This is a genomic window from Nitratireductor sp. J20-h4 (genome assembly GCF_056780505.1).
Window position 1 is genome coordinate 2,412,243 of the sequence record NZ_CM165557.1, and the last position, 111,071, is coordinate 2,523,313.

Genomic DNA, 111,071 nt, shown 5'->3' on the forward strand with positions numbered 1-111,071 from the left:
GCCGGGCGCACGGGGTTGCCGGTTTCCACGATCCGCCCGGCAAGCGCGCCTTCGGCCTTCAGGAACCCGCCGGCGATGGCGGTGACACGGGCCGACAGCGCCCGGTTGGCCCGCCCCATCACCGCGTTCTGCTCATGGATGAGGGTGGGAATGCCGCGCCGGGTCGCGGCAAAGACCGGCGGCAGGGTCGGATAGCCGCCGAAACCGACCACCGCCTTGGGCTTCAGGCGCTGCAGCACGACCGACGCCTCGCGATAGCCGCGCCACAGCGCCCAGAACGCGCGCGCGACCGTGAGCGGATTGCGCGAGCCGATCGTAGCCGAGGTGATCACGTGATGACCGTCGGCGGGAAAGGCGCCGGCGTAACGGGCGGCGCGATCGTCGCTGGCCAGATGCACGCTCCAGCCCCGCGCCTTGAGCGCGTGCGCCAGCGCCTCGGCCGGAAACAGATGGCCGCCTGTGCCCCCGGCCGACAGCAGGATGGTTCCCCGGCCCATCTTACTTGGCCGCGAAGGCGCTGCCGGGCGCGAACGGGAAATCGGACGTCTTGCGCCGTTCCGGACGGCGTCGCGTCAGCGCCAGCACCATGCCCATCGAGATCGCCATCGCGATCAGCGACGAGCCGCCATAGGAGATGAACGGCAAGGTCATGCCCTTGGCCGGCATCAGCTGGAGATTGACGGAGATGTTGATGACCGACTGGAAGCCCAAAAGCACGACCAGTCCGCAAACGGCGTAACGGACGAAATCGTCCTCCTCGCGCAGCGCCGAGCGCAGGCCGCGCAGCACGACGAAGGCGAACAGGCCGACGATGATGAAACACAAAACGATACCGAACTCCTCCGCCGCCACGGCGAAGATGAAATCGGTATGGCTGTCGGGCAGGATGCGTTTGACGGTGCCCTCGCCGGGACCCTCGCCCCACCAGCCGCCGCGGATGATCGCCTCGCGCCCGGTATCGACCTGAAACGTGTCGCCCTCGCCGGTGATGAAACGGTCGATGCGGTCGGCGACGTGCGGAAAGATCGAGTAGGCGGCGACCGCGCCGGCCGCGCCGAGACCGCCGAGCACGGCGATCCACAGCCACGGCATGCCGGCCAGGAAGAACATCGCCCCCCAGGTGCCCAGCACCAGCATGGTCTGGCCGAGATCGGGCTGGGCGACCAGCAATGCCAGCGCCAGGCCCAGAAGGATGATGGCGAACAGATTGCCGGGAATGTCGGGCTGGCGCGCATGTTCGGCAAAAAGCCACGCGCAGATCACCACGAAGGCCGGCTTGAGGAATTCCGACGGCTGGACGGAGACGCCAAAGAGCGAAATCCAGCGCCGCGCGCCCTTGACCTCGACCCCGACGAAGAGCACCAGCACCATCGCGACCAGGGAACCGGCCAGCATGACCAGCGCCAGCCTGCGGATGTTGCGCGGCGAGAGGAAGGAGACCGCAAGCATGGCTCCAACCGCGGGCAGCATGAAGACGATCTGGCGTTCCACGAAATGGAATTCCGACAGGCCGATGCGCTCGGCCACCGCCGGGCTGGCTGCGAAGGACAACACAATGCCGAGCACCATCAGGCTCAAAAAGGCTGCGAGGAACCAGCGATCGACCGTCCACCACCAATTGGCGACCGGCCCCCTGTCGACACGACTGACCATCAGCTTGTCCCTCCGATCGGTTCGATATTGGCAAGGCCGCGCACCGCAGCCTTGAAGGCGTCGCCGCGCACCTCGAAATTTCTATACTGGTCGAAGCTTGCGCAAGCCGGGGATAACAGGACAACCGCCTCGCCCGCCGGGTCGTTCTGCGCGTCGGCGGCCGCGTGCGCGACCGCCGCGTCGAGCGTGCCGGCGATCTCGTAGGGCACCATGTCGCCCAGCGTCGCCGAGAAGGCCGGCGCCGCCTCGCCGATCAGATAGGCCTTGGCGATGCGCGGAAACAGGCCGCGCAGCGGCTCGATACCGCCCTCCTTGGCTAGCCCGCCGGCGATCCAGTAGATGCGCGGATAGCTCGACAGCGCCGGCGCGGCGGCGTCGGCATTGGTGGCCTTGGAATCGTTGACGAACAGCACATGCCCGCGCCGCGCCACCTGCTCCATGCGGTGGACCAGGCCGGGAAAGCTCGCAAGCCCCGCCTGGATTTCGGCGTCCGAGACGCCGATCCTGCGGCAGGCCGCGATCGCCGCGAGCGCGTTCTGGGCATTGTGCTGGCCGCGCAGCGCGCCGATACCCGCCAGCGAGGCGACCTGGCGCACCCTGCCATCGCGCGCCTGCATCAGTTCCGTGCCTTCGGCGAAGAGCCCGTTGGCGAGCGCCAGGCGCTTGGAGATGCGAACCAGTTCGGCGCCGGTCTGTTCGAGCCGGTCGGCGATCTGCGCCCCCCATGCGTCGTCGACGCCGACGATCGCCAGATCGCTGCCGGCGACCAGCCGCTCCTTGATCGCGGCGTAGTGCTGCATCGTACCGTGGCGGTCGAGATGGTCGGGTGAAAGATTGAGCAGGATGCCGGCCGTCGGCCGGATCGAGGGCGCCAGGTCGATCTGGTAGGACGAACATTCCACCACGTAGGAGCGGCCGGCGGCCGGTGGGTCGAGCGTCATCACCGCGCGCCCGATATTGCCGCCGATCTGCGCGTCATGGCCGCTATGGGTCAGGATATGACCGATCAGCGCGGTCGTGGTCGATTTCCCGTTGGTGCCGGTGATCGCGATGAACGGCGTCTCGGGCGCGCGTGCGGCGCGCTCGCGCGAAAACAGTTCGACATCGCCGATGATCTCGGCATCGGCAGCCCGCGCCAGTTCCACGCTCCAGTGCGGCTTGGGATGGGTCAGGGGAACGCCCGGCGACAGAACCAGCGAGGCAACGCCGCTCCAGTCGATCCCGCGCAGGTCCTGCGTGGCGATCGCCTCGCGCCCGGCCCGCGCCACGCTTTCGGGATTGTCGTCCCAGGCGATCACCCGCGCGCCGCCGGCGGCGAGCGCCGTCGCCGTGGCGATGCCCGACCCGCCGAGCCCGAACAGGGCGACGGTCTTGCCGCTGAAGCTGCGCGCTGCAATCATCTCTATCTCAGCTTCAGCGTCGACAGGCCGATCAGCGCCAGGATGACGGCGATGATCCAGAAGCGGATCACGATCTGGCTTTCCGTCCAGCCCATCTTTTCGAAATGATGATGGATCGGCGCCATCAGGAAGACGCGCTTGCCCGTCATCTTGAACACCGCCACCTGGATGATCACCGACAGCGCCTCCATCACGAACAGCCCGCCGATGATCGCCAGCACGATCTCGTGCTTGGCAGCGATCGCGATCGTGCCGATCAGGCCGCCCAGCGCCAGCGACCCGGTATCGCCCATGAAGATCGCGGCCGGCGGCGCGTTGAACCACAGGAAGCCGAGCCCGGCGCCGATCACCGCCCCCAGCACGACCGCCAGTTCGCCGGTGCCCGGCACGAAATGGATCTGCAGATAGTCGGCGAACACCGCGTTGCCGGACAGATAGGCGATGACGCCGAACGACGAGGCCGCGATCATCACCGGCACGATGGCAAGCCCGTCGAGACCGTCGGTGAGATTGACCGCGTTGCCGGCCCCAACGATGACGAAGGCGGCGAACGGCACAAAAAAGATGCCCAGATTGATGATCAGGTCTTTGAAGAAGGGAAAGGTCAGCGAGGTGGAAAACGGCTCCTGACCGTTGCGCATGATGACCCACGCCGCGGTGCCGGCGATCAGGAACTCCGCCAGGAGCCGCAATTTTCCCGATATGCCGAGATGCGACTGCTTCGTGACCTTCATGTAGTCGTCGTAAAAGCCGATCGCGCCGAACAGCAGCGTGACCAGGAGCACGGTCCACACATAGACGCTCGACAGGTTTGCCCACAAAAGCGAGGAGCCGATGATCCCGGTCATGATCATCAGGCCGCCCATGGTCGGGGTGCCCGCCTTCTTGAAATGGGTCTGCGGCCCGTCGGCGCGGATCGGCTGGCCCCGGCCCTGGCGCACGCGCAGCGAGTTGATGATCACCGGTCCGAACATGAACACGATCAGCGCCGAGGTGATCAGCGCGCCTCCCGTGCGGAAGGTGATGTAACGAAAGACGTTGAAGACCGAGAACTGGTCGGCCGCACTTACCAGCAAAGTGAGCATGTGCTGGAAATCCCCCTCTTCATCCCTCGTCCGCCGCGGTCGAAGCCTGTTGCGGAGGATATTTTTCCAAAAGCGAGTCGATCAGCCCGGCAAAACCGAGCCGAAGCGACGATTTGACCATCACCGCGTCGCCGCCGCCGATCTCAGCCAGCAGCACCGGCTGTAGCGCCTCGCGCGTTGGCCGATAGTCGACCGCGACATGCTGCGCAAGCGCGTCGCGCAGGGCCGCCATCGCCTCGCCGGCCAGATAGACCCGGTCGAGCCCGGCTTCCAGGATCGGCTCGGCAAGCCCGGCATGCAGCTTGGCCGAATGCGCGCCGAGTTCGAGCATGTCGCCCAAAACGGCGATCCGGCGTCCGTCATGACCGGTCTGCGTGCCGGCAAGCAGCGCGATCGCCGCCTTCATCGAGGCCGGGTTGGCGTTGTAGCTTTCGTCGATCAGCGTGACCGGCCCGTCGGGATGGGCAAGCACATGGCGCGCGCCGCGGCCCTTTTCGGCCCGAAAGGCGCCGAGCGCGGCGGCCGCCTTGGCGACATCGCCGCCGGCCAGGTGCACCGCTCCCAGCACCGCGAGCGCGTTTTGCACCATATGCCGGCCGGGCGCGCCGATCCGCGCCACGATCTCCGCCCCGCCGATCCGCGCGGTGAGGCTCGAATGATCGGGTTTCAGGACCGCCTGCACGAGCCTGTAGGTGGCGCGGGCGTGCTCGCCGAACCCGTGAATATGCTTGACGCCGGCATCCTTGGCGGCCTTTTGCAGGATACGCCAGCGCGCGTCGTCGCGGTTGATCAGCGCGTGACCGTCCGGCTCCAGCCCCTCGAAGATCTCGGCCTTGGCGCGGGCGATGTCGTCGAGCGAATGGAAATGGCCGAGATGCGCGGCGGCAACGATGGTCACGATCGCCACATGCGGGCGCACCAGCTTGACCAGCGGGCGGATTTCGCCGGCATGGTTCATGCCGATCTCGAACACGCCGAAATCGGTGTCCTCGGGCATGCGCGCCAGGGTCAGCGGCACGCCCCAATGATTGTTGAAGGAGCGTTCCGCCGCGTGCACCGTGCCCGAACCGGATAGCGCGCGCCGGAGCGCTTCCTTGGTCGTCGTCTTGCCGGCCGAACCGGTCACGGCGATGATTTTGGCCTTCGAGCGCCGGCGGCTGGCTTCGGCCAGCCGTTCGAGCGCGACCAGCACGTCCTTGACCACGATCATCGGACAGGTCAGGCGACCGAGCCCCGGCAGGCGGCCTTCCGCAACCACCAGCAGGGCCGCGCCGGCGGCCACGGCAGCGGTGGCAAAATCATGGCCGTCGAAGCTCTCGCCCTTGATGGCGAAAAAGGCTTCGCCCCGGTTCAGTGTCCGCGTATCGATCGAAATGCCCGAAACCGTCTTGGGCAACTGTCCGAATGGGCGCCCTTCCATGGCGGCGACCATTGCTTCGGCGGTCCACAATTCGCTCATGCCCGCTGCTCCGCCAATGCCTTGCGAAGCTCGGCGTGATCGGAGAACGGATGGGTCACCTCGCCGACCGTCTGCCCCTCCTCGTGCCCCTTGCCGGCCACCACCAGCGTATCGCCGGCGCGCAGCATTGAAACCGCCGCGCGGATCGCCTCGCGGCGGTCGCCGATCTCGACCGCGCCGGGCGCGTCGGCCAGGATTTCGGCGCGGATTTCCGCTGGCACCTCGCTGCGCGGATTGTCGTCGGTCACGATCGTCACGTCGGCCAGCCGCGTCGCGATCGCGCCCATGATCGGCCGCTTGCCGCGGTCGCGGTCGCCGCCGCAGCCGAACACCACCACCACCCGGCCGGTGGTGAACGGCCGCACCGCGGAAAGCGCGTTCTCAAGCGCCTCGGGCTTGTGGGCGTAATCGACATAGACCGGCGCGCCGGCACCGGTCTGTCCGACCAGCTCGAGCCGGCCGGACGCGCCGCGCAGATGTTCCAGCGCCCGCAGCGCGGCCTCGGTCTCGGTCCCCGTCGCGACCGCCAGGCCGGCCGCCACCAGCGCGTTGGCGATCTGGAAATCGCCGGCGAGCGGCAGCACGATCTCGTGGATCCGGCCGTCCGCCTCGATTTCGGCGCGCTGGCGCTGGCGCTCGTGCTCGACGCGCTTCAGGCTCATGAACGTGCCGCGGCGCCCCACGGTCAACACCTCGCAGCCGGCGCGTTCGGCCGCCTCGATGGTGGCCGCCGACCAGGGATCGTCGGCGAACACGATCGCCGGCGCGCCCTTTGGCAACAGCGTGTCGAACAGCCGCATCTTGGCGCGGTGATAGTCTTCGAGGGTTGGATGGTAGTCGAGATGGTCGCGCCCCAGATTGGTGAACGCGGCCGCGGCAAGCCGCACCCCGTCCAGACGGCGCTGGTCGAGCCCGTGGCTGGACGCCTCCATCGCGGCATGGGTGACGCCGGCATCAGCCAGTTCGCGCAACAATTTGTGCAGCGCCACCGGGTCCGGCGTGGTCAGCGATCCGTATTCCTCGCGGCCGGGCGCGCTCAGCCCGGTGGTACCGATGCTGGCCGCCTTCTGGCCGGTGCGCTCCCAGATCTGGCGCACGAACGAGGCGACGGAGGTCTTGCCGGCCGTGCCGGTCACCGCGACCATGGTTTCGGGCTGGCCGGCATAAAAGCGCGCCGCCGCCAGCGCCAGCGTGCGGCGCGGATCGGAGACGCGAAGAACCGGTATGTCGAGATCCGCCGCATCCGCGTCCGGCCCGGCCAGAATGGCGACCGCGCCTGCCCGGGCAGCCTGGCGCGCATAGGCCATCCCGTCCGTCTTCACGCCTTTCAGCGCGGCGAACAGAAAGCCGGGGCCGACCGCCCGAGAATCCGAGCTGAGCCCGGCGAGCGCGACCCCGCCGCTCGGCACGGTGTTGTCGGGGAAAAGATCGGCAAGGTCGCTGAGCTTCATGTAAATCCGTCTGAATGCCGCCGGGTCCGACCGGCGCAGAATCATGGGTGCGAGACCAGCGTCGCAGCGTCTTCTTGGCCGAAATCCGGCTTCACGCCAAGAAGCGGCGCTGCACGGCGAATGATATTGGCCACAACCGGGGCGGCATTGAGGCCTGCCGTCGCGCCGATTCCGGGCCGCTCCGGCTGGGGCTCGTCGACGATCGACAGCACGATATATTGCGGGTCCTCCATCGGCAGCGCGGCCAGGAAGGCATTGAAACGCTTGCTGCTGGAATAGCGGCCATTGACCACTTTTTCGGCCGTGCCGGTCTTGCCGCCGACCCGGTAGCCGGGCACTTCGGCGCGCCGGCCCGAACCTTTTTCCGCATTGAGACGGTAGAGATAGCGCATCGCGGCGCTGGTTTCGGGCGCGATCACCTGCTCTGCGATTTCGGCCGCCTCGGCCTCGGTGCGCGGCAGGAAGGTCGGTGGGATCAGCTTGCCGCCATTCATCAGCGCGGCCGCGCCGACCGCGGTCTGCAGCGGCGTCGTCGACATGCCGTGCCCGAAGGAAATCGTGATCGAATTGATCCGTTTCCACGTGGCCGGCTCGGTCGGGGTCGCGACCTCCGGCAGTTCGGTTTGCATGCGATCGAGCAGGCCGATCCGCTTCAAAAACGCCCTGTGCCCCTCGATGCCGACGGCCTCGGCCATGCGGCCGGAGGCGATGTTGGAGGAGTAGATGAACACTTCCGGCACCGTCAGCACGCGCCCCTTGCCGTGGAAGTCGCGGATGGTGAAGCCGCCGATCCGCAGCGGACGGGTGGCGTCGAAGCGGCTTTCCAGCGTCGCCTTGCCGGAATCGAGCACCATCGCGGTGGTGAAGCTCTTGATCGTCGAGCCCATCTCGAACACGCCGGCCGTCATCCGGTTCAGCCGGTCCTTCTGGTGCGCGGTGACCGGATTGTTGGGATCGAAGTCCGGCAGCGAGGCCATCGCCACCACCTCGCCGGTCTTGGCGTTGAGCACCACCGCGCCGGCCGCGATCGCCTGATAGCGCTCCATCGCGCCGGCCAGTTCGTCGCGCACGATGTGCTGCACGCGCAGGTCGATCGACAGTTGCACCGGCGCCAGCGCGGCATCGCTGACCAGGCCGGCCGCGCGCAGATCCGCCAGCCCCTGATCGTCGAGATATTTCTCGATGCCGGCAATGCCCTGATTGTCGACATTGACCAGGCCGAGAATGTGCGAGGCGGTCGGCCCGCCCGGATAGAAGCGGCTCTTTTCCGGGCGGAAGCCGATGCCGGGGATACCGAGCTGCAGGATCTCGTTCTGCTGTTTGGGCGTGATCTCGCGCTTGAGCCAGGCAAAGCCGGCGCCGCTCTTCAGCCTGGAATAGGTGCGTTCGTAGTCGAGCGACGGCAGTACGGTCGCCAGACGCTCCACCGCCTCGTCCGCATCGACGATGCGGCGCGGCTCGGCGTAAAGCGAGGCAGACTTGATGTCGGTCGCCAGCACCTGGCCGTTGCGGTCGACAATGTCGGGGCGCGCGGCCAGCAGACGGTCGGCGCCCGGCACGTGGGTCAGTTCCACGTCCTGCAGGCCGAGATAGACCAGCCGGCCGCCGATCAGGCCATAAAGCGCGAAGAACACGCCCATCGCCATGATGACGCGCGAGCGCGAGCGCCCGCCGCCGGATTTGCGCGCCCCTTCCACGACGATCGAGCCGCTTGCGGCGGCCCCGTCGCCACGCCTGCCGATACGGCCGAGAAACCTCTTGAGAGCCGGCACGCCCTTCATGGCTTGGTGCTCCCGGTCACAACGCCGTCGGCGCTGGCGGCGCCGGCCGTTGTCGACGGATCGGAGGGCGGCTCCACCGGCCGTTCGGGAAGCTCCGCCGGACCGGCGATCTGATAGGGCTCGACCGGCTCGAGCGCGAGTTCGTCGCGATAGGTTTCCGCCAGGCTTTGCAGGCGCGACGGCTGCGTGAGCAGGCTCCAGTCGGCCTTCAGGAGATCGATGGTCTCCTGTTCGAGGCGAAGCCCGGCCTCGATCTTGCGCAGCGCGTCCAGCTGGTTTTCGGCCTCGTGCTTGGTCTTGTAGGTGAAGGCGGCCGCCGAGATCATGACCGCGATCAAAACCATGTCGGTTGTACGAAACACGCGCTAGCTCCTTTCCACGCCGCGGCCCGGCGCCGGCAGCTTCGGCAAGCCGAACAGGGTGAAATCCGCCGCGCCCGCCGGCGCATCGAGCCGGGTGGCCGCCCGCAGCTTGGCCGAACGCGCGCGCGGATTGGCGGCGGCCTCCTCGGCGGAGGGCGCGACCATGCGGTCCGGCTTGTCGAACGTGGCCGTTCTGGCGACCGGTTCGGGCAGGTGGCGCGAACCGCCGGCCGTGCCGGACCGGTCGGTCATGAAACGTTTCACGATGCGGTCTTCTAGCGAATGGAAGGTGACGACGACGAGCCGCCCGCCCGGACGCAAGGCCCGCTCCGCGGCAAACAAGGCCTTGGCCAGTTCGCCGAGTTCGTCGTTGACGAAAATGCGCAATCCCTGGAAGCAGCGCGTCGCGGGATGGATCTTGTCCTTGGCATGGCGGCCAACCAGCAACTCGATCGCGTCGGCGAGATCCAGCGTGCGCGTGAAGGGACGCTGCACCCGGCGGCGCTCGATCATGCGTGCGATCCGTCCGGCCTGACGCTCCTCGCCGAGAATCCCGAAAATCCGCGCCAGGTCGCCGGCTTTGAAACTGTTGACGATATCGGCCGCCGTCGGCCCGTCCTGTTCCATGCGCATGTCAAGCGGGCCGTCGCGGCGGAAAGAAAAGCCGCGCTCGGCCCGGTCGAGCTGCATCGAGGAGACGCCGATATCCAGCACGACGCCGTCGACCGGCTCGCCGGCAAGCGTATCGAGGTCGGAAAACCGGCCCTCTACCAGCCGCAGCCGGCCGTCGGCCGCCTCGACTAGGGCCTTGCCGTCGCGGATCGCATCGGGATCGCGATCGATGCCGATCACCCTGGCCCCGGCCTCGATCAGGGCGCGCGTATACCCGCCGGCGCCGAAGGTGCCGTCAACGACAAGCGCGTCGCGTTGCAAACGCAGCGCGGCGACCACCGCATCGAGCAAGACGGGAATGTGGCGGGCCGGTCCGCCACCGGCGTCCTCGCGGCCGCCGGGGCCCGCCATCATTCCCTGTCCTCGCTCGACCGCCCCCGAACCGCGGACTGACGCAGTTTTGCAAGCCGCGCGCGCACTTCCGACCCATAGGCCTTCAGGCGCTCCGGCTGCCAGATCTGAAAAAAATGCCCCCGCCCGACAAAGGCGACATCCGTCTCGATGCCGGTATGCTCGCGCATGAAATCGCTCACCATGATGCGCCCCTCGCGGTCGATCTTCAAAAACGCCCCGTCGCCGTGGCAGAAGAAGGACATGTCGTCCGCCGTCTGCAGAAACGGGTCTTCCTGCTCGATCCGCGCCTCGTAGCGGTCCAGCAGGTCGAGCCCGCCCACGTCCAGCGCCGGAATGTCGAGCGCGCGCAGCGCGTAGAGTTCGGAAAATCCCTTCTTCTGCAGAACCGCGCGAAAATGCGCCGGCACCGACACCCTGCCCTTGGCGTCGATGCGGTTGACTGCGCTGGAAAGGAAACGATCCATCATGCGACACGGACGCCGTCGACGCCGCCAATTCCTTCATTCGTGTTTCGGCGCCGAAATACTGCCCCCGGCGCCCCCGGCCCGCTCCATTTCCAACGGCAAACGCCCCCGCGCCGGCCGCCGCGACGGTCGGACGAAAAGACGCTTCACTCGCCACTGGAACGAAATTCGGAATGTGTTTTTGGGATATCATGGGCCAATATGGGCGTCAATGGGATTGTGCCGGCTTCCCTTCCCGCCGAAGCGATGGCGCGCACGCAACTCGCCGCGCTGCCCGATTTATGCTCCATTAAGCCTAACGAAGGGTTAGGGGCCGGATTCGGGAGGCATCCCGCCACGGGCGCTGTGCTTAGCCTCCCGCCCTCTCGCCTCCTCTTCGCCCCCTTTAGAAAAGGTTAGACAGCATGACCGACAGCTCCAGCGAACGCGCCGCCCGCCTGGCCCATCTGCGCCGCGAGGGGCTGGAAAAGGGCGACCCGGTGCCGTTGCCGCTCACGCTGGCGGCGATGTATCACCTGCCCGGCGATCCCGCCGGCTTCAGCCAGTACGGCCGCTTCGCCAACCCGACCTGGGACGGCGTCGAAAAGCTGCTGGGCCATCTGGAGGACGCGCCGGCGGTCGCCTTCCCCTCCGGCATGGCCGCGATCTCGGCGGTGCTGTTTTCGCTGCTGAAGACCGGCGAGCGCGTGCTGTTGCCGTCCGACGGCTATTACACGGTCCGCGTTCTGGCCGAGCGTTTCCTGGCGCCGATGGGCATCGGCTTCGACACCCGGCCGACGGCCGGCTTTCTCGACGGCGGCTTCGACGGCTACCGGCTGGTCTTTGTCGAAACGCCGGCCAATCCGGGTCTCGATCTCTGCGACATCGCCGCCGTCGCCGAAAAGGCGCACGCGGCGGGCGCGCTGGTCGTGGCCGACAACACCACCATGACCCCATACGGCCAGCGTCCGCTCGACCTCGGTGTCGACGTCGTCGTCGCCGCCGACACCAAGGCGCCGAACGGCCATTCCGACGCGCTGTTCGGCCATGTGGCAAGCCGCAACGAGACGGTCGTCGCGGCGGCGCGCGACTGGCGCAAGCTCGCCGGCGGCATACCCGGCCCGTTCGAGGCCTGGCTGGTGCATCGCGGCCTGGAGACGCTGGAGGTGCGCTTCGAGCGCATGTGCAATTCGGCCGAGCTGATCGCCACGCGGCTGCGGGAGCACCCGCGCGTGCGCGCGCTGCGTTATCCCGGCCTGAAGGACGATCCCGGCCATGCGCTCGCCGTCCGCCAGATGCGGCGCTTCGGCTTCCTGATCGGCCTCACCCTCGGCTCCGCGGACGAGGCCGAAACCTTCATCGACCGCTGCGCGCTCATCCAGCCGGCCACCTCGTTCGGCGGGGTCCACACCTCCGCCGAACGGCGCGCGCGCTGGGGCGACGCCGTCGATCCGGGCTTCGTGCGGCTCTCGGTCGGCTGCGAACCGACGGAGGAACTGTGGAACGCGATCGCCGCGGCCCTCGACGGCTAACACCGGGACGGCCTGAAGGCCACAGGTGATTCAGCGCGCGAAGGCGTTGAATCACCTGCGCAACAACGTGAATCGTCGTGTGATGGAATGCGGGCAACCGCCCGCAAACACAAGAAAAATGCCAGCCGGCCTGTAAGCCGGGTTCTGTATGGCCCCGGCCCCCGAGGGCGCCGGAACGTGGCGGCCATTCATCTGGGGCGGACGTTGCCGCCCGCCTCGTGCAACCAACCCGGACGGCTGGGCCGGAAACTGCCCGGGAGTCGCCTCCCGCACCGTCCCTATTCGGTTTTGCTCCCGGTGGGGCTTGCCGTGCCACTGCTGTTACCAGCAGCGCGGTGGGCTCTTACCCCACCCTTTCACCCTTGCCCCGCCGGCAAACCGGTTCGCTCTGCTCGAGCGCTGCGACCGGTTTGCAGGCGGGGCGGTTTGCTTTCTGTGGCGCTTTCCCTGGGGTCGCCCCCGCCGGCCATTAGCCGGCACCGTGTTTCCATGGAGCCCGGACTTTCCTCGCACGCCGCCTTTCGGCGCTTGCGCGCGCGGCCGCCCGGCCGACTGGCAAAACGCATAAAGGCATCGGCGAGCAAAAACGCAAGCCCCGCGCCGCATTTACCGGCAAAGGACTGCCCTTACCCCGCAGAATTCTTCCGGCCGTAAAATCAGCCGCCCAGATGCCGCTTGACCTTGCTGCAATAGGCCGCCGAAACGCGGTTCATGCGCTTGGCGCCGTGGCCGGCATTGTATTTCAGGATCGTTCCGCAGGTGGAACCACCGCCGAGCTTGTGCGCCTTGGCAAGGTATTTCATGCCGTATTTGATGTTGGTTTCGGGATTGAACAGCCCCTTGGTCGAACCGCGATACCCCATCATGCGCGCCGTCGCCGGCTTGATCTGCATCAGTCCGATTTCGCCGGCTTTGCCGCGCGCGTTCGCCCGAAAATTGCTTTCCACCCGCACCACGGCGCGCGCCAGACTGACGGGCACGCCGTAACTGGAGGCATAACGAGCGATGATGGTGTGGTAACCGCCCTTACCAGCCTTGCCAGCCTCGGCGGTCTTGGCGACCTTGGCCGTCTGGCTGGCCTCCGCGGGTTTCCGCTTAGCCTTCACCTTGTCGCTGCTGCGCGCGACGTTTTTCGCATCGCCGCGCCCGATCGCGCCGGTCGCCATCCTGTCGACCGCCCGGCCTGCCGCGCGCTCCGCCTCGGCCTTGGCATAGCTGGTCGCATAGCGGATATCGCCATCGCGCGCCGCCGCGGCCGTTTTCGACGCGTCGGCGGACTTGACCTTGCCGGCCTGCTTGGCGTTCGCGTCGGTGTTTGCAAAAACCTTCTCGAGGTTGGCGGGACGAAGGCTCGTCGGCTGCTCCTGGGCGTGGGCGACAGGTATCGACAGTCCGGCGATGAGCATCGCCGAAATCAGGCTTGGTTTCTTCATGTTGTCTTGGGTCTCTGGCTTGGCGTCCACGATCCGGGACGGCGGTTTGGCTATACGCTCCCGGATCCACACACAAAGGATCCGGAACGAGTGCGAAACCGCCAGATGCCGCCGGATTGGGCGGCAAAAATGGCCGTCAAGCTCAACTTTTTTCTCTTTGTGTTACAAGAGCATAGACGGAGCGGTCCGCTTACGCAGGGTCAGCCTGGAGCGCGGCCAGGAGCCTGACCAGCGTTTCGACGGTCGCCGGGTCGGCGCGTCCGTCGACCCGGGCCGGCCGGAAATGTCGCTGGAAGGCCGAGACAACGGTTTCGGTCCACTCGTCGAAAAGATCAGCGATTTCAATCGAATAGCCATAATTCGCGAGATCGCGACGCATCTGTCTGACCAACGGGCCGTTGTCTCCGGGCCCTAACACCGGCCCGTCCGTCTCGGGCGCGGGCGTCACCAGATGGCCGATGCCGGCGGCATGCAATCTGGCCCAGGGAAATTTTTCGCCGGGATCGATCTTGCGTCCCGGCGCCACGTCCGAATGCGCCAAAACCCGCGCCGGCGCGACCGCATGCCGCACTGCAACATCCCGGCACAGCGCAATCACCGCCTCGATCTGGGCGTCCGGAAAGGCCCTGTATCCCAGAACATGGCCCGGATTGACGATCTCGATCCCGACCGAGCGCGAATTGATGTCGGTTTCGCCCTGCCAGAAGCTCTTGCCGGCATGCCAGGCGCGCGCGGCTTCCGCCACCATCTGCACCACCGCGCCATCCTCATGGACAAGGTAGTGCGACGACACCCCGCTTTGCGGGTCGCATAGCCAGTCCTCGGCCCCCTGCCCGCTGTCCATGCCGGTATAGTGCAACACGATCATATCGGGTCCGGCGACGCCCCTGCGTTCGCCATGATTGGGCGACGGCCTGACCCGTGCGCCCTGGTGGTCGGCGGCATAGCCGCTCATGCCGAAACGCGGCCGCGCTCGATCGCCTCGTAGGCGGCGTTGATGGCAGCCGCGCGATCGTTGGCGATCGCCAGAAACTCCTCCGGCACGCCGCGCGCGATCAGCCGGTCGGGATGGTTTTCAGCCACCAATTGGCGATAGCGCCGGCGCACGGCCTCGAAGGGCATGTCGCGCGTCACGCCCAGAACGGCATAGGGATCGTCCGCCGGCCGCACCGCGTGGCGGGCAAGAATGCCGTCGAAGCGCCGCTCGTCGATCGCGAAGATTTCCGCGACCCGATGCAGGAACGCGACCTCGCGCTCGTGCAGATACCCGTCCGCCTTGGCGATGTGGAACAGCCCGTCGAGAATATCCTCCAGCATGCGGCAATTGCGCTCGCCCGACCCGCATAGGCGCGCCATGCGTTCGGCATAGGCTTCGAACCCGGCCGTGTCGGCGGTGGCGAGATCGTAAAGGCGCGCGACATTGCGCTCCTGCTCGCGCGGCACGGCGAAGATTTCGTGGAAGGCGCGCACCTCGTCCTGGGTGACGATGCCGTCGGCCTTGGCCATCTTGGCCGACAGCGCTATCATGGCGATGGAAAACGCCACCTTGCGGCGCAGTTCGGGATCGCCCTCGAAGGCCGTGCGCACGGCTTCCACGACGTCGGCCACGCCGGCGGCCGCGCCCGACGTCACCCGGCTGATGAAATCGCCAAATCGGCCCCAGATCGACATGGGCCCTGTCTAAAATGAATCGGTGACGATTGCGAGGGCTGTTCATGCCGAGCGATGATCGGCCGCAGGATCGATAGAGCCCGGCGCGTCATCCCGGCGCAATGTCGTTCCAAAGGCGCCCGTCGGGGCGCACGCGGCGAAAGAGCCGGCCGCCAGGGATGGTTTCGTCCCGTCGGCTTGCGAACGGACAATTCCGCAGCCGGCCGGAGCCGCCTACAGGGTCACCGCGCTGCGTGCGGCCTGGTCGTATTGTCCCGACAATGCCCGCATCAACGCGGCAATCCGGCCGACCTCCTCCTCGTCGGCATGCAGGGCCTTCACCCCCGACACCAGCAGCGCCTCGCGCACCTCGCGATAACGCCGGCAGGCCGCGGCGCCGGTTTCGGTGATTCGCACCGTCTTTTCCTTCGCCCGGCGTCCGGTTTCGACCAGCCCCATGCTCTCCAGCTTCTTGAGCGCGTAGGACACGACATGCGTGTCCTCGATGTTGAACATCATGCACAGCTCGGCCAGCGTCTTGTCGCGGCCGCGATGATGGACCGCATGCAGAATATGAACGTCGATCGGCGCCAGCCCGGTCACGCCGGCCGCCGCCATGCAGCGCACCATCCAGCGCTGGAACGCATTGCCAAGCACGGTCAACGCGAACTCCATTTCCGACAGTGCCGGCATGGCGCCGTCGGCCAGGTGCGAGGCCAGCACGACCGGGCCGATTGTTGGCTTGTGTTCGCTCATGACGCGCCCTTAGTTTCAATTTATCGATAAAACGTTGACGAAAACTGCTCGATTTGCTGTATACCGGCCCGGCAGCACACTGTCCATCAATGCGTGGAGACCGAGATGAGCGCGACCTGGGATTTCTGGATCGATCGCGGCGGCACGTTCACCGACATTATCGGCCGCGATCCCGAGGGACGCCTGCACGCGCGCAAGCTGCTGTCGGAGAATCCGGAGGCCTATGGCGACGCCGCCGTCCAGGGCATCCGCGACCTGCTCGGCGTCGCGGCGGGCGAGCCGGTGCCCTCGCAGCGCATCGGCGAGGTCAAGATGGGCACCACGGTCGCCACCAATGCGCTGCTTGAGCGCAAGGGCGATCGGGTCCTTTTGCTGATCACCAGGGGTTTCCGCGACGCGCTCAAGATCGCCTACCAGGCCAGGCCCGACATTTTTGCCAAGGAAATCCTCCTGCCCGAGCAGCTTTACGAGCGTGTCATCGAGGTCAAGGAGCGGGTGCGCGCCGACGGGCTGGTTGAAACCGTACCTGATTTCGACGCCGTCGAGGACGAAATCGCCCGGGCCCGCAGCGACGGCATCGACGCGGTCGCCATCGTCTTCATGCATTCGTGGAACGCCCCCGGCCACGAGATCATGGCGGCAAGCCTGTGCCACCGCATCGGCTTTTCGCAGATATCCGTCAGCCACCAGATTTCGCCGCTGATCAAGCTGGTCGGGCGCGGCGACACCACCGTGGTCGACGCCTATCTCTCCCCGATCCTGGCGCGCTATGTCCGCCAGGTCGCCGACGCGCTCAACATCGAGACCGACGGCGACGAAGCCGCGGCAAATCCGCGACTGATGTTCATGATGTCGTCGGGCGGTCTGACAGCGGCCGACCGCTTCCAGGGCAAGGACGCGATCCTGTCGGGACCGGCCGGCGGCGTGGTCGGCATGGTGGAGACCGCGCGCAGCGCCGGTTTCGAAAGGGCCATCGGCTTCGACATGGGCGGCACCTCGACCGACGTCACCCATTATGACGGCGACTATGAGCGCGTGTTCGATTCCGAGGTCGCCGGCGTGCGCATCCGCGCGCCGATGATGCGCATCCACACGGTGGCCGCCGGCGGCGGGTCCGTGCTGCATTTTCAGGACGGGCGGTTCCAGGTCGGGCCGGATTCGGCCGGCGCCAATCCGGGTCCCGCCTGTTACCGGCGCGGCGGCCCGCTCGCCGTCACCGACGCCAATGTCATGCTCGGCAAGCTGCAGCCCGGTTTCTTCCCGGCGATCTTCGGCCCCGGCCAGGACCAGACGCTCGACGCCGCGGCGGTGCGCGAGGCCTTCCAGGCCATGGCCGCCGAAATCGGCGACGGCCGCTCGCCCGAGGCGGTCGCCGAAGGCTTCATCACGATCGCGGTCGAGAACATGGCCAATGCGATCAAGAAGATCTCGGTCCAGCGCGGCCACGACGTTACCGGCTACCTGCTCAACTCCTTCGGCGGCGCCGGCGGCCAGCACGCCTGCCTGGTCGCCGACGCGCTCGGCATGGAATCGGTCCTGATCCACCCGTTCTCCGGCCTGCTGTCGGCCTACGGCATCGGGCTTGCCGCCGTTTTCGCCTCGCGCCAGCAGGCTTTGCTGAAACCGCTTGCCGAGGCCTCGCTGAACGATATCCGCCTTGCCGTGCGCGGCCTGAAGAAGGCGGTCTTTGCCGAATTGACCGATCAGGGCATCGCCGAGGACGAAATCGCCTGGCGCCCGGTTCTCCAGGTTCGCTACGACGGCACCGACACCGCCCTGCCGGTCGATTTCGAGAACTTCTCCGTCGCCGACGCCGTCGCCGGCTTCGAGGCCGCGCACAAGGCCCAGTTCGGCTTCGTCTACGACAACAAGCCGATGATCGTCGAGGCGATCAGCGTCGAGGGCATCGACATGCGCGACCAGGGCGCCGACGAGACCGAGGCCCGCCTCGTCGCCGGCGATGCCGGCGCCGGCGAGGCGACGCGGATCTTCAGCGAGGGCGAGTGGCGCGACGCCCGCGTCGTGCGGCGCGGCGATCTGGCGCCGGGGCACAAGCTCGCCGGGCCGGCGCTGATCATCGAGGACCACCAGACGATCGTCGTGGAAGCCGGCTGGCGCGCCGGGATCACCGCCCGCAACCACGTTCTCTTGAGCCGTGTCGAGCGCAAGGCGCGCCAGGCCGCGATCGGCACCGAGGCGGACCCGGTCATGCTGGAAGTGTTCAACAACCTGTTCATGTCGATCGCCGAGCAGATGGGCGTGACGCTGCAGAACACCGCCTACTCGGTCAACATCAAGGAACGGCTCGACTTCTCCTGCGCGGTGTTCGACCGCGACGGCGCGCTTGTGGCCAACGCGCCGCATATGCCGGTGCATCTGGGATCGATGGACCGCTCCGTCGAAACCATTATCCGCCTGAACCGGGGTGACATCGCGCCGGGCGACGTCTTCGCCCTGAACGCGCCCTATAATGGCGGCACCCATCTGCCCGACATCACCGTGGTCACCCCGGTTTTCGACGAAGCCGGCGAAAAAATCCTGTTCTGGGCCGCCTCGCGCGGCCACCATGCCGATGTCGGCGGCACCGCGCCGGGCTCGATGACCCCGCTCGCCACCACCGTCGACGAGGAAGGCGTGTTGTTCGACAATTTCCGTCTGGTGGAACGCGGGCGCTTCCGCGAGAAGGAACTGCACGAGCTTTTGACCGACCACGCCTGGCCGGCGCGCAACCCGCACCAGAACATCGCCGATCTCAAAGCCCAGATCGCCGCCAACGAAAAGGGCGTCGCCGAGCTCGGCAAGATGGTCTCCCAGTTCGGGCTCGACGTGGTCGAGGCCTATATGGGCCATGTCCAGGACAATGCCGCCGAAAGCGTGCGCCGCGTGCTCGACCGGCTGCCCGACGTGTCGGAATACGAATATCCCACCGACACCGGCCAGGTGATCCGGGTGAAAATCTCCGTCGACCGGCAAAAGCGCGAGGCGACCGTCGACTTCACCGGCACCTCGCCGGTGCAGAACAACAATTTCAACGCCCCCGAACCGGTGGCCCGCGCGGCCGTGCTTTATGCCTTCCGCGTCATGGTCGAGGATCAGATCCCGATGAATGCCGGCTGCCTGCGGCCGGTCAACATCATTATTCCGGACGGATGCATGCTGCGGCCGGCCTATCCGGCGGCCGTCGTCGCCGGCAATGTCGAGACCTCCCAACACGTCACCAACGCCCTGTTCGCCGCCATGGGCGCGCTCGCCAACGCCCAGGGCACGATGAACAACCTGACCTTCGGCAACGCCACCTACCAATATTACGAGACCATCTGTTCGGGCTCGCCGGCCGGGCGGATGAATGACGGCCGTGGCTTTGATGGCACGTCCGGCGTGCATACCCACATGACCAATTCGCGCCTGACCGACCCCGAAGTGCTGGAATTGCGGTTTCCCGTACTGCTGGAGGATTTCCACATCCGCACCGGCTCCGGCGGCACCGGAAAATGGAATGCCGGCGACGGCACCCGCCGCACCATCCGCTTCCTGGAGGAGATGGAATGCGCGATCCTGTCCTCGCACCGCCAAAGCCCGCCGCGCGGCGCGGACGGCGGCGGCGACGGCCAGGTCGGCAGGACCGAGGTGCGCCGCGCCGACGGCACGCTGGAGACGCTGAAAGCCTGCGACCAGACCGTCATCAAGGCCGGCGAGGCGGTGATCGTGACCACCCCGACGGCGGGCGGGTTCGGCCGCGGCTGAATCCCCACGCTCCTATTCCAGGTCGGTCTGGATCCAGCGCGGCGAGAGATGAATATCGAGCGTCTGCAGCCGTCCGGGCCCGAGATTGACGAAGCGGTGCGGCACGCCGGCCGGGCCGAGCACGGTGTCGCCGGCCCCGGCGTCGATCACCGCCTCGCCGACGAAAAACCGCGCCCGCCCCTGCTGGACGACGAAGACCTCGTCATAGGGATGGACGTGCAACACCGGACCGACGCCGGGTTCATCGTTGCCGTAGGTGAGCACGGTGACCTGCGCAGCCAGAGCCTCCCCCTCCACGGAGCCCCGATAGGGCCCTTGGCGCGTGCCGTCGAAAAGCCGGGCCTTCGCCGGCGGGCGACCGTCGGGGGTAACGGTCTTCGGATCGAAATCATGTCGGGACATTGTTGCGAACCTCCGCCGGCAGGATGATCGAGGCGCAAGGCGTTCGCAAGCCGCGCCCGTCTGGCGCGCCATGATCACGTCGTCTGCCTGTCGGGACAATATCCGTGACCGCGAATCGCTTCCATCGGAAGAAAATCCGTTTTAAACCAGAACCATGATCGTCTTTACGGATCTGGGCGGAACGCTTCTCGAGCCCGATACCTGCGACCATCATGCCGCCCTGCCGGCGCTCGCCGCCCTGGCCGCGCGCGCCGTTCCGGTGGTGGTGGCGACCGACAGGACGGCGGCGGAGATCGGACCGGTCCTGGCCGAGCTCAAGCTCGATACGCCGGCCATCGTCGAAAATGGCGGCGGCGTCTTCTGGCCGGCTGCCCCCGCCGGGCCTGCCGAGGCCGATGCCTGCTACGACGAGATTCGCGCCTGTCTCGACGCCCTGCCGGCAAGGCTGAAAGGCTGTTTCGCCGGGTTCGGCGACATGGATACCCGCCGCATCGCCGCCCTGACCGGGATGGGCCGCGCCCAGGCCGCCCGGGCGGCGCGCCGCGGTTTTTCCGAACCGGGCCTTTTTACCGGCTGCGAAACCCAGCTCGTCGCCTTGCGCCGGCATCTGGCCGGACACGGCCTGTGCGCGGAACGGAACGGCCGGTTCCTGACCGTCTCGCGCGGCGGCTCCAAGGCCGAACGCATGAACGCGGCGCGCGCGCTTGTGGAAAAGCGCGACGGCCGGCGCTATTGGCCGCTGGTCGCCCTGGGCGACGCCGACGAGGATCGAGAGATGCTGGAAGCCGCCGATTACGGCGTCGTCGTGGCCAATCCCGCCCACGCGCCGCTGGCCGAGCTCGACGGCGAGCGCGAGGGGCGTGTCATCCGCACCGAACTGCCCGGCCCGATGGGCTGGAACGCCGCGATGATCGAAATCCTCAGGCGGCTCGCGGGCTCCGCCGAATTCGACGACTGACCGCTCCACGCCCGACCGCCCGACCCGCAATCTGCGACTTCGCCTGTCACGCCGCTGTCATCGCGCTCGGCTACCCGCATGCCGACGTCCTTGCAAAGCGGGAGCCGCGCCATGACAGACCTTTCGGCCGAGATCGGCCTTTCCGCCTCGCGCCCGATCGGCGACGCCGTCTACCGGCATCGCGCGCTCAGCCGGGCCGGCATGTCGGAGCGGCTGTTCGCGCTGCTGTTTTCCGGCCTGGTCTACCCGCAGATCTGGGAAGACCCTGACGTCGACATCGATGCGATGGAACTGTGCAAACGCCACCGGGTGGTGACCATTGCGTCGGGCGGCTGCAACGTGCTCGCCTATCTGACGCGCCGGCCCGCCCATGTCGACGCCGTCGATCTCAACCGCGCCCATGTCGCGCTCAACCGGCTTAAGCTTACGGCCGCCGCCCACCTGCCCTCGCACGGCGATTTTTATCGTTTCTTCGGCGCCTCCGGCAATCGCCACAACCCGATCGCCTATGACCGTTTCATCGCCCCGCATCTCGACGCCGCCAGCCGCCGCTACTGGGAAGGGCGCGACTGGCGCGGCCGGCGCCGCGTCTCCGTCTTTGCCCGCGACTTCTACCGCACCGGCCTGCTCGGCCTGTTCATCGCCCTCGGCCACGGCGTCGCCCGGCTGCACGGCGTCGACCCGGCCGAGATCATGGCGGCGCGCACCACGCGTCAGCAGAAAGCCTTTTTCGACGACCGGCTGCGCCCCCTGTTCGACAAGCCGCTGGTCCGCTGGGCGACCTCGAAAAAGGCGTCGCTGTTCGGCCTCGGCATTCCGCCTGCGCAATATGACAGCCTGATCGGCGCCGGCAGCGGCACCATGGCCGAGGTGCTGGCGGCGCGGCTGGACAAGCTCGCCTGCCACTTTCCGCTCGCCGAGAACTATTTCGCCTGGCAGGCCTTTGCCCGTCGCTACGCACGTCCGGGCGAAGCCGTGCTGCCGACCTATCTCGACAAGGCGCATTTCGACACGATCCGCGCCCATGCCGGGCGCGTCGCCGTGCACCGGGTGAACTTCACCGAATTCCTGGCCGGCAAGCCGGCGGGCTCGCTCGACCGCTACGTGCTGCTCGACGCGCAGGACTGGATGAACGACCGGCAACTGAACGCCTTGTGGGCCGAAATCACCCGCACCGCCGCCCCCGGCGCGCGTGTCATTTTCCGCACCGCCGCGGCGCCGTCGATCCTGCCTGGCCGGGTCGCGGCCGAAACGCTCGGCCACTGGCGTTACGAACAGCAACGCTCGCTGGAACTTGGCGCGCGCGACCGCTCGGCCATCTATGGCGGCTTCCATCTCTACGTGCGCGCGGATCGATGACGGCCGGCGCACGTGGCGGCGATCACGCCGCGCTGATGGACGCCAATTACCGTTTCCAGCGGCATGTCTACGACCTGACCCGCAAATTTTATCTGCTCGGCCGCGACCGGCTGGTCGACGCGCTCGAGGTGCCCGACGGCGGCAGCGTTCTGGAGCTGGGCTGCGGCACCGGCCGCAACCTCGTCCGGGTCGCGAGCCGCTATCCGCATGCCCGCCTGTTCGGCCTCGACATTTCGCACGCAATGCTGGCGACCGCGCATCGGACCATCGCCCGCCGGGGCCTTGGCGGTCGCACCCGGCTCGCCCGCGCCGACGCCACGGGCTTCGACGCCGAAACCCTGTTCGGCCGCCAGAAATTCGACCGCGTCTTCGTCTCCTACGCGCTGTCGATGATCCCGGGCTGGGAGCGCACCGTCGCCGCCGGCCTCGCATGCCTGGCGCCGGGCGGATCGCTGCACATCGTCGATTTCGGCGGCCAGGAACGGCTGCCGCGCTGGTTCGGCTCGATGCTGCGCGCCTGGCTGGCGCGCTTCCACGTCGCGCCGCGCGACGGCCTGCGCGAAGTGCTGGAATCGGAATCTCAACGTTTTGGCGCAAGCCTCCGCTTCGATTCGCTTTTTCGCGGTTACGCCGTTCACGCGGTCGTCACCCGGCCATCCGGCGCCGCACGGCACAGCAACGCCACGGGCAACCAGCGCATCGAAACGGTCCCCTACCGGTTCTAGGCGTCGGTGTCGTCGGGATCGAGCAGCCGGGTGGCCCGCCACGCCGTCAGGGTCCGGTTGATCTCGTCGATGACGAAGAAGCGGGCCGAGTCGCGGTCGTAGCCTTCGGCCAGCAGCGTCTCGTAGGCGGAATGCTCATGGCGCACATGCGCGACGGCGGCAAGCCACACCGCAAGCGAGGCCGGCAGGCTCTTCAGATGCGGCGCCAGCGCTTCGGCACGGATTTTTTCGATGTCGGCATAGGGCGCGGCCGGCAGGAGTAGCGTCAGCGCCTTGGCGATGGCGCGCTGGCGGCCGGTGCGCGCGATCATGGCTTGTCGCTGTCGCGCCGGCTGCGCGCATCGGCAACGGCGTCGATGCTGGCGAAATAGGGTTTTAGGTCGATCACCGGCGTGCCGTCGAGCACGTCGATGGCGTCGATCTCGATCAGCCCCGCCGCCTGGTCGAGCGCCGTGATGCGCGCCACGTGCAGGCCGACGGGATTGGGCCGCGCCGGCGAGCGCAGCGAAAACACGCCGCGCGGCGCCTCGACATGGCGCGGCATCTGCCGGATCAGGTTGCGCGGCGCGCGGTCGAGCCAGGTCAAGATCGCGATATGGCTGAACTCCTCCAGGCCCGACAGGCCGGGCCGGTAGGGCGCGTCGATCTCGATCCGGGCGCCGCGGCCGGCCTCGCGCGCGCTCGCCATGTTGCGCGGGCATTCGCCGCGCTCCGTCCAGGGCGAGGCGATCCGGCCGATGAAGACCACGCCGGCGTCGGGCTTTAGATCCTTCGGGTCGAACTCAAGAGCGGTCTCGCCGTCGCGCTGCATGGTGTTCCTCGCCTTTTTTGCCGATCCGGCTGCCGGTTGCGCCGCAAAACGGATCCTGCGCCATTTTCTGGCCCATCTACGACACCAGCCTTGCGCCGATCCCGAAATCGATATAAAGATATGTTTATATCATTTGGAGGCTTGGATGCTGTCACGCAGCCAGATCGACCTCAATCTGCTGGTAGATACCTTGAAGGCGGCGGCCGAATCCAGCCGCATGCGGATTCTGTTTTTGCTGTCGCGCGGCGATCTGACCGTCTCGGACGTCACCGAGGTGCTCGGCCAGTCGCAGCCGCGCGTCTCCCGCCATCTCAAGCTTCTGCTCGATGAGGGGCTGATCGAGCGCTACCAGGAGGGCTCCTGGGCCTATTTCCGGCTCGCCGATAGCGGTTTCGAGCGCGAACTGGTCGCCAGCCTGATTGCGCGCATCGACGCCGCCCAACCTCCGGTCGACCGCGATCTGGAACGGCTGACCGACGTCAAGCGCAAGCGTGAGGAGAAGGCGGCCGCCTATTTCAGCGAGAACGCCGATGCCTGGGATCGCATCCGCTCGCTGCATGTGCCCGAAAAGGCGGTGGAAGACGCGATCCTGACGCTGATGGCCGAGCGGCCGTTCCGCACCATGCTCGATCTCGGCACCGGCACGGGGCGCATGCTGGAAATCCTGTCGCCGCTCTATCAGCGCGGCGTCGGGGTGGACATGTCGCGCGAGATGCTGACCGTGGCACGCTCCAATCTCGACAAGGCGGCGGTGGAAAACGCCCAGGTCCGGCAGGGCGACATTTTCGCGCCCCCGGTCGAGCGCGACGCCTTCGATCTGGTCACCATCCATCAGGTGCTGCACTATCTCGACCATCCCCAGACGGCGATCCGCGAAGCGGCGCGCCTGTTGCGTCCTTCGGGGCGCATGCTGATCGTGGACTTCGCGCCCCACGATCTTGAGTTTTTGCGCGCCGAGCACGCCCATGCGCGGCTCGGCTTTTCCGATCGCCAGATCACGGAATGGCTCGACGAGGCCGGCCTCGACCTGGAAAGGGCGTTGGATTTCGCCCCCACGGGCGTCGCCGGCGACAAGCTTACCGTGAAACTCTGGCTCGGCCGTGACCGCAGACTCCTCGTCGCGGCCGACAACACGACCGAGGGGCAACCAACGGAGATGACTTCGTGAACCAATTCCGACTTTCTCGGCGACCCGATATCGGCGATCAGATCGACGTGTCGTTCGAGTTTTTCCCGCCGAAAAACGATGCCATGGAAGCCCGACTTTGGCAGACGACCGAGCGGCTGCAACCGCTTTCGCCCTCATTCGTGTCGGTGACCTATGGCGCCGGCGGCTCCACGCGCGAACGCACCGCGCGCACCATCGAGCGCATCATCCGCGAAACCGCGCTGACGCCGGCCGCCCATCTGACCTGTGTCGACGCCACCCGCGAGGACGTCGACCAGGTGATCCGGCAGTTCCTCGACCTCGGCGTATCGCGTTTCGTCGCCCTGCGCGGCGATCCGGCCGAAGGCGTCGGCGCGCGCTATGCGCCGCATCCGGGCGGCTATGCCAACGCGGCCGAACTGGTCGAGGCGCTGGCCCGCTTTGGCGCCAAGGACATATCGGTCGCCGCCTATCCGGAAAAGCATCCCGAAAGCCCGGATTTCGCAACCGATATCGACATGCTCAAGCGCAAGGTCGACAACGGCGCCAAACGCGCCATCACCCAGTTCTTTTTCGACAACGACCTCTACGAGCGTTACGTCGAGCGCGCCCGCCGGGCCGGCATCTACGTGCCGATCGTTCCCGGCATCCTGCCGGTGCACAATTTTGGCCAGGTCGCCAATTTCGCCGGCCGCTGCGGCGCGCATGTGCCCGCATGGCTGGCCGAACGCTTCGAGGGTCTGGAAAAGGATCCGCAGACCCATGCGCTGGTTGCCGCCGCCGTCGCGGCCGAACAGGTGCTCGACCTGGTCGAGCGCGGCGTGTCGGATTTCCATTTCTACACGATGAACCGGGCCGATCTGGCCTTCGCCATCTGCCACATGATCGGCATCCGCGCCAACGACGCCGGCGAGGACGCAAAACCCGCGGCGGCGTGAACCCGGCCTATATGCCGACGGCCGATTGGCCAGCGATCCCCGGGGGGCACCGCCCCCGTCTGGCGATCGCCTTCGAAAAGAAAACGGCCGGGCGTGGGTCCCGGCCGTTTCGATTTTCGTGGCTGTCTTGCCGAGGCTTCCCCCCGCGAAAGCTTTAGGGAAGAGCCCCCAGAATGAGGGCGCCGATGAAGGCGAACGCAGCACACACCATCAAGGCGTTGATTGGCTTCGTCAGTCCCATCTCATAGCCTCCTCTTTAGACTATACCAAAAGTGTAGGTGAGTTTGGCCCACTGACAAGCGGATTTTGTGCTGCGCTGCGGCAAGCTTGTGCAGAACCGGCCTGCGACCAAAGTCTTAGTCGTTGTTTTTCCGGGCCGTCTGGCCTGTCAGGCTCCTGTGGATTTTTTTCCGGCCTGTCCGGGTGCGGATCGCGTTTCCGGCGCCGCGGCAGCACTGGTTCGCCCGCGCAGGACGCGCCCGTCGATGACCAGAAGCCCGCAGGCGATCAACCCCATGCCGGCCAGTTCGAACCATGCGAGCCGCTCGCCCAGAAACAGCGCCCCCAGCACGATGGCGCTGACCGGCACGATCAGGGTAACCAGCGAGGCGTTGGTGGCGCCGGCGGCCGCCACGATGCGAAAATAAAGAATGTAGGCAAAGGCGGTCGACAAAAGCGCAAGCCCGGCCACGGCCGCCCAGGTGCCGGCGCCCACCGTCGCCAGAGCGGTCGTTTCCTGGGTCAGCGCGACGACGGGCAGCATGATCAGCGTCGAAGCCGAAAGCTGTCCGGCCGCGATCAGGGCCGGCGCCAGTCCGGTGAGGCGGCGGGCCACGACGAAGGCGAACGCATAGGAAAACGCCATGCCGAGCAGCGCCATCTTGGCCCAGACGGGACCGCCGAGCCCGGCGGCAAGCCCCGGCCCAACCATCACCGCCGTGCCGGCAATGCCGAGCGCGATGCCGAAGACCTTGGCGGGACTAGCCTTTTCCTCGGCGATGAACAGGCTCGCCACGATGATGGTCCAGAAAGGCGTGGTGGCGTTGAGCACGGCGGCGGCGCCGGCGCCGAGTGCGGTCTGGCCGAAAAACATCAGCGAGAACGGGATCACGTTGTTGACCAGCGCCAGCAGCAGGAAGACCGGCCATTTTTTCAGCACCGGGGCAAACGCGACGCCGCGCGCGGCGATATAAAGCTGCAGCGCCGCCGCCGCGATCGCGACCCGCAACAGCACCAGCGTCAGCGGCGCGATTTCCAGCACGGCGATGCGGGCGAAAAAGAACGATCCGCCCCAGATCGTGCCGAGCACGATCAGTTGCGCCCATGCAGCCAAGGTCATCGGCGGCTGTGTTACCTGTCTGGCATCCGTCACGGCAATCCCTCACGCGTTGCGTCGAGGTAGCGTGGCCATTCTTACCCGGCCACCCGATTCGCGCCCAGCGCCACTTTTGGGCCGGCCGCCATGCCACAATGCGGCCACGGCTCGACGGCAACGGCGTGTCGCCGCGAAATCCGGTTTTCATGAAAATGCCGCATGGTCTAGCCTATGCCGGCATTCAGGAGCACCCATGCAACGATTCGACAATGCCCGCGACGCGGCCCTGACACTGAGGCCGGACGATCCGGTCTACTGCTTCCGCCCGGAGGTGCTGAAAGCGGATGCGCGCCGTTTCATGGCGCTGTTTCCGGGCAAGACGGCCTATGCGGTCAAGACCAACGGCGAGCCGATGGTGCTGAAGGCTCTGGCCGAAGCCGGCATCAAGGCCTTCGACGTGGCCTCCCCGGCCGAGTTCGAGGCGGTGCGCGCGGCCTCCCCACAGGCGGAAATGCTCTACATGCACCCCGTCAAGGCCCAGTCCGACATCCGCCTGGCGCTGGAGACCTACGGCATTCGCGTCATCGCCGTCGACCACGAGGACGAGATCACCAAGCTGTCGCGCGTCGTCCAGGCGCTCGATATCGATCCCGGCTCGATCACCGTGTTCGTGCGCATCCAGACCAAGGGAAGCGCCGCCTACGAATTGTCGAAGAAATTCGGCGCCGGGCCGGCCCACGCCGTCGAGCTTCTCAGGCGGCTCGACCGCAACGGCTACAAGGTCGGCATCTGCTTTCATGTCGGCAGCCAGATCGCCGATCCCGAAACCTACGAGCGGGCGCTGCGTTCGGCCGACTGGGTGCGCAACCGCGCCGCCGTGCCGCTTGCGGGCCTCGATGTCGGCGGCGGCTTTCCGGCCGAATACGGCCACGACCCCAACCGCAAGGCGCCCGACCTGCCATCGCTGGAGGACCTGATGGCCAGGTTGCGGGCCGACCTCGAGGAATGGGCGTTCATGGACATGCCGCTGGTGGCCGAACCCGGCCGGGTGATTTGCGCGCACGCTTTTTCGCTGATCGTCAGGGTGATGCTGCGCAAGGGCAGACGGCTTTACATCAATGACGGCATCTGGTCGTCGCTGTCGGACAGCTGGACCGGCAAGATCACCCTGCCGGCCCGCTTCATCCCCGACCCGGCGATCCGCAGCCGCAACGGCGACAAGAGCAAGATCGTGCCGTTCAAGGTGTGCGGGGCGACCTGCGATTCGGTCGACATCCTATCGCGGCCGTTCTGGCTGCCCGAAACGGTCGATACCGGCGACTGGATCGAAATCGGCCATATCGGCGCCTATTCGATGTCGCTCAGGACACGGTTCAACGGATTTTATCCCGACACGTTCGTGGAGGTCACGACGCCGTTCGAACAGGGCAGCGCTCCGGAAAGCTTCGCCAGCCTGGAGACGATGGCCTGAGGTCGAGCGCGGGCGGCTAGAGCGCGGCCAGCAGCGCCTGGGTCGGCCAGCCGTCGACGGCCATGCCGAGCCGCGCCTGTTCCTTGCGCACCGCCTCGCGCGTGTTGACGCCGAGCACGCCGTCGACGCCGCCGACATCGTGACCGCGGGCCGTGAGCTTTTCCTGCAGCGCGCGCATCTCCTCGGGATTGAGGCCGGGCTCGGGATAGCCCTTGCGATAGGGCGGGTCGCCGGCGAACCGGCGGGCGAGATGGGCCGCCGTCAGCGTGTAGACGAAGGATTTGTTCCATTCCAGATAGACGTCGTAATTGGCGTAGACGAGAAAGGCCGGCCCCTTGCGCCCCATCGGTAGCACGAGGCCGGCATCGGGCCCCTCGCCCAGCGTGCCGCCGTCGCGCGTGGTCACGCCCCAGGCCGCCCACTGCGCCAGCGGCAGCCGGTTGCTCCGTCCGGTCTTCTCCCACGGCATCGTCTCTGGAACGCGCACTTCCTGCATCCAGGGTTCGTTGGCGCGCCAGCCGAGCGCGGCGATCAGGCGCGCGGCGGTCATGATGACGTCCGCCACGCTGCCGCGCAGGTCGACGCGTCCGTCGCCGTCGCCGTCGACGCCCTTTTCGAGATAATCGCCCGGCAGCATCTGGATCTGGCCGATCTCGCCGGCCCAGGCGCCTTTCACGTCGGCCGGCAGCACGCCCTGATCGATCAGTTTCAACAGCGCGATCAGATGCGGACGGAACAGTTCGGGCCGGCGGCAGTCATGGGCGAGCGTGGCGAGCGCGTCGAGGGTCGAAAAATCGCCCTGCACGGCGCCGAAATCGGTTTCCAGCGCCCAGAACGCGGTGATGACGGGAGCCGGAACCCCATAGGTCTGCTGCGCCAGCGAAAAGGCGCCGGCATATTTTTTCATCCGCGCCGCCCCGTGCTGCAGGCGGTAGTCGTTGACCATGCGGCTGGAAAACTGGATGAAATCCTGGGTGAACACGCCCTGCGCGCGGTCGCGGGCGAGAACGCGCGTGTCGAATCGCGCTTGAGACAGCGCGTCGAGCCCGGCCGCGCCGACGCCTTCGGCGCTGGCCTGGCTCGCCACCGCGGCGCGCCAGGTTTCGAAATCGCCGCCGCATTGCTCGGCCGCCGCGGGACGGGAAACCCCGGTGGCGATGACCGCGCACAGCGCCGCAAGCCAGACTTTCATCGCAACGCCTTTCGTATCACGCCATGTCCCGCCAACGCCGGCCCCGGTTGCAGCATGCTGCGGCGACAGGCGTTTGACAAGCGAGCGGCCGGAACGGCGATCATCGGCCGGGACGGCGCGGCCTGCGCGTCATTTGGTGTTGGCGGCGAGCCATGTGCGCCAGGCCTTGCGATCGCCGTTGAAGACGTTGATGTCGGCGTCGCCCGTAATGCCCGGCACGATGCCGGTGCCGGTATACTGCCAGAACAGGAAGGGATGGCGGCCGTATTTCTCGTCGGGATGGCCGGCGACCGAGCGCAGCCAGAACGGGTAGCCCTTGAAGTTCGCCAGCCGGTTGTCGTCGAAAAAGTCGATCGAGGTGTAGATGATCGGCTTCTTGCCGTAATGGTTCTCGATCGTCTTGAGGAAGATGCGCATTTCCTTCTGCACGGTCGCGGCCGGCGGGCGCAGCTTGCAGGTCGGCGACAGATGGTTCCATTCCATGTCGAGCACCGGCGGCAGGGCGGAGGCGTCGCGCGGCACGTTGCGGATATACCAGCGCGCCTGTTCGATCGCCGGGCGACAGAAATAGAAGAAGTGATAGGCGCTGCGGGGGATGCCGGCGACCTTGGCGCCGTTCCAGTTGCGATGGAAATAGTCGTCAACGCGGTCGCCGCCTTCGGTCGCCTTGATGAAGGCGAAGGAAATGCCGCTTGCCTTGGCCTTTTTCCAGTCGATGTCCTTTTGATATTTGGCCACGTCGGTGCCGTGAACCGGATAGGTCCAGGGCGCGCGCCGCGACCAGTCGTGCGGATCGCGATCGCCGAAGCGCGGATTGGCGACGGCGACCGCCGAGGACGGCGCGACGTCGGCGAAGTCGTAATTGACCGACGTGCAGCCCGCCAACAGCGCGATCGCAAACAGTCCCGCCCAGCGCCGCATAGCGTTTTCCTTCCCCTGCCGAATCACGTCCAGACCCGTCTCAGCATGGCCAATTGTGACCCGGCGAGCGACCTATTCCCGTTTGATACATCGGTTTGGCTGTTGCTTTTGCCGTGTCCTCGCCCGAGATTGCCCCGGTAAATTAGGAAGATGGCGGGGGTGTGGTGGGACCGCCGACGGCGACGAACGGAGTTTTGGATGCGGATTCTGGCGAAAATCGCGGTTCTTGTAATCGCACTGGCGGTGCTGGCGGTCGTCGGCCTTGCCGGATGGCTCTATGTCGCGCCGCCGGCCCTGATCAGGGTGGGCGCGGCCTATTCGGCCAAGATGGTGTGTTCCAACGTCTTCCTCGCCGACCGCGACGCCACCCAGGTGCTGGCCGAGGACGTGCAGGCGCCCGGCCATCCGCTGCTGGGCTATATCCGGATCGAGGTCGACGAGGCCCACCGCGCGGTCTCCGCCGCGCTGCTCGGCGTTTTCGGACGCGAGCGCGCGGTGATGCGCGAGGGGCTGGGCTGCACGGTGGCGTCGGGTGACGCCCTCCTGGAGGGGCTCTCGGCATCCCAGGCCGCGCCGGTCGACACGCAGGCGCCGTGGCCCGAGGGCGAGATCGTCGCGCCCTCGCAGACCCCCGAGCTGGAAGCGATCCTCGCCGACGACGGCCTGACCGGGCCGGGCATGCGCGCGGTGGTGGTGGTCAAGAACGGCCGTATCGTCGGTGAACGCTATGGCGAGGGGTTTTCCGCCGTGACGCCGCTGCTCGGCTGGTCGATGACCAAGACGGTGACGGCCGCCATCATCGGCACGGTGATCGCCGAAGGCAAGCTCGCCCAGGGCCAGGAGAACCTGCTCGAAATCTGGAACGGCGACGACCGCGGCGGCATCACGCTCGCCGATCTGATGGCGATGTCGAGCGGGCTCGCCTTCAACGAGGATTATGGCGACGTCACCGACGTGACCCGCATGCTCTATCTCGAGCCGGACATGGCCGGCTTCGCCGCCGCCAAGCCGCTCGCCGCGGAGCCGGGCACCGATTTTTCCTATTCGAGCGGCACGACGCTGGTCCTGTCGCGCCTGTGGCAGGACGCGCTCGGCGAACCGCAGGCCGCGCTCGACTGGCCGCGCGAAGCGCTGTTCGACCGCATCGGCATGGCGAGCGCGGTGCTGGAGGCCGACGCGTCCGGCACCTTCGTCGGCTCGTCCTATCTCTACGCCACGGCGCGCGACTGGGCCCGCTTCGGCCAGTTGCTGCTGCAGGACGGGCGCTGGAACGGCGCCGACGTGCTGCCGTTCGGTTATGTCGCCTGGATGCGCCAGGCCGCGCCGGCCTCCGACGGCGCCTATGGCCGCGGCCACTTGTGGCTGCACGGCCCGCGCGCCACCACGCCGGAAGGCACGCATGCCGATGCCGGCTTCGACCTGCCCGAGGACGCGTTCTGGCTGCTCGGCCATGACGGCCAGACCGTCACCGTCATCCCCTCGCAAGATCTGGTCGTGGTGCGGCTCGGCCTGACCCCGTCCAAGCTCGGCTACAAGCCCCAGGCGCTGGTCGAGGCCCTGGTCGAGGCGCTGCCGTAGCCCGGCTCACCGCGCCGCGTCCCAGGCTCTGCCGCCAAGCCGTCAGGGCCGGTAGAGCCATTGTTCGGGAATGCGCACCGACACCGCCTCGCCGGCCGCGATCCGGCCGGGTTTTTCCACCCAGGCCACCAGCCCGCGCCGGCGCCTACCGGCTTTGGGAAAGGCCAGCGCGCCGGCCTCGCGGTCGGCCATGCCCGCATGGTCGGCGACCGAGCGCCCGGCGACCCGGCACGGCCCGTTCTGGCTGTCGACCTTCAGCGTCACGCCGTGCTTGAAGAAAAGCAGCGTGCCGGCCGGCAGCATCGACAGCCGCGGCACGCCCGACAATACGAGATTGGCGCCGATCCATTCCGGCCGGATCTCTCTTATCCCCATGCCGCGTGCAATCGCGGCCAGCTCGTCGGCCGCCACGATCGACAGCTGGCGTTCGTTGCGCATTTGCGTGCCGCGCGGATACCATGGCTCGCGCCCGCCCGAGCGGCGTGTCGCGCCGGCGTGAAAATCGCCTTTGATGCCGTCGAAATCGAGATCGAGCGCGTCCACGGCCTGGGTGACGAACCCGTCAGACAGCGCGGCGTAGACGCCGTCGGCACATGCCGAGAGTTTTCGCGCCGGCACGATCTCCGGCTCCGGGTCGAACCGTGTCAGCGGCAGGTCCATCGCGCTTCCCTCCCCTTGAACGGCACGCAGCATCACGCGCCCGGCGGACGAATTCCAGTCAATTGGGATGATCGAGCGATCACGCGGATCGATCGGTGAGCCGAGCTCCGAGCGCGGCCTCACATCATGCGCAACAGCGCCCCGCCGAGCGAATAGCCCGCCCCATAGGTGCACAACAGGCCGAAATCGCCGGCCGTCATGTCGCGATGGTTTTCCGACAACGCGACCACGGCGCCGGCGGCCGCCGTGTTGCCGAGCCGGTCGAGCACCATCGGCGCGCGGTCGTGGCCGACCTCCTCGCCGAAGGCGAGCTTCAAGATCATGCCGTTCATGCGCGCATTGGCCTGATGCAGCCAGAAGCGGCGCACCGTCTGCGGCGTATGGCCGTGCTCGGCCAGAAAATCGACGATGAAGCGGTGGCTGGCGATGGTGACTTCCTTGAACACCTTGTTGCCTTGCTGCTTGATCAGCTTGCCTTCCATGCCGATGACGCCGACATCGTCCTGTGCGGCCCGGTTCAGGTAGGAGAAATTCGAGCGGATATTGTTGGAGAACTGCGTCCAGCTCCTTGTGTCCATCACCTCGAACCGGCCCGGCCGCTCCTCGTCGGGCCCGATCGCCTCGACCAGCATCGCCGTCGCCGCGTCGCCGAAGATGAAATGGGTCTGCCGGTCGCGGAAGTTCAGATGCGGCGTGATCAGCTCCGGCGTGACGACCAGCGCCCGGCGATGCGCGCCCGAACGCAGAAGGTTGAAGGCGACATGCAGCCCGCCGCTCGCCGACGAGCAGCCGAGGCTGAGGTCGAACGCCGCCCCCCGGGCGCCGATCTCGTTCTGGATCTCGATGCCGATCGCCGGGTAAAGCCGCTCCAGATGCGAGGCCGCGCAGATCACCAGATCGACGTCCGAAGCATCGACGCCGGCATCGTCGAGCGCCGTGCGCGCGGCGCGCGCGCCGAACTCGGCCAGCACCGACAGGTCGTCGTCGGCGCGCGCGGCGATGCGCGGCGCCATGCGGTCGGGATCGAGAATGCCGTCCGGCGTGTGGACGTGGCGCTGCCGGATGCCCGAGGCGTGCTCGATGAAGGCCGCGCTCGACTTTTGCAGCGGCTCAAGCCCGTCGGCCGCCCGGCGCCGGTTGTCGCGCTCGACCCACAGATTGAAACAATCGACCAGCGCCTCGTTGCCGATCGAGGCTTCGGGAATGCTGACCCCGATGCCCGACAGCGCCACCCGGGCGATCCGGGGTCGGCCGCCGCCCTTGTCCGATAAGGGGGCGGGCGCGAGGCGCTCCTTGGCGGTGAATGCGCGTGAGGCTTCCATGTCTGCTCTTTATGCCTGTTTTATTCCGCAGTGCAACGAAATTGCCATGGCGCGATCGCGGCACGCGCCGCACCGCCGCCGCGGCGCGCCCGCCTCACCAGGCACAGATCTTGGTGCTGGTCTGCGGATTGTTCCAGCACGCCGCATCGTCGCGGCTGCGCACATATTCGCCCGGCAGCGAAATGTTGCGGTCGCCGAAATTGACGAACCCGAAAGCGAAGCCCGGCCGGTCGATCACCAGCGAATAGGTCGGGTAGCCATTTGCCGCGATGACGAACGAGCCGGCCTTGTCCGTGCCGCGGAAATCGCACTCGTAATAGCCGTCATCGGTGGTGAAGCACCGCGCCGGCTTGGCGAAGGCCGCCGCGCTGCCGAGGCCGAACGCCGCGACGGCGAGAACAAGAAGGGCCGAACCGGTGCGTGTCATGGCTGTCCTCCCGGATGCGGGCGGCGGACGACCCGCCGCCCATGCCGGCATCGAGCCATGCGGGCCGCCCCGGGTCAAGTCGCCGGCCGCCGGCGCCGACGAGAGCGACACCGCCCACGATTTCGCATTCGCGCCGACCGGCGCGCCGGGACTCTTCGGACCGTTCCTCCAGTTCCGCCGCCGGCTGCAGGGAAGACGAGCGCCCGCAACGATCGTCCGGTTTGCGGAGATCGCGGCGGCACACGATGAAGGGTGCGGGAGCGATGCGGGATGCCGTCATCGGCAAGCGTCGACCGCCGGCCGCGCCGAGCGCCCGTCATGACGTGTCGTTTAGCAGCCCGCCCCGGCCACCGCGGCCGCAGGCAAACCAACCGGGGCAAAATCCGGGACACCGGAGCGCATCGCCGATGCGACCATCCAGGCGTCGAGAACGTCCGATCCGGCGCAACAGCGCGGCGAGCGCGGCCGCCAGCGCCCTGAAACAGGCGGCGAGACGCAGCGCGCCGGCCGCGTCGTTCCGGATATGAGGCATTGGCCCGAGGGCCGATGGCGGCAGGCCCGTCGCGTCGGCGACAAACCCGGTCGCCACGGGCTCGGCCCGCCGCAATATACACAAAACCAAACAACGGACGGGCCAGGAGCGGGCGCCGGCGCGCTCGGCCAGGGCGGCGAGCGCGACGAGCAGCGCCATGATGCGCCGCAGCGTCCGTCTGTCCCCTCTTGCCACATCCACGTCCATACTCCAGGCCCTTCGCTCGCCGGCCGCCATTGTCCATGCGCTTACCTGCGGTGTGGACCGGCGCAGGGCGGATTTCGCGCAAGACGTTGATTTTGCGAGGAGCGGTGCCGGTATGTGTCCACGCGTTGGCGGCGATCTCGGGCCGGCGGGCGGCTCGTGCCGGTGCAGCGCTAGCGTGTGATCGCCCTCGTCTTTCCCTTGAGGCCTGAATGGACACCCGGAGTTCGGCTCCGGATGACAAGCTGAGGATCAAGCGAAAGATGGCCAAAGATATCATCGGCGTCGACATCTCGAAAGACTATCTCGACCGCATCAGCGACGGCGCAAGCCGCCGCTTTGCCACGACCGAACCGACCACCGGGCCTTCGAGCACACTTTGGCGGCAGCGGCTTCGCGCTCATTAAGGTCAACCCACGACAGGCAAGGCGCATCGCCGAGGCCACCGGCAGGCTCGCCAAGACCGACCGGCTGGGCGCCGCCATGCTTGCCCGCAAGGCGCTCTCCTAGAGCTTGAGGCTCGCCCGGTACGCCGGGGCTGTCCGGACCGTTCTTCCCGTTCTGCTGCCGGCTGGAATGAGGGCGAGGGCAAGCGCTGGTTTTGGCCAAGCCAGAAATTGCCTGTCCGATCGATTAGCATCTCCAGTTCCGTTTTCGCCCGGACTATTTCGACGCCTATCCCCAAGCCGGCAAATCGCTCGCTAGGCAAATCTTCCTCCGTTTATTCGAGGCATGCCGCAATCAGCCGCAAAACGTCGACTATCCAAAGAAAGCGGCGCGGTTCGTTAGCGACTTCCGGACCCGAATCGCGCAACATTGACATTCAACAAAAGTTCTGCTTTTGTTCCAAATTGATCAGAGGTTGACACATGAACGCCGAACCTACGGACATCGGTCTTGATCTGTTGCGTAGGACAGAGGGCCAGGCCTATCAGACAGTGCTCGCGGACCCGCCTTGGCGTTTCACCAACCGCACGGGCAAGGTTGCGCCGGAACATCGCCGACTGTCCCGATACGAAACCATGACAACCGACGAGATTTGCGCCCTGCCGGTTCAGGCGCTTACGGTCGAACCAACCCACCTCTATCTTTGGGTTCCGAACGCCCTGCTCCCGGACGGATTGCGGGTCCTTGCTGCCTGGGGCTTCGAGTACAAGGCCAATCTCGTTTGGCATAAGATCAGAAAGGATGGCGGCTCGGATGGCCGGGGGGTCGGTTTCTATTTCCGCAACGTTACGGAACTGATCCTTTTCGGGGTGCGGGGCAAGAACGCACGCACGCTTCCACCGGCGCGCAGCCAGGTCAATATGATCCAGTCGCGCAAGCGCGAACATTCACGCAAACCCGACGAGCAGTACGAGCTAATCGAGCGGTGTTCGCCCGGTCCCTATCTGGAGCTCTTTGCGCGCGGAACCCGTCCGGGATGGACGTTCTGGGGCAATCAGGCTGATGAGAACTATCGTCCAACCTGGAAGACCTACGCTTACAATTCTGCAGCCGAAGCGGCGGAATAGGTCTATTGGTATTCGAAGCTTATGGAATTTGCTGGAATCCCGATCAGAACGAGCGGGCATGGGTTTCCAACGCCACGTAGGACCCTGTCCTGAAGCTTGCGCCAATGCGTCGTTGCTTCACCGAATTTGTCACTGGCAAAAGCATCAACCCAAGCTTGGCGAAAATCCCCGGTGCGCTCCGCCCGTTCCGCAACGATTTTCCTTTGACGTCTTGTCGGCGAATACCCGAATTTATCAAGATCATCAATGTTGTTGATTTTGTTATCATCGGCGAAGCGCCGTAAGAGCGCACGTATTTCACGCTGAAGACTCTCTCCACGTGTTATGATAGCACCAACAGAGACCGCCCCCTCGGCATGAAGCCGCTTAAAACTCTCGAGATCTCGATCAAAAAATGGATCTTTGTTATTCCATTCGATCTCTAATGCAAAAACCCACGAATTATCGCCAAAGCTCTTTACATGGTCTATCTCATGCGAGAGTGCAGCAACTTCACGCTCTTCGAAATCATCCCCCCAACTCACCAATTTACGAACACGGATATTCCTCTTGGTCCAATGGCGCTCGGCCAAACCACGACGCAGCCGTTGCGTCAGGCCAGCTTCTCCTCCGCCACCAGCGACGATTTCAACTATGGGAATATCAAGGGATAAGAGTGCCTCTTCAATTTCCGCTTCCGCCTGGGGCATATCTTGCGAAATGATCGCCTCAGAATGATGAAGTGCGAGCACGTCAAATCCGCGCATCTTCAATTGTTCAAACAAATATCCCCTCCCAACTCTCTGCTCTTATCCCCTACCGCGTCAGCCTTTTATAGGTCACCCGTTTCGGGTTGACGCTGTCGGGGCCGAGCCGGCGGATCTTGTCGGCTTCGTAATCCTCGAAATTGCCCTCGAACCATTCCACGTGGCTGTCGCCCTCGAAGGCCAGGATATGGGTGGCGAGCCGGTCCAAAAACATGCGGTCATGCGAGATGATGACCGCGCAGCCGGGAAAATTCTCCAGCGCGTCCTCGAGCGCGGCCAGCGTCTCGGTGTCGAGGTCGTTGGTCGGTTCGTCGAGCAGGATGACGTTGCCGCCATCCTTCAACAGCTTGGCCAGGTGGACGCGGTTGCGCTGGCCGCCCGACAGCGTGCCGACCTTCTGCTGCTGGTCGGCGCCCTTGAAGTTGAACGACGAGCAATAGGCGCGGCTGTTGATCTCGTGCTTGCCGAGCTTGATGATGTCGTTGCCGTCGGAAATCTCCTCCCACACGCTCCTGTCCGGGTTGAGCGTGTCGCGGCTCTGGTCGACATAACCGAGCTTGACCGTGTCGCCGACGCGGATCGCGCCCGAATCGGGCTCGTCCTGGCCGGTGATCATGCGAAACAGCGTCGTCTTGCCGGCGCCGTTCGGCCCGATCACGCCGACAATGCCGCCGGGCGGCAGCTTGAATTCGAGATCGTCGATCAACAGCCGGTCGCCGAAACCCTTGGTAAGCCCCTCGGCCTCGATCACCACCTGGCCGAGGCGCTCGCCGGCCGGAATGACGATCTGGGCGTCGCCCGGACGGCGGTCGTCGGCCTGCTTGACCAGTTCGTCATAGGCCTTGAAGCGCGCCTTGGATTTCGCCTGCCGGGCCTTGGGCGAGGCCGCGATCCACTCGCGCTCGCGCGCCAGCGCCTTTTCGCGCGCCGCCTCCTCGCGGCCCTCCTGGGCCATGCGCTTGGCCTTGGCCTCCAGATAGGCGGTGTAGTTGCCCTCGTAGGGGATGCCGCGGCCGCGATCGAGCTCGAGGATCCAGCCGGTGACGTTGTCGAGGAAGTAGCGGTCGTGGGTGATGATCAGCACGGCGCCGGGATAGTCGCGCAGGTGCTTTTCCAGCCACGCCGTGGTTTCGGCGTCGAGATGGTTGGTCGGCTCGTCGAGAAGCAAAAGGTCGGGCTTGCGCAACAGGAGCTGGCACAGCGCCACGCGGCGCTTCTCGCCGCCCGACAATGTGTCGACCGAGGCCTCGCCGGGCGGGCAGCCGAGCGCCTCCATGGCCATCTCGACCTGGCTGTCGAGATCCCACAGATTCTGGCTGTCGATCTCGTCCTGGAGCCTGGACGCCTCGTCGGCCGTCTCGTCGGAATAGTTCATCATCAAGTCGTTGTAGCGGTCGAGGATCGCCTTCTTGGCCGCCACGCCTTCCATGACATTGCCCATCACGTCGAGCGCGGGATCGAGCTCCGGCTCCTGCGGCAGATATCCGCAGGTCGCCCCGTCGGCCAGCCACGCCTCGCCGGTGAACTCCTTGTCGAGCCCGGCCATGATTTTCAGCACCGTCGACTTGCCGGCGCCGTTCGGCCCCAGAATGCCGATCTTGGCATCGGGGTAGAAGGACAGATGGATGTTTTCGAGGATCTTCTTGGTGCCGTAGGCCTTGTTGAGGCCCGACATGTGATAGATGAACTGGCGTGCCATGGCGCGCGTCGCACTCCGTAAACTGGGCTGCGGGGAAAGGGTCGCGGCGTATGTAGGCGAAAGCACCGCCCGGAGCAATGGGCCAGGCCGCCACCCGTGAATGCCGGCTGAACGGCCGGTTCAGCCCGCGTTTCAAATCGGCATGCCAGAGTGGCCTCGTTCCTAGCGAACCCAACCCCCTGCCACTCTGGAGCCCTCCATGATCACAAAACTCATCCTCACCGGCACACTCCTCGCCGTTGCCGGCTTCGTCGCCGTCCCGGCCAAGGCCAACAGCCTGTGGATCGAGCAGCACGGCTGGTCGCACTCGCTCGGCGCCTCGCAGGACGGCAGCCGCAACCGCATCGGCATCTACCAGAACGGTTATCGCAGCTCCGCCATCGCCGACCAGCGCGGCCGGCGCAATGTCGGCGCAATCGGCCAGGACGGCGCGTATCACCGCGCCCGCACCGATCAATGGGGCAACCGCAACGCCGCCGGCATCGGACAATTCGGCACCGGACATGACGCCATGCTGATCCAGGACGGCAACGGCAATGTCGCCGCCAGCGTCCAGGTGGGGCGCGGCTGTTTAGCCGATGCCGTCCAGGCCGGAAACGGCAATGTCGCGGCGATCGTTCAAACCTGTCGCTAAACGGCGCCGACCGATGCCGGCCGACGCCACCACGCGTCGGCCGGCCGTCGCGCGCCTTCGGAAAAGGTCCAGCATCATGAAAAACCGCGTCCTCGTCGCACTTCTTCCGCTGCTTTCCGTCATCGGCGCGGCGGCCGCCTCCGCGCCGGACGGCAAGGACGGTCCGCTGGGCTGCGAGCTCCGCACCGCGACCCAGAACGGCCGGACCGTGATCGAAGCCGTCGTCCATGCCGACAGAGCGCTTCGCGGCACCTACCGGCTCGATGTCGAGGGTGGCGCATCCGCCGACAGCGCCCGGATTCGCCAGGGCGGAGAGTTCGACGCCCGCCCCGGCGCGGCAGAAACGCTCGGCCGGGTCGTGCTCGCTTCCGGCGGGCGCTACGAGGCAAGGCTGCGGTTGGACGCCGGCAGGCTGGCCGCGTCCTGCGCGACCTTCGTCGGCGGTCCCGTCTGACGACAGCGTGTCACCGCTGCCGATGCCGCCGCACGCGCCCGCAAGCGCCGACGTCCGGTTCCTAAACCGAAGCTGAACGAACGGTTCCGGCACGGTTCACCACGCCGGCGTCATGATCACCGCATCATCCGCGCAAGACCTGCGCGCCCGCACCCCTTGGAGACGACCATGTTTCGTACCGCCACTTCCAGATATTCAGCCCTGCTGCTGGCCGCCGCGATCGGCGTGGCGGCGCCGTCCGTGCCGGCCTCGGCCGGCGGTTCGATCGGCATCAGCATCGCCCCCGGCACCGCCGAGGCCGATCGGGCCTTGCGCACCGGCCTGCAGATCTATTCGCTGTTCAATGCCGCGCGCGGCAACGCGCTCGTCCGGCAAAACGGCCAGCGCAACCAGGCGGGCATTTCCCAGGCCGGGCGCGGCAATTACGGACTTGTCCACCAGGACGGCACCGGACACAGCGGGACCCTGGCGCAGAACGGCGACCGAAACGCCTACGGCCTGTTCCAGTTCGGCCGCGACACCCGGGCGAACGTGACCCAGAACGGACATGGGCGCAGCGGCGCGACGTTTTTGTTCGGGTGGTAGCGCGGCCCGCCGGGCAGCGCCGCCTATTGCAGGCCCGCGGCGTCGATAATGCCCTTCGGGCAGCCGCTCTTGCCGGTCGGCCGCGCGGCGTGGATGAGATCGCCCAGCCGCGCCTCCGGCTCCAGGGCGCCCGACAGCGCGATGGTGATCTCGCCGATCAACCGGCGGCCGTTCGACGGATCGTCGACGCAGGAAACCCGCACCCTTTGCCCCGCGCCTTTGCCGAACGCCGTGTCGAAAACGCGCCGGATCTGGCCGGAGGTGACCGCCTTGCCGATCCGCGCGGCAAAGAAGGCGCGCGCCTCGGAAGCATTGAGCGCCCGCATAAGCGCCAGCGTGCGGCGATAATAGGTTTCGGCGTCGCCGCCATAACACGCGCCGTGCTTGATCCATTCGTGCCGATGCAGATAGGAGGCCGCGCCCGGCATGACGGTGACGAGTTCGCGCAGGGTCTTCGTCTGCAGGCCGAGTTCGGGAAGGCTTTTCCAGGCCCCCGCCTTGTCGCGCTCGACAAGGGCGGCCGGCACGTCGCAATAGACCGTGCCCGGCGGCTGCGGCCACAAACCGTGCAGGGAAAAATGCGACGCGTCGAAACGCGCGGCCGTCTGCGTGCGGCATTCGCGCACCGAGGGTCGTGTTTCGCAGAAGCCGGGCTGCCAGTTGACCGCCAGCACATGGCGGGTCCGGCGGGGCGCTTGCGCAATTGTCCGCGCGGCCGCCGTCGTGCCGGCGGCGCGGCGGCCGGCCTCGCCCTGCACGAGGCGCCCGCATCCGGCCCGCACCCAGCGTCGTTCCGGCGCCGCCCCCTGCATCAGCACCAGATAATGGGTCGGGTCGGCCCGGTTGGCGGCGAGCGCGGCATAGACCTGGCCGGCGCGCGTCCTGACGTCGCCCGGATTGCCCCTTTTGCGGATCGACGGCGTCGCCGGACAGGCCCTGTCGGCAACGAACCGGCCGTCGAGCGCCACCTCCGCCCCAGCCGGAACCGGCAGGACCAGGCCGAAGGCCAAGGCCAGAAACAGGGGCGTCAACCGCAGGGCAGGCATCGCGGACTCCGGAAACGGATCGGGTTTCGGACGAAACGGGCATGTTCCTGGCCCGGCAAGGGGCCTGCCTTCCCATATCCGGCAGCCCGGTTTCAAGTCGCATCGTCGCGCGGACGGCTCAGCAGCTTCAGCACCGCCTCGCCCCCGGAGGCGGAAAATCCGTTGCCGTCGGCCGGCGCGACGTACCGGACGACACGCAGCCGCGATCCGGGGATCGTCGCGGCGCGCACGATATCGTCGGGAACGATGGCAAAACGGCCCTGGGTGTAACGCACCGGCAGCTCGAATTCGGGAAAGACGCCGGCCACGAGTTCGGCGCAGGTCAGCCGGGCCTTGTCCGTCCAGTCGAAATTATAGTCGAACGGCCGCCCGATCGCCGCGAACAGGCCGGCATATTTTGCGCGCGCCCAGTCCCGTCCGCCCGGACGCGGGCGCAAAATGACGATTTCGTCGACATCGGTGATCTCGCGCATCGGCGACAGTTGCACGGCGTCGCGCGCGGCTTCGATCACCGGCCGCCCCGCGCGCAGCCGCTCGCGGTGAGGCCTGACCGCGCTCAGCGACCACACGCCGAGCCCCTTCATCTCGGCCGGCGTCCCCAGCCACACCGTGGCGTGGGTGAAATGGCCGGGAATGAGAAGACGGGTCGCGGCCGGGCGCGAGCGGATGACGACGATGTCGAGCGGCCGCAACGCGTCGCGAAGGAACCGCTCCAGCCCCGCGCGCCCGTGCAGCCGGCCGTGCGGCGCCCTGAGATTGCGCACGATCGGCGCCAGCGGCGCGCCGATTATTCGGGTGAGCGCCAGCCGCGCGTCGAGGTGGCCGGCCCGGGCATAAGGCGGCGCATCGTCGGCCGCGACATAGGTCTTGCCGGCCGCGCATGCCGCCAGCAGCACGGTCAGCATCAGCGCGGCCAGCCGCGCCGGCGTCGAGCGCCCCGAACCCATGCCGAAAACCTAGCATGAAACCGCGCCGGCGCCACGTCGACGCCGCACGCGCGCTTTCCGATTGCCCGCGCGGCGATATCGCGCCACTCTTGGCCACCAAAACGGGAGCCGTCATGCCCTTCGATCAGGAACTGGACCTCGACACGCCGACCGGCGCGCGGCTGAAGCTCTACACGCGCCGGCCGCCCGAGGCGCCGCGCGCCGTCGTGCAGATCAATCACGGCCTGGCCGAGCATGCCGCGCGCTATGCCCGCTTCGCCGATTTTCTCGCCGGGCACGGCATCGCCACGGTTGCGCATGACCATCGCGGCCACGGCCACACGCGCGCCCCCGATGCGCCGCCGCGCGTCTTTTCCACCGACGGCGACGGCGGCGCCAAGGTGATTTCCGACGTCGCCGCCGTCCACGACCATGTCGCCGCGACCCATCCCGGCGTACCGGTGATCGTCTTCGGCCATTCGATGGGCGGGCTGATCGCGCTGAATTTTGTCCTGCGGAACTCCGGGCGTGTCGCGGCGGCCGCGATCTGGAACGCCAATTTCTCCGCCGGGCTCACCGGCCGCGCGGCACAGGCGCTGCTTGCCTGGGAGCGGTTGCGGCTCGGTTCCGACGTGCCCTCGCGCCTCTTGCCGAAACTCACCTTCCAGGCCTGGGCCAAACAGGTGCCCGGCCATCGCACCGCGTTCGACTGGCTGTCGCGCGACCCCGACGAGGTCGACGCCTATATCGCCGACCCGCTGTGCGGCTGGGACGCGTCGGTGTCGATGTGGCGCGACCTGTTTTCCTGGGTGTTCGCCGGCGCCGACGACGGCAATTTCGCCGATCTACGCCGCGACCTTCCACTACTCGTCGTCGGCGGCGAACACGACCCTGCCACCGATGGCGGCAAGGCGGTCCACGCGCTTGCGGCGCGCATGCGGGCAATGGGCTTTTCGAATCTGGTTTCAACGGTTTACGCCGAAACCCGCCACGAAAGCCTGAACGAGGTGAATCGCGACGCGATCATGGCCGATTTCGCCGCCTGGGTGGACCCGGTTCTGGCGGCCGGTTGATGCGTCAAGCGCATAAGGCGATGCGGCGAATCCGGGCTGACGCTGGGGCGCCTATTTGGTATTCCGGGGCATCCGAAACAACTGGCGCATAATCCCCATGGCAAACCCTCCCCTCGCCGGCATCCGCGTCATCGAGCTTGCCCGCATCCTCGCCGGCCCCTGGGCGGGGCAGTTGCTCGCCGATCTCGGCGCCGACGTCATCAAGGTGGAAAATCCGAACGGCGGCGACGACACCCGTCGCTGGGGGCCGCCCTTCGTGAAAAGCCATGATGGCGAAAATCTCTCGGCCGCCTACTACCACTCGACCAATCGCGGCAAGCGCTCGGTGGCGATCGACTTTTCCACGCCCGAGGGCGCGGCCATTCTCAAGCGGCTGATCGCCACAGCCGATGTGGTGATCGAGAACTTCAAGGTCGGCGGGCTGAAGAAATACGGCCTCGACTATGAAAGCCTGCGGGCGGACAACCCGCGCCTGGTCTATTGCTCGATCACCGGTTTCGGCCAGACCGGGCCCTATGCCCGCCGCCCGGGTTACGATTTCATCATCCAGGGCATGGCCGGCATGATGTCGATCACCGGCGAACCCGGCCGCGAGCCGCAAAAGGCCGGCGTCGCGATTTCCGACGTCTTCACCGGGCTTTATTCCGTCATCGCCATCCAGGCGGCGCTGCGCCACGCCGAACGCACCGGCGAAGGCCAATATGTCGACATGGCGCTGTTCGACACCCAGATTTCGGTGCTCGGCAACCAGAACCTCAATTATCTGGTCTCCGGCACGCCGCCGGTGCAGATGGGCAATGCCCATATGAACATCGCCCCCTACGAGGTCTTGCCGGTCGCCGACGGGCACATCATCCTGGCGGTCGGCAATGACGGCCAGTTCCGCCATTTGTGCCAGGTGCTGGGGCTGGAAGCCCTTGCCGACGATCCCGACTTCGCCACCAATCCGGCGCGGGTCGAACATCGCAAGCGCCTGCGCGAAAAGTTGGTCGCCACGCTTGCAGGCTGGCAAAAACAACCCTTGCTCGACAGGCTGGAAGCCGCCAACGTGCCCGCGAGCCCGATCAACGATATCGGCGAGGCGTTCGCCGATCCGCAGGCGATCGCGCGCGGCATGCGCATGGATCTCGACGACGGCCAGGGCAATGCGCTGCCGTCGGTGCGCGCGCCGATGCTGATGTCGAAGACCCCGCCGGTCTATGCCCGGCCCTCGCCGCGGCTCGGCGAGCATACCGGGGAAGTATTAGCCGAACTGGAGGCGAAAGACGCATGAGGACAGGCGGCCAGCTGATCGTCGACGCGCTCGAGGCCAACGGCGTCGAGCGGGTCTACTCCGTCCCCGGCGAGAGCTATCTGGCCGTCCTCGACGCGCTGCACGATTCCAGGATCGAAAACGTCGTCTGCCGCCAGGAAGGCGGCGCGGCGATGATGGCCGACTGCGAGGGAAGGCTGACGGGAAAACCCGGCATCTGCTTTGTGACGCGCGGCCCGGGCGCGACCAACGCGTCCGCCGGCATCCACATCGCCCGGCAGGATTCGAACCCCGTGATCCTGTTCGTCGGCCAGGTGGCGCGCGGCAATCTGGAGCGGGAGGCGTTCCAGGAGGTCGATTACAGGGCCTTTTTCGGCACGATGGCGAAATGGGTGGTGCAGATCGACGATGCCGCGCGCGTTCCCGAACTCGTCACCCGCGCCTTCGCCGTCGCCACCTCCGGGCGCCCCGGCCCGGTCGTGGTCGTCCTGCCCGAGGATATGCTTACCGACGCGGTCGAGGCGCCGACGCCCCTGCCCTTCGTTGCCGTCGAGACAAGGCCCGGCCGCCCGGAGATGGACCGGCTGGTCGAACTGCTCGAGGCGGCCGAGCAGCCGTTCCTGGTGCTCGGCGGCACGCGCTGGACCGAGGAGGCCGTGAGCCAGGTCTGCGCCGGCATCAGCCGCTGGCGACTGCCGGTAGGCTGCTCCTTCCGCCGGCAGACGCTGTGCGACCAGCTGCACGACTGTTATGCCGGCGACATCGGCATCGGCGCAAACCCGAAGCTTGCGGCCTACATCAAGCAGAGCGACCTGGTCATCCTCGTCGGCTGCCGCTTCGGCGAGATGCCGTCGGCCGACTACACGCTCGTAAAAAGCCCCTACCCCGACCAGAAACTAGTCCACATTTTCCCCGACCCGGAAGAGCTGGGCCGCGTCTACCGGCCCACTTTGGCGATCAACGCTTCCAACGCGGCTTTCGCCGCGGCGTTTGCCGAGACGACGCCGGACGCGCCCCCGCGCTGGGCGAACTTCACCGAGGAATTGCACCAGTCCTATCTGGAGTGGTCGACGCCGCCGATGGACGGGCCGGGCGCGGTCAAGATCGGCCCGGTGATGGCATGGCTGGAGGAAAACCTGCCCGAGGACGTCATCATCGCCAACGGCGCCGGCAATTTCGCCACCTGGATGCATCGGTTCCACCGCTACCGCCGCTTCAACGGGCAGGCGGCCCCGACCTCGGGATCGATGGGCTATGGCGTGCCGGCCGGCGTGGCGGCAAAGGGCATCTTTCCCGACCGTGAGGTCGTGGTCTGGGCCGGCGACGGCGATTTCTTGATGAACGGGCAGGAATTCGCGACGGCCATGCACTATGGCCGGCCGATCATCGTCGTGATCCTCAACAACGGCATTTACGGCACGATCCGCATGCACCAGGAGCGCGACTACCCAGGCCGCGTATCGGGAACGACGCTGACCAACCCCGATTTCGCCGCGCTGGCCCGCGCCTATGGCGGTCATGGCGAGACGGTGCGCGCAACCGCCGAGTTCGCGCCGGCCTTCGAACGCGCGCGCGCCAGCGGCAAGCCGGCGATCCTCGACGTGCTCGTCGACGCCGAGGCGATCACGCCAACCAGGACGCTGACCGAGATCCGCGAAAAGCGATAGGCTGATCACAAGCCACATTCCGATTCCCGGCACCGCGTGTTAGTAGCCCGCGTCATCTGGGGCGTGTGAACTGGAAAGAGGCCCATGCACGAGGGAACCGGACCCGCGATTTCGATCGTCATTCCCTGCAAGAACGAATCCGCCAACCTGGCCGTGCTGCTCGACGAGATCGATGCCGCGCTCGCCGACCGCGACCATGAAGTGCTGGTGGTCGACGACGGCTCGAGCGACGACACCCCGGCCATGCTGGCAGGCCGCATCGACGCCGGCGCGCGCCATCTGCGCCATATCCGCCACGACCGCTCGGCCGGCCAGAGCGCGGCGGTGCGCTCGGGCGTGTTTGCCGCGCGCGGCGCGGTGGTGGTGACGATCGACGGCGACGGCCAGAACGACCCGCGCTATCTGCCCGTGCTCGCCGACCGGCTTTTGTCGGCCGACGCCACGGTCGGCATCGTCGCCGGCCAGCGGCTGAAGCGCACCGACACGCTGATCAAGCGCTGGTCGTCGCGTTTCGCCAATGCCCTGCGCGAGGCGATCCTGCGCGACGGCACACGCGATTCCGGCTGCGGGCTGAAGGCGCTGCGCACCGAGCTGTTCCGTCAGCTGCCCTATTTCGACGGCTGGCACCGCTATTTGCCGGCGCTGGTGCTGCGCGAGGGATTCGGCGTGCTGCATGTCGACGTCGTCGACCGCGAACGCCGGCACGGCACCTCCAATTACGGCATTCTCGACCGCGGCCTGCGCGGCATTCTCGACCTGTTCGGCGTGTGGTGGCTGCGCCGACGACGCAAGATCGTCCCCCGCATCACGGAGCCGTCCCGATGACCGACACTTTCCAGTCGCTCTACAACTGGGCCTACCAGGTCTTCGTCGACCAGTTCAGCGCCTGGATCCTGCTGGGCTTCGTCGCACAGGCGATGTTCACCATGCGCTTTTTGGTGCAGTGGATCGCCTCGGAACGCGCCAAGCGCTCGGTGGTGCCGGTCGCGTTCTGGTTTTTTTCGCTCGGCGGCGGCACGCTGCTTCTGCTTTACGCCATTCACCGCAAGGATCCCGTCTTCATCGCCGGCCAGGCGCTCGGGCTGGTCATCTATATCCGCAATCTGTGGCTGATCGCCAACGAGCATCGCGGCGCGATGTCAGGCACCGACTGACCGGCCGCCATGAGCGCCGCCCGCGAACACCCGCCCGTGGCCGTCAGGCCCGTCGCCGGCGCGCTCGGCCCGGCGCATTATCTCGGGCTGGCGCTGTTGTGCCTCTTGCTGTTCGTGCCCGGCATCACCACCCTGCCGCCGACCGACCGCGACGAGGCGCGCTTCGTCCAGGCGACCAAGCAGATGGTCGAGAGCGGCGACTATGTCGACATCCGCTTCCAGGACGAGCCGCGCTACAAGAAGCCGGCCGGCATCTATTGGCTGCAAGCCGCGGCGGTCGCCATCAGCGGCCAGGGCGCCGGCGCGCCGGTCGCCGTCTACCGCACCGTCTCGATCCTCGGCGCGACGCTCGCCGTTCTGGCCACCGCCTGGCTGGGCGCGTGGATGTTCGGCACGACCGCCGGGCTGATCGCGGCCGTTTCGCTCGCCGGCCTGCTGATGCTCGGCTTCGAGGCCCGCATCGCCAAGACCGACGCGACGCTGCTGGCGACCGGCCTCGTGGCGCAGGCCATGCTGGCGCGGATCTATCTCGGCCACCGCGCCGGCACGCCGGTTCCAGGCTGGGCGCCGTGGCTGTTCTGGGCCGCGCAGGGCGCCGCGATCCTGATCAAGGGACCGGTTATTCCCTTCCTCAGCCTGCTGACCGGCGGCTTCCTGGTGGTCTTCGACCGCGACCGGGCCTGGCTGACAAAAATGCGCGCGCTGCCCGGCGCCGCCTTGATGCTGCTGGTCGCGGCGCCCTGGCTTGCCCTGATCACCTATAAGAGCGGAGCGGCGTTCTGGCAGGAGGCGGTCGGCCGCGACCTGCTCGGCAAGATCGGGTCTGGCCAGGAATCGCACGGTTTTCCGCCCGGTTATTACGTGCTGGTCTATTCGCTCACCATGTGGCCGTTCGGCCTCGCCGCGATCGACGCCGGCCTGCGCGTGCTCAACGGCATGCGCGCCGATCCACGGCTGCTGTTTCTGGCGGCGTGGTACCTGCCCTACTGGCTGATCATCGAACTGGTGCCGACCAAGCTGCCGCATTACATGCTGCCGGCCTTTCCGGCCCTGGTGCTGGCGCTCGGCTGGGCGCTGAGCGACCCGACCGCGCGCGACGCGCCGCTGCGGCGCTGGCAGACCTGGCTACGCTGGGCGACCGCGTTCGGCCTCGTCGTCGTCACCGTGGCGCTGGCGGCCATTGCGATCGGCGTCACCCCTTACGTGCTGGGCGGTTTTTCCTGGTGGGGCGCGCTCGCGGCGATCGTCGTCGTCGTCACCGGCTGGCTCGGCAGCGGCATCCGACCGCCGCTCGCCGCCCTGCCGCGCACGCTCGCCGCCGCGCTCGGCGCCGGCGCCACGCTGGCGCTCGCCGCGATCTTCGTGCTGCCACCGCTGAAGCCGATCTGGCTCAGCCCGGAAATCGCGCGCCTATTTGCCGAGCACAGGCCCTGCCCGCAGGGCCGGCTGGTGTCGACGGGCTATTACGAGCCGAGCCTGATCTTTCTCGTCGGCACGAACACGCTGCTGACCGACCCCACAACCGCCGCCGAGACCCTGGCCGAAAATCCCGCCTGCACGATGGCGCTGGTGCGCGACGACCTCACGCAAGCGTTTTTCGCCGCCCTGCCCGCGGGACAGGCCAGCGTGGCGGCGCGCGGCGCGGTCAGCGGCATCAACTATTCCAAGGGCACGCCGCTGGTGCTGACGCTTTACGGCATGGCCGAGTGAGGCGCGCGCGGCGCGGAATTCTCAGGCGGCGTCGAAATCGAGCACCAGCCTGTTCGACAGCGGCCTCGTCTGGCAGGCGAGCGTGAAACCGGCCTCGATCTCCCACGGCTCGAGCGAGAAATTGACCGCCATTTCGGTCTCGCCCTCGACCACCCGGCAGCGGCAGGTGCAGCACATGCCGCCCGCGCAGGAATAGGGCAGCTCGATGCCGGCCTTGTGCGCGGCGTCGAGCACCGTTCCCGCCGTCTCGTCCATGGCGAATTCGCGCCGCGAACCGTCGAGCACCACTTCGACCGCGACACCGTCGGTCACGGCCTTCCTGGCCTGCGCGGAAGGCGCACGCGGCCGCGGCGCCTCGCCCGTCGGCGTGAAACGCTCGAAACGGATGCGGTCCTCGTCGACGCCATAGGCCGTGAGCATGGCCGCGACGTCGTCGATCATCTCGCCCGGACCGCACAGAAACACGCCGTCCGAACCGCGCGGGTCGATCAACCCGCGTTCGGCGAGTTCCTTCACCCGTTCGCCGTCGATGCGGCCGTTCAACAGGTCGACATCCTGCTTTTCGCGCGACAGCAGATGCACCAGCGAAAAGCGACGCAGATGCCGGTCCTTCAGATCCTCCAGCTCCTCGCGAAACATGATCGTCTCGGTCGAGCGGTTGCCGTAGAGCAGGCACACCGTGGAGTCCGGCTCGTGCTCCAGCACCGTCTTGGCGATCGACAGCATCGGCGTGATGCCCGAACCGGACGCGATCAGCAGATAGTCGTGGCGCGGCCCGGCCAGCGAGGTGAACCGGCCCTCCGGCGGCATGACGCGGATCGTGTCGCCGACCGACAGCGTCTCGTTGACGAAACGCGAGAACCGTCCGTCGGCGACCTTCTTGACCCCCACCTTGAGCCGCGCCTCGCCCGGCGCGGAGCAGATCGAATAGGAGCGCCGCACATCCTCGCCGTCCAGGCTGGTGGCCAGGGTGAGATATTGGCCCGGCTTGAACAAAAACGCATCGCGCAGCGCCTCGGGCACGTCGAAGGCGATCGCGACGGCATCGGGTGTCTGGCGCTCGATGGCCGACACGGTGAGATCGTGAAAACGGGATGCCATGGTCAAACCTCAAGCCTCGGGAGACGGCGCGCCCTGGTCAGTGTCAGGGAAACGGCCGCTCAGATGCATTTGAAATAGTCGAACGGCTCCCGGCACGCCGCGCAGCGATAATGCGCCTTGCACGGCGTGGAGCCGAATTCCGAAACCCGTTCGGTTTCCCGCGAACCGCATTTCGGGCAGGCGACGACGGTTTCGCCGAACAGCGCCCGGATCGAGTTGGAGCCCTCGACCGGCGGCGCGATGCCGTAGGCCCTGAGCTTTTCCCGCCCCGCCTCGGTGATCCAGTCGGTCGTCCAGGCCGGGGCAACGACACGCTCCACGCGGGCCTCGAAACCGGCCTCGCGCAAGGCGGTCTCGACCGACAGCTCGATGGCGAGCGTGGCCGGGCAGCCGGAATAGGTCGGCGTCACCCGGGCAACCGCGACCCCGCCCTCGATGTCCACCGAGCGCAGGATGCCCAAATCGGCGACCGTCACGCACGGCACTTCCGGATCGGGGACGGAGGCGGCCGCCGCCCAGGCGCGCGCCGCCGCCTTGGCCTGCCCGCCAGAAGGCGGATAAGGCGCCATCCCGCTCACCAGGTCGCCCCCGGATAGCTGCGCTGCATGTGCTGCAGATCGGCCAGGATGAAGCCCATCGCCTCGCCGTGGCGGCCCTGGCGGCCGCCGGTCTGGGCATAGGCGGCCGGGGCGAAGGTCAGCCCCGCTTCGGCGAAGATCGCGCCGACGGTGCGGTCGAACGCGTCGCGCAGCGAGGCCGGCTCGGGCGCGATGCCGGCCTGCGCCATCGCCGCGCTGACGGCATCGCCTTCGAACAGCTCGTCGACATAGGGCGCCAGCGCGTCGATTGCCGCCTCCATGCGCTGCCGGCTTTCCTCGGTGCCGTCGCCGAGCCGCACCACCCACTCGCCGGCATGGCGGATATGGTAGGCGGTCTCCTTGACGGCTTTGGCCGCGATACCGGCCAGGGTTTCGTCGCTCGACGCCGCCGCCGCCGTCCAGAACGGTTCCATGAAGGCGGCGAAATAGAGCTGGCGCAGCATGGTATGGCCGAAATCGCCGTTCGGGCGTTCGACCATCAGGCAGTTCACGTAGTCGCGCTCGCGGCGCAGATAGGCGAGGTCGTCCTCGCTGCGCCCCTTGCCCTCGATTTCGGCCGCGTACTGGTAGAGCGCGCGCGCCTGGCCGATCAGGTCGAGCGCCATATTCGGCATGGCCAGATCTTCCTCCAGCATCGGCGCGTGGCCGCACCATTCCGACAGCCGGTGGCCGAGGATCAGGTGATCGTCGGCGAGGCGCAGGAGAAATGTCAGCAATGCATCAGACACGGGCGAACGCCTTTCTCAAAAATAGTGCCAGGGCGGCAAGCGACACGACGACCAGAATGGGTGCGATGACCAGCAGGTCGACCCGGATATTGGCCTCGGGCGTCATGATCTGCACGGCGGTCTCCCACAGCGCGTAAGCCAGCCACAACGCCGCCGCGACCTTGACCATCGTCCCTCCCCACGGCGTTGCCCAGCCCATCAGGCCCAGCACCACCACCGGCACGTAGACCGCCCAGGGATGCGCGGTCATCACCACAAACGGACTGAACAGGATTTCGAGCGGACCCATCGGTGTCCTCCGTCGATCGGCGGCCGGCCTACATGTGGCCGACGTCCTCGGGGATGTCGTAAAAGGTCGGGTGGCGGTAGATCTTGGTCAGCGCCGGCTCGAAATTCTCGTCCTTGTGTTCGGGGTCCGAGGCGACGATCGCCGCCGACGGCACCACCCAGATCGACACGCCCTCGCCGCGCCGCGTATAGACGTCGCGCGCGGCCTGGATCGCCATCACCTCGTCGGCGGCGTGCACGGAGCCGCAATGCTTGTGCGCGAGCCCGTTGCGGGGCCGGATAAAAACTTCCCAAAGCGGGATTTCGGTCTTTGCCATCCTGGTTACTCCGCTGCCGGCAGTTGCAGAAGTTGCTCGATGCGTCCGCTCGTGGGCGACGGCAGCGGCTCGCCCCGGCTGTTGAAATGCGCGATCCATTCTTCGACGATCTGGACCAGTTCGGCGAATACCGCCTGCTGGTCGTCGCCATGGCAACCGCCTGAAAACAGGCCCGGAGCCATGCCCACGTAGCACCCGTCCTCTTCCGACCAGCTCACCACCTTCACGTAGCGATCGCTTTCCCTCATTTGGACCTATCCTTGAGAGCCTGTTTTACCAGCTTTTCCTGATATGGCAGGGCATCGTCCGCCGCATTTCCGGACAGCGTGAGCCTCAAACCCTTCTCCTGCAGCACATAGTTTCGGTGACTGCCCTTGCCGCCGATATTGTGAAACCCGGCGCGTTCGAGGTCGCGCATCAAGTCGCGTATCTTGCGCGGCATCCTACTCCGCCGCCAGCTTCGTCGCTTCGCGCCTGGCCCGGCGTTTTTCGGCATGGGCAAGGGCTGCCTCGCGCACCCATTTGCCGTCGTCCCAGGCCTTGCGGCGCGCGGCGATGCGCTCGCGGTTCATGATCCCACCGCCCTTGACCACGCGCCAGAACTCGTCCCAGTCGATGGGACCGAAATCGTAATGGCCGCGCTCCTCGTTCCATTTCAGGTCGGGATCGGGAAAGGTCAGACCCAGAAATTCGCCCTGCGGCACGGTGGCGTCGACGAATTTCTGCCTGAGCTCGTCATTGGTGAAGCGCTTGATCTTCCATTTCATCGACTGGTCGCCGTGCTGGCTGTCGGAATCGTGCGGACCGAACATCATCAGCGACGGCCACCACCAGCGGTCGAGCGCGTCCTGCGCCATGTCCTTCTGCTCGGCGGTGCCGTTGGCCAGCGTCATCATGATCTCGTAACCCTGGCGCTGGTGGAAGCTTTCCTCCTTGCAGACCCGGATCATGGCGCGCGCATAGGGCCCGTAGGAGCAGCGGCAGAGCGGAATCTGGTTCATGATCGCCGCGCCGTCGACCAGCCAGCCGATCGCCCCGATATCGGCCCAGGTCAAAGTCGGATAGTTGAAGATCGAGGAATATTTCGCCTTGCCCGACAAGAGCTCCTCGGTCATCTGCTCGCGGCTGACGCCGAGCGTCTCGGCGGCCGAATACAGATAAAGCCCGTGGCCGCCCTCGTCCTGCACCTTGGCCAGCAGCGCCGCCTTGCGCCTGAGCGAGGGCGCGCGCGTGATCCAATTGCCCTCCGGCAGCATGCCGACGATCTCGGAATGCGCATGCTGGCCGATCTGGCGCACCAGCGTCTTGCGATAGCCTTCCGGCATCGGATCGTTGGGCTCGATCTTTTCCTCCGCGTCGATACGCGCCTGGAACGCGGCGAGAAAGGCCTCGTCCTCGTCGGTATCGGTCTTCGCCCCGATCAGGCCCTGGCTGTACATGGCATCTCCTCCGTGGTCGGATGGCGGCCAATCCGTCCAGCGTGACATGTAACAAAAAATCTACCATTCCGCAATATTTCGTAACATAAAAAGCGAGGATCGATGACAGAATTCGGGCTGAAGCAGGCGGAGGAGACGATCGCGCGGGTCTTCGCGCCCTGGATCGTCGAAATGGGGCTGAAACCGGTCGGTTTCGACGCCGGCGGCGGCGATTTCCTGCTGCCGGAGAACCGGGCGCTGGTGCATGTCGGCGGCGTGATCTGCGGCCAGGCGACGGCCGCGGCGGCCGACACCTGCTCGGTGGTGGCGCTGGCCGCGCTCAACGGACGGTTCCGCGTCTGCACGACGGTCGACCTGACGACGCATTTTCTGCGGCCGCTGAAGCCCGGCGACGTCGACATCCGCGTCGAGGTGCTCTCCAACGGCAAGCGCATGGCCTATACACGCGTCGAGATGAGGGCCAGGGGCGCGGAAAAGGTCGCCGCCACCGCGACCAGCGCGTTCGCCTATCTGGAGGAGTGAGCCGCAATCTTCGATTGCACGCAGAGCCCCGGTCGGCAATCCTTCCGGCTGGGGCTTACGCGCGCGATCGGAGCAGTCACCGACATGAACAAACAGAGGGAAGTGAGAAATAGGCCACATTGGATCGTTGAACATGCCGTTAAAGTTGCAATCGGGGCAATTGTTCTCGGAATGATTGGATGGGGAGTGGCAAACTATGAACAGTACCGTTGCGGCTTCTGGCATTGGTTTCAGCCTGAAAACACTCTTGCTCGCGGCTGCTAGCAGCCTCCTCGCCGGCCTGATTGCCAGCCAAGCGCGGGCGCAGGACTGCGACATTCGCAATCTCGAAGGAACGGGCAATTCCACCCAGGTCGCCCAGGCGAATTTTACCTGCATGACGGCACGGCTCACGGCAACGCTTGCAAGGATCGAAGCACTGGAATCCGAACTCGAGCCTTTCAGGCGGGCATCCGGCATTGTCGCCGCGTTCGACAGGTCGGAAGAAGATGCCTGTCCGCGCGGCTGGGAACGCTTTGCTCCGGCTGGTGGCCGCATGATCGTCGGCGCTGGCGTCAATACGAACGTCGACGAAAACGGCGAGAGCCTGACCCGCTACCCCGCGCTTCAAGACGACGCCGGTGGTGCGCAAGGCGGTGCAGAATGGCATGCGCTTGGCGAAGCCGAAATGCCCGCACACGCTCACACGCTAACCAACATGCGCCTTGCATATGAAGAAGCTGGCGAAGGTCTTGACGGCGTTACAGCAGGTCATTCCTACTCCGACGGCGGCGCTCCGGGAAGGCTATGGGTTGGCGGAGCGCCCATCAAGAGCACCCAGGGGACCGACACCAAAGGAGCCGGTAGCCCGCACAACAACATGCCGCCTTACGTTGCACTGTACTACTGCATTCGGCGATAGGTTTGGCTGTCCGGTTTCGTGAAGAAGCCGGACCATCCACATGAACTCGGGATCTTAGCCTCAAATCCCGCCGAACCGGGCCTTGAACCTCTTCGCGTCGACCTGTTCCGGCAGGCCGGATGCGTCGAGCCAGGCCTCGCTCGGGCCGGCAAGCGCGGCATAGACCGCCTTGACCCGCGCCCGCGCCGCCTCGCCCGGCCAGTCGGCCGGCAAAAGCGCGGCCGGCAGGCCGGGATCGCGCAAGACGATGCGCCGCCAGGAATGGTCGACGAGCACGCGCGCGGCCATGGCGTCGAGCGGCGCCAGTCCTGCACCGCGCGCCAGCGCAGCGGCGAGCGGCGCCAGGTTGTCGCCGAGCGCGCGATAGGCCGCGGCCAGTTCGTCGAGCTCCCAGAGCGCGGCAAGGTCCGGCGCCTCGCGCAGCGCGGCGCCGCGCACCACCAACAGCCCGGGCGGGATATCCTCGGTCAGTTCGGGAATCTCGGCGAAAGGCCGCACGAAGCTGCCTGCCCCGGCCTGTGCGAAACCGAGCTCGGCCATCGCCTGCTCGCGGCCGGCGCGCATGCCGTTGGCGGCCGCCGCGGGCGCCAGCGCCACCAGCCAGGTGCCGTCCCAGGCCGGCGGGCCGGCGGCGTAGATGCGCCGGGTGGCGAAGTCGAAGGCGTGGCGCCCGGCATCGGCCAGCCTGTAGTAGGAATTGCGCCCGTCGCGCTCGCGCTCGAGCCAGCAATCGGCGGCAAGCCGCGACATCGCCGTGCGCACGGCGCCGGTCTCGATCCTGAGCCGCGCCATCAATTCCTGCAGCACCGACAGCGCGACGCGCCCGCCGCGCGGCACGACGGCGTCGCCGAACACGGTCACGATCAGGGACCAGACCCTGAGCCGCCCCCGCGCATGCAGGGTGTCGATCATCCCCTCAAGCGCTTCGCCGGCGCAGATGTCGCTCGTATCCATGGCAGGCAGATGCCACGCCGGTCGCGGATTTGGCAAGCGACTTGGCCTCGCGCGCGTCGAGCCGGCCGTCACACCGGCCACCGCCCTTCGCGCCTGTCGGCCCGTGCCCCCTCATATCGCCTGTTGTAAAAGCGGCCGGCCGCTGCTATTTAAAGATATAACAGAAATGAATGTTTTTAGATTGCAGTCAGCCCTCGGCCACCCGGCCGGCTTTTGCGCCCGAACTCGCTCAACGAGGCAACGATGATGAGGTTTCTCAACGCGATCGCGCAGGTCATCCTGCTTCCCGGGACCCTGGTCCTGCGCTGGATCGGCATCAATATCGAGGAAGATGGCGGGATTTTGCGCTCCTTCGTCAATATGTGCTTCTGGACGGCGATCGGCATGTGGATCGCCATCAAATACGTCATCTGATCAAGGCCGAGGAGATCCGCATGAGCTGGCTGCCGTCGCTGAAAACCGCAACCCCCGAAGAAGGCTTCGATCTCGCGATCAAGCTCAGCCGCATGGCGGTGAAGAAGACCCAGCCCGACGACGAGGTGCGCGATCGCCTGCGGCCGGACTACGCCAACGACGCCGACAGCCTGACCATGGCCTCGCAGGTCGTGGCGACCAATTTCCAGACCGTCGCCCGCGCCAACAGGTACTGGACGGAGGACTGACCGGGTCGCGACGCCGCCGCCCGGCGCGCGTCAGGCTCTGCATCACAGGCCCTCGACGCCGCTCACCAGAAGCGCGGTTGCGAGTTTGGCATAGTCGCCGCGGCTGACCGGCCCGCCCTCGCGGTGCCACATATAAAACCAGTTGAGCATGCCGAACAGGCTCATCGTCACCGGCTTGAGCAGCGGTGCGCCGGCGAAGAGTTCCGGTCGCAGCGCCCCGATCGCTTCGGCGAAACGCTCGACGAGCTGGCGCTCGAGCGCCTTCAGCTGTCGCTGCTCGTCGTCCGGCAGGAGCTGCAGCGCCCCAAGCTGCACCTTGTGCTCGGCGTCGGCGTCGCGATAGGCCTCCAGCAGCGCGCCGACCAGCGCCTCGAGGCGCCGACGCGGTTCGGCCCGTGGCCGGTCGGCCGCCTCGACCGCGTCGACCAGCGCCTCCAGATGGGTGTTGATGATGTCGAACAGCAGCGCCTCCTTGGAGGCGTAGTAGTGATAAAGCAGCGCCTTCGACACGCCGCAATCGGCCGCCAGCGACGCCATCGAGGCGCGGTCGTAACCGTCGCGCGCAAAAGTCAGCGCCGCCTGGTGCAGCAGCGCCCGGCGCTTGTCGTCATAGTCCTTGGCGCGGGTGCGGGCCATTATGCCTTCGGCCGGTTGTCGACGATGCGCTGCGCCTTGCCCTGGCTGCGGGCGACGCCGCCGGGCTCGGACACGTTGATGCGAACCGTGATGCCGATCACCTGCTTGATGCGCCGGGCAAGCTCGGCGGCGGCCCCGGCGCGCTCGGCATTGTCGGCATGATCGGGCAGCGCCTCGACATTGACGGTCATTTCGTCCATGCGCCCGTGGCGCGACAGCTCGATCTGGAAATGCGGCGCCAGTTCGTCGACCTTGAGGATCAGTTCTTCGATCTGGGTGGGAAACACGTTCACGCCGCGCAGGATCATCATGTCGTCCGAGCGGCCGGTGATCTTTTCCATCCGTCGCATGGAGCGCGCCGTGCCGGCCAGGAGCCGGGTCAGGTCGCGCGTGCGATAGCGGATGATCGGGAACGCCTCCTTCGACAGCGAGGTGAAGACGAGTTCGCCCTTCTCGCCGTCGGCGACCGGCTCGCCCGTCGCCGGGTCGATGATCTCGGGATAAAAATGGTCCTCCCAGATATGCAGCCCGTCCTTGGTCTCCACGCATTCATTGGCGACACCCGGCCCCATCACCTCCGACAGGCCGTAAATGTCGACCGCATGCATGTCGAAGGCGTCCTCGATCTCCGCGCGCATCGCGTTGGTCCACGGCTCGGCGCCGAATATGCCGACCTGAAGCGGGCTTTGGCGCGGGTCGAGCCCCTGGGCGCGATATTCGTCGAGGATCGACAGCATGTAGGACGGCGTGACCATGATGGTCGAGGCGCGGAAATCCTCGATCAGCGTGACCTGCCTCGTGGTCATGCCGCCGGAGACCGGCACCACGGTGCAGCCGAGCTTTTCGGCGCCGTAATGCGCGCCGAGCCCGCCGGTGAACAGCCCGTAGCCATAGGCGATCTGCACGATATCGCCCGGCCGCGTGCCCGACGCGCGCATCGAGCGCGCCACGCAGGTCGCCCACACGTCGAGATCGTTGGCCGTGTAGCCCACCACCGTCGGCTTGCCGGTGGTGCCCGACGAGGCGTGAATGCGCGCCACCTTGTCGCGCGGCACGGCGAACAGGCCGAACGGATAATTGTCGCGCAGGTCGGTCTTCACCGTGAACGGGAATTTTGCCAGATCGGACAGGGTTTTCAGGTCGTCGGGATGCACGCCGGCGGCATCAAAGCTCTTCCGGTAGAAGGCGACGTTGTCGTAGGCATGTTTCAGCGACCATTTCAGCCGCTTAAGCTGCAATGCCGATATCTCGTCGCGCGAGGCGATCTCGATCGGGTCGAGATCGGCCTTGTTCGGGGTCAGGTCCTTCATGGTGCTCCTCCACGGCCGCCTGCAAGGCCGCAGCCTCAGGCGTTGTCCTCGTCGAAATGCCGGCCTTCGATGACGCGCGAATTGCCGCGAAACTCGGCGATTAGCGCGCCGGCCTGGTTGGTCACCCGCACGTCGTAAATGCCGGAGCGGCCGAACCGGGCGACCTCGCGCGCGTCCGCCACCAGCCGGTCGCCGAGCCGGCCGGGCGCGATGAAGGTGATCGCATTGTGCTGCGCGACCACGAGTGTGTTGTAGGAATTGCAGGCAAAGGCGAAGGCCGAATCCGCCAGGGTGAAGATGTAGCCGCCGTGGCAGATATCATGGCCGTTGGTGTGATGCTCTTCGACCGTCATCGACAGGCGCGCCGTTCCCGGTCCGACCGCGTCGAGGCTGGCGCCCAGCCATTTCGACGCATCGTCGCGCGCCCACATCGCAGCCGCCGACCTGCGCGCGATCTCTTCCGCCGACAACGCCATCCGCAACCCTCCCCGCGCGATCCCATCTCACGTCGGACGCAAGACTTGCATAAACCGGCCAGTCGGTCAATAATACTCGAGCGGCCCTCTGCGGGCCCGCCGCGGACGACGGGAGGACACGACGCGATGGAGCCGACACGCGCGCTCGCCGAGGCGTTCGACATCAACGCCCTGCCGCCGGGCTTTGCCGAAAACCCCTTCCCGGTCTACCACGCGCTGCTGGAGCACATACCGCTCAAGCACTTCCCCGACGGGTCGGTGATGCTGTCGCGCTACGCCGATCTCGACCGGGTCTATCGCGACACCAAAACCTTCTCCTCCGACAAGAAGGTCGAGTTCCTGCCGAAATTCGGCGACACGCCGCTTTACGAACATCACACCACCAGCCTGGTCTTCAACGACCCGCCGCTGCACACCCGCGTGCGCAAGATCATGGTCGGCGCGCTGACGCCCCGGGCGATCGCGGCGATGGAGCCCGGCCTGATCGCGCTGGTCGACGGGCTCATCGAGCGGATCGCCGACAAGGGCGAGACCGACCTGATCGAGGATTTCGCCGCCGCCATACCGATCGAGGTGATCGGCAATCTCTTCGTCATGCCGCATGACGAGCGCGGTCCGCTGCGCGACTGGTCGCTGGCGATCCTCGGCGCGCTGGAGCCGGTGTTGAGCGAGGCCGACAAGGCGCGCGGCAACCAGGCCGTCACCGCCTTCAAGACCTATCTGGCCGGGCTTGCCGCCGAGCGCAGGGCGAGCCCCGGCGATCCGGCGACCGACGTGCTGACCCGGCTGATCAACGGCAATGACGGCGAGTTGCTGTCCGACACCGAGCTGCTGCAAAACTGCATCTTCATCTTGAATGCCGGTCACGAGACCACGACCAACCTGATCGGCAACGCACTCCACGAACTCGCCCAATGGCCGGAAGAACGCCAAAGGCTGATCGACAATCCCGACCTGATCGACACCGCCGTCGACGAGTTCCTGCGCTTCCAGAGCCCGAACCAGCTCGGCAACCGCATGACGCTGGCCGAATGCGAATTCCATGGCGAGACGATCGCGCCCGGCACGCGCATCCACCTGGCGATCGGCGCGGCCAATCGCGACCCGCGCCAGTTCGAGGACCCCGACCGGCTCGACCTCGCCCGCAAGCCCAATCGCCATCTCGCCTTCGCGCAGGGACCGCATCTGTGCGCCGGGTTTTCGCTCGCCCGCATGGAAGGCCGCATCGCGGTCTCGCGGTTCTTGAAGCGTTTTCCGAATTACCGGCTTGCCGGCGAACCGAAACGCACCGGCCGCGTGCGCTTTCGCGGTTTTTCCGCCCTGCCGGCCAGCGTCGCCTAGCCGGGCGGCAAAGATCGTCCGCCACGCCGATCGAGCAACACCGTTCGCCCAGGAGTATCGTCCATGACCGTCCTTTCCCTGAACAGCTTCGCCGCCGGTAAATGGGTCGCCCCGTCCGGCAGTCTGACCAGCCTGAAAAGCGCGGTCGACGGCCGCGTGATCGCCGAACTCGGCGCCGAGCTCGATTTCGCCGCCATGATCGAGCACGCCCGCGCGGTCGGCGGCCCGGCCCTGCGCGCACTCACCTTCCACGAACGCGCGGCGAAACTGAAGGCGCTGGCGCAATATCTCAACGAGCGCCGCGACGCGCTCTACGAGCTGTCCTACGAGACCGGCGCCACCAAGCCCGATTCCATGATCGACATCGACGGCGGCATCGGCACGGTGTTCGTATTCGCCTCCAAGGGCCGGCGCGAACTGCCCGACGACGTGATCTATGTCGACGGCAATCTGGAACAGCTCGGCAAGACCGGCGCCTTTGTCGGCCAGCATGTCGCCACCTCGCTGCAGGGCGTGGCCGTGCACATCAACGCCTTCAACTTCCCGGTCTGGGGCATGCTGGAAAAGCTCGCCCCGACGCTGCTCGCCGGCGTACCGGCGATCGTCAAGCCGGCCTCGGCCACGGCCTGGCTCGCCGAGGCCGCCTTCCGGATGATCGTCGAATCCGGCCTCTTGCCCGACGGCGCGGTGCAGTTCGTCGCCGGCTCCACCGGCGACCTTCTCGACCGGCTCGGTTCGCAGGACGTGGTTTCCTTCACCGGTTCGGCCGCCACCGCCAACCTGCTGCGCAAGACACCCACGATCCTGGAAAACGCCACCCGCTTCATCGCCGAGCAGGATTCGCTCAACGCCACCATTCTGGGGCCCGACGCCGCGCCCGGCACGCCCGAATTCGACATTTTCGTCAAGGAGGTGCATCGCGAGATGACGGCCAAGGCCGGGCAGAAATGCACCGCCATCCGCCGCATCCTGGTGCCGACCGACCACCGCGAGGCGGTGATCGAGGCGATCTCGGCGCGGCTCGCCAAGACGGTGATCGGCGACCCCAGGGCCGAGGCGACGCGCATGGGCGCGCTCGCCAGCCTCGCACAGCGCCGCGACGTGCTGGACAAGGCGGCGCTGATCGGGTCCGAGGCGCGTCAGGTCTATGGGACGGAAAACGGCTTCGCCGACGGCGTGGACGCCGAAAACGGCGCCTTCGTGTCGCCGATGCTGTTTGCTTGCGACGATCCGGACGGCGCCGACAAGGTTCATTCGGTCGAAGCGTTCGGCCCGGTCTCGACCGTGATGGCCTACCGCGACCTCGATCACGCCACCGCGCTCGCCAATCGCGGCGCCGGCTCGCTGGTCGCCTCCGTGTTCACCCACGACCCCGCGGTGGCGCGCCGTGTGGTGCTCGCCTCGGGCGCCTTTCACGGCCGGCTTTATTTCGCCAATCGCGACACCGGCCGCGAGGCGACCGGGCACGGTTCGCCGCTGCCGCACCTCGTCCATGGCGGGCCCGGCCGGGCCGGCGGCGGCGAGGAGATGGGCGGCATTCGCGGCGTCATGCACTACATGCAGCGCACCGCCCTCCAGGCAAGCCCCGATCTGCTGACCGGCATCACCCGCACTCACGTGAAGGGCGCGAGCACGTTGGCCGGGCAAAAACACCCCTTCCGCCTGCGCTTTCCGGAACTGGAGATCGGCCACACGCTGGAGACCGCCGAACGCCAGGTGACGCTGGCCGATATCGAGCATTTCGCCGCGTTCACCGGCGACACTTTTTACGCCCACATGGACGAGGAGGCCGCGAAGGCCAATCCGTTCTTCCCGGGCCGGGTCGCTCACGGCTACCTGATCCTGTCGTTTGCCGCCGGCCTGTTCGTCGACCCCGCTCCCGGCCCGGTGCTCGCCAATTACGGGCTCGACACGCTGCGCTTCATGAAGCCGGTCTCGCCCGGCGACAGCCTGAAGGTGCGCCTGACCGCCAAGGCCAAGACCCGGCGCAACGCCGAGTATGGCGAGGTGCGCTGGGACGTCACGGTCGTCAACCAGGACGGTGAACAGGTCGCCGGCTACGAGCTGTTGACCATGAACCAGATGTAGGCGCCGGGGGCGTGGGATAGGCCGGCGCTAGCGCCGGCCCCGATGCCACCATGCGATCATCGCCATGGTGGTCAGGCAGATTGCTAACAGCGCAGCGGCGAAGGCGACAGCGCCGTCGCCGGTCATCACCACCAGCGCGGTAACGGCGAGCGCCCCACCCATCTGGCTGACAAAGCCGTAGAGCGAAGCCGAGAAGCCGGCGATGTCGCCATGCGGGTCGAGCACCATCGCCGCCGCGTTGGAATAGACCACCAGATAGCTGGTTGCGAACAACACGAAAAACGCGGCCAGCAGCCAGGGCGTCAGCAGGCCTGCCAAAGCCGTCGCCAGGATCAGCGTCGCCGACAGGATCAGCACCGCGTTGCCGACCAGCATCGCCGGCACGATGCCGGCCACGGCGATCAGCCGGCGATTGACCATCTGACCGATGACGATGCCGGTGCCATGCAAGGCGAAATAGAACGCGAAAAGTCCGCCGGTAATGCCGAACTCGCTCTCATAGACCCGTGGCGCGGAGGCCAGGATCAGCAGCATGGTCGCCATCACCACCGCCGACAGGATGAGGAAATGGCGCGACTGCGCATGGATGACCAGCCGCCTGGTGCGGCGCAGATAGGTCGCCGGGCTGAGCGCGTCGGGGGCGAGCTTGGGAATGGTCTCGGAAAACCGCGTCAACGCGGCGAGCAAAAACATGCCGAACAGCGCCAGAACGGCAAAGATCGCCCGCCAGCCGAACAGCGCGGCAATGCCCGCGCCGGCGAGCGGCGCGACGATCGGCCCGACGGCGAAGATTGCGGTGGCAAACGCCAGATTGCGCGCCAGATCGGCGCCCGAATAGAGATCGCGGATGATGGCCCGCGACGACACGATCGCCGCCGCGGCGCCAAATCCTTGCAAGGCGCGTGCGCCGAGCAGCACCGTGATCGACGGCGCCAGCGCCGCGACCGCACAGCCGGCGACGAACAGCGTGAGGCCCGCCGCCAGCACCGGTCGACGCCCGTAGCGGTCGGACGCCGAGCCCCACAGCAATTGCCCGAAGGCGGCGGCGACCATGTAAAAGGTGATGGTCCACTGCACCAGCGCATAGCGCGTGTCGAGCGCGTCGACCATGGCGCCGAAGGATGGCAGCGTAATATCGACGGCGAAGGCGGAGACGGACATCAACAGTCCGCAATAGACGAGCAGCGCACGCGCGCTCAATCGGACCGCTCTACGAAGGAGATCGTCTCGACCAGCGAAAGCGCCGTGCGCAGCGCCGAGCCGCACCCGACCACCATCTGCGGCAGGAGCAGCCATTCCAGCGTCCAGGCCGCGCCCGAACGCTCGTTTTCGTGCACCAGCGCCTGGTGCATGCCGGACAAGAGCGTGGCGTTGAAGCGCGCCAGGGCGACCAGCAGTTCGGCGCCGACCGGATTGACCTTGTGGGGCATCGCCGACGACCCGCCGCCGCTGGCAAGCCGGATCTCGCCGACTTCGCTCTGCGCGGCGAGCGCGATGTCCTGGCCCATCTTGCCGAGCGTGCCGGTCACCAGCGACAGCCAGCCGGCCAGGCCGGCAATGCCGTCGCGCTCAGCGTGGCGCACCGTGTCCGGCACCGTCAGGTCGAGCCCGACGGCCAGCCGCCGCGCCACCGCCGCGCCGGCCGCGCCGAGCTTGTCGCGCGTGCCGGCCGCCCCGCCGAAATGCAGCACGCACACACCCTCTCTCACCCCGGCCATCGCCGCGCGATGCCTGAGAAGCGGCGCGCGCCAGCTTTCGATCTTGCGCGAAGCCGGCACCGGGATCGCGGCCTGCATGCGGGTATGCGCCATCACCTCGACCGCGCCGTCGCGCACGGCGAGCGCGTCGAGCCGAGCGACCAGTTCGTCGAGCCGGGCGCCGAAAATGTCGAACGCGGAGGCCAGCCGCAGCGCCAGGCCGGTGTCGATCACATCCTGGCTGGTCGCGCCGAAATGAACGGACGTCGCATGCGGCTCGCCGACCGCGGCGCGAAGCTGGCGCACGAGCTCCGGCACGACGACGCCGTCGCGCGCCGTCGCCTGATTCAAAACCTCAAGGTCGGGCTGGAACGTCTTGATGCGACTCTCGATTTCGGCAGCCGCACCGGCCGGAATGATACCCTCCGCACCTTCCGCCACCGCCAGGCCCGCCTCGAAGGCCAGCATCGCCGCCATGTCGGCCTCGACCGAAAACAGCGCGGCGATCTCCCGGTCGCCGGTCAGGCCGGACAGGAAAGGATGCTCGAAGGGAAAAACGCTCACGATGACATGCGGCTCAGATATCGAGGAAGACCGTTTCCTTCTCGCCCTGGAGATGGATGTCGAAGGTGTAGACGTCGCCGTCGCGCGGCGCAATCAGGGTCGGCACCCGGTTCTTGTGCTCGATGCGCTGAAGCAGCGGGTCCTGCGCATTGGCGTCTTGCTCGTCGGCGAAATACATCCTGGTATGCAGTCCGAGATTGATGCCGCGCGCCACGATCCAGAAGGTGATGTGCGGCGCCATCAGCCGGCCGTCCTTGAACGGGACACGCCCCGGCTTGATGGTGGAAAACTCGAACAGCCCGCTTTCCATGTCCGAGGCGAGCCGGCCCCAGCCCGAAAAATTCGGATCGGCGGCGCCGCGCAGCTCCGAGGGCGAATTGTAGAGCCCGGCCGCGTCGGCCTGCCAGATCTCGATCAGCGCGTCCTTGAGCGGCGTGCCGGTGCCGTCGATCACCCGGGCGCGCACGGTGATGCGCTCGCCCTGTGTCTTGTCGTTGACCATCGCGGCGCCGAGGTCGTTGGCATAGACGCCCTTGATGCCGCAGAAATTCGGCGTCAGCCCGATATGGACATAGGGGCCGGCCGTCTGCGAGGCGCTTTCCTTCAGGCGGTTGAGCGGCTGCACCATGATCAATTTCCCTCCAGCCGGTTTTCAAACAGCGTCGAGCGACGGCCGCGCAGCACGATGTCGAACTTGTAGGCGCGCGCGTCCATCGGGATCGTGGCCTGCATGTCGAGCGCCGCCACCAGCCCCTCCACCGCCGCGCGGTCGGGAATGGTGGCCACGATCGGGCAGCGCCAGATCAGCGGATCGCCCTCGAAATACATCTGCGTGATCAGCCGCTGGGCGAACCCGTGGCCGAAGACCGAGAAATGGATATGCGCCGGCCGCCAATCGTTGACGCCGTTCGGCCACGGATAGGGTCCGGGCTGGATGGTGCGAAAACAATAGGACCCGTCCGCGTCGGTGATCACGCGCCCGCAGCCGCCGAAATTCGGATCGAGCGGCGCCAGATAGCTTTCCTTTTTGTGGCGGTAGCGTCCGCCGGCATTGGCCTGCCACACCTCCACCAGCGCGCCGGCCACGCCCTTGCCGCGCTCGTCGAGCACCCGGCCATGGACGATGATGCGCGGCCCGATCGCGCTTTCGCCGGCCTTGGCGAAATTGTGGATCAGGTCGGCGTCGAGCGCACCGAGCATGGAATGCCCGAACACCGGCCCGGTGATCTCCGAAAGCGTGTTGTCGAGCGAGATCAGCGCCTTTTGCGGCGAACGCACGACCGAGGTCTTGTAGCCCGGCGCATAGGCCGGCGGCTGCCACTGGCGGTCGCGCTGGAAAAACGCGCCGGTCTCGGGCCTTTCGTTCGACATCTCATCCCTCCTGTTCGACGGCGCTTGCGTCCATCTCGTCGAGCGTCTGCTTGACCACCTTGATGGCGTGGTTGGCCGCCGGCACGCCGGCATAGATTGCCACATGCAGCATCGCCTCGCGAATGTCATCCGGGCTCGCGCCGGTATTGGCGGTGGCGCGCACATGCATGGCGACCTCGTCGTAATGGCCGAGCGCGGCCAGCAATGCCAGCGTCACCATCGAACGCTCGCGCTTGGTCCAGTTCGGGCGTGACCAGACGTGGCCCCACGCGGCCTCGGTGATGAGATCCTGGAACGGTTCGTCGAACGGCGTCTTGCGCGCCTCCGCCCCGTCGACATGGGCATCGCCGAGCACCGTCCGGCGCGTCGCCATGCCTTGCCGGTGACGGTCCGGCTTTTCCGGGTATGCGGACATGCAGCCTCCATTGTCGATTTTCAGCACTCAACCAGATTAAACCGGTTATGAAAAATGCTATTTTTTGCCATAATCATATCAAGAGCGATATGAGTACGATGCAGATCAAGACCCGTCACCTTGCCGTTTTCGTCGAGACCGCCCAGCGCATGAGCGTCGGCAAGGCGGCGGCAGCGCTCGGCCTGTCGCAGCCGGCCGTCACCCGCACATTGCGCGAACTGGAAGCCGCGCTCGACCGGCCGCTGCTGGCGCGCGAGGGGCGCGGCATCCGCCTGACGCCGGCCGGAGAGGAATTTTGCCGCCATGCCGCCGCCAGCCTGGCGGCGCTGCGCCGCGGCGTCGACGCCGTGCAGGAGCTGGCGGGCGGCGGCAGGGCAGCGCTGCGGATCGGCGCGCTGCCGACCGTATCGGCCCGCATCATGCCCAAGGTGGCCGCCGGTTTCCTCGCCGACACCGGCGCGCTGTTGACGATCGTGACCGGCGAGAACACGGTGCTGCTCGAGCGGCTCGCGCGCGGCGAGCTCGACGTCGTCGTCGGCCGGCTGGCCGCGCCCGAGCGCATGTTCGGCCTGAGTTTCGAGCATCTTTATTCCGAGGAGGTGCGTTTTGTCGTCCGCCGCGGCCACCCGCTTGCCGACACGCACGCTTTCGCGCCCGCCGACATCGCCGCCTACCCCGTCATCATGCCGACACCGGGCTCGGTCATCCGCCCGTTCGTCGAACGCCTGCTGATCGCACTTGCCCTGCCCGAACCGCAACGGCGGATCGAAAGCGTGTCGGATTCCTTCGGCCGCGCCTTCCTGCGCGAGACCAACGCGGTGTGGATCATCTCCGAGGGCGTGGTCGCCGACGAGATCGCGGCCGGCACGGTCGTGGCGCTGCCGGTCGACACGGCCGAAACCCGCGGCGCCGTCGGCCTCACCCTGCGCGCCGACCAGGAGCGCCCGCCGCTTCTCGACGCCTTCGGCCGGGCGCTCCGCGCCGCCACCGCCGCGCTGCGCGCCTCTCAGTAAGGCAGGCCGACATAGTTTTCGGCCAGCGAGGTCGACGCCGCGCGCGAGTGCACCAGATAATCGAGTTCCGCCTCCTGGATCTTCTGCCCGAAGGCACCGGTATCGGGGAAACGATGCATCAGCGTCGTCATCCACCAGGAAAACCGCTCCGCCTTCCAGATCCGGTTCAGCGCGCGTTGCGAATAGGCGTCGAGGCCGGCCTGCGACGCCTCGCCGTAGAATTCGCCGAGCGCGTCGAACAGATAACGCACGTCGCTCGCCGCCAGGTTCAGCCCCTTGGCGCCGGTCGGCGGCACGATGTGACCGGCATCGCCGACCAGGAACAGCCGTCCGAAACGCAGCGGCTCGGCAACGAAGGAGCGCAGCGGCGCGATCGATTTTTCCACCGACGGCCCGGTGCTCACCCGCTCCGCCGTCGCCGCCGGCAGGCGCCGCCGGATCTCGTCCCAGAACCGGTCGTCGGGCCAGTCCTCGATCTTTTCCTCAAGCGGCACCTGGACGTAATAGCGGCTGCGCGTCGTCGAGCGCATCGAACACAGCGCGAAGCCGCGCGGATGGTTGGCATAGATCAGTTCGTGATTGACCGGCGCCACCTCGGCGATGATGCCGAGCCAGCCGAACGGATAGACCCGCTCATAGGTTTTCAGCACCGACGCCGGCGCCGATTTGCGTGCAATGCCGTGATAGCCGTCGCAGCCGGCAATGAAATCGCAGTCGAGACGCTGCGTCACGCCATCCTTGTCGAAGGTGACATACGGACTGGCACCGTCGAAATCGTGCAACGCGACATTGGCGGCCTCGTAGACGCTGACGCCGCCGGTCTGCTCGCGCTTGTCCATCAGGTCCTGGGTGACCTCGGTCTGGCCGTAGACCATCACCTTCTTGCCGCCGGTCAGATCCGCAAGGTCGATGCGGTGACGCCTGCCGTCGAAGGCCAGGTCGATGCCTTCATGCGCCAGCCCCTCGGCGCGCATGCGCGCGCCCGCCCCCGCCTCGTCCAGAAGCACGCACATGCCCTCTTCCAGCACGCCGGCGCGGATACGCTCCAGCACATGCGCCTTGGTCGCGCGCTCCAGGATGACGTTGTCGATCCCGGCATTGGTCAGAAGCTGTCCGAGCAAGAGGCCCGAAGGCCCCGACCCGATGATCGCCACCTGGGTGCGCATGAAATCTCCCACATTCCGCTTTCATGCCACACTGGACCTTGGACCTGTCGCGTCTCAATGGACACGCGGCGCAACATCTTGCACAATTCGCGCATGACTGAGAACAAGCCGAAATGACCCGACACGTCCCCACCTATCAGCTCTATGGCGACAAACACGCCGAAAGCGCCGATTTCTGGCTTCACTGCGAGTCCATCCCGGAACGGAGCCGGCTGCACGACTGGGAAATTCGCCCGCATCGCCATGCCGCCTTCTTTCAGATATTGTACATTTCCCACGGTCACGGCAAAGCGCTGATGAACCGCGCCTATCGCCCGTTCGAGGCGCCGGCGGCGATCTTCGTTCCACCCGGCGCCGTGCACGGCTTCCGCTTTTCCCCCGACATAAGCGGCCTTGTCGTCACCGTGCTGCGCGACCGGCTCGACCGGCTGACCGCCGCCGACCGCAACATCGCCGCCTTCGCCCGCGACCCGCGCCTTCTGCTCGACGCCGACACCGGCGCCCCGCGCGCCGTCGACGCCCTGTCGTGCATCGCCGCCGAACTTGCCGGCCACGCGCTCGGGCGCTGGACCATGCTCGACGCGCTGGTGACGGCGGCGCTGATCGAGTTCGCCCGCGCCGGCGCGACACATGCCGGCCAAACGCCGCCGCCGGATGGCCTCGACCGCGGCCGCGTGGAAGCGCTCGGCGCGCTGATCGGCGCGCATTTCCGTGAGCACCGGCCGGTCGGTTTCTACGCGGACCGGCTGGGCGTTTCGGCCGCGCACCTGAACCGGATCGCGCGGCGCGCCACCGGCCGCAGCGTCAGCCAGCTTCTCACCCTGCGCCTCATCGAGGAGGCGAGGCGCGATCTCGTCTTCACCTTTCTGCCCGCGCAGTCGATCGCCCTGTCGCTCGGCTTTTCCGACCCGGCCTATTTCAGCCGCTTCTTCCGCAAGCAGACCGGCCTGACGCCCGGCGCCTTTCGCGAACGCGAGCGCGCGCGGCTGAAATTCTGACCGCGCGCCGGCCCCGCCCCCGGCCTCACACCACCGCCAGCGCCTGGGCCAGATCGGCGACCAGATCGTCGGCGTTCTCCACGCCGATCGACAGGCGGATGGTGGTGTCGAGCACGCCGATCCGGTTGCGGATCTCCAAAGGCACGCCCGAATGGGTCATCGCGGCCGGATGGCTGGCCAGCGATTCCGTTCCGCCCAGGCTGACCGCCAGCTTGAAGATCTGCAGCGCGTTCAGGAAGGCGAAAGCCGCCGCCTCGCCGCCGCGAATGTCGAACGAGAATGTCGACCCCGCGCCCGTGCACTGGGCCGCGAAGCAGCGCCCGGCCGGCGTGTCGGCACCGAAGAACGGCGGATAATGCACCTTCTCGACCTTGGCGTGGTCGCGCAGGAATTCGGCCACGACATGCGCATTGGTGTTGGCCTTTTCCATGCGGATCGTCAGCGTCTCCAGCGAGCGGCCCAGCATCCAGCACGAATGCGGGTCGAGCTGGGTGCCGATCGCCCCGCGCAGCGCCTTGATCGGTTTCATCACCGCCTTGGAGCCGAGCACGGCGCCGGCGATCAGGTCCGAATGCCCGCCAACATATTTGGTCAGCGAATAGACCGAGATGTCGATGCCGTGGTCGAGCGGACGCTGGAACACCGGGCCGAGCAGCGTGTTGTCGCAGGCGATCACCGGCCGAAGACCGTTCTGCCGCGCCGCGATCTCGTCGGCGATCCGCGCGATCATTGCCATGTCGATCAGCGTGTTGAGCGGATTGGACGGCGTCTCGATGAAGATCGCCGAAACCCGGCCTTTCGCCAGCGCGGCATCGGCCGCCGCGCGCACCGCCTTGTCGTCGACGCCGTCGGAAAACCCGACCGACTGGATGCCGAAATCGGCCAGTGTGCGCGCCAACAACGTCTCGGTGCCGCCATAAAGCGGTTGCGAATGCAGGATCACGTCGCCCGGGCGCGCGATCGCCAGAAGCGTAGTGGCGATCGCCGACATGCCGGACGAAAACAGGATACAGGCTTCCGCCCCTTCATAGACCGCCAGCCGGTCCTCGACGATCTCGCTGTTGGGATGGTTGAAGCGCGAATAGACCAGTCCGGCGGCCGAACCCTCCGGCGGCTCCTTGCGGCCGGACACGTAGTCGAAGAAGTCGCGCCCTTCCTCCGCGCTCTTGAAGACGAAGGTCGAGGTCAGGAACACGGGCGGTTTGACCGCGCCTTCCGACAGTTCCGGGTCGAAGCCGTAGGTCAGCATCAGGGTTTCGGGATGCAAACGGTGATTGCCAATATGGGTCTTGTAGGGACGCGGCGCGGTCATGAGGCTCACTCCAGATGGACTCGGCACACAGCCTATCATCTCGGCCGGCCGGTTGCGCCCCATGCGTGCGCAGTGCCGGCTTTTCTGCACAAGACCGGCGGCGCCGGCCGCCTCTGAAAAAGGGGGCGGTCGCCCGCCCCCTTCATGCCGGTATCGGCCAGGTCCGCTACTGAAGCGCCTTGTCGGTGATCATATGCGTCCAGGCGCCTTCCGGCTCCTTGGTGATGACCGGGTCGGATCCGCCTTCGAGCAGCGTCTTGACCGTGCGCTCGTAATCGGCCGGGTCGAGCGCCCCGTTGGAGCCCGCCGTGAGCTTGGCGATCTCGCCCATCATGCGTTTCTGGTGCTTTTCGGTCTGGGCGCCGCTGGCATCGTTGTCGAGCACGATCATCGCCGCCTCGTCCGGATTCTCCTCGGCCCATTTCCAACCCTTCATCGAAGCCCGCACGAAACGGGTCAGCCGGTCGACGAAGGCGTCATCCTTGAGGTTGTCCTCCAGCACGTAAATGCCGTCCTCGAGCGTGGCGACCCCCTGGTCCTCATATTTGAACACCACCAGATCGTCGGGTTCGAAACCGGCGTCGATCACCTGCCAGTATTCGTTGTAGGTCATGGTCGAGATGCAGTCGGCCTGTTTCTGGATCAACGGATCGACGTTGAAGCCCTGCTTGAGCACCGTCACGCCCTCCTCGCCGCCGTCGGTGGACAGGCCGAGATGGCTCATCCACGACAGGAACGGATATTCATTGCCGAAGAACCACACGCCGAGCGTCTTGCCCTTGAAATCCTCCGGGCTTTCGATGCCGGTCTCCTTGCGGCACACCAGCATCATACCCGACGATTTGAACGGCTGGGCGACGTTGACCAGCGCCACGCCCTTCTCGCGCGTGGCGAGCGCTGCCGGCATCCAGTCGATGATGACGTCGGCCCCGCCGCCGGCCAGTACCTGCGGCGGCGCGATGTCGGGCCCGCCCGGCTTGATCTCGACGTCGAGGTTTTCCTCCTCGTAGAAACCCTTGTCCTGGGCAACGTAATAGCCGGCGAACTGGGCCTGCGTGACCCATTTGAGCTGCAATGTTAGCTTGTCGGCGGCAAGCGCCTGGGCCGCGGCGAAGGACATCGCCCCGGCCAGCATGGCAGTCATCAGTTTTTTCATGGTAGCGTTCCCTCTGTGGTTGAAGTGATGCCTATCCTCCCCGGATAGACGGATGCCAGAACGTGGCGGCCCGTTCCACGAGCGCGACCACACCATAAAAGACAGAACCCGCCAGCGCTGCAACCGCGATTTCGGCCCAGACCATGTCGATGTTCATCCGCCCGACCTCGGTGGAAATGCGGAAACCCATGCCGACGATCGGCGTGCCGAAGAATTCCGCCACGATGGCGCCGATCAGCGCCAGCGTCGAGTTGATCTTGAGCGCGTTGAAGATGAACGGTCCGGCGGCCGGCAGGCGCAGCTTGAACAAGGTCTGCCAGTAGCCGGCCGCATAGGTGCGCATCAGGTCGCGCTCCATTGCCGACGCCGCGGTCAGGCCCTGGACCGTGTTCACCAGCATCGGAAAGAAGGTCATGATGATGACGACCGCCGCCTTCGACGGCCAGTCGAAGCCGAACCACATCACCATGATCGGCGCCACGCCGATCACCGGCAGCGCCGAGACGAAATTGCCGAGCGGCAACAGCCCGCGCTGCAGGAAGGGCGAGCGGTCGATCAGGATCGCGACCAGGAAGCCCGATCCGCATCCCAGCACGTAGCCGGCCAGCACCGCCTTCAAAAAGGTCTGGCGGAAATCGGCCCACAGGATCGGCAGCGAATTGATCAGCCGTTCCCAGATCGCCGATGGCGGCGGCAGCAGCACGAACGGAACCTCGAAGCCGCGCACCGCGCCTTCCCACAGCACCAGGAGCGTCGCGCCGAAGATCAGCGGCACGGCGATACCGATCAGCCGCGCACCGGCGCGGCTTTCCGGCTGCCGGCGCACCAGCCATTCGTTAAAGGCCCAGGCCGCGAGCCAGAACAGGACGGCGAGCAGGAACACACTCATCGCGCCATCCCCATGCGCTTCAAGACCAGGCCGTGCGCGAAACCGACCGCCATCACCAGCACCGCCGCGATCGCGGCCGCGGCAAACAGCGCCGCCCAGATCTGCACGGTCTGGCCGTAATAGGAGCCGGCCAGAAGCCGCGCCCCCAGACCGGCCACCGCGCCGGTCGGCATTTCGCCGACGATCGCGCCGACCAGGCTGATGGCGACCGCGACCTTCATCGAGGTGAACAGGTAAGGCAGCGCGCTCGGCCATCTCAGCTTCCAGAACACCTGGCCGGCGCCGGCCGAATAGGTGCGCATCAGGTCGAGTTGGATGGCTTCGGGGCTGCGCAGCCCCTTGACCATGCCGACCACGACCGGGAAAAACGACAAATAGGTCGAGATCAGCGCCTTGGGCAGGATGCCCGACAGGCCGATCGCGTTCAAAACCACGATGATCATCGGGGCGATCGCCAGGATGGGGATCGTCTGCGAGGCGATCACCCACGGCATGACGGACTTGTCCATGGCGCGGTTGTGAACGATGCCGACGGCGAGCAGAATGCCAAGCGCGGTGCCGATGGCGAAGCCGAGCAGCGTCGAGGACAGCGTGACCCAGCCGTGATAGACGAGGCTGCGCTTGGATGTCGGGCGCACATCGACCGTCGTCTTCCAGATTTCGGCCACCACCTGGTGCGGGCTCGGCAGCACCGGCCGTTCCTGGTTGAGCGTGTCGCGGACAAGCTCGGCGGCCGTCCATTCCCGCTCGGCCTTGGCGTAGCGGTCGAGCTGCCACGGCGCGTTCAGATAGACCGCGAAGGCGTACCACAAAGCCACGAGCGCCACGACGACGGTGAGAATGGGAACCGTCTTGCCGCCGACGAGGCGCGCGCCCAGCGTGGGCCTTGCCGTCGGCAGGTTCGCCACCGGGTCGACCGCCACCATCACCCGCCCCCGTGCGGACGTCGGGCCGCGCGACCGGCCGCGGCCGGTATCGCCTTGACCTCACTCATAGCTGTGCCCCGCCCGCAGCCCCTCGCGCACGCGATGGGCGATCTTCAAGAACTCCGGGCTTTCGCGAATGTCGAGCGGCCGCTCCTTGGGCAGGGTCGAATCGATAATGTCGGTCACCCGCCCCGGCCTGGGCGACATCACCACGATCTTGGTCGACAGATAGACCGCCTCCGGAATCGAATGGGTGACGAAGCAGATCGTCTTGGTCGTGCGTTCCCACAATTTCAGCAATTGCTCGTTCAGATGGTCGCGCACGATCTCGTCCAGCGCGCCGAACGGCTCGTCCATCAGCAACAGATCGGCGTCGAAGGCGAGCGCGCGCGCGATCGAGGCGCGCTGCTGCATGCCGCCGGAAAGCTGCCACGGAAATTTGTTGCCGAACCCCTTCAGGTCGACCAGTTCCAAGACGCGCGCTATACGCTCTTGCTGCTCGGCGCGCCCGATACCCATGATTTCCAGCGGCAGCGCGATGTTCTTTTCGATCGTGCGCCAGGGATAAAGCGCCGGCGCCTGGAAGACATAACCATAGGCGCGCCGGCGCCGCGCCTCCTGCGGCGTCATGCCGTTGACGGTGATCGAACCGGCGGTCGGCTGTTCGAGATCGGCGATGACGCGCAGAAACGTCGTCTTGCCGCAGCCGGACGGCCCGATGAAGGACACGAATTCGCCCCTGCCGATCGATAGATCGACATCGGCCAGCGCCCGCACCGGCCCGTCGCTTGTCTGGAAGGTCAGGCCGAGCCCCTTGGCCTCCACGACGCTTCGCGCCCCGGCCCCGGCATCCGCCGGCAGACCCGCGCCGTCGCCGGCCGTGGCCTGCCCCCTGATCGCGGCGGAACTATTACGCATCGGTCGGTCTCCACTGGATACGCCGCGGCGGCGGCGCTGCAATCGAAGATAGAACGCCGAGCCGGCCGTCGCCAAGCCGCTGCCCTGGAGCCGTTGCGCCGGGCGTCGAACACGCAGGCAGCCGCACAGCGTGCGCCCCTCGCCGCGAGCCTGCGATCAAGGCGACGCGCAAGACCATCCTCACAGCCCCGCCGCCGGAATCACGTGGTCGCGCGTCAGCGGCGCCAGTCGCGCCCGCTGTGGCAGGTCGCCTGGATACCAGGCCAGTTCGGCGATCTCGGCCTGGGCCGAGACCGGCCCGTCGTGATGCAGCCGGTAAAGGGCGGCCTCGACGGCGTGGCCGGGCTCGTTGGCGGCCGGCGCCGAAAACCTGCCCAGGAAGCTCAGGGCTCCCTCGTCCGTCTCGAGCCCCAGTTCCTCCCGCAATTCGCGCACCAGCGCATCGCGCGCCGTCTCGCCGGGATCGATCTTGCCGCCGGGCTGCATGAAGATTTCGGTACCGGCCTTGCGCACCAGCAGCATCTGGCCTTGCCGGTTGACGATGGCCGCGGCGGCGATCCTGATCGTTGCGGCCGGGGCGCCGCTCATACTTGCGCCCTGACCGAACGCCAGGCCGAAATCACCGCATCGGCCGTGCGCGCGCCGTCCGCGAGGCTCGCCGGTCCCGACGAAACCGAAATCCGCATGACGTCGCGCCCACGCCAATGGCCGGCGCTCGGATAGGCTTTTCCATCGGCTTGAACCGCGGCCAGCGTCTGCCTGGTCAGCGCGTCGCTTCGCGGGTCGTCGCCCGCCCCGCAGGCGACCACCACCTGGTTGAGCACCACCGCGTTCAAGACCGACAGACCCGGCTCGGCCGCGACGAGGCCGGCGATGCGGCGGGCGACCGCGCAATGACGCTCGATCATTTCGGCCAGGCCGTCACGACCCAGATGTTTCAGGATCGCCCAGACGGGAAATCCGCGCGCCCGGCGCGAGAGCTCGGGCGCCAGGTCGCAGGGATTGCGGCGTTCGACCTGCGGCAGATAGGCGGCGGTACTGCCCATGGCGCGGCGCATCGCGGCACCGTCGCGCACGATCGCCACGCCGCAATCATAGGGCGCCTGCAGCCATTTATGCGCGTCGGCGGCCCAGCTATCGGCCGCCGCCATGCCGTCGGTCAGCCCGTGCAGGGACGGCGCGGCCGCCGCCCACAGGCCGAAAGCGCCGTCGACATGCACCCAGGCGCCGGCGCCGCGCGCCAGCCCGATCAAGTCTGGAAACGGATCGAACGCGCCACTGTTGACGTTGCCGGCCTGCAACACGACCATGGTCGGACCACGCAGGCCGGACAAGACCGCCTCCAGCGCGTCGGGCCGCATGCGCCCCTGGGCGTCGGACTTGGCGACATGCACCCGTTCGGCGCCAAAGCCGAGATAGCGCAGGGTCAGGAAGATCGAGGAATGCGCCTCGCCGCCGAGGACGACATTGACCGCCGGCGCGCCGAACAGGCCCTTGGCCTCCACGTCCCAGCCCGCCGCGTCGAGCAGATGCGCGCGCGCGGCGGCAAGCGCGGTGTAGTTGGCCATGGTCGCGCCGGTCGCAAAGCCGACGGCAGCGCCTTCCGGAAGCCCCAGAAGATCGACGATCCAGTCGCCGGCAACCTCCTCGGCGGCGGCCGCCGCCGGCCCGATATCGGCGAAGCCCGGCGCCTGTCCCCAGGCCGAGGCCAGCCAGTCGGCCGCGACGCCGACCGGATGGGACGCGCCGATCACCCAGCCGTGGAAATTCGGGCTGACCGTGCCGAGCAGCCCGCCCTCGGCCCGGCGCGCGAGATCGGCCACGACCTCCCGCGCCGCAGTGCCGCTGCGCGGCAGCGCCTCGCGGAAACGCGCGAGCACGTCGGGATAGGAAAGCGCGGCGCCGACGGGCCGCTCCGCGACGCCGGCGCGATAGGCCTTGGCGATCTCGGCCGCCAGATCGAGCGCCTCGGTCTCGTCCGGCGACAGGCCGGCCACGCCTAAACCCCGCTTGCCGGGATGCCGGACCGCTCGACCTTGCGCGGGGCGGTGATCTCCTTCCATTGCGACAGCGCCGTGCTGACCGGGCCGCGCGCCTCGCGCGCGACGAACTGGCCATGGCCGGGCTTGGCCTCGACCTGGAAATCGTCGACGACGACCTCGCCGCGCGACAAGACGTATTTCGGCAGGCCCTTGACCTTAATGCCCTCGAACACGTTGTAATCGATCGCCGATTGCTGCGTCTTGGCCGAGATCGTCTTGGTCTTTTCGGGGTCCCAGACCACGATGTCGGCGTCGGCGCCCTCGGTGATCGCCCCCTTCCTGGGATACATGCCGAAAATCTTGGCCGGGTTGGTGGAGGTGACGGCGACGAATTCGTTCATCGTCAGCCGGCCGGTGGCCACGCCATAGGTCCACAGGACCGGCAAGCGGTCCTCGAGCCCGCCAGTGCCGTTGGGGATTTTTGTGAAATCGCCGATGCCGGTGCGTTTCTGCTCGGTGGTGAAGGCGCAGTGGTCGGTGGCGACCACCTGCAGCGAGCCGGCCGACAGCCCGGCCCACAGCGAATCCTGGTGCTGCTTGTCGCGGAAGGGCGGGCTCATCACCCGCCGCGCGGCATGGTCCCAGTCGGCATTGGCGTATTCGCTCTCGTCGAGCACCAGATGCTGGACCAGCGGCTCGCCGTAGACGCGCATGCCCTTCTGCCGCGCCCGGCGGATCGCCTCGTGGCTCTGCTCGCAGCTCGTATGGACCACGTAAAGCGGCGCGCCGGTCGCGTCGGCGATCATGATGGCGCGGTTGGTCGCCTCGCCCTCGACCTCGGGCGGGCGCGAATAGGCGTGCGCCTCCGGCCCGTTATTGCCTTCGGCAAGCAGCTTTTCCTGCAGGGCGGCGACCACGTCGCCGTTTTCGGCATGCACCATCGGCAGGGCGCCGAGCTCGGCACAGCGGCTGAACGAGGAATACATCTCGTCGTCGTTGACCATCAGCGCGCCCTTGTAGGCCATGAAATGCTTGAACGAGGTGATGCCGCGCTCGACCACTTCCGGCATTTCGTTGAACACCTGCTCGCCCCACCAGGTGATCGCCATGTGAAAGGAATAGTCGCAGCAGGCGCGCGTCGACTTGTTGTCCCACATCTTGATGGCGTCGAGCAGCGAGCCGTCGGGCTGGCTCAGGCAAAAGTCGATCACCATCGTGGTGCCGCCCGACAGCGCCGCGCGCGTGCCGGACTCGAAATCGTCGCTGGAATAGGTGCCCATGAAGGGCATTTCCAGATGGGTGTGCGGGTCGATGCCGCCCGGCAGAACGTAGCAGCCGGTGGCGTCGATCTCATGGTCGGCGTGCAGATCCGGCCCGATGCCGACGATCTTGTCGTGCTTGATCAGCACGTCCGCCTTCCATGTCCGGTCCGCGGTGACGATGGTTCCGTTCTTGATGACTTTGGACATGTTGCAACCTCCCTGCTGGTCTTTCTCGTGGCCTTACGCCGGCGGATCGGCGCGGCAGCCCCGCTAGCAAGCCCGCCGTGCCGGCTGTGCCTGCCAATTCCCGTCTGGCGCGCACGCCGCCTCTCCCGTTGCGGCCGAACGCGCGCCCATCGCCTCACACCGCCCCGTACACGTCGATCGCCCTGCCGTGCACGCCGATGTCGACCGGGCCGAACACGGTGGCGACGGCGAGCGCGAAATAACCGGCCTTGGGCATGTAGACCACGTGATAGCGCTCGTCGCCGCGCGTCACCGACCAGCATCGCTGCTCGAGGCCGCCGGAAAACCCTACCATGACCGGAGCCGGTTCGATCAAGTCGGCCTCGAAATCCGCCAGCGTGCGTGCATACCAGCTAGCCGTGGCGGCGCTGCCGGTGCGCGAGGTCCTGCGCGCCTCGGCGACCGGATCATAGGCCGCGATCTCGCCGGCGATGATCGCCTTGATCGCCCGCGGCCCGATCGCGCCAGCACGCACGGCCATCACGCCGCCGCTCCTGCTGCAAGTGTTGTGGCTCGGTCGCGACGACAGGCGATCCGAACGGCAAGACACCCCTTCATGCGACGCCCGCCTCCTTCAATATTTCTTCGACACAGCCCTCGAACGCATCGCTCAACTCTCCGGTCGTGAAACGGAGCACACGGTATCCTTGCGACGTCAGCCAGCGGTCGCGCCGGCGATCTCTCTCCCGTCGCCCGGGCTGGAAATGATGCTCGCCATCGACTTCGATGACGAGACGGAGATCGTGAATGGCAAAATCGGCAATGAAAGGTCCGATCGGGGCCTGCCGGCGCACGTGTATCCCAAAGTGCCGCTTGAAGCCGCGCAACTCCGCCCAGCGCTTTTTCTCGCCATCTGTCATGGTCCGGCGCAACGATCGTGCCCGCGAGATTGTGGTGGGCTCGATGCCAGTCGGAGACACCGTTCTCCCCCCCACCCCTCCCCACAAAGGGAGAGGGACGGCTCCGAAGCCGCCTTTTTCGGCAAAGCATCCGATGAAGGCAGCGGCCCGACCGGCACTTCCTCTCCCCCTCGTGGGGAGGGGTGAGGGGTGGGGGTATGCAAACCGCCAGCCTCTCGCCGCACACTTCATATCGGCTGTCTCACTCCACGATCTCCGCCGTCTCCACCACCGCGTGGAACAGCACGTCGGCGCCGGCGGCGGCCCAGTCCTTGGAGATTTCCTCGGCCTCGTTGTGCGAAAGCCCGTCGACGCAGGGGCACATCACCATCGCCGTCGGCGCGACCCGGTTCACCCAGCAGGCGTCGTGGCCCGCGCCCGAAACGATATCGCGATGCGAATAGCCGAGCCGTTCGGCCGCCTCGCGCACCGCCGTCACGCAGCCTTTGTCGAAGGTGACCGGATCGAAATGGCCGACCGGTTCGATCTCGATGCCGAGCCCGAGTTCCTCGGCGATTTTCGGCGCCTCGGCCTCGAGCCGCGCCTTCATCGCGTCGAGCGTTTCCTGGTCGGGTGAGCGGAAATCGATGGTGAAGACCACCTTGCCGGGAATGACGTTGCGCGAATTGGGATAGACGTCGCAATGGCCGATGGCGCCGACCGCGGCCGGCTGATGGCTCATGGCGATCTCGTGCACCAGCTCGGTGATGCGGGCCATGCCGAGCCCGGCATTCCTGCGCATCGGCATCGGCGTCGAGCCGGTATGCGAATCCTTGCCGGTCAGCGTCACCTGCAGCCACCACAGCCCCTGGCCGTGCGTGACCACGCCGATATCCTTGCCCTCGGCCTCCAGGATCGGCCCCTGCTCGATATGCAGCTCGAAAAAGGCGTGCATCTTGCGCGCGCCGACCTTTTCCTCGCCCTTCCAGCCGATGCGTTCCAGTTCCTCGCCGAAGGTCTTGCCCTTGGCGTCCTCGCGCGCATAGGCCCAGTCGAGCGTATGTTCGCCGGCGAACACGCCCGAGGCCAGCATCGCCGGCGCGAAGCGGGTGCCCTCCTCGTTGGTCCAGTTGGTGACCACGATCGGATGTCTGGTCTTGATGCCCAGGTCGTTGAGCGTGCGGATGAGCTCCAGCCCCCCGAGCACGCCGAGCACGCCGTCATATTTGCCGCCGGTCGGCTGGGTGTCGAGATGCGAGCCGACATAGACCGGCAGCGCGTCGGGGTCGGCGCCCTCGCGGCGCGCGAACATGGTGCCCATTTCGTCGACGCCCATCTCCAGCCCCGCCGCCTCGCACCAGTTCTGGAACAGGCGCCGGCCTTCGCTGTCCTCGTCGGTCAGCGTCTGGCGGTTGTTGCCCCCGGCCACACCGGGTCCGATCTTCGCCATCTCCATCAGGGACTCCCAGAGACGGTCGGCGTTGATCCTCAAATTCTCGCCCGGTGCGGCCATGTGCTCATTCCCCTATTTCAGTTCGACTTCCACGAAGGCCATCGCCCTGTCGCCGGCATTGACGACATTGTGCTCCATGCCCTCGTCGCGGCGATAGCTGACGCCGGCCTCCATGTCGACGCGGCGCGCGCCCCCGCCCGGCTCTTCCAACAGGAAGGCGCAGGGCGTCAGCGTGGTCACCACATAGTCCATGCCGTGTCGGTGCCATCCGGTTTCCGCACCCGGTGGAAAGTCCCACCGGGTCACGCGCACGCGCTCGTCGTCGATCAGGACATCGTGGCTGGCTTTCGGGCGCTCGCTGCCCATCTCAATCCACCATGGTCAGCACTTCACGCACATGGTCGACGAGTTCGTCGATCTGTCCCTTGGTGATGATCAATGGCGGCGACAGCGCGATGATGTCGCCGGTGGTGCGGATCAGCGCGCCGCGCTCGAACGCCTTGACGAAGGCCGAGAACGCGCGCTTGCTCGGCTGGCCGGCGATCGGTTCGAGCTCGATCGCGCCGACGAGGCCGATATTGCGCACGTCGATGACATGCGGGGCGTCCTTGAGCGAATGCAGCGCGTCCGCCCAGTGCTCCGACAGCTCGGCCGCGCGCGTCAGCAACCCTTCTTCCTTGTAGGTGTCGAGCGTGGCGAGCGCCGCCGCCGAGGCGATCGGATTGCCGGAATAGGTATAGCCGTGGAAGAACTCGATCAGATGTTCCGGCCCGTTCATGAACGCGTCGTGGATCTCCTTCTTCACGAACACCGCTCCCATCGGCACGACGCCGTTGGACACGCCCTTTGCGGTCGTCATGATATCGGGGATGACGTCGAAATAATCGGCGGCGAACGGCGTGCCGAGACGGCCGAACCCGGTGATGACCTCGTCGAAGATCAGCAGGATGCCGTGCTTGTCGCAGATCTCGCGCAGGCGCTTGAGATAGCCTTTCGGCGGGATCAGCACGCCGGTCGAGCCGGCGACGGGCTCCACGATCACGGCCGCCACCGTCGAGGCGTCATGCAGCGCCACGATGCGTTCCAGCTCGTCGGCAAGGTCGGCGCCGTGCTCGGGCTCGCCGCGCACGAAATTGTTCTTTTCGGGCAGATGGGTGTGCGGCAGATGGTCGACCCCGGTCAGAAGCGTGCCGAACATCTTGCGGTTGGCGACGATGCCGCCGACCGAGATGCCGCCGAAATTGACGCCGTGATAGCCGCGCTCGCGTCCGACCAGCCGGAAGCGCGAGCCCTCCCCCTTCACGCGATGATAGGCGAGCGCGATCTTGAGCGCGGTGTCGACGGATTCGGAGCCGGAATTGGTGAAGAAGACATGGTCCATCCCCTCCGGCGCGATGTCGACCAGCCGGTTGGCGAGTTCGAACACGACCGGATGGCCCATCTGGAAGGCGGGCGCGTAGTCGAGCTCGGCCGCCTGGCGCTGGATCGCCTCGGTGATCTTGGGCCGGCAATGGCCGGCATTGACGCACCACAGCCCGGCCGTGCCGTCGAGGATCTTGCGCCCGTCCGATGCAGTGTAATGCATGTCCTTGGCGGCGACGAGCATGCGCGGCGCCTGTTTGAACTGACGGTTGGCGGTGAACGGCATCCAGAACGCGGAGAGATCGTTCGGTGCGACATTCAGTCTGTTGGACATACCGAGCCTTTCGTTTGTTGTTTTGAGCCGCTGTTGCGCCAACGTTTGTTTTTTCGCGCGTAACTGTGCTACGCAATTTTTGACCGAATGGACAAACGTTAGCACCGCCATGAGGGCGGTCAAGAAAATTGTAGACGAAGTGCATACCCGGCTTCGCGCTCCACAAGCCGGCAGCCGCTGGTCCAGTCGATTGGTCCAACAAGGCGGAGCGGGCGTAGCGTCGCCGCCGGTTAAGCAGGAGCGTGAACGTGGATACGCCGTCGCCGAAGACCCGCACCCGCATCCAGAAACAGAAGCGCGAACTGATCCTGGAAGCCGCGCTCGAGGTGTTTTCCCAGCACGGTTTCCGCGGCTCCACGATCGACCAGATCGCCGAGGCCGCCGGCATGTCGAAGCCGAACCTGCTTTATTATTTCCGCAACAAGGAAGACATCCATCACACGCTGATCCAGCGCCTGCTCGACACCTGGCTGGCGCCGTTGCGCGGGCTCGACGCGGTCGGCGACCCGCTGACGGAACTGCGCGGTTATATCCGCCGCAAGCTCGAAATGGCGCGCGATTTTCCGCGCGAAAGCCGGTTGTTCGCCAATGAGATTCTGCAGGGCGCGCCGCGCGCCATGCCGATGCTGGAAGACGAGTTGAAGACGCTGGTCGACGAGAAGGCCGAAGTGATCCTGGGCTGGATGAAGGCCGGCCGGATCGCACGCACCGACCCCCGGCACCTGATCTTCTCGATCTGGGCCACCACCCAGCATTATGCCGATTTCGACGTTCAGGTCCGCGCCGTGCTCGGCCCCGGGCGCGACGGCGAGGGCCGGTTCGAAGACGCCGCCCGGTTTTTGGAGCAATTGTTCATGGACGGGCTCAAGCCGAAGGGCTGACGCGGCGCGGGGCTTTCGGCCGCCTCAGCCCGCCTTCCAGATCGTGCCCTGCGCGGCCGCGCACAGCTTTTCCACGCCGGCCTCGTCGATCGCCATCACATCGCACTGGCACACTGCCTGGGTCTTGCCCGCGCCGGTCACGCGGGCCCGCGCCACCAGCCGGCTGCCCTTGGCGGGCCGCAGATAATTGATCTTGAACTCCAGCGTCACCGAATCCCCCAGCACCGAGCCGCCGGCATAGGTCAGCGCGTTGTCGGCCAGATAGGAGACGACGCCGCCATGCGCGAAACCGTGCTGCTGCAGATGTTCGGGCTTCAAATCGAGCGCGAGTTCGGCCCGGCCGGGCTCGAAGGTGACGAGTTCGGTGCCCAGAAGAACACTGAACGGCTGGGCGGCCAGGATTTTGCGGCCATAGTCGAAAAGAGCTTTATCCATTGCCGCCTCCATAGCGTCGATTCCCTCATCCCCGGTGCGGGCGGCCTCAGCCATCGCGCGAAAACACCACCACCGCCAGGGCGAGAACGGTGACCAGCGCGCCGGCCGCCACGCTCGCGCTCACCCAGCCATGGCCGAGCATGCCCTCGTAGAGGATGACAATGCTCGGCATCAGATAGCCGTAGGCGAGCACCTTGGAGGCCGGCAGCCGGAGCGTGGCGAACTGCAGCAGGAAGAAGGTGCCGGCGGTGGTGAAGACGGCGAGATAGGCGATCACCGCCCATACGATCACCGGCAGTTCCGCCCACGCCGTGCCAAGGATTTCGCGCAGCCCGTAAGCGGTAATGACAATCCCCGTCGCCATCAGCGTCCAGAAGGTGAAGGTCAGCACCGGTTCGCCGCGATTGAGCTTGCGCACCAGCGGCGCATAGGCGGCGTGACAGGCGCAGCCGAAAAAGAAGATCATTTCGCCGCGCCCGACATCGAAGCCGAGAATGGCGTCGAGGTCGCCGCGAAAGATCACCCAGATCGCGCCGGCCGCGGCGACCACCAGGCTGAACACCACCAGCGGCCGCGGCACCTGGCCCAGAAACAGATAACCGAAACCGGCGCTCATCAGCGGCATCAGCGTAAAGACCGCGCCGGTCGACACGGGCGCGGTGAATTGCAGCGCCACGAACATGGTGACGAAGAAGATCGCCATCAGGCCGCCCAGCACCAGGAACCGCCAGGGCGCGCGCGGCCGCGCCAGCGCGCCGCCGCCGATCAACAGCCAGGCAGCAACGCCCATGATCGCGGTGCCGAGCAGGAACCGCGCCGCGTTGATCGCGGCCGGCCCGATATGCGGGGCCGCCAGCGCGCCGAACGAAAACGAGCCCGCCACGAGCGCCGCAAAACACAGCCCCGCCAGATGGCCGAGCAGCTTCTGCCTGCCGGTGGCGAAACTCCTGTGATCGGGTCGGCGCGCGACATGGATATCGACGGCGTGGGTCAAGCCATACTCCCTTTGGCGCATCTGACGTAACGCGCCGGTGGCTACGGGAAAAGACTTTTCGATTGGTCCTGTAACGGCAAGGACCGCCCTCAGCGCCGGCCGCCAGCCAGTGAAGACGATCACGGCGCCACGCGACAGCCGCCCGTCGATGCGCCCCGGCGATCGAAGAGCGGCAGCCGCGACGGCTTGCGTCAACGGACCCGATGTCAGGCGGCGCGGCTTTCGTCGTCGGTGACGGGATGGATTGTGCGGAAGGGGACCGCGATCCGGTTCCAGATGTTGATGACGCCGATCAGCACGGTGAGCTTGACCAGTTCGGATTCCGAAAAATGCCGCGACACCGCCTCGTACTCCGCGTCTTCGACCGGGCCGTCGGCGATCCTGGTCAGCCTTTCGGTCCACACGAACGCGGCGCGTTCACGCGGCGAAAATAGCGGCGATTCCCGCCAGGCCGAGACCAGTTGAACGCGCTGTTCGCTCTCGCCGTCGCGGCGCGCCTCGCGGCTGTGCATGTCCACGCAATAGGAACAGCCGTTGATCTGCGAGGCGCGCAGCTTGACGAGGTGAACCAGCCCGATATCGAGGCCGGACCGCTTTACCGCCGTGTCGAGCTCGAGCACGATCTTCAGCAGCGCGGGTTCGGTCTTCCAGTAGTCGAGACGCTGTAGCATTGGGTTTCCTTTCATTGGGGTTCGGGTAAGGCGGAGATCGCGGCGGCGTCGCCGGGCCGCTGGTGGCGTTGCAAAAACGCACAGCCGAACGCGAGCGCGCGCGGATCGGCCTCGGCCTCGTAGCCGGCGATCACGTCGGCAAGCCGCTCGGCGCGCAGGGCGCCACGCCAGGCCTGTTCGGCCTTGAGCATGGCCACCTTGATGCCGCACGGCTTTTGATAGGCGTCGGGCTCCAGCGCACCCGGACCGCGCTGGCGGATTTCACCGCACCGAAAGGCCGGCTCCGCCCCCTCCACCGCCACAACGATGTCGAGCAGCGAAATCCGCGAGGCCGGCCGGCCAAGCCGATAGCCGCCATGCGGGCCGGAGACCGAGGCAAGCACGCCCGCCGCGACCAGTCTGTTGAGATGTTTGACGAGATAGCTCGCCGACACGCCGTGATAGTCGGCCAGCGCCGCCGCCGGCAGGGTCTTGCCGGGCGCCAGACCGGCCAGCAGCGCGGCGCAATGGATCGCCGCCTCCACACCTTCGGACAATTTCATCGTCATCTCCTATCTTCGATATCTTATATCTTGGACATTTTTTATCTTCAATAAGCGGGCCGACCGCTGCTGACTCGCCCTGACACGCGTTTCCTTGCCGGCAGCGCCGCTACGCCGATGGAATCCATGCGGGCTTCCGGATCGAGGGAGGCGGACGCCAGAGGGCATTGACAGCGCCTGCCGCGTTCCCGATAACCGGCCCATGCGCGAAAAAGGCTCGCTGATCGTTTCCCGGCCCGCCGGCATCCCGACAGGTGCGATGCCGGATATACGACCGGGCTGAAAGCAGCACGCATCGCGTATCCCGCAACCCCGCCGCTGACGGACGGGGTTATTCAGCGGACGTGCCCCGTCCCATCGGCAGATCGATGGAGAGAAAAATGGCACAGAACATCTACGACAATCCCGAGTTTTTCGCCGGCTACAGCGGACTGCCGCGCCAGCAGCATGGCCTGGCCGGCGCGCCGGAATGGCCGGCCGTGCGCGCTATGCTCCCCGACCTTGCCGGACGGCGGGTTGTCGACCTGGGCTGCGGCTTCGGTTGGTTCACCCGCTGGGCGCGGGAGAACGGCGCGGCCGCCGCGCTTGGGATCGATCTGTCGGAAAACATGATCGCGCGCGCCAGGGCCGACACGACCGATCCGATGGTCACCTTCGAGATCGCCGATCTGGAAAAGCTCGTCCTGCCGCGTGCGGCTTTCGATTTCGCCTACAGCGCCCTCACCTTCCACTATATCGAGGACTTCGGCGCCCTCGCGGCTACCGTCCGGCAGGCGCTGACCCCCGGCTCGCATTTCGTTTTCACCATCGAGCACCCCGTCTTCATGGCCGCCGCGCACCCACGCTGGCTGACCGACGAAGACGGTCGCAAGACGTGGCCGGTCAACGGTTATTCCGTCGAAGGCGAGCGCCGCACCGACTGGTTCGCCAGGGGCGTTCTCAAATATCACCGCACGATCGCCACCACCCTCAACACGCTGATCGGCGCGGGTTTCGCGATCCGCCAGATCGAAGAATTCGCGCCGACGGCCGCCCAGATCGCGGAAAACGCTGATCTCGCCGAAGAGATCGAGCGGCCGATGATGGTGCTGGTGTCGGCGCAGCGATAGGCTGGCTCACAACCCTGGAACAAAGTCCCGAGAGCGGGGCTCCGTTTTCGGGAAGCCCATGCCCGAACGCACGTCCGGCGAAGGCCGGGACCGGTTTGGGGCACAACATGCGCAACCTCGAAAGCCTGGGGTGCGCCGAGCGAGGCTGAAACAGTGCGGCGCGCTTCAACCGGCGGCGCGATCCGTGCTGCTTTCACCGGCATGTCGGCCAAGATCCGGATTGAAGGTACGCACCCTGTTGCGGCCCGCCGACTTTGCGGCGTAGAGGGCCTGGTCGGCCTTTCTCAACAGGTCGTCGGCGGTATCGCCATCGTGGGGGGCGAACGCGATGCCGATACTCACGCCGACGAGCGCGCGCGGTCCGTCGAGGCTGAAAGGCTCGGCAAAGGCGGCAAGGATGCGGTCGGCCAGAAGCAGGGAGCCGTCCGGTTCGCCCGGCCCCGCCGTGAGCACGGCGAACTCGTCACCGCCGATGCGCGCCACGACATCCTCCGCCCGGCATACCGATCTCAGCCGCCGCGCCACATCCGTCAGCAACAGATCGCCCGCCGCATGGCCGAACGTATCGTTGACCGGCTTGAACCGGTCGAGGTCGAGATACATGACCGCCAGCCATCCGCCCTTGCGCGCGCGCCCCGCCAGCATCCCCCCGAGGCACTCCATGAAACAGCGGCGGTTGGGAAGATCGGTCAGCGGATCGTGGCTGGCGTAATAGGCGTTCTGCTTTTCGGAGCGCATGCGTTCGGTAATGTCGATCAGCGTGCCTTCGAAATAGGCCGGCTGCCCGTCTTCGTCGAACACCGTCCATCCGTTTTCGGATATCCAGATGCGCTCGCGCGTCTTGTGGCGATAAACCTCCGAGACGAAATCGACGACGCGCCCGGTCCGGCACATCAGCCGCGCCCACTCCGCGCGCCGTCCCGGTTCGACATACCATTCCGAGGCGATATCGTTGACGGAAGCGACCAGTTCCTCCTCGCGGGAATATCCGTTCAGGCGCACCAGCGCGGGATTGGCGCGCAGCATCTTGCCATCCGGTGTGGTGCGGTAAACGCCAACGACGGCGTTTTCGAACAAGGCGCGATATTCGGCCTCCGCCTTGCTCAGCTTTTCCTCCTGCAGCAAGCGCTCGCTGATATCGAATATCGATGAAACGATCTGTATGTCGGCCGCGTTCTTGTCGACCACCTTGGCCGACACCAGCACCGATCGCAATCCGCCGTCGGCGGCGTGTATGCGGGCGGGAAAGTCATGCACCACCCCCTCGCGCGCGATCGTGTCAAGCAGCGCAGCCGCCTCCCCTGGGTTCTCGTAAAGATCGACCGCCCGGCTTCCGACCAGCTCTGCCGCCGGCCCGCGAAGAAACTGCCCCGCAGCCTTGTTGGCGCGCCCGATTTTCCCGCTCACCGCCGACAGGACGACCAGTGGAATCGGCACCGCCTCGAAAACACGTTCGGTCAGCATGCGACTTTGCGCCAGTTCGCCCAGCGCGGCGGCGCGCGAGCGCGCGGTTGCCCAGGCGATCCGCAAATCGCGTCCGTTTCGGCTCCGCAACGCGGCAAGCAGTCCGTTGAGCACAACCAGCGCGACGCCCGTTCGCAAGGCTGTTTCCGTTACCCCCGTGTAAGCCACGTAGCTGCCCATCATGATGAGGCTGACGAGGCTGTTGGTGATGACGGCGAGGCGAAAGCGGGTCGGAACGGCCAGAAAGAAGATCGCCGGCAACATCAGGACCACGACGATGATGACGTTCTGCTGCACGAACATCAGCGTCGCCGCCACCAGCGTGATCACCAATTGCCAGACGATCAGCAGCGGCTCGACGAGGGACCGCGACACCAACCCGACCAGCAACAGACCGGCGAGCGAGGCGACGAACGCGACCGAGCGCGCCGCGAGCGCAAGCGGAACGAGCTGCTGATCGGAAAGAAGAACGTTGACGCCGGCCAGAACAAAGCTGACCAGCATGCCCATAGCGAGCACAAACCGCGACTGCTTCAGGGTTTCGGGGTATTGGTCGCGGCGAAGAGCGGCCTCGAGCGCGGGATCGCGAAACTCGCCGGTAATGCGCGACAGGTCGCGTGCGGGATCGTTCGCGGATAAGGCATCAGGTCGCATCTATCTGTGTCGCCGGCTGCCGATGAATCCATCACAAGACAGCGATCATGCGCGAATAGTGTAAAAAAACGGACAATAAGAAACGTCACAAACAATTCGACCGCCAACGGAACACGGCCCCGTTGGCGGATAGCGGCGATTCGGCCGGCGACAATGCGCCGGCGAGAACCACCCGCGGCAATGGTGCCGGCGCTACTCCGCCGCCTGCCTCGCGGCCGGGTTGTTGGGGTGCGTCGTCCAGTTGGCGTAGGTCGGATCGACCTTGTCGCCGGTGCGCTTGTCGAGCGTCCCCGCCTCGAGCGCCACCATGTCGATGCAGTTTTCGACCGGGCAGACATTGACGCACAGATTGCAGCCGACACACTCTTCCTCGATCACCTCGAAGCGGCGCTGGCCGTCGACGATCGCCGTGATCGCCTGGTGGGACGTGTCCTCGCAGGCGATATGGCAGCGGCCGCACTGGATGCACAGATCCTGGTTGATGCGCGCCTTGGTGACATAGTTGAGATTGAGATACTGCCAGTCGGAGACATTCGGCGTCGCGCGTCCGATCACGTCGTCGAGCGTGGCATGGCCCTTGACGTCCATCCAGGTCTTCAGGCCCTCGATCATCTCCTCCACGACCTTGAAACCGTAGGTCATGGCCGCCGTGCATACCTGCACGTTGCCCGCCCCCAGCGCCAGGAACTCGGCCGCGTCGCGCCAGGTGGTGATGCCGCCGATACCGGAGATCGGCAGGCCGGCGGTCTCGGGATCGCGGGCGATCTCGGCCACCATGTTGAGCGCGATCGGCTTCACCGCCGGCCCGCAATAGCCGCCATGCGAGCCCTTGCCGTCAATGGTCGGCTGCGGCGCGAAACTGTCGAGATCGACGCCGGTGATCGAGTTGATCGTGTTGATCAGCGACACGGCGTCGGTGCCGCCGGCCTTGGCCGCGCGCGCCGGCTTGCGGATGTCGGTAATGTTGGGCGTGAGCTTGGTGATCACCGGCATGCGCGAGTTCTGCTTGCACCAGCGCACCACCATCTCGATATATTCGGGCACCTGCCCGACGGCGGAGCCCATGCCGCGCTCGGACATGCCGTGCGGGCAGCCGAAATTCAGCTCGATGCCATCGGCTTCGGTCTCCTCGACCAGTTTCAGGATCGACTTCCAGTTCTCCTCCTCGCACGGCACCATCAGCGACACGATCATCGCCCGGTCGGGCCACTCCTTCTTGACCCGCTTGATCTCACGCAGATTGGTCTGCAGCGGCCGGTCGGTGATCAGCTCGATATTGTTCATGCCCAGCAGACGCCGGTCGCCGCTCCAGATCGCGCCGTAACGCGGCCCGTTGACGTTGACGACATGCGGGTCCTCGCCGAGCGTCTTCCACACCACCCCGCCCCAGCCGGCGCGGAAGGCGCGCACCACATTGTATTCCTTGTCCGTCGGCGGCGCGGAGGCGAGCCAGAACGGGTTGGGGGATTTGATGCCGACGAAATTGTTGCGGATATCTGCCATGGTCAGTTCCCCTTGTTGGTTGCGCGCGCCGCAAACAGGATGCCGGCGACGCGACGCCGGCCCTGGCTTTTTGCAGCCGTTTCCGCGCAACGATGCTCACTATACCGCTCGCGGGCGGCCCGTGCGAACGGGCCGCGCAACGCAGCGATCGCCGCGCCGTACGGGTTTGTCGGCGCCGGATGATGGTTCATGGTCCCGTCCTCCCTTGCACGGGCGGTATCCATGCCGGTGTCGGGCCGTCAGCCCGACAGCGCCCGGTTGATACTGTCGGCCGCGTCGCGACCCTGCGCGACCGCGGACACCGTCAGGTCTTCGCCGCCGAAAATGCAATCGCCGCCGGCCCAGACCGTCTTCATCGAGGTCCGGCCCTGCTCGTCGACCTTGATACGGCCCTTTTCGAGCGCGATCGAATTGCCGCTGCCGTTGAGCGGCGCGGCATCAAAGGTCTGGCCGATCGCCTTGAACACCTGGTCGGCGGCAAGCGTGACCACCTCGCCGGTGCCCACCAGCTTTCCCTGGTCCAGGCGCGTATATTCGAGTTCGATGCCGACCGTCGTACCATTGACCGCAACGACGCGCTTCGGCTGTTGCCAGTGGCGAATGACGACGCCGTTCGAGGCGGCGAGATCCTGCTCGTATTCCGAGGCGTTCATGTGCTCCTTGCCGCGCCGGTAGCAGATCGTCACTTCTTCCGCGCCAAGCAGCTTGGACTGGATCGCCGCGTCGATTGCCGTCATACCGCCGCCGATCACCACGACCCGGCGCCCGACCGGGATCGAGGCGAGATCGTCCGCCTGGCGCAGGCCGGCGATGAATTCGACGGCATTCTCAACGCCCGACGCGTCCTCGCCCTCCGCGCGCAGCGCGTTGACCCCGGCAAGTCCCATGCCCAGGAACACGGCGTCGTGCGTGGCCGCGAGCTCGGCGAGCGCGATATCGCGGCCGAGCGCCTTGCCGTATTCGATGGTGATACCGCCGACCGCCGTCACATAATCGACCTCGGCCTGGGCGAAGTCGTCAACGGTCTTGTAGGTCGCGATGCCGTATTCGTTGAGACCGCCGGCCTTTGGCCTGGCTTCGTAGATGGTGACCGCATGGCCGGCGACCGCCAGGCGGTGGGCGCAGGCGAGACCGGCCGGTCCGGCGCCAACCACCGCGACCGACTTGCCGCTCGGCGCGGCGCGTTCGTAAAACTGCTTGCCGGCCTCCATCGCAACATCGGTGGCATAACGCTGCAGACGCCCGATCTGCACCGGCTTGCCCTCGGCGACCTCGCGCACGCACACTTCCTCGCACAGCGTTTCGGTCGGACACACACGCGCGCACATGCCGCCGAGAATGTTCTGGTCGAAGATCGTCTTGGCCGAACCGAGCGGATTGCCGGTGGCGATCTGGCGAATGAACATCGGGATGTCGATCGTGGTCGGGCAGGCCTGCATGCACGGCGCATCGTAACAGAAATAGCACCGATCCGCCTCCACCACCGCTTCGTGGCGGTCGAGCGGCGGATGCAGGTCGGAGAAATTGTCCGAATATTGCGCCTGCGACAATCGCCCGGCGGCGATTCCGTCCTTGAACTGGCCCTGTGCCATCCGCGTTCCCCATTCTTGGTTTGGCAAAAAATCTAGCACGTTTTATTTTTTTATCAATCGGTCAAATTTTCAAAAACCCTCCAGCGGCGGCCATTACTTGACAAATACTTTCATGTTTTATCGGGTCCGGAAACGAGCTCCGTTCGCGGGCACGGCGGCATGGCGCGTCCGGCACGGCGTTTTTGGCGCCGGCCGGACAACGCGCTCACGGGACCTTTGAATGTCTGAGGCCGGCGACAGCCGCGCCGCCGCCCGTCCGCCCGGTCTCAACGTCCACCGCCAGCGCCACCCGACGCGCCAGGCCACGATCGGCCGACATTGCCGAGATTGGCCGCGTGTTGGACATGCCGCGAGCCGACCGCCCCGGTTTTCGCAACGAAACTGGGCGCCTGGCAAGCATCGCTGAGAAGAACCCGACCTTTCTCATACGTTCTCACAATTGAACCCGTCCAAGGCCATCACTACTTTTGCTCCGCGCGGACTCGCAAGTCGACATTCTGTCTGATATCCAAAAATATCAGCGATTCCGTTGAATTAAGTCGTCCGGTTTTCAAGAAATCTGATGGAATGAATCGAGCGCACAAAATCTGATCGCCAGAAAATCTTGGATATCAAATCGTTCATAATGGATTGCCTCACATGACAAGCAAACCCGATCATGCTGACGTGATACGCGCTGCCGACGCCGTGATGGAAGCTTATGGTGGGGAAGACCCGCAGCACGCACTGCAGCAGGCAGCCCGCGCTGAAGCTCAGGCGTCAAACAAGGTTTTCGCGCGAGCCGTCCGGGAAGAGATTGAAAGGCGCTGCCTGGAGCACAATCTTGAAAAATGGGCGCCGGCGGCCTCGAGCGACCATCGCGAGACACAACGATAGGTCGTCATTATGTCCCGCGGCTTTTTTCCGCGCCGAAACGTCCAGCCCGTTAAGGCGCAGTCACCAAGGCACGGCCCTCGCTAATCACCGACCGCGAGCGGATTGAGGGCATCGTTCTGGTTGTCCGGCGCATCGAACGGACGCTCCTTTCCCATCGTGTCGCACGCTTCGAGATAGGCCATCTCCACGAAGTAACCGATCAGCGGCAACCCGTCGGCTTGAGCAATCTGGCTGAGTTCGCGCAGATGCTCTTGCAGGTCGACAAGACGTTGACGCCGGCTGCGCCGCGTTGCTGCGCCCATGACGTAATCCCCCTGCTCCAGGACAGACAATCACCCCGCCGTCACCATAATCGCCCTGGTGAGCACGCACGGGTTTCCGCCCGGGACCCCGTGTGGTTGCGGTGGATTGTGGAGAACACGTTCCAAGCCGCGCGACAGCAGCCCCTCGCGCGAGGACTGGCACGCGGTCAGTCACCCTGCCCCCGCCCGGTCACCGGTTCCCGGCGCCGGCGCGCTCGGGCGGCATGGCCAACCCGTCCTGTTCGCCTAGCGCGGCTTCTTGCCGAAAACCTTGACATATTCGGCTTCGCCGCCCTTGGCGAGCGCCTTGGCCTGCTTGACCCAATCCTCGCGCTCGATGCGGCCGTGGAACTTCAAATGCCCGTCGACCCACGCGCGTTCGGCTTTCTTCCACGCGGCGATCTGGCCGTAACTGTAAATGCCGAGCCCGTTCAAAATGCCTTCGATCTTCGGGCCGACGCCCGAGATCAGCTTGAGATCGTCCGGCCTGGCCGGCTTTTGCATCGCCGGCGGGCGGTTCCTGTCCGGGTCGGACACCGGCCGGGCCTTGGCTGGCCCTGCCTTCCCGGCGACGGAGCTACCCTTGCGGGCCGCAGCCGACGGCGCTTTTCTGGCGGTCTTCGGTGCCGGTCCGCTCGCGGCAAGCGCTCCGCGCGACACGGACTTGGGTCCCGCCGGCTTGGCCTTGCGGCCGGCGAGATCGGTGTCGGGCGCGGCCTGCTTGGCCGTTTTCGGCCGCTTTGCGGTCGCCGGCCTGGTCGATGCGCTCACCGCCTGCCGGCCGGCGCCGACCTGCGTCATCACCTTGGCCGACGCGGATTCACCCGGCAGCGCCGACGGCGTCTTGCGCGCGCCCGCTCTCCCCGTCTTCTTCGCCGCCGCCGCGCGGGCTGCGGGAATTTCGCCCTTCGCCTTTTGCCGGGCCGACGGGGCCGTCTTGGCGGTCTTGGCCGATGGCTGTTTGCGCTTCGTTTCGGCGACCTTGCTGGCGCCGGCCTCGAAGCTGATCACCGGCTCCATCTCCTCCAGGATTTCGTCGTCGAGCCAGCACAGGCTTCTGTGGCCATTGCCGAGTTCCTTGAGCGGCGGCACCTCGGTTTCACATTTGTTGCCCGGCACGCGCGACTTCCAGCGGCAGCGCGTCTGGAACGGACAGCCGGTGGGCGGGTTGAGCGCGGAGGGAATATCGCCCTCAAGCACGATATGCTGCTTGACCACGCTGGTGTCCGCGATCGGGATCGCCGAAAGCAGCGCCTCCGTGTAGGGGTGGTAGGGCGGCGAAAAGATCTGGTCGGTCGTGCCCTGCTCGACGATATAGCCCAGATACATCACCACCACCCGGTCGGCGAGATAGCGCACCACCGACAGATCGTGGCTGATGAACAGCATCGTCGTCTTGTTCTTGCGCTGGATGTCCATCAACAGTTCGGTGACGGCGGCCTGCACCGACACGTCGAGCGCCGACACCGGCTCGTCGGCGACCACCACCTTGGCGTTGCCGGCAAAGGCGCGCGCCACGCCGATGCGCTGCTTCTGGCCGCCTGAAAGCTGGCGCGGCATCCTGACCGCGAAGGCGCGCGGCAGCTTGACCAGGTCGAGCAGTTCCAGCATCCGTGTATGGCGGTCGGCCTGGCTGTTGCCAACCTTGAATTTCTCCAGCGTCCGGATGATCTGCGAGCCGACGGAATGGCTCGGATTGAGCGTGTCGAACGGGTTCTGGAACACCATCTGGATCGACGAGATGGTGTCGACGTCGCGGTCCTCGATCGGCGTCGACTGGATTTCCTTGTTGCCCAGCGTCACCGTACCCTCGGTCGCCGTTTCCAGGCCGAGCAGCACCTTGGCCAGCGTCGACTTCCCGCAGCCCAATTCGCCGACGATCGCCACGGTTTCGGCCTCGCGCGCCTCGAAGCTGATCGTCTCGTTCGCCTTGACCGTGCGCGTCTCCGAGCCGCCGAAGATCGCGTTGGCGGCGACGTGGTAATATTTCTTCAGCTTGTCGACCACCAGCGCCGGCGCGCCCGGCTCGGTGGCCTCGTGCTCGACCGTCGCGCCTTCCGGCAGCGCCTCCCAGTCGAGCTCGTTGAACCGCACACAGCGGCTCTGGTGCCGGTCGTGACCCTCGACGTCGATCATCGGAATTTCGGCCGCGTCACACACCCCTTCCACGAAATGGTGGCAGCGCGGCGCGAAATTGCAGCCGCGCGGACGCTCCTGCGGCAGCGGCAACTGCCCGGGAATGGCGATCAGCGGCCGCGAGTTCTTGTCCGCGCCGGGCAGCGGGATCGAGCGGAACAGGCCCTGCGTATAGGGATGGCGCATCTGGTTGAAGACATCGTCGATATTGCCGGTTTCCACCGCCTCGCCCGAATACATCACCGTGATCCGGTCGCAGGTCTCCAGGATCAGGCCGAGATTGTGCGACACGAAGATCATCGACGTGCCGAATTCCTTGCCGAGCCCCTTGACCAGTTCGACGATACCGGCTTCGACCGTCACGTCGAGCGCGGTGGTGGGCTCGTCGAGCAAAAGCAGCGCCGGCTTCGACAACAGCGCCATGGCGATGACGATACGCTGCTGCTGGCCGCCCGAAAGCTGGTGCGGATAGGACCGCATCATGCGCTCGGGGTCGGGCAGGCGCACGGAGCGCACCATCTCCAGCGCGCGGTTATAGGCCTCCTCCTTCGACACCTTGTCGTGGATCAGCGGCACTTCCATGAGCTGCTGTCCGACCTTCATCGCCGGGTTCAGGCTCGCCATCGGCTCCTGATAGATCATCGCGATCTCGTTGCCGCGGATCGCCCGCAACTCCTCGTCCGACATGTCGCCCATGTCGCGGCCCTTGAATATGATCCGCCCGCCGACGATCTGGCCGACATTGGAAAGGTCGCGCATGATGCCGAGCGAGACGGTCGACTTGCCGCAGCCCGATTCCCCGACAATGCCCATCGCCTCGCCGGGCATCACCGAGCAGGAAAAATCCATCACCGCCGGGATCTCGCCCTTGCGGGTGAAGAACGAGATCGACAGGTTCTCGATTTCCAGGATCGGTTCGCCCGCCTGCTGGGTCCGCGAGATGCTGATGGCTTCGTTCATGGCGTCGCTCTCGGTTTCTTCTGTCTGTGCGCGCCCCGCCGCGCGGCGGGACGCAGGGAGATCGTGGTTCGGCTGCCGTCAGTCCTTCAAAGATTCCTCGCGCAGCGCATCGGCGAGCAGGTTGAGCCCGAGCACGAACGACATCAGCGCGATCGTGGGCGGCAGCGCGGGGTGGATATAGGAGCGCAGGAGACGGCTCGATTCCTTGATCGCCGTGCCCCAGTCAGGGCTTTCCGGCGCCAGGCCGAGGCCGAAATAGCCGAGCGTGCCCAGCAGGATCGTCGTGTAGCCGATCCGCAGGCAGGCATCGACGATCAGCGGCCCGCGCGCATTGGGCAGCACCTCCCACAGCATGATGTACCAGGGGCTCTCGCCGCGCGTCTGCGCCGCCGCGACATAGTCGCGGGTCTTGATGTCCATCACCAGCCCGCGCACGATGCGGAACACGCCCGGCGACGAGGCGAACACGACCGCCACGAAGATGTTGAGCTCATTCGGGCGGATGGCGATGATGCCGAACGGATCGGCGTCGAAGACCAGCCCGAGATAGATCCAGCCGCCGATCAGAAGCGTCACCACGAGTTGCACGGCAAGCAGTTGCGGGCGGCTCCTGTAGCGCGTGAAAAACAGCGTGCAGAAGAAGATGATCGGAAACAGGAAAAACACCCCGGCCATGCCGTAGGGGATCGGCGTGTCCATGATGCCCGGTGTGACCAGCAGGTAAAACAGCAGGATCACCGGAAAGGCCAGCACCAGATTGGCCAGGAACGACAGGACGGAATCGATGCGCCCGCCATAATAGCCGGCCGGCAGGCCGAGCGTGATGCCGACCATCAGCGCGAACAGGGTCGCCGCCGGCGCGATCACCAGCACGATCTGGCTGCCGAACACCATCCGGCTGAAAATGTCGCGCGCCAGCCGGTCGCCGCCGAACAGGAACGCCTGGCCCGATTCCGGCTCGATCGCCCCGGGCAGCGCGTCCTTCATGACAAAGATCTGCGCCAGCGGATCGAACGGCGAGATCACCTCGGCAAAGATCGAGGTGAACAGCCAGAACAGGCAGATGACGACGCCGGCAATGCCCGCGCCGGTATCGAAGAGCTGCCCGTAAAGGCCGAGCCGGGCCTTAAACGTCATGCTGACGCTCAGCACGATCGCGAGCGCGAGCCAGACCGGCCAGAAGCGGACAAGCACGCCCAGAAAGGTCTGGAAGACGCCGAGATATTCAAGTTCCATGCGAAGCGCCCCCTAGCTTACGCGGATGCGCGGATTGAGATAGGCATATCCCACATCCGAGATGAGCTGCGTGAACAGGACGACGAACACCGAGACCAGCGAACAGCCGAGCAGAAGATCGATGTCGTTGTTGCCCGCCGCCTCCACCAGCGTGTAGCCAAAACCCTGATAGCGGAACATCACCTCCACGATGACGACGCCGGTCAGCAGCCACGGGAACTGAAGCATGATCACCGTGAACGGTGCGATCAGCGCGTTCCGGAGCGCGTGCTTGATGACCACCGCGTTGAAGGCCAGGCCCTTGAGGCGCGCCGTGCGGATATATTGCTGCGTCATCACCTCGACCATCGAGGCCCGCGTCATGCGCGCGATATAGCCGATGCCGTAGATCGCCATCGTCATCACCGGCAGGGTGAAATTGGAAAAAGTGATGCCGCGGCTGGTGGCGGTTGCCGCCGATCCGTTCAGGATGCCGAGCCACGAGGCGAAGATGACGGTGAAGATGACGCCGGAAACATATTCCGGCGTTGCCGTGGTGGCGATCGAGGCCACCGAAAGACTTCGGTCGGTTCGCGTGCCTTCGCGCATGCCGGCGATCACGCCGATCAGCAGCGAGACCGGCACCATCACGATCATCACCCAAAACATCAGCAGACCGGTCGCGCCGAGCGCGGGAAACAGCTTCGCCGCCACCGTGGTCTTGAACTTGGTCGAGCAGCCGAAATCGCCCTGCAGAATGCCGCCGTAATAGGGTTCGTCCGGCTCGTCGCAATAGGAGAACCGCGCCGTCGCCACCCCGGTCTCGGGATCGACATAGGGTTGTTTCTGGACCACGCCCAGCCAGCGGCCGTAGCGGACGAAAAAATTGTCCCGATAGCCGTTCTTGACCAGCCAGCTTTCGATATGTTCGTCCGAGGAGCGCATGTCGAGCTGGCTGATCGACAGCTTGCGCAGGTTCGGCTCCAGATTGACCATGAAAAAGACGACAAGCGTCAGGCATAACATGGTCAGCGCCATGGTGCCGAGCCGTCTCGCGACGAATGAAATCATCTCTGTCCCCTGCCGGTCGGGTGGGGATGCCGCCAGCCGTGTGCGCCGTTACGAGATCAAGGATGTCCTGCGGGTATCGAAAACGGGACGGAACCACGTTCCATCCAAACCCACTCCACCATGCAAACCGGTATTCCGGCTTTCTTGTTCCCTCTGGGCGGCGCGCGGCCGCAACGTTCCCCGCGTGTGAAATGGGGGCTTGGCGCCCCCATTTCCGGTTCTTTTCTTAGGCGTTGTCGAGCCAGACCTTGCCGAAATCGTGCTCGAACGTCGGATGCATCTCGAAATTCATCACTTCCGGCGCGTGATGATTGTAGAGCTTGCGCCAGTAGGGCTGGATGATGATGCCCGAATCCTGCAGATGCTTCTCGATCTTCTCCATCAGCACCTTGCGCTTGTCGGCATCGGCGATGGTCAACGCCTCGTTGATCATGCCATCGAGTTCGGCATTGGAATAGCCGGCCTCGTTCCAGGCCTCGCCCGTGCGATAGGCAAGCGACAGCACCTGCACGCCGAGCGGACGCATGTTCCAGTTGGTCATGGAATACGGATATTTCGTCCAGTCGTTCCAGAACGTCGACCCGGGCAGAACGGTGCGCTTGACCTTGATGCCGGCCTCGCGGATCTGCGCGGCGATCGCATCGCCGGTATTCTTGTGCCAGTCCTCGTCGACCGTGATCAGCTCGTGCTCGTAGTCGCTCTGGCCGGCCTCCGCCATCATCGCCTTGGCGCCCTCGACGTCGCGCTCCTGCGCCGGCAGCTCGACATATTCGGGATGGATCGGCGCGACGTGGTGGTTTTCGGCCGGCTCGCCGGCATTGCCGTAACCAAGCGCCAGCACGATCTTGTTGTCGACCGCCATCTGCAGCGCCTTGCGCACCTTGATGTCGTCATACGGCTTGTTGTTGACGTTGGTGCGCGCGACGATCGTGGCGGCGGTGACCGATTCCGACGTCGTCATGCCCACCCCTTCCAGGATGTCGACGAAATCGGCCGAGGTTTCGTGGTTGGCATGCACCTCGCCCGCCTCGAACGCCGACACCATCGCCGAAGGATCGGTGCCGTAGTCGATGAACTCGACGCCGTCGAGATACGCTTCGCCGTTCCACCACTTGCCGTTTTCGCGGCGCTTGTAGACCACGCTCTGGCCGACATCGTAGGAAACCAGTTCGAACGGACCGGTGCCGATCGGGTTCTCGACGAAGTTCGCGCCGGTCTCGTCGAAGCTGCGATGCACGACCAGCGCCGGGTAGTCGGTCAGGTTCGGAATCAGGGCGATGTCCGGTTTGGTCAAGTTGAGCTTGACCGTCATGTCGTCGACCTTCTCGACCGCGCCCTCGCGGAGCTTGCCGGTTTCGTCGTCCACCAGCGAGCCGAGACGGCCCGGCATGGAATTGCCTTCCGAGCTCTTGTCGGCCCAACGGGTGAAATTGAAGATCACATCGTCGGCATTGAATGTATCGCCATTATTCCAGGTCACGCCCGGACGCACGTGAAGCACATATTCGGTGGCGTCGTCGTTAACGTCCCAGCTCTCGAGCAGATAAGGCTCGATCGTATACTGATGCGTGTATTTGACCAGCGGCTCAAGCGCCTGGCGCTGGGCGTTGGCGATTTCCGACCAGTCCGCCGTGCGCGGATCCTTCGGGTCCTTGACCCACATGGCGACCTTGAGCACGCCGCCCTTCTTCGGCTCCTGCGCCACAGCCTTTACCGGCGCGGCAAGGCCGATCATTCCATAGGCCATGGCCGTCGAAGCGCCGAACACGCTCGCCATGGTGAGGAATTCGCGACGATCCATCTTGCCCGATTTCACGCTCTCGGCGAGCTCGGCAATTTTCTCGGGCACCCGGTCGCCATTGCTCTTGTAGAACTTCATCGCACTCTCCCGTTGTTTGGCTTTTCGCCTATTAGCATTCCGCATCCGGCCACGCTTGTCAAAAGCCGCACATGGACTGTTCCCGGGCGAAATGTGCAACTTTGCCAAAGGACAAGATGCCGCAATTGCGACAAGAATGGCCTAGAATCGCCGCGAACTCGCCGAATTGTTGCACGCATCGCGCTCCTGGCCACGATCATATGCACTGTTCGCGCCATGGTTGTGCCGTATCCTCGGCAGTCTCGTGAGTACGCGCCACGAAGAGCCGTCGGGACGCGATCCCTTACCTGCCCTGACGTTTGCTCCGACACGCCGCGGTTGCAGAAAAAATCGCCTGGAATTTTGGCGCGCTGCGCCGCGCGCACGAAACGCCGTCAGTATTCGCGTTCGAAGAAGATGCCGCCCTTGGCCTCGCCGCCGTCGCTGGCTTCGCCGCGCAGCTTGACCCCGCGCCCGATATTGAGATCGATCCGGGCCTTGCCCGTGCCGGCGCCATCGCCCTTTTCGATGCCCACATAGGTGCGGTCGTTCAGATATTTGCCCACGGCAACCGACGCCTTGCCGGTCTCGGCGTCCGTCTTGATGTCGAGGTCGTCGACGCCGATCTGGTCGCGCAGATTGTCGAGCAGCGAGGTCGAGCCGCCGACGCCGGCCAGCTGGGCGGCCGCGGCCGCGAGCTGGGCGATCTGCAGCGGCGACAGGTTCGACAGCGAGCGGCGGAAGATCAGCCGCGCCAGCACCTCGTCCTCCGGCAGGCTGGGCGTGGAGGTGAACGAGAATTTCGGATTGTTGGCCTGACCGGTCACGGCCACCGTCGCGGTGACGTCGTCGGCCCTTGTGTCGGCGGCGAAATTGAGGCGCGGCACCAGCGAACCGGCGAAGTCGAGCGTGCCGCGCGTGAAGTCGAGCCGCTGCCCCAGGATGGAAAGCCGCCCGCGCCGCATGGTGAAATTGCCGATCGCGCGCGGCGACAACGCCGATCCGGTGAGACGGATCCTGCCGCCGAATTCGGCGTCGATGCCCCGGCCCTGGATGAAGATCTGGCGCGGCGCGTCGACCGTGACGTCGAGCGTCAGCCCGCCACCGCCGCCGCCACCGCCCGTCTCGGCCGGGCGCATCGCCTCGGCCTGCGCCTCCACGGCGCCGCTGGCGTTGCGGTGCTTGACGTCGAGCTGCGCCAGCGATGGCGGCAGCTTTTCCGGCACGGTGATCACGGTTCTGCCGAGATCGACCTGACCCGAAAGCAGCGGCAGCCGGGTCACCCCCCCGGTCACCTTCAGCGTGCCGCCGAAATTGGCCGTCACCACGCGCCCGTCCGTATAGCGGCCGTCGGTGACGCGCGCCGTCAGGTCCGCGGGAAACCCGCGCGCCGGGTCGATTCCCAGCGTGCCGCCGATGCTCACTTGCCCGCCGGTCGACAGCGTGCCGGTCATCGAGCGGATCGTCGCCACGTTCCGGGCCAGGCCGATATCGGCGGCGATGTCCCTGACGGCGATGCCCGAGCGCGCGTCGAGAAACCGGGCGCCGGTCGTCCTGACCGTTCCGGAGATCGCCGGCGCGCCGGCCGCACCGGACACCGCCACCTGGAGATCGGCGCCGCCATCGAGCGCAAGACCCTGTGCGGCCAGCCGGCGCGTCAGAAACGAGAACGGCACCTTGCCGGAAAAATTCAGATCGAGCGCGATCGCGCCCGTTGTGTCGACCGTGCCGCCGCCCCTGAGGCCCAGCCCGTCGGCGCCGGCGGCGTCGGCGTCGAAGCGCAGACGGCCCTGCTGGAAGGTGCCTTTGGAGGCGATCGACAGCGCGCCGAAACCGGCCTCGCGCGTCTGGCTCGTCGCCATGTCGCGCCAGTCGACGGCATAGGCAATGCGCGGCTCGGATGCCGCGCCCTTGATATCCACCGTGCCCGAGATCGCGCCGGTCGCGCCGAGGCCCGGCGCAAATCCATTGGCAAGCGAGGCCGGCAGTCCCGAAAGCCGAACCTTGAGATCAAGCGTGGCGCCGGCCGTGCCGGAAATTTCGGCTTCGCCGCCGCCGAGGCCGAGGGCCAGCCGGTCGAGCACCGCCGTGCCGTCGCGCACCGTGATCGTCGTCGGCCGCGCCAGCGCCGCCGATATGCCGCGGAACGCGCCCTTGGCGGTGTCGAGCGCAACCGTCGTTACGCCGTCGGCGACCGCCACGCGGCCGGCGGCCGAAGCCGGTATGCCGGCAACCGTCGCGCCGCCGGAAAAGCCGGTCCATGCGCCCTCGCGCATCAGTTGCAGGTCGATCGCGCCGATATCGGCCCCGCCAGCCTTGATCGCGTTTGCCTGCACGCGCCCGGCAAGCGTCGGCGCGGCAAGATAGTCGCGCGCGCTCAGGCTCACCTCCGCCTTGTCGACGACGATGTCGCCGCGCACGATCCGTCCCGCCTCGGCCGACAGCTCGACCACCGGCACCGCGCCGTCCTTGCCGAAGCGGATGGAACCGGAGACATCGCCGCTCGCCTCTTCGAGCGCCATCGCCGCCAGCGGTCCGATATCGGGCAGCGCGATCGTCAGTTCACCGACCGGCACGAAGGCGTCGTCGAGATCGAGCGTGCCGAAAATGCGGTTCTCGCCGACCTCGACCAGAAGCTCCTCGACCCGGCTTGCGCCGTCGGCCGAGCGCAGCGTTGCCTTGCCGCTGATCGTCTCCCCCCCGATCGCGCCGCTGAGCGAAATATCGGCGACCGGCCGCGCCAGATCGGCCGTGCCGGAGGCTTCGAGCACGAGATCGGTGATCGCCCGGCCGGCGCTTTCGATGCGGTCGCTTTCCACCGTCACGGTCACGTCGGGACGGGCCACGTCGCCCGTCGCCGCCAGGGCGAAGCTGATCTCGCCTTGCGCCTGGTCGGAAAGCCGCGCGACGGCGCCGTAACGGCCGTCGAGCCGCGCATCGAGCACGCCGTCGGCAAGCGATACCCGCCCTTCGGCGGCGAGCGGATCGGAACGCAGCACGAGATCGCCGAGCGCCAGAGCGCCATCGCCTGCCCGCTCGAGACGGCCCGAGACGGCCAGCCTGTCGCCGAGATAGGCGCGCGCGGCTTCCGGCAGGGCCGCAACCAGCAGGTCTGCGGCAAAACTGGCCTCGACGGCCGCGCCCTCGATCGTGAAGGCGCCATCGGCGCTGGCGCTGAGCTGGTTGTTCTTGACCACGATCGTGTCGAAGGCGATGCGGCCGGATTCCAGCCGTGCCTCGCCTTTCACGTCGAGCGGCCCGGCCACCAGCGGCGCGAGCGCGGTCTGAACCGTGCCCACGCCCCCCGCCGAGAGCGTCAGCGACACCGGCCCGGTCCGCTCGGCGATGTCGAGCCCGCTCGACGACAGTCTTGCCGCGATATCGGCGACGCCGAAACCCGCCGCCTGCGCGGAGGCGAGCGACAGCGCCGCGTCGAAGGCGGGGGTCGCGCCCTTGCCCGTCACCCGGACATGCGCCTCGCGCACCCCCGCGATCACCGGGTCGGCGTCGGAACCGAAGGTGAGCATGACCGGCCCGTTCTGCGCCGTGACCTTAATGTCGAGATCGCTTTCCGCTTTCAAATCGACGCGCCCCGAGGCCGTGGCGCTGAGCGCGTCCGACTGCACGAGCGCGCGCTCGATCGCCACCGCACCGTCCTCGCCCAGCGTTGCGGCGAGGTCGAACAGCATCGTACCGGCTGCCGCCGGTGCCAGGCCTTGTGGGAGAAAACGCGCGAAATCGCCCTCGCCCTTGGCGGCGACGAAGCGCCCGGCGCCGCTCTGGCGATGCTGCGCCGACAGGCTGGTCACCACCCGCCCGTCGACCGAGAGCCGCCCTTGCGCCTGCCAGTCGGCGAGCGGGCCGCTGCCGGACAGGACAAGGTCGACGGCGGGATCGCCCGGCAGTTTCAAAAGCCCGGCCAGAAGGCCGCCATCGGGTTCGCGCGCGGTCACGTCGAGCGCCAGACGGTTCTGGTCCGGCGCGAAATCGACCTTGGCGCTGACTTCGGTGCGCGCGCCGTCGATGCGCTCGGCCTGGAGATCGGCGCCGATCCTCAGCGGCGCGTCATCGGCCATCGCCGAACCGCGCGCGGCAAGCGTCATCGCCTCACCCGCGACCTCCGCGCCCAGGGCGATCCGCGGCAGGTCGATGCGCGCGATATCGACCGAAACCGGAAGCGAGAAGCCGCCGCCGTCATCGGCCTCGGCCGTTTCGGCCGCCTCCGGCAGGCGCACCAGATCGATGCTGCCTGCGTGAAGCCGCTCGGCCTCGAAGGCGAAACCCGCCAGCGCCAGCGGCGACCAGTCGAGCGCAATATCTGTGAGCGAGAGCCAGGCGCCGCGACTGTCCGACACGACGACCGAGCCGATCCGCGCCTGCCCCGAAAGCAGCCCGTCCAGCCCCTCGATGCGCACCGTGCGGTCCGGGCCCGAGGCCAGGCCCGAGGCGATCGCGGCCAGCTTGGCGCGCCCGGCCTCGGTCTGGGTGAACACCACCAGCATGCCCGCCGCGAACACCACAACGAGGGCAAACACGATCAGCACGGAGCGCAGGATTCTGCGAAGCACGACGATCCTTTCGGCCGGACCGTGAATCAGTCCGTCTGGCCACGACTATAGGTGATTTCCGCCGAAATCATGTTGAACGGACTTGCGCGGCACGCGGGCCGTTTCTGCAACGACGCAGCGCCACCTCAGAAGGATTGGCCGATACCGGCATAGATGCCGAAGGTCGGATCGCCAGGGCGCCTGTTCAAGGGCACGCCGACATCGACCCTGAGCGGGCCGAACGGCGTCAGGTAGCGCACCCCAAGGCCGGCGCCGAACTGCATGTCGCCGAAGTCGGGCGTGGTCGAGGTCGACACCGCGCCACCGTCGATAAACGGCACGATGCCGAAACTGTCGGTGAGCTGGATACGCATCTCGGCCGAGATTTCGACATAGGACAGCCCGCCGGTCGGCAGGCCGGCGGCGTTGCGCGGACCGATATCCTGGTAGCCGTAGCCGCGCACCGAGCCGCCGCCGCCGGCGTAGAAGCGCCGGTCGGCGGGAATAGCGGCAAGCGGCGCGCCGAAGATCGAGCCCGCCGCGACCCGGCCGGCGGCGACGAAGCGCCTGGCCTCGTCCAGCGCGCGATAGGCCGACGCCTCTCCCTTGAGCTTGACGAAGCTGGTCGAATTGAGAATGTCGTGCGCCGGCTCGACATAGGCGAGCAGACGGAAGCCGGATTTCGGATCGAGCCTGTTGTCGCGATTGTCGAACACGTACTGGATCGGCGTGCTGGCGATCAGATGCTCGTTGCTGCCGAAGGAATCGTCGATCTTGGAGTAGTCGAGCGCGACCTCGGCCGACACGGTCTGCGTGTCGGTGAGTTCGTAGCGCAGGCCCGTCGACCCCTTGACCGAGAACCGGTCGAAGGCGTCGGGATGCTCGAACGTGGCGTCCAGCCGCGCGATGAATTTCGACGGCGGCCCGATCACGCCCGGCTTTTCGAACAACAGCCCGGCCCGGTAGTCGAGCTGGCCGAACTGCGCCGTGTCGCCGATCCGGCTGATCGAGCCTTCAACGCGCAGCTTTTCCGCGCGGCCGAACAGGTTGCGGTGTCCCCAATAGCCCTCGAGCCCTGCGCCCTCGGTGTTGGAGAAGGTGGCCCCGACGCCGAAAAAGCGATGCTTGCGTTCCGACACCGTCACGTCGACCGGCAGGCTGCCGTCGGCGTCGAGCGCGTCGGCCTCGTTGACCGCCACGCTGTCGAACACTTCGAGCTCCAGGAGCCGCTCGCGCGCCGCCTCCAATTGGTCGGGCGAATAGGTCGCGCCCGGCTCGATTCCAGCCATATAGGCGGTGAAGTCGCGGTCGACCTTTTCGGTGCCCTCGACCCGTGTCGCGCCGAAGGGCGCGACGGGCCCCGCCTCCAGCACCATGGCGACGTCGAGCAGGCCGGTCCTGTGATCGGCCACGATCTCGCGCCCGGTCACCCGCGCCAGCGGGTGGCCCCTGTCGCGCAGCGCCCGCACCATCCTGGCTTCGGCGTTGAGGATCACCGTCGAGCCGGCCTCGCCGCCGGGCATGAGACCGAAGCGCGCCGGCGCGATGTCGCCGGTATCGCCGCCGACGTCGATCCGGCCGAGACGAAAGACCTGCCCCGGCGTCACCACCACGCGGACCGGCACCGGTTCGGCGGTAAATTCCGCGTCGGGCGCAAGGTCGTCCAGCTCCCGCCCGGCGATGGTGATTTCCACCGTGCCGTCGTAGCGCGCAGCCTCGTAAAGCACGGCGACCAGCAATTCACGCTCTGCACGCGCCTTCGACAACAACCCCAGCGATCCCGACACCGGACGGTCGGCGTCGGCGAGAAGCGTCGAGGCGGCTTTGAGCCTGCCGTCCAGCTCGGACCCGGCGTCGCCGGTTTGCAGATCGACCGAATAGGTGAGCGGATCGACGACAGCCGCAGCCTCGCCGTCCTGCTTGGACCCGAACAGCGTGACGCCGAAGAGCTCGAACGCGGCGGCCGGGGCCGGCGCCAGCACAAGCGCCAATATCATGGCCGACACGGAAGCCAGGCCGCGGCGAACGCGCCTGCCGTGCGGTACTCCAGAACTTTCCGCGCCCGGGCTCAGCATGGCTCCAACATAGCGAGAATGGTTAAAATTGCCCTGAAGGTTCTAGCGGATATAGGGACGGGATGCACCTGCATCCGTTCCTTCCCTTCGCATGGCTGAGTGATTCCACAAGAGGCTGCTTAGAAAAAAGACAATCGCCTGGCCCGGTTTTCACCCTCCCGGCAAGCTGATACGCAAACCGGCGTCGCTTGGATGGCTTCGGGAAGGCCCCGCGCGGCGAAGGGAAGGAACCGCGCCTGATGCGTGTGCTTGTCGTTTATTGCCATCCGGTGCCCGAGAGTTTTTGCGCCGCCTTGCGCGACCGCGCCCTTGCCGCGCTCGCCGCGGCCGGTCACGAAACACGCCTTGTTGACCTTTATGCCGAGAGTTTCGATCCGGTGATGGGCGCCGAGGAACGGCGCGGCTACAATGTCCACGAACCGGTCGACGACAGGCTGGCGCTCCATATCCAGGCGTTGCGCTGGGCGCAGGCGATGGTGTTCGTCTACCCGACATGGTGGTACGGCCAGCCGGCCATGCTCAAAGGCTGGTTCGAGCGGGTTTGGGCCAAGGACGTCGCCTTCACGCTTGCGGACGAAGGCGGGCGGATCGAGCCTTTGATGGGCCACATCGAAAAGCTCGCCGTCCTCACCACGTGTGGCGCGCCGCGCTGGTGGTCCTTTCTCGTCGGCCACCCCGGACGCAAGATCCTGCTGCGCGGCATCCGGGCGCTGTGCGCGCGCCGTTGCCGCACGCTCTATCTCGCCAAATACGAAATGGATGCGGCGGACGAACCGGCCCGCGCCGCCTTCCTGGCCAGGGTCGAACACAGGCTGGCGGCGTTTTTCGCCTGAGCGTCGACGCAATGCCTTGTGCGTCGCCTCCCGAGGCCATACCCCCTGCCGCGAAGACTGCACGCAGGCGCAGTCAGGTCCGGGTCGCGGGACACCACGACACGCTCTGGCCGCATTCGCGCGGCTAGCATCACATTGATTGACAAGCCGACACAAAGCTTGGCCAAATATCGGCGATCACGCGCCGACTGCCGGAGGATTTCATGTCGCCACGCACGGGCACAGGCCTTTTTCTTACGCTTTTCACGACGCTCGCCCTGCTCGTCGCGCCGGCCTTCGGCCAGGAAACGCGCCAGATCGTCACCACCGGCGATTCGGACTATTACGGTTTCGACCTGCGCACCGAGCGCGACGTCTCGCTCGACCAGTGCAAGGCCGCCTGCCTGGCCGATTCGTCCTGCCGCGCCTTCACCTACAACACCAGCGCGAAATGGTGTTTTCTCAAATCCGACTACAACCAGTTGAACCCCTTCCCCGGCGCGATTGCCGGCAAGGTGGAGACGGCCCTCGGAGAGCCCGACATCGGCGCGCCGAAAGCGCTCTCCTTTGTGCCCGCCCACGTGACCGGCGACGCCGAACGCCTGCGCGCCGACGTGCTTGGCAAGGCCAATGCCGGCGGCGCCGGCCTCGCCTTCCTGGTCCAGGCGGCCGAAAACGCCATGGCCTCCAACGACCCGCGCGCCGCCCTGCTCAACTACCAGAACGCGCTGGCGATCCTGCCCGACGACACCGCGATCTGGACCGGGCTTGCCGCCGCCGCCAACGCGGTCGTGCCGCGCTCGGGCGAAAGCGCCTATTATTTCCAGCGCCTGGGCACGGGAGCCGCCATCAACGCCTATCTCCTGTCGCGCACCGCAAGCCAGCGCGCCGCGGCCCTCAACCAGCTGGCGCCGGCGCTCGAAAAACGCAGCATGTTCCGCCCGGCGATCACCGCCTACGAGGAAAGCCTGGCGCTGGTGGCCTCGCCCCGGATCCAGGCGCTTTACGCCGACCTGAAGCGTCGCAAGGGGTTCCGCGTCGTCGAACACACGATCGATTCCGACAGCGCCACGCCGCGCGTGTGCGTCCAGTTCTCGGAGGCGCTGGTCAAGAGCGGCATCGACTACGCGCAATTCGTGCGTGTCGACAACGCGCCGACCACGGCCGTTGACAAGGGCGCGCGCGAATTGTGCGTCGCCGGGCTCGAGCATGGCGGGCGCTACCGCATCGTCATCCGCCAGGGCCTGCCGGCGGCGATCGGCGAGGTGATCGCCGAACCCGTCGCGCTCGACATCTATGTGCGCGACCGCTCGCCCTCGATCCGCTTCACCGGCGACAATTTCGTGCTGCCGGACAGCGCGCGCCGCGGCATCCCGTTGGTCTCGGTGAATACCGACAGGGCCGAAATCGCGCTCTACCGCATCGGCGCGCGTTCGCTCGCCCGGCTGATGGGCGAATCGCGGTTCCTGCGCCAGCTCGACGCCTATGAGCTGGGCAGCATCGCCGACGATCTCGGCGCGCCGGTCTTCGAAGGAACCATCGACATCGCCGCCGACCGCAACAAGGAGGTGATCACCTCCTTCCCGGTCGACGAGGCCGTTCCGGAGCGGGAGCCCGGCGTCTATGTCATGACCGCCGTGCCCGAAAACGACCGCCGCGACAGCTGGGACTCGCGCGCAACGCAATGGTTCCTGGTTTCCGATATCGGGCTTGCCACCTTCGCCGGCGAGGACGGGCTCAATGTCTTTGCCCGCTCGCTCGACAGCGCCGCGCCGCTTGCGGGCGTCACGCTGCAGCTCATTGCGCGCAACAACGAGGTGCTCGCCACCGCGCGCACCGACGACGACGGCCGCGCCCGCTTCGACGCCGGCCTCGCACGCGGCGAAAACGGCCTTGCCCCGGCCGTCATAAC

Annotated in this window: 107 protein-coding genes, 1 other RNA gene and 1 pseudogene (2 of these 109 cut by a window edge); 33 read left to right on the forward strand and 76 right to left on the reverse strand. The window is 66.6% G+C overall.

Annotated elements, in window-relative coordinates; genetic code table 11:
- The 10 genes in view from murG to mraZ are tightly spaced (at most 41 nt apart) and all read right to left on the reverse strand, a layout consistent with a single transcriptional unit that may run on beyond the window.
- Positions 1-497 carry the beginning of an undecaprenyldiphospho-muramoylpentapeptide beta-N-acetylglucosaminyltransferase gene (gene murG, locus ACT2B0_RS11750; RefSeq protein WP_473464937.1) on the reverse strand. It extends 628 nt beyond the left edge of the window, so 497 of the gene's 1,125 nt are visible here — the first part of the coding sequence; it begins with the start codon at positions 495-497; its stop codon lies off the left edge, out of view.
- Position 498: 1 nt separating this feature from the next.
- Positions 499-1,653 carry a putative lipid II flippase FtsW gene (gene ftsW / locus ACT2B0_RS11755; RefSeq protein ID WP_473464940.1) on the reverse strand — a complete coding sequence of 385 codons (1,155 nt, stop codon included), beginning with the start codon at positions 1,651-1,653 and terminating at the stop codon, positions 499-501.
- Positions 1,653-3,053, reverse strand: a complete 1,401-nt coding sequence (murD, locus tag ACT2B0_RS11760; RefSeq protein ID WP_473464943.1) for a UDP-N-acetylmuramoyl-L-alanine--D-glutamate ligase — start codon at positions 3,051-3,053, stop codon at positions 1,653-1,655. The genes ftsW and murD overlap by 1 nt, the downstream gene beginning before the upstream one ends.
- Before the next feature lie 2 nt (positions 3,054-3,055).
- Positions 3,056-4,138, reverse strand: coding sequence for a phospho-N-acetylmuramoyl-pentapeptide-transferase (gene mraY / locus ACT2B0_RS11765; RefSeq protein WP_473464946.1), 1,083 nt, complete (start codon positions 4,136-4,138; stop codon positions 3,056-3,058).
- A 19-nt stretch (positions 4,139-4,157) separates the two neighbouring features.
- Complete coding sequence (locus ACT2B0_RS11770) at positions 4,158-5,597, reverse strand: UDP-N-acetylmuramoylalanyl-D-glutamyl-2,6-diaminopimelate--D-alanyl-D-alanine ligase (RefSeq protein WP_473464949.1); 1,440 nt, start codon at positions 5,595-5,597, stop codon at positions 4,158-4,160.
- Positions 5,594-7,048 (reverse strand): UDP-N-acetylmuramoyl-L-alanyl-D-glutamate--2,6-diaminopimelate ligase, encoded by a 1,455-nt coding sequence (locus tag ACT2B0_RS11775; RefSeq protein ID WP_473464952.1) that lies wholly within the window; start codon positions 7,046-7,048, stop codon positions 5,594-5,596. Before ACT2B0_RS11775 ends, ACT2B0_RS11770 begins: the two co-directional genes overlap by 4 nt.
- A gap of 41 nt (positions 7,049-7,089) precedes the next feature.
- Positions 7,090-8,829 carry a peptidoglycan D,D-transpeptidase FtsI family protein gene (locus ACT2B0_RS11780; protein WP_473464955.1) on the reverse strand — a complete coding sequence of 580 codons (1,740 nt, stop codon included), beginning with the start codon at positions 8,827-8,829 and terminating at the stop codon, positions 7,090-7,092.
- Entirely contained in the window at positions 8,826-9,191 is a 366-nt protein-coding gene (ftsL, locus tag ACT2B0_RS11785; RefSeq protein WP_473464957.1) for a cell division protein FtsL, read from the reverse strand. The genes ACT2B0_RS11780 and ftsL overlap by 4 nt, the downstream gene beginning before the upstream one ends.
- A 3-nt stretch (positions 9,192-9,194) precedes the next feature.
- Positions 9,195-10,217 (reverse strand): 16S rRNA (cytosine(1402)-N(4))-methyltransferase RsmH, encoded by a 1,023-nt coding sequence (gene rsmH / locus ACT2B0_RS11790; protein ID WP_473464960.1) that lies wholly within the window; start codon positions 10,215-10,217, stop codon positions 9,195-9,197.
- Positions 10,214-10,681 (reverse strand): division/cell wall cluster transcriptional repressor MraZ, encoded by a 468-nt coding sequence (gene mraZ / locus ACT2B0_RS11795; RefSeq protein WP_473465950.1) that lies wholly within the window; start codon positions 10,679-10,681, stop codon positions 10,214-10,216. Before mraZ ends, rsmH begins: the two co-directional genes overlap by 4 nt.
- A gap of 404 nt (positions 10,682-11,085) precedes the next feature.
- Here mraZ and ACT2B0_RS11800 point away from each other — a divergent pair, with 404 nt between their 5' ends.
- Entirely contained in the window at positions 11,086-12,192 is a 1,107-nt protein-coding gene (locus ACT2B0_RS11800) for a cystathionine gamma-lyase (RefSeq protein ID WP_473464963.1), read from the forward strand.
- Between the two features lie 117 nt (positions 12,193-12,309).
- Here ACT2B0_RS11800 and rnpB read toward each other — a convergent pair.
- The 5 genes from rnpB to ACT2B0_RS11825 all read right to left on the reverse strand — a co-directional run bounded on the left by rnpB (position 12,310) and on the right by ACT2B0_RS11825 (position 16,031).
- Positions 12,310-12,748, reverse strand: an RNA gene (gene rnpB, locus ACT2B0_RS11805) — RNase P RNA component class A.
- Positions 12,749-12,848: 100 nt separating this feature from the next.
- Positions 12,849-13,625, reverse strand: coding sequence for a lytic transglycosylase domain-containing protein (locus ACT2B0_RS11810; protein ID WP_473464966.1), 777 nt, complete (start codon positions 13,623-13,625; stop codon positions 12,849-12,851).
- A 190-nt stretch (positions 13,626-13,815) separates the two neighbouring features.
- Positions 13,816-14,580 carry an N-acetylmuramoyl-L-alanine amidase gene (locus tag ACT2B0_RS11815; protein ID WP_473464969.1) on the reverse strand — a complete coding sequence of 255 codons (765 nt, stop codon included), beginning with the start codon at positions 14,578-14,580 and terminating at the stop codon, positions 13,816-13,818.
- The gene (locus ACT2B0_RS11820; RefSeq protein ID WP_473464972.1) at positions 14,577-15,296 is read right to left on the reverse strand and encodes a TerB family tellurite resistance protein; all 720 of its coding nucleotides are present in this window, start codon (positions 15,294-15,296) and stop codon (positions 14,577-14,579) included. The genes ACT2B0_RS11815 and ACT2B0_RS11820 overlap by 4 nt, the downstream gene beginning before the upstream one ends.
- Before the next feature lie 213 nt (positions 15,297-15,509).
- Entirely contained in the window at positions 15,510-16,031 is a 522-nt protein-coding gene (locus ACT2B0_RS11825) for a winged helix DNA-binding protein (RefSeq protein WP_473464975.1), read from the reverse strand.
- A 105-nt stretch (positions 16,032-16,136) separates the two neighbouring features.
- On the opposite strand from ACT2B0_RS11825, the gene ACT2B0_RS11830 reads away from it, so the two are divergent.
- Positions 16,137-19,775, forward strand: a complete 3,639-nt coding sequence (locus ACT2B0_RS11830) for a hydantoinase B/oxoprolinase family protein (protein WP_473464978.1) — start codon at positions 16,137-16,139, stop codon at positions 19,773-19,775.
- A gap of 12 nt (positions 19,776-19,787) precedes the next feature.
- Here the strand turns inward: ACT2B0_RS11830 and ACT2B0_RS11835 are convergent, their stop codons facing one another.
- Positions 19,788-20,177: a cupin domain-containing protein gene (locus tag ACT2B0_RS11835; RefSeq protein WP_473464980.1), complete on the reverse strand. Its 390-nt coding sequence runs from the start codon at positions 20,175-20,177 to the stop codon at positions 19,788-19,790.
- A gap of 154 nt (positions 20,178-20,331) precedes the next feature.
- Between ACT2B0_RS11835 and ACT2B0_RS11840 the strand changes: the two genes are divergently transcribed.
- The 3 genes from ACT2B0_RS11840 to ACT2B0_RS11850 all read left to right on the forward strand — a co-directional run bounded on the left by ACT2B0_RS11840 (position 20,332) and on the right by ACT2B0_RS11850 (position 23,219).
- Positions 20,332-21,135 (forward strand): HAD-IIB family hydrolase, encoded by an 804-nt coding sequence (locus ACT2B0_RS11840; protein WP_473464983.1) that lies wholly within the window; start codon positions 20,332-20,334, stop codon positions 21,133-21,135.
- A 111-nt stretch (positions 21,136-21,246) separates the two neighbouring features.
- The gene (locus ACT2B0_RS11845) at positions 21,247-22,494 is read left to right on the forward strand and encodes a BtaA family protein (protein ID WP_473464985.1); all 1,248 of its coding nucleotides are present in this window, start codon (positions 21,247-21,249) and stop codon (positions 22,492-22,494) included.
- Positions 22,491-23,219 (forward strand): class I SAM-dependent methyltransferase, encoded by a 729-nt coding sequence (locus ACT2B0_RS11850; protein WP_473464988.1) that lies wholly within the window; start codon positions 22,491-22,493, stop codon positions 23,217-23,219. Before ACT2B0_RS11845 ends, ACT2B0_RS11850 begins: the two co-directional genes overlap by 4 nt.
- Here ACT2B0_RS11850 and ACT2B0_RS11855 read toward each other — a convergent pair.
- Positions 23,216-23,530, reverse strand: a complete 315-nt coding sequence (locus tag ACT2B0_RS11855; protein ID WP_473464991.1) for a DUF2293 domain-containing protein — start codon at positions 23,528-23,530, stop codon at positions 23,216-23,218. The two genes, ACT2B0_RS11850 and ACT2B0_RS11855, sit on opposite strands and share 4 nt — an antisense overlap.
- A complete protein-coding gene (gene tsaA / locus ACT2B0_RS11860; RefSeq protein WP_473464994.1) occupies positions 23,527-24,030 on the reverse strand; it encodes a tRNA (N6-threonylcarbamoyladenosine(37)-N6)-methyltransferase TrmO in 504 nt (167 codons plus the stop codon). The genes ACT2B0_RS11855 and tsaA overlap by 4 nt, the downstream gene beginning before the upstream one ends.
- Positions 24,031-24,175: 145 nt before the next feature.
- Here tsaA and ACT2B0_RS11865 point away from each other — a divergent pair, with 145 nt between their 5' ends.
- Together ACT2B0_RS11865 and metF are read left to right on the forward strand one after the other, a co-directional pair.
- Positions 24,176-25,198: an ArsR/SmtB family transcription factor gene (locus ACT2B0_RS11865; protein WP_481658393.1), complete on the forward strand. Its 1,023-nt coding sequence runs from the start codon at positions 24,176-24,178 to the stop codon at positions 25,196-25,198.
- The gene (gene metF / locus ACT2B0_RS11870; RefSeq protein WP_473464996.1) at positions 25,195-26,115 is read left to right on the forward strand and encodes a methylenetetrahydrofolate reductase [NAD(P)H]; all 921 of its coding nucleotides are present in this window, start codon (positions 25,195-25,197) and stop codon (positions 26,113-26,115) included. The genes ACT2B0_RS11865 and metF overlap by 4 nt, the downstream gene beginning before the upstream one ends.
- Positions 26,116-26,503: 388 nt before the next feature.
- Here metF and ACT2B0_RS11875 read toward each other — a convergent pair whose 3' ends face one another.
- Positions 26,504-27,454, reverse strand: a complete 951-nt coding sequence (locus tag ACT2B0_RS11875; RefSeq protein WP_473464999.1) for a DMT family transporter — start codon at positions 27,452-27,454, stop codon at positions 26,504-26,506.
- Positions 27,455-27,683: 229 nt separating this feature from the next.
- Here ACT2B0_RS11875 and ACT2B0_RS11880 point away from each other — a divergent pair, with 229 nt between their 5' ends.
- Positions 27,684-28,901 (forward strand): alanine racemase, encoded by a 1,218-nt coding sequence (locus ACT2B0_RS11880; protein WP_473465001.1) that lies wholly within the window; start codon positions 27,684-27,686, stop codon positions 28,899-28,901.
- Between the two features lie 16 nt (positions 28,902-28,917).
- On the opposite strand, the gene ACT2B0_RS11885 is transcribed toward ACT2B0_RS11880, so the two are convergent.
- Both ACT2B0_RS11885 and ACT2B0_RS11890 read right to left on the reverse strand, forming a co-directional pair.
- On the reverse strand, positions 28,918-30,093 hold the full coding sequence (locus ACT2B0_RS11885; RefSeq protein ID WP_473465003.1) for a lytic murein transglycosylase: 1,176 nt from the start codon (positions 30,091-30,093) through the stop codon (positions 28,918-28,920).
- 129 nt (positions 30,094-30,222) lie between these two features.
- Positions 30,223-31,014, reverse strand: coding sequence for a glycoside hydrolase family 25 protein (locus ACT2B0_RS11890; protein WP_473465006.1), 792 nt, complete (start codon positions 31,012-31,014; stop codon positions 30,223-30,225).
- Positions 31,015-31,212: 198 nt separating this feature from the next.
- Between ACT2B0_RS11890 and ACT2B0_RS11895 the strand changes: the two genes are divergently transcribed.
- Positions 31,213-32,592, forward strand: coding sequence for a serine hydrolase domain-containing protein (locus ACT2B0_RS11895; RefSeq protein ID WP_473465008.1), 1,380 nt, complete (start codon positions 31,213-31,215; stop codon positions 32,590-32,592).
- Between the two features lie 42 nt (positions 32,593-32,634).
- On the opposite strand, the gene ACT2B0_RS11900 is transcribed toward ACT2B0_RS11895, so the two are convergent.
- The 4 genes from ACT2B0_RS11900 to ACT2B0_RS11915 all read right to left on the reverse strand — a co-directional run bounded on the left by ACT2B0_RS11900 (position 32,635) and on the right by ACT2B0_RS11915 (position 35,692).
- On the reverse strand, positions 32,635-33,252 hold the full coding sequence (locus tag ACT2B0_RS11900; protein WP_473465011.1) for an MOSC domain-containing protein: 618 nt from the start codon (positions 33,250-33,252) through the stop codon (positions 32,635-32,637).
- Positions 33,253-33,371: 119 nt separating this feature from the next.
- Positions 33,372-34,493, reverse strand: a complete 1,122-nt coding sequence (locus tag ACT2B0_RS11905; RefSeq protein ID WP_473465955.1) for a beta-ketoacyl-ACP synthase III — start codon at positions 34,491-34,493, stop codon at positions 33,372-33,374.
- Between the two features lie 175 nt (positions 34,494-34,668).
- A complete protein-coding gene (locus ACT2B0_RS11910; RefSeq protein WP_473465013.1) occupies positions 34,669-35,001 on the reverse strand; it encodes a hypothetical protein in 333 nt (110 codons plus the stop codon).
- A gap of 316 nt (positions 35,002-35,317) precedes the next feature.
- Positions 35,318-35,692: a hypothetical protein gene (locus ACT2B0_RS11915; RefSeq protein WP_473465016.1), complete on the reverse strand. Its 375-nt coding sequence runs from the start codon at positions 35,690-35,692 to the stop codon at positions 35,318-35,320.
- 308 nt (positions 35,693-36,000) lie between these two features.
- On the opposite strand from ACT2B0_RS11915, the gene ACT2B0_RS11920 reads away from it, so the two are divergent.
- A complete protein-coding gene (locus tag ACT2B0_RS11920; RefSeq protein ID WP_473466226.1) occupies positions 36,001-36,144 on the forward strand; it encodes a hypothetical protein in 144 nt (47 codons plus the stop codon).
- A 462-nt stretch (positions 36,145-36,606) separates the two neighbouring features.
- Positions 36,607-37,251, forward strand: coding sequence for an MT-A70 family methyltransferase (locus tag ACT2B0_RS11925; RefSeq protein ID WP_156712101.1), 645 nt, complete (start codon positions 36,607-36,609; stop codon positions 37,249-37,251).
- Between the two features lie 2 nt (positions 37,252-37,253).
- Here ACT2B0_RS11925 and ACT2B0_RS11930 read toward each other — a convergent pair whose 3' ends face one another.
- Together ACT2B0_RS11930 and ettA are read right to left on the reverse strand one after the other, a co-directional pair.
- Entirely contained in the window at positions 37,254-38,015 is a 762-nt protein-coding gene (locus ACT2B0_RS11930; protein ID WP_473465018.1) for a BglII/BstYI family type II restriction endonuclease, read from the reverse strand.
- Between the two features lie 31 nt (positions 38,016-38,046).
- Positions 38,047-39,696 (reverse strand): energy-dependent translational throttle protein EttA, encoded by a 1,650-nt coding sequence (gene ettA, locus ACT2B0_RS11935; RefSeq protein WP_473465020.1) that lies wholly within the window; start codon positions 39,694-39,696, stop codon positions 38,047-38,049.
- Between the two features lie 199 nt (positions 39,697-39,895).
- On the opposite strand from ettA, the gene ACT2B0_RS11940 reads away from it, so the two are divergent.
- The 3 genes from ACT2B0_RS11940 to ACT2B0_RS11950 all read left to right on the forward strand — a co-directional run bounded on the left by ACT2B0_RS11940 (position 39,896) and on the right by ACT2B0_RS11950 (position 41,369).
- A complete protein-coding gene (locus ACT2B0_RS11940) occupies positions 39,896-40,330 on the forward strand; it encodes a curlin (RefSeq protein ID WP_473465024.1) in 435 nt (144 codons plus the stop codon).
- A gap of 76 nt (positions 40,331-40,406) precedes the next feature.
- On the forward strand, positions 40,407-40,784 hold the full coding sequence (gene csgH, locus ACT2B0_RS11945; protein ID WP_473465027.1) for a curli-like amyloid fiber formation chaperone CsgH: 378 nt from the start codon (positions 40,407-40,409) through the stop codon (positions 40,782-40,784).
- 168 nt (positions 40,785-40,952) lie between these two features.
- The gene (locus tag ACT2B0_RS11950; RefSeq protein WP_473465029.1) at positions 40,953-41,369 is read left to right on the forward strand and encodes a curlin; all 417 of its coding nucleotides are present in this window, start codon (positions 40,953-40,955) and stop codon (positions 41,367-41,369) included.
- 23 nt (positions 41,370-41,392) lie between these two features.
- On the opposite strand, the gene ACT2B0_RS11955 is transcribed toward ACT2B0_RS11950, so the two are convergent.
- Complete coding sequence (locus tag ACT2B0_RS11955) at positions 41,393-42,415, reverse strand: ribonuclease T2 (protein WP_473465031.1); 1,023 nt, start codon at positions 42,413-42,415, stop codon at positions 41,393-41,395.
- Between the two features lie 92 nt (positions 42,416-42,507).
- Positions 42,508-43,362 (reverse strand): YiiX/YebB-like N1pC/P60 family cysteine hydrolase, encoded by an 855-nt coding sequence (locus tag ACT2B0_RS11960; RefSeq protein ID WP_473465034.1) that lies wholly within the window; start codon positions 43,360-43,362, stop codon positions 42,508-42,510.
- Between the two features lie 113 nt (positions 43,363-43,475).
- Between ACT2B0_RS11960 and ACT2B0_RS11965 the strand changes: the two genes are divergently transcribed.
- The 6 genes from ACT2B0_RS11965 to ACT2B0_RS11990 all read left to right on the forward strand — a co-directional run bounded on the left by ACT2B0_RS11965 (position 43,476) and on the right by ACT2B0_RS11990 (position 50,197).
- Positions 43,476-44,414 carry an alpha/beta fold hydrolase gene (locus ACT2B0_RS11965; RefSeq protein WP_473465958.1) on the forward strand — a complete coding sequence of 313 codons (939 nt, stop codon included), beginning with the start codon at positions 43,476-43,478 and terminating at the stop codon, positions 44,412-44,414.
- Positions 44,415-44,511: 97 nt separating this feature from the next.
- Positions 44,512-45,687, forward strand: coding sequence for a CaiB/BaiF CoA transferase family protein (locus tag ACT2B0_RS11970; RefSeq protein WP_473465037.1), 1,176 nt, complete (start codon positions 44,512-44,514; stop codon positions 45,685-45,687).
- Complete coding sequence (locus ACT2B0_RS11975; RefSeq protein ID WP_473465040.1) at positions 45,684-47,333, forward strand: thiamine pyrophosphate-binding protein; 1,650 nt, start codon at positions 45,684-45,686, stop codon at positions 47,331-47,333. The genes ACT2B0_RS11970 and ACT2B0_RS11975 overlap by 4 nt, the downstream gene beginning before the upstream one ends.
- 84 nt (positions 47,334-47,417) lie before the next feature.
- Positions 47,418-48,158 (forward strand): glycosyltransferase family 2 protein, encoded by a 741-nt coding sequence (locus ACT2B0_RS11980; protein WP_473465043.1) that lies wholly within the window; start codon positions 47,418-47,420, stop codon positions 48,156-48,158.
- A complete protein-coding gene (locus tag ACT2B0_RS11985; RefSeq protein WP_156712089.1) occupies positions 48,155-48,487 on the forward strand; it encodes a lipid-A-disaccharide synthase N-terminal domain-containing protein in 333 nt (110 codons plus the stop codon). Before ACT2B0_RS11980 ends, ACT2B0_RS11985 begins: the two co-directional genes overlap by 4 nt.
- Positions 48,488-48,496: 9 nt before the next feature.
- The gene (locus ACT2B0_RS11990; RefSeq protein WP_473465047.1) at positions 48,497-50,197 is read left to right on the forward strand and encodes an ArnT family glycosyltransferase; all 1,701 of its coding nucleotides are present in this window, start codon (positions 48,497-48,499) and stop codon (positions 50,195-50,197) included.
- Positions 50,198-50,218: 21 nt separating this feature from the next.
- Here the strand turns inward: ACT2B0_RS11990 and paaE are convergent, their stop codons facing one another.
- Genes paaE through paaA form a run of 8 tightly spaced genes read right to left on the reverse strand, consistent with a single transcriptional unit; the run spans position 50,219 to position 54,669 of the window.
- A complete protein-coding gene (gene paaE, locus ACT2B0_RS11995) occupies positions 50,219-51,298 on the reverse strand; it encodes a 1,2-phenylacetyl-CoA epoxidase subunit PaaE (protein ID WP_473465049.1) in 1,080 nt (359 codons plus the stop codon).
- Positions 51,299-51,357: 59 nt separating this feature from the next.
- Positions 51,358-51,867 carry a 1,2-phenylacetyl-CoA epoxidase subunit PaaD gene (gene paaD / locus ACT2B0_RS12000; protein ID WP_473465052.1) on the reverse strand — a complete coding sequence of 170 codons (510 nt, stop codon included), beginning with the start codon at positions 51,865-51,867 and terminating at the stop codon, positions 51,358-51,360.
- 5 nt (positions 51,868-51,872) lie between these two features.
- The gene (paaC, locus tag ACT2B0_RS12005; protein WP_473465055.1) at positions 51,873-52,625 is read right to left on the reverse strand and encodes a 1,2-phenylacetyl-CoA epoxidase subunit PaaC; all 753 of its coding nucleotides are present in this window, start codon (positions 52,623-52,625) and stop codon (positions 51,873-51,875) included.
- Positions 52,618-52,914 (reverse strand): hypothetical protein, encoded by a 297-nt coding sequence (locus tag ACT2B0_RS12010; RefSeq protein ID WP_473465058.1) that lies wholly within the window; start codon positions 52,912-52,914, stop codon positions 52,618-52,620. Before ACT2B0_RS12010 ends, paaC begins: the two co-directional genes overlap by 8 nt.
- A gap of 28 nt (positions 52,915-52,942) precedes the next feature.
- The gene (gene paaB / locus ACT2B0_RS12015) at positions 52,943-53,230 is read right to left on the reverse strand and encodes a 1,2-phenylacetyl-CoA epoxidase subunit PaaB (protein WP_106571509.1); all 288 of its coding nucleotides are present in this window, start codon (positions 53,228-53,230) and stop codon (positions 52,943-52,945) included.
- Positions 53,231-53,235: 5 nt separating this feature from the next.
- A complete protein-coding gene (locus ACT2B0_RS12020; RefSeq protein WP_473465061.1) occupies positions 53,236-53,478 on the reverse strand; it encodes a hypothetical protein in 243 nt (80 codons plus the stop codon).
- The gene (locus tag ACT2B0_RS12025) at positions 53,475-53,648 is read right to left on the reverse strand and encodes a type II toxin-antitoxin system HicA family toxin (RefSeq protein ID WP_473465064.1); all 174 of its coding nucleotides are present in this window, start codon (positions 53,646-53,648) and stop codon (positions 53,475-53,477) included. The genes ACT2B0_RS12020 and ACT2B0_RS12025 overlap by 4 nt, the downstream gene beginning before the upstream one ends.
- A 25-nt stretch (positions 53,649-53,673) precedes the next feature.
- Positions 53,674-54,669, reverse strand: coding sequence for a 1,2-phenylacetyl-CoA epoxidase subunit PaaA (gene paaA, locus ACT2B0_RS12030; RefSeq protein WP_473465066.1), 996 nt, complete (start codon positions 54,667-54,669; stop codon positions 53,674-53,676).
- Positions 54,670-54,771: 102 nt separating this feature from the next.
- Between paaA and ACT2B0_RS12035 the strand changes: the two genes are divergently transcribed.
- Positions 54,772-55,191 carry a PaaI family thioesterase gene (locus ACT2B0_RS12035; RefSeq protein WP_473465068.1) on the forward strand — a complete coding sequence of 140 codons (420 nt, stop codon included), beginning with the start codon at positions 54,772-54,774 and terminating at the stop codon, positions 55,189-55,191.
- A 196-nt stretch (positions 55,192-55,387) separates the two neighbouring features.
- The gene (locus tag ACT2B0_RS12040; protein ID WP_473465071.1) at positions 55,388-56,092 is read left to right on the forward strand and encodes a hypothetical protein; all 705 of its coding nucleotides are present in this window, start codon (positions 55,388-55,390) and stop codon (positions 56,090-56,092) included.
- Between the two features lie 60 nt (positions 56,093-56,152).
- Here ACT2B0_RS12040 and ACT2B0_RS12045 read toward each other — a convergent pair whose 3' ends face one another.
- Positions 56,153-57,046: a PaaX family transcriptional regulator gene (locus tag ACT2B0_RS12045; protein WP_473465074.1), complete on the reverse strand. Its 894-nt coding sequence runs from the start codon at positions 57,044-57,046 to the stop codon at positions 56,153-56,155.
- Positions 57,047-57,289: 243 nt separating this feature from the next.
- On the opposite strand from ACT2B0_RS12045, the gene ACT2B0_RS12050 reads away from it, so the two are divergent.
- Both ACT2B0_RS12050 and ACT2B0_RS12055 read left to right on the forward strand, forming a co-directional pair.
- Positions 57,290-57,460 carry a hypothetical protein gene (locus ACT2B0_RS12050; protein WP_473465077.1) on the forward strand — a complete coding sequence of 57 codons (171 nt, stop codon included), beginning with the start codon at positions 57,290-57,292 and terminating at the stop codon, positions 57,458-57,460.
- A 20-nt stretch (positions 57,461-57,480) separates the two neighbouring features.
- A complete protein-coding gene (locus tag ACT2B0_RS12055; RefSeq protein ID WP_473465080.1) occupies positions 57,481-57,708 on the forward strand; it encodes a hexameric tyrosine-coordinated heme protein in 228 nt (75 codons plus the stop codon).
- Positions 57,709-57,750: 42 nt separating this feature from the next.
- Here ACT2B0_RS12055 and ACT2B0_RS12060 read toward each other — a convergent pair whose 3' ends face one another.
- Genes ACT2B0_RS12060 through paaI form a run of 3 tightly spaced genes read right to left on the reverse strand, consistent with a single transcriptional unit; the run spans position 57,751 to position 60,130 of the window.
- Positions 57,751-58,344: a TetR/AcrR family transcriptional regulator gene (locus ACT2B0_RS12060; protein WP_473465083.1), complete on the reverse strand. Its 594-nt coding sequence runs from the start codon at positions 58,342-58,344 to the stop codon at positions 57,751-57,753.
- A complete protein-coding gene (gene paaK, locus ACT2B0_RS12065; RefSeq protein WP_473465087.1) occupies positions 58,344-59,654 on the reverse strand; it encodes a phenylacetate--CoA ligase PaaK in 1,311 nt (436 codons plus the stop codon). The genes ACT2B0_RS12060 and paaK overlap by 1 nt, the downstream gene beginning before the upstream one ends.
- A gap of 35 nt (positions 59,655-59,689) precedes the next feature.
- Positions 59,690-60,130, reverse strand: a complete 441-nt coding sequence (gene paaI / locus ACT2B0_RS12070; protein WP_473465089.1) for a hydroxyphenylacetyl-CoA thioesterase PaaI — start codon at positions 60,128-60,130, stop codon at positions 59,690-59,692.
- A gap of 126 nt (positions 60,131-60,256) precedes the next feature.
- Here paaI and ACT2B0_RS12075 point away from each other — a divergent pair, with 126 nt between their 5' ends.
- Positions 60,257-61,471 (forward strand): cytochrome P450, encoded by a 1,215-nt coding sequence (locus tag ACT2B0_RS12075; RefSeq protein WP_473465092.1) that lies wholly within the window; start codon positions 60,257-60,259, stop codon positions 61,469-61,471.
- Positions 61,472-61,534: 63 nt separating this feature from the next.
- Positions 61,535-63,559, forward strand: a complete 2,025-nt coding sequence (paaZ, locus tag ACT2B0_RS12080) for a phenylacetic acid degradation bifunctional protein PaaZ (RefSeq protein WP_473465095.1) — start codon at positions 61,535-61,537, stop codon at positions 63,557-63,559.
- Between the two features lie 27 nt (positions 63,560-63,586).
- On the opposite strand, the gene ACT2B0_RS12085 is transcribed toward paaZ, so the two are convergent.
- The 5 genes from ACT2B0_RS12085 to pcaC are packed head-to-tail and all read right to left on the reverse strand — an operon-like array spanning position 63,587 to position 67,606.
- Positions 63,587-64,759 carry an MFS transporter gene (locus ACT2B0_RS12085; RefSeq protein WP_473465098.1) on the reverse strand — a complete coding sequence of 391 codons (1,173 nt, stop codon included), beginning with the start codon at positions 64,757-64,759 and terminating at the stop codon, positions 63,587-63,589.
- Positions 64,756-65,820 (reverse strand): 3-carboxy-cis,cis-muconate cycloisomerase, encoded by a 1,065-nt coding sequence (locus ACT2B0_RS12090; protein ID WP_473465099.1) that lies wholly within the window; start codon positions 65,818-65,820, stop codon positions 64,756-64,758. The genes ACT2B0_RS12085 and ACT2B0_RS12090 overlap by 4 nt, the downstream gene beginning before the upstream one ends.
- Before the next feature lie 13 nt (positions 65,821-65,833).
- A complete protein-coding gene (gene pcaG / locus ACT2B0_RS12095) occupies positions 65,834-66,448 on the reverse strand; it encodes a protocatechuate 3,4-dioxygenase subunit alpha (protein ID WP_473465102.1) in 615 nt (204 codons plus the stop codon).
- 2 nt (positions 66,449-66,450) lie between these two features.
- A complete protein-coding gene (gene pcaH / locus ACT2B0_RS12100) occupies positions 66,451-67,191 on the reverse strand; it encodes a protocatechuate 3,4-dioxygenase subunit beta (protein WP_473465104.1) in 741 nt (246 codons plus the stop codon).
- A gap of 1 nt (position 67,192) precedes the next feature.
- The gene (pcaC, locus tag ACT2B0_RS12105; protein ID WP_473465106.1) at positions 67,193-67,606 is read right to left on the reverse strand and encodes a 4-carboxymuconolactone decarboxylase; all 414 of its coding nucleotides are present in this window, start codon (positions 67,604-67,606) and stop codon (positions 67,193-67,195) included.
- Between the two features lie 89 nt (positions 67,607-67,695).
- Between pcaC and pcaQ the strand changes: the two genes are divergently transcribed.
- Entirely contained in the window at positions 67,696-68,619 is a 924-nt protein-coding gene (pcaQ, locus tag ACT2B0_RS12110; RefSeq protein WP_473465109.1) for a pca operon transcription factor PcaQ, read from the forward strand.
- Here pcaQ and pobA read toward each other — a convergent pair.
- A complete protein-coding gene (gene pobA, locus ACT2B0_RS12115) occupies positions 68,613-69,785 on the reverse strand; it encodes a 4-hydroxybenzoate 3-monooxygenase (protein WP_473465112.1) in 1,173 nt (390 codons plus the stop codon). The two genes, pcaQ and pobA, sit on opposite strands and share 7 nt — an antisense overlap.
- 113 nt (positions 69,786-69,898) lie before the next feature.
- Between pobA and ACT2B0_RS12120 the strand changes: the two genes are divergently transcribed.
- Positions 69,899-70,783: a helix-turn-helix domain-containing protein gene (locus tag ACT2B0_RS12120; RefSeq protein WP_473465114.1), complete on the forward strand. Its 885-nt coding sequence runs from the start codon at positions 69,899-69,901 to the stop codon at positions 70,781-70,783.
- A 25-nt stretch (positions 70,784-70,808) separates the two neighbouring features.
- Here ACT2B0_RS12120 and ACT2B0_RS12125 read toward each other — a convergent pair whose 3' ends face one another.
- The 13 genes from ACT2B0_RS12125 to aptA form a co-directional block, all read right to left on the reverse strand.
- Complete coding sequence (locus tag ACT2B0_RS12125) at positions 70,809-72,095, reverse strand: cystathionine gamma-synthase family protein (protein WP_473465117.1); 1,287 nt, start codon at positions 72,093-72,095, stop codon at positions 70,809-70,811.
- Positions 72,096-72,261: 166 nt separating this feature from the next.
- Positions 72,262-73,251 carry an ABC transporter substrate-binding protein gene (locus tag ACT2B0_RS12130; protein WP_473465119.1) on the reverse strand — a complete coding sequence of 330 codons (990 nt, stop codon included), beginning with the start codon at positions 73,249-73,251 and terminating at the stop codon, positions 72,262-72,264.
- 31 nt (positions 73,252-73,282) lie between these two features.
- On the reverse strand, positions 73,283-74,140 hold the full coding sequence (locus tag ACT2B0_RS12135; RefSeq protein WP_473465121.1) for an ABC transporter permease: 858 nt from the start codon (positions 74,138-74,140) through the stop codon (positions 73,283-73,285).
- Complete coding sequence (locus ACT2B0_RS12140; protein ID WP_473465124.1) at positions 74,137-75,066, reverse strand: ABC transporter permease; 930 nt, start codon at positions 75,064-75,066, stop codon at positions 74,137-74,139. The genes ACT2B0_RS12135 and ACT2B0_RS12140 overlap by 4 nt, the downstream gene beginning before the upstream one ends.
- A 60-nt stretch (positions 75,067-75,126) precedes the next feature.
- Positions 75,127-75,984, reverse strand: coding sequence for an ABC transporter ATP-binding protein (locus ACT2B0_RS12145; RefSeq protein ID WP_473465126.1), 858 nt, complete (start codon positions 75,982-75,984; stop codon positions 75,127-75,129).
- Positions 75,985-76,164: 180 nt separating this feature from the next.
- Entirely contained in the window at positions 76,165-76,572 is a 408-nt protein-coding gene (locus tag ACT2B0_RS12150; protein ID WP_473465129.1) for an NUDIX hydrolase, read from the reverse strand.
- Positions 76,569-77,981, reverse strand: coding sequence for a pyridoxal phosphate-dependent decarboxylase family protein (locus tag ACT2B0_RS12155; protein ID WP_473465131.1), 1,413 nt, complete (start codon positions 77,979-77,981; stop codon positions 76,569-76,571). Before ACT2B0_RS12155 ends, ACT2B0_RS12150 begins: the two co-directional genes overlap by 4 nt.
- 2 nt (positions 77,982-77,983) lie before the next feature.
- A complete protein-coding gene (gene hydA, locus ACT2B0_RS12160) occupies positions 77,984-79,435 on the reverse strand; it encodes a dihydropyrimidinase (protein WP_473465134.1) in 1,452 nt (483 codons plus the stop codon).
- A gap of 154 nt (positions 79,436-79,589) precedes the next feature.
- Positions 79,590-79,955: a hypothetical protein gene (locus ACT2B0_RS12165; protein WP_473465136.1), complete on the reverse strand. Its 366-nt coding sequence runs from the start codon at positions 79,953-79,955 to the stop codon at positions 79,590-79,592.
- A gap of 73 nt (positions 79,956-80,028) precedes the next feature.
- On the reverse strand, positions 80,029-80,409 hold the full coding sequence (locus ACT2B0_RS12170; RefSeq protein WP_473465139.1) for an endonuclease domain-containing protein: 381 nt from the start codon (positions 80,407-80,409) through the stop codon (positions 80,029-80,031).
- Between the two features lie 166 nt (positions 80,410-80,575).
- Positions 80,576-81,826 (reverse strand): Zn-dependent hydrolase, encoded by a 1,251-nt coding sequence (locus ACT2B0_RS12175; protein ID WP_473465142.1) that lies wholly within the window; start codon positions 81,824-81,826, stop codon positions 80,576-80,578.
- 12 nt (positions 81,827-81,838) lie between these two features.
- A complete protein-coding gene (locus ACT2B0_RS12180; RefSeq protein ID WP_473465144.1) occupies positions 81,839-82,132 on the reverse strand; it encodes a cupin domain-containing protein in 294 nt (97 codons plus the stop codon).
- 1 nt (position 82,133) lies between these two features.
- A complete protein-coding gene (gene aptA, locus ACT2B0_RS12185) occupies positions 82,134-83,462 on the reverse strand; it encodes an omega-aminotransferase AptA (protein ID WP_473465147.1) in 1,329 nt (442 codons plus the stop codon).
- A gap of 248 nt (positions 83,463-83,710) precedes the next feature.
- On the opposite strand from aptA, the gene ACT2B0_RS12190 reads away from it, so the two are divergent.
- Entirely contained in the window at positions 83,711-84,343 is a 633-nt protein-coding gene (locus tag ACT2B0_RS12190; protein ID WP_473465150.1) for a TetR family transcriptional regulator C-terminal domain-containing protein, read from the forward strand.
- Between the two features lie 24 nt (positions 84,344-84,367).
- Here the strand turns inward: ACT2B0_RS12190 and ACT2B0_RS12195 are convergent, their stop codons facing one another.
- The 4 genes from ACT2B0_RS12195 to ACT2B0_RS12210 form a co-directional block, all read right to left on the reverse strand.
- Positions 84,368-84,778 carry a PaaI family thioesterase gene (locus tag ACT2B0_RS12195; protein ID WP_473465153.1) on the reverse strand — a complete coding sequence of 137 codons (411 nt, stop codon included), beginning with the start codon at positions 84,776-84,778 and terminating at the stop codon, positions 84,368-84,370.
- Positions 84,779-84,824: 46 nt separating this feature from the next.
- Positions 84,825-85,772 carry a DMT family transporter gene (locus tag ACT2B0_RS12200; RefSeq protein WP_473465155.1) on the reverse strand — a complete coding sequence of 316 codons (948 nt, stop codon included), beginning with the start codon at positions 85,770-85,772 and terminating at the stop codon, positions 84,825-84,827.
- Positions 85,773-85,978: 206 nt separating this feature from the next.
- Complete coding sequence (locus ACT2B0_RS12205) at positions 85,979-86,443, reverse strand: carboxymuconolactone decarboxylase family protein (RefSeq protein WP_473465158.1); 465 nt, start codon at positions 86,441-86,443, stop codon at positions 85,979-85,981.
- An 11-nt stretch (positions 86,444-86,454) separates the two neighbouring features.
- A complete protein-coding gene (locus ACT2B0_RS12210) occupies positions 86,455-86,985 on the reverse strand; it encodes an RrF2 family transcriptional regulator (RefSeq protein ID WP_473465161.1) in 531 nt (176 codons plus the stop codon).
- Positions 86,986-87,365: 380 nt separating this feature from the next.
- On the opposite strand from ACT2B0_RS12210, the gene ACT2B0_RS12215 reads away from it, so the two are divergent.
- Entirely contained in the window at positions 87,366-88,094 is a 729-nt protein-coding gene (locus tag ACT2B0_RS12215; protein WP_473465163.1) for a class I SAM-dependent methyltransferase, read from the forward strand.
- Positions 88,095-88,259: 165 nt separating this feature from the next.
- Here the strand turns inward: ACT2B0_RS12215 and ACT2B0_RS12220 are convergent, their stop codons facing one another.
- From ACT2B0_RS12220 to ACT2B0_RS12235, 4 genes are all read right to left on the reverse strand, one after another.
- Positions 88,260-90,212 carry a diguanylate cyclase domain-containing protein gene (locus ACT2B0_RS12220; RefSeq protein ID WP_473465166.1) on the reverse strand — a complete coding sequence of 651 codons (1,953 nt, stop codon included), beginning with the start codon at positions 90,210-90,212 and terminating at the stop codon, positions 88,260-88,262.
- Positions 90,213-90,404: 192 nt separating this feature from the next.
- Positions 90,405-91,715, reverse strand: coding sequence for an NAD-dependent dihydropyrimidine dehydrogenase subunit PreA (gene preA, locus ACT2B0_RS12225; RefSeq protein WP_473465170.1), 1,311 nt, complete (start codon positions 91,713-91,715; stop codon positions 90,405-90,407).
- Between the two features lie 2 nt (positions 91,716-91,717).
- Entirely contained in the window at positions 91,718-91,939 is a 222-nt protein-coding gene (locus ACT2B0_RS12230; protein ID WP_473465173.1) for a hypothetical protein, read from the reverse strand.
- A gap of 15 nt (positions 91,940-91,954) precedes the next feature.
- Positions 91,955-93,307, reverse strand: a complete 1,353-nt coding sequence (locus ACT2B0_RS12235) for an NAD(P)-dependent oxidoreductase (protein ID WP_473465175.1) — start codon at positions 93,305-93,307, stop codon at positions 91,955-91,957.
- A gap of 639 nt (positions 93,308-93,946) precedes the next feature.
- On the opposite strand from ACT2B0_RS12235, the gene ACT2B0_RS12240 reads away from it, so the two are divergent.
- The gene (locus ACT2B0_RS12240; RefSeq protein ID WP_473465178.1) at positions 93,947-94,183 is read left to right on the forward strand and encodes a hypothetical protein; all 237 of its coding nucleotides are present in this window, start codon (positions 93,947-93,949) and stop codon (positions 94,181-94,183) included.
- A gap of 80 nt (positions 94,184-94,263) precedes the next feature.
- Here the strand turns inward: ACT2B0_RS12240 and ACT2B0_RS12245 are convergent, their stop codons facing one another.
- The 8 genes and pseudogenes from ACT2B0_RS12245 to ACT2B0_RS12280 all read right to left on the reverse strand — a co-directional run bounded on the left by ACT2B0_RS12245 (position 94,264) and on the right by ACT2B0_RS12280 (position 108,269).
- Positions 94,264-94,485 carry a hypothetical protein gene (locus tag ACT2B0_RS12245; RefSeq protein ID WP_473465180.1) on the reverse strand — a complete coding sequence of 74 codons (222 nt, stop codon included), beginning with the start codon at positions 94,483-94,485 and terminating at the stop codon, positions 94,264-94,266.
- Between the two features lie 246 nt (positions 94,486-94,731).
- On the reverse strand, positions 94,732-95,286 hold the full coding sequence (locus ACT2B0_RS12250) for a hypothetical protein (protein WP_473465183.1): 555 nt from the start codon (positions 95,284-95,286) through the stop codon (positions 94,732-94,734).
- A pseudogene (locus ACT2B0_RS12255) lies at positions 95,286-97,581 on the reverse strand (dipeptide ABC transporter ATP-binding protein). Before ACT2B0_RS12255 ends, ACT2B0_RS12250 begins: the two are co-directional and overlap by 1 nt.
- A gap of 78 nt (positions 97,582-97,659) precedes the next feature.
- Positions 97,660-98,817: an ABC transporter permease gene (locus ACT2B0_RS12260; protein ID WP_473465185.1), complete on the reverse strand. Its 1,158-nt coding sequence runs from the start codon at positions 98,815-98,817 to the stop codon at positions 97,660-97,662.
- 12 nt (positions 98,818-98,829) lie between these two features.
- A complete protein-coding gene (locus ACT2B0_RS12265) occupies positions 98,830-99,867 on the reverse strand; it encodes an ABC transporter permease (RefSeq protein ID WP_473465188.1) in 1,038 nt (345 codons plus the stop codon).
- A 226-nt stretch (positions 99,868-100,093) separates the two neighbouring features.
- Positions 100,094-101,746, reverse strand: a complete 1,653-nt coding sequence (locus ACT2B0_RS12270) for an ABC transporter substrate-binding protein (RefSeq protein ID WP_473465191.1) — start codon at positions 101,744-101,746, stop codon at positions 100,094-100,096.
- A 374-nt stretch (positions 101,747-102,120) separates the two neighbouring features.
- On the reverse strand, positions 102,121-106,293 hold the full coding sequence (locus ACT2B0_RS12275) for a translocation/assembly module TamB domain-containing protein (protein WP_481658394.1): 4,173 nt from the start codon (positions 106,291-106,293) through the stop codon (positions 102,121-102,123).
- Between the two features lie 125 nt (positions 106,294-106,418).
- Entirely contained in the window at positions 106,419-108,269 is a 1,851-nt protein-coding gene (locus tag ACT2B0_RS12280) for an autotransporter assembly complex protein TamA (protein WP_473465199.1), read from the reverse strand.
- Positions 108,270-108,586: 317 nt separating this feature from the next.
- Here ACT2B0_RS12280 and ACT2B0_RS12285 point away from each other — a divergent pair, with 317 nt between their 5' ends.
- Together ACT2B0_RS12285 and ACT2B0_RS12290 are read left to right on the forward strand one after the other, a co-directional pair.
- The gene (locus tag ACT2B0_RS12285) at positions 108,587-109,180 is read left to right on the forward strand and encodes an NAD(P)H-dependent oxidoreductase (protein WP_473465202.1); all 594 of its coding nucleotides are present in this window, start codon (positions 108,587-108,589) and stop codon (positions 109,178-109,180) included.
- A gap of 203 nt (positions 109,181-109,383) precedes the next feature.
- Positions 109,384-111,071: the beginning of an alpha-2-macroglobulin family protein gene (locus tag ACT2B0_RS12290; protein ID WP_473465204.1), read on the forward strand. It continues 3,784 nt past the right edge of the window; the window shows 1,688 of its 5,472 coding nt (coding positions 1-1,688); its start codon is at positions 109,384-109,386; the stop codon falls past the right edge of the window.

What these genes read in the sequence shown, in the direction of transcription:
- ftsW (WP_473464940.1), bottom strand. Translation starts at nt 1,653, where the DNA reads ATGGTCAGTCGTGTCGACAGGGGGCCGGTCGCCAATTGGTGGTGGACG.
- murD (WP_473464943.1), bottom strand. Translation starts at nt 3,053, where the DNA reads ATGATTGCAGCGCGCAGCTTCAGCGGCAAGACCGTCGCCCTGTTCGGG.
- mraY (WP_473464946.1), bottom strand. Translation starts at nt 4,138, where the DNA reads ATGCTCACTTTGCTGGTAAGTGCGGCCGACCAGTTCTCGGTCTTCAAC.
- ACT2B0_RS11770 (WP_473464949.1), bottom strand. Translation starts at nt 5,597, where the DNA reads ATGAGCGAATTGTGGACCGCCGAAGCAATGGTCGCCGCCATGGAAGGG.
- ACT2B0_RS11775 (WP_473464952.1), bottom strand. Translation starts at nt 7,048, where the DNA reads ATGAAGCTCAGCGACCTTGCCGATCTTTTCCCCGACAACACCGTGCCG.
- ACT2B0_RS11780 (WP_473464955.1), bottom strand. Translation starts at nt 8,829, where the DNA reads ATGAAGGGCGTGCCGGCTCTCAAGAGGTTTCTCGGCCGTATCGGCAGG.
- rsmH (WP_473464960.1), bottom strand. Translation starts at nt 10,217, where the DNA reads ATGATGGCGGGCCCCGGCGGCCGCGAGGACGCCGGTGGCGGACCGGCC.
- mraZ (WP_473465950.1), bottom strand. Translation starts at nt 10,681, where the DNA reads ATGGATCGTTTCCTTTCCAGCGCAGTCAACCGCATCGACGCCAAGGGC.
- ACT2B0_RS11800 (WP_473464963.1), top strand. Translation starts at nt 11,086, where the DNA reads ATGACCGACAGCTCCAGCGAACGCGCCGCCCGCCTGGCCCATCTGCGC.
- ACT2B0_RS11810 (WP_473464966.1), bottom strand. Translation starts at nt 13,625, where the DNA reads ATGAAGAAACCAAGCCTGATTTCGGCGATGCTCATCGCCGGACTGTCG.
- ACT2B0_RS11815 (WP_473464969.1), bottom strand. Translation starts at nt 14,580, where the DNA reads ATGAGCGGCTATGCCGCCGACCACCAGGGCGCACGGGTCAGGCCGTCG.
- ACT2B0_RS11820 (WP_473464972.1), bottom strand. Translation starts at nt 15,296, where the DNA reads ATGTCGATCTGGGGCCGATTTGGCGATTTCATCAGCCGGGTGACGTCG.
- ACT2B0_RS11825 (WP_473464975.1), bottom strand. Translation starts at nt 16,031, where the DNA reads ATGAGCGAACACAAGCCAACAATCGGCCCGGTCGTGCTGGCCTCGCAC.
- ACT2B0_RS11830 (WP_473464978.1), top strand. Translation starts at nt 16,137, where the DNA reads ATGAGCGCGACCTGGGATTTCTGGATCGATCGCGGCGGCACGTTCACC.
- ACT2B0_RS11835 (WP_473464980.1), bottom strand. Translation starts at nt 20,177, where the DNA reads ATGTCCCGACATGATTTCGATCCGAAGACCGTTACCCCCGACGGTCGC.
- ACT2B0_RS11840 (WP_473464983.1), top strand. Translation starts at nt 20,332, where the DNA reads ATGATCGTCTTTACGGATCTGGGCGGAACGCTTCTCGAGCCCGATACC.
- ACT2B0_RS11845 (WP_473464985.1), top strand. Translation starts at nt 21,247, where the DNA reads ATGACAGACCTTTCGGCCGAGATCGGCCTTTCCGCCTCGCGCCCGATC.
- ACT2B0_RS11850 (WP_473464988.1), top strand. Translation starts at nt 22,491, where the DNA reads ATGACGGCCGGCGCACGTGGCGGCGATCACGCCGCGCTGATGGACGCC.
- ACT2B0_RS11855 (WP_473464991.1), bottom strand. Translation starts at nt 23,530, where the DNA reads ATGATCGCGCGCACCGGCCGCCAGCGCGCCATCGCCAAGGCGCTGACG.
- tsaA (WP_473464994.1), bottom strand. Translation starts at nt 24,030, where the DNA reads ATGCAGCGCGACGGCGAGACCGCTCTTGAGTTCGACCCGAAGGATCTA.
- ACT2B0_RS11865 (WP_481658393.1), top strand. Translation starts at nt 24,176, where the DNA reads ATGCTGTCACGCAGCCAGATCGACCTCAATCTGCTGGTAGATACCTTG.
- ACT2B0_RS11875 (WP_473464999.1), bottom strand. Translation starts at nt 27,454, where the DNA reads ATGACCTTGGCTGCATGGGCGCAACTGATCGTGCTCGGCACGATCTGG.
- ACT2B0_RS11880 (WP_473465001.1), top strand. Translation starts at nt 27,684, where the DNA reads ATGCAACGATTCGACAATGCCCGCGACGCGGCCCTGACACTGAGGCCG.
- ACT2B0_RS11885 (WP_473465003.1), bottom strand. Translation starts at nt 30,093, where the DNA reads ATGAAAGTCTGGCTTGCGGCGCTGTGCGCGGTCATCGCCACCGGGGTT.
- ACT2B0_RS11890 (WP_473465006.1), bottom strand. Translation starts at nt 31,014, where the DNA reads ATGCGGCGCTGGGCGGGACTGTTTGCGATCGCGCTGTTGGCGGGCTGC.
- ACT2B0_RS11895 (WP_473465008.1), top strand. Translation starts at nt 31,213, where the DNA reads ATGCGGATTCTGGCGAAAATCGCGGTTCTTGTAATCGCACTGGCGGTG.
- ACT2B0_RS11900 (WP_473465011.1), bottom strand. Translation starts at nt 33,252, where the DNA reads ATGGACCTGCCGCTGACACGGTTCGACCCGGAGCCGGAGATCGTGCCG.
- ACT2B0_RS11910 (WP_473465013.1), bottom strand. Translation starts at nt 35,001, where the DNA reads ATGACACGCACCGGTTCGGCCCTTCTTGTTCTCGCCGTCGCGGCGTTC.
- ACT2B0_RS11915 (WP_473465016.1), bottom strand. Translation starts at nt 35,692, where the DNA reads ATGGCGCTGCTCGTCGCGCTCGCCGCCCTGGCCGAGCGCGCCGGCGCC.
- ACT2B0_RS11920 (WP_473466226.1), top strand. Translation starts at nt 36,001, where the DNA reads ATGGCCAAAGATATCATCGGCGTCGACATCTCGAAAGACTATCTCGAC.
- ACT2B0_RS11925 (WP_156712101.1), top strand. Translation starts at nt 36,607, where the DNA reads ATGAACGCCGAACCTACGGACATCGGTCTTGATCTGTTGCGTAGGACA.
- ettA (WP_473465020.1), bottom strand. Translation starts at nt 39,696, where the DNA reads ATGGCACGCCAGTTCATCTATCACATGTCGGGCCTCAACAAGGCCTAC.
- ACT2B0_RS11940 (WP_473465024.1), top strand. Translation starts at nt 39,896, where the DNA reads ATGATCACAAAACTCATCCTCACCGGCACACTCCTCGCCGTTGCCGGC.
- csgH (WP_473465027.1), top strand. Translation starts at nt 40,407, where the DNA reads ATGAAAAACCGCGTCCTCGTCGCACTTCTTCCGCTGCTTTCCGTCATC.
- ACT2B0_RS11950 (WP_473465029.1), top strand. Translation starts at nt 40,953, where the DNA reads ATGTTTCGTACCGCCACTTCCAGATATTCAGCCCTGCTGCTGGCCGCC.
- ACT2B0_RS11955 (WP_473465031.1), bottom strand. Translation starts at nt 42,415, where the DNA reads ATGCCTGCCCTGCGGTTGACGCCCCTGTTTCTGGCCTTGGCCTTCGGC.
- ACT2B0_RS11960 (WP_473465034.1), bottom strand. Translation starts at nt 43,362, where the DNA reads ATGGGTTCGGGGCGCTCGACGCCGGCGCGGCTGGCCGCGCTGATGCTG.
- ACT2B0_RS11965 (WP_473465958.1), top strand. Translation starts at nt 43,476, where the DNA reads ATGCCCTTCGATCAGGAACTGGACCTCGACACGCCGACCGGCGCGCGG.
- ACT2B0_RS11970 (WP_473465037.1), top strand. Translation starts at nt 44,512, where the DNA reads ATGGCAAACCCTCCCCTCGCCGGCATCCGCGTCATCGAGCTTGCCCGC.
- ACT2B0_RS11975 (WP_473465040.1), top strand. Translation starts at nt 45,684, where the DNA reads ATGAGGACAGGCGGCCAGCTGATCGTCGACGCGCTCGAGGCCAACGGC.
- ACT2B0_RS11980 (WP_473465043.1), top strand. Translation starts at nt 47,418, where the DNA reads ATGCACGAGGGAACCGGACCCGCGATTTCGATCGTCATTCCCTGCAAG.
- ACT2B0_RS11985 (WP_156712089.1), top strand. Translation starts at nt 48,155, where the DNA reads ATGACCGACACTTTCCAGTCGCTCTACAACTGGGCCTACCAGGTCTTC.
- ACT2B0_RS11990 (WP_473465047.1), top strand. Translation starts at nt 48,497, where the DNA reads ATGAGCGCCGCCCGCGAACACCCGCCCGTGGCCGTCAGGCCCGTCGCC.
- paaE (WP_473465049.1), bottom strand. Translation starts at nt 51,298, where the DNA reads ATGGCATCCCGTTTTCACGATCTCACCGTGTCGGCCATCGAGCGCCAG.
- paaD (WP_473465052.1), bottom strand. Translation starts at nt 51,867, where the DNA reads ATGGCGCCTTATCCGCCTTCTGGCGGGCAGGCCAAGGCGGCGGCGCGC.
- ACT2B0_RS12010 (WP_473465058.1), bottom strand. Translation starts at nt 52,914, where the DNA reads ATGGGTCCGCTCGAAATCCTGTTCAGTCCGTTTGTGGTGATGACCGCG.
- paaB (WP_106571509.1), bottom strand. Translation starts at nt 53,230, where the DNA reads ATGGCAAAGACCGAAATCCCGCTTTGGGAAGTTTTTATCCGGCCCCGC.
- ACT2B0_RS12020 (WP_473465061.1), bottom strand. Translation starts at nt 53,478, where the DNA reads ATGAGGGAAAGCGATCGCTACGTGAAGGTGGTGAGCTGGTCGGAAGAG.
- ACT2B0_RS12025 (WP_473465064.1), bottom strand. Translation starts at nt 53,648, where the DNA reads ATGCGCGACCTCGAACGCGCCGGGTTTCACAATATCGGCGGCAAGGGC.
- paaA (WP_473465066.1), bottom strand. Translation starts at nt 54,669, where the DNA reads ATGTACAGCCAGGGCCTGATCGGGGCGAAGACCGATACCGACGAGGAC.
- ACT2B0_RS12035 (WP_473465068.1), top strand. Translation starts at nt 54,772, where the DNA reads ATGACAGAATTCGGGCTGAAGCAGGCGGAGGAGACGATCGCGCGGGTC.
- ACT2B0_RS12040 (WP_473465071.1), top strand. Translation starts at nt 55,388, where the DNA reads ATGAACAGTACCGTTGCGGCTTCTGGCATTGGTTTCAGCCTGAAAACA.
- ACT2B0_RS12045 (WP_473465074.1), bottom strand. Translation starts at nt 57,046, where the DNA reads ATGGATACGAGCGACATCTGCGCCGGCGAAGCGCTTGAGGGGATGATC.
- ACT2B0_RS12050 (WP_473465077.1), top strand. Translation starts at nt 57,290, where the DNA reads ATGATGAGGTTTCTCAACGCGATCGCGCAGGTCATCCTGCTTCCCGGG.
- ACT2B0_RS12055 (WP_473465080.1), top strand. Translation starts at nt 57,481, where the DNA reads ATGAGCTGGCTGCCGTCGCTGAAAACCGCAACCCCCGAAGAAGGCTTC.
- ACT2B0_RS12060 (WP_473465083.1), bottom strand. Translation starts at nt 58,344, where the DNA reads ATGGCCCGCACCCGCGCCAAGGACTATGACGACAAGCGCCGGGCGCTG.
- paaK (WP_473465087.1), bottom strand. Translation starts at nt 59,654, where the DNA reads ATGAAGGACCTGACCCCGAACAAGGCCGATCTCGACCCGATCGAGATC.
- paaI (WP_473465089.1), bottom strand. Translation starts at nt 60,130, where the DNA reads ATGGCGTTGTCGGCGGAAGAGATCGCGCGCAGGTCGGCGGCTGCGATG.
- ACT2B0_RS12075 (WP_473465092.1), top strand. Translation starts at nt 60,257, where the DNA reads ATGGAGCCGACACGCGCGCTCGCCGAGGCGTTCGACATCAACGCCCTG.
- paaZ (WP_473465095.1), top strand. Translation starts at nt 61,535, where the DNA reads ATGACCGTCCTTTCCCTGAACAGCTTCGCCGCCGGTAAATGGGTCGCC.
- pcaG (WP_473465102.1), bottom strand. Translation starts at nt 66,448, where the DNA reads ATGGTGCAGCCGCTCAACCGCCTGAAGGAAAGCGCCTCGCAGACGGCC.
- pcaH (WP_473465104.1), bottom strand. Translation starts at nt 67,191, where the DNA reads ATGTCGAACGAAAGGCCCGAGACCGGCGCGTTTTTCCAGCGCGACCGC.
- pcaC (WP_473465106.1), bottom strand. Translation starts at nt 67,606, where the DNA reads ATGTCCGCATACCCGGAAAAGCCGGACCGTCACCGGCAAGGCATGGCG.
- pcaQ (WP_473465109.1), top strand. Translation starts at nt 67,696, where the DNA reads ATGAGTACGATGCAGATCAAGACCCGTCACCTTGCCGTTTTCGTCGAG.
- pobA (WP_473465112.1), bottom strand. Translation starts at nt 69,785, where the DNA reads ATGCGCACCCAGGTGGCGATCATCGGGTCGGGGCCTTCGGGCCTCTTG.
- ACT2B0_RS12120 (WP_473465114.1), top strand. Translation starts at nt 69,899, where the DNA reads ATGACCCGACACGTCCCCACCTATCAGCTCTATGGCGACAAACACGCC.
- ACT2B0_RS12125 (WP_473465117.1), bottom strand. Translation starts at nt 72,095, where the DNA reads ATGACCGCGCCGCGTCCCTACAAGACCCATATTGGCAATCACCGTTTG.
- ACT2B0_RS12130 (WP_473465119.1), bottom strand. Translation starts at nt 73,251, where the DNA reads ATGAAAAAACTGATGACTGCCATGCTGGCCGGGGCGATGTCCTTCGCC.
- ACT2B0_RS12135 (WP_473465121.1), bottom strand. Translation starts at nt 74,140, where the DNA reads ATGAGTGTGTTCCTGCTCGCCGTCCTGTTCTGGCTCGCGGCCTGGGCC.
- ACT2B0_RS12140 (WP_473465124.1), bottom strand. Translation starts at nt 75,066, where the DNA reads ATGGTGGCGGTCGACCCGGTGGCGAACCTGCCGACGGCAAGGCCCACG.
- ACT2B0_RS12145 (WP_473465126.1), bottom strand. Translation starts at nt 75,984, where the DNA reads ATGCGTAATAGTTCCGCCGCGATCAGGGGGCAGGCCACGGCCGGCGAC.
- ACT2B0_RS12150 (WP_473465129.1), bottom strand. Translation starts at nt 76,572, where the DNA reads ATGAGCGGCGCCCCGGCCGCAACGATCAGGATCGCCGCCGCGGCCATC.
- hydA (WP_473465134.1), bottom strand. Translation starts at nt 79,435, where the DNA reads ATGTCCAAAGTCATCAAGAACGGAACCATCGTCACCGCGGACCGGACA.
- ACT2B0_RS12165 (WP_473465136.1), bottom strand. Translation starts at nt 79,955, where the DNA reads ATGGCCGTGCGTGCTGGCGCGATCGGGCCGCGGGCGATCAAGGCGATC.
- ACT2B0_RS12175 (WP_473465142.1), bottom strand. Translation starts at nt 81,826, where the DNA reads ATGGCCGCACCGGGCGAGAATTTGAGGATCAACGCCGACCGTCTCTGG.
- ACT2B0_RS12180 (WP_473465144.1), bottom strand. Translation starts at nt 82,132, where the DNA reads ATGGGCAGCGAGCGCCCGAAAGCCAGCCACGATGTCCTGATCGACGAC.
- aptA (WP_473465147.1), bottom strand. Translation starts at nt 83,462, where the DNA reads ATGTCCAACAGACTGAATGTCGCACCGAACGATCTCTCCGCGTTCTGG.
- ACT2B0_RS12195 (WP_473465153.1), bottom strand. Translation starts at nt 84,778, where the DNA reads ATGGATAAAGCTCTTTTCGACTATGGCCGCAAAATCCTGGCCGCCCAG.
- ACT2B0_RS12205 (WP_473465158.1), bottom strand. Translation starts at nt 86,443, where the DNA reads ATGCTACAGCGTCTCGACTACTGGAAGACCGAACCCGCGCTGCTGAAG.
- ACT2B0_RS12210 (WP_473465161.1), bottom strand. Translation starts at nt 86,985, where the DNA reads ATGAAATTGTCCGAAGGTGTGGAGGCGGCGATCCATTGCGCCGCGCTG.
- ACT2B0_RS12215 (WP_473465163.1), top strand. Translation starts at nt 87,366, where the DNA reads ATGGCACAGAACATCTACGACAATCCCGAGTTTTTCGCCGGCTACAGC.
- ACT2B0_RS12220 (WP_473465166.1), bottom strand. Translation starts at nt 90,212, where the DNA reads ATGCGACCTGATGCCTTATCCGCGAACGATCCCGCACGCGACCTGTCG.
- preA (WP_473465170.1), bottom strand. Translation starts at nt 91,715, where the DNA reads ATGGCAGATATCCGCAACAATTTCGTCGGCATCAAATCCCCCAACCCG.
- ACT2B0_RS12230 (WP_473465173.1), bottom strand. Translation starts at nt 91,939, where the DNA reads ATGGATACCGCCCGTGCAAGGGAGGACGGGACCATGAACCATCATCCG.
- ACT2B0_RS12235 (WP_473465175.1), bottom strand. Translation starts at nt 93,307, where the DNA reads ATGGCACAGGGCCAGTTCAAGGACGGAATCGCCGCCGGGCGATTGTCG.
- ACT2B0_RS12240 (WP_473465178.1), top strand. Translation starts at nt 93,947, where the DNA reads ATGACAAGCAAACCCGATCATGCTGACGTGATACGCGCTGCCGACGCC.
- ACT2B0_RS12245 (WP_473465180.1), bottom strand. Translation starts at nt 94,485, where the DNA reads ATGGGCGCAGCAACGCGGCGCAGCCGGCGTCAACGTCTTGTCGACCTG.
- ACT2B0_RS12250 (WP_473465183.1), bottom strand. Translation starts at nt 95,286, where the DNA reads ATGACGCAGGTCGGCGCCGGCCGGCAGGCGGTGAGCGCATCGACCAGG.
- ACT2B0_RS12260 (WP_473465185.1), bottom strand. Translation starts at nt 98,817, where the DNA reads ATGGAACTTGAATATCTCGGCGTCTTCCAGACCTTTCTGGGCGTGCTT.
- ACT2B0_RS12265 (WP_473465188.1), bottom strand. Translation starts at nt 99,867, where the DNA reads ATGATTTCATTCGTCGCGAGACGGCTCGGCACCATGGCGCTGACCATG.
- ACT2B0_RS12270 (WP_473465191.1), bottom strand. Translation starts at nt 101,746, where the DNA reads ATGAAGTTCTACAAGAGCAATGGCGACCGGGTGCCCGAGAAAATTGCC.
- ACT2B0_RS12280 (WP_473465199.1), bottom strand. Translation starts at nt 108,269, where the DNA reads ATGATATTGGCGCTTGTGCTGGCGCCGGCCCCGGCCGCCGCGTTCGAG.
- ACT2B0_RS12285 (WP_473465202.1), top strand. Translation starts at nt 108,587, where the DNA reads ATGCGTGTGCTTGTCGTTTATTGCCATCCGGTGCCCGAGAGTTTTTGC.